Here is a 115343-nt window from a genome sequence, read left to right as displayed (position 1 = left end):
TTTTGAAATTACTATTCTTCCAGTTAAAAAAGATGGACTGGTTGATTTAACTGAGTTAGAAAAAGCTTTCCGTCCAGAGACAATTTTGGTATCGGTGATGGCTGCAAATAACGAAATTGGTGTGTTGCAGCCATTGGCAGAAATTGGGGAAATGTGCCGCGATCGCAATATCATATTCCACAGCGATGCAGCCCAAGCTATTGGTAAAATTCCCCTTGATGTGCAGGCGATGAAAATTGATTTGATGTCGCTAACCGCGCACAAAGCCTACGGGCCAAAGGGCATTGGGGCATTATACGTCCGCAGGCGCAATCCCAGAGTCCAACTTGCACCTCAGCAACACGGTGGTGGACACGAGCGGGGGATGCGTTCTGGTACTTTGTATACACCCCAAATTGTCGGCTTTGGCAAAGCTGTAGAAATAGCTTTGGCAGAACAAGCAACAGAAAATCAGCGCCTTACCGAACTCAGACAAAAATTGTGGGAACAACTTTCGCAACTCGAAGGAATTCACCTCAACGGACATTCCACCCAGCGATTAGCAGGAAACTTAAATATCAGTGTTGAGGGGGTAGATGGAGCTGCACTTTTACTAGGATTACAACCAGTGATGGCGGTGTCTTCTGGTTCTGCTTGCTCATCGGCGACTACTGCACCCTCTCATGTTCTGACAGCACTGGGACATTCCGAACAGCTAGCGTATGCCTCGGTACGATTTGGCATTGGACGATTTAATACTCAAGAAGAAATTGAGCAAGTGGCAAAAAATGCGATCGCCACAATTCAAAGTTTACGTAAGCAAGCAACCCTGGTGTAGAAGGGGAGGAGCAGAGGGAAATAAATACAGACCAATCACTTTTGGCTACTGTACAGACGCAATTAATCGTGTCTCTACTCAATACGGATCTGAATTAAATTTTCCCCGCTTCACGCTCCTGAGATAGTATCCTGATGTTGGTCTGTTTCTCAAATTGAAGGTGTCACCACGAGGAACTCTCCAAATTTTGTAGTCGGAAAAGGTTAGAGGAGTTCGAGGTTCGCATACTTCTGGCTTATGATCTCCAAGTACAAAGTACGCCGCACCTCTACCCATAACTTTTGCTAGACCGTTTCTATCAATAACAACCGATGTCTCCTCACTAATGGCTATACCTAAAGCACTTTTAGATATACCATCTTTAATCTGACGAGCAATAAAAGCCATAATTCGACCCATTCTTTTACGGCTGTCAAAGTGCGTATCTACGATAGTTCCCTTTAGATTACTCCATTTGAAAAAGTTGTAAGTAAAGGTAATATCTCGGTAGGGATCTTCGAGTGCGTCTCTAGTTTCAATGCCGATTTCGGAAGAAGCACAAGCATCGTAAACAAATTCACTTTGAATCATCGCACCCGCACTAGTGCCACCAATGCCACCACCCTTCATATAAACTGACTTGACAGCAGCCTCTAATTTGGTATCTTTCCAACTACGAGTGTATTCACATTGGTCGCCGCCGGCAAAGAAAATCACATCAGCATTTCTGATTTTCTCAACAATTTCAGCTTTGTTTGCTTCTTGTCTATTGCTAATAATTAGGGTCTCTACATAGTTGACGCCCTTCATATCAGAAATTAGCCGATTGTAATCATGGTTACCATAAGTGCGGATTACTACAACATTAACTTTGGCGGCGTAGTTATTACCTCGTTTAACTTGGTTAATCATCCACTGGATAGCCTCATCTACATCGGGCCCACCTCCACCCAAACACAGGACTGGGCCTGCTAAGGAGGGGGCTGGACTGACTGAGGAGGAACGGACATCAGCAGTATCGCCCAGCAAGTAGCGTTTCAAGTTAGCTATCAAACGGGTTATAAAGGAGGTTCCCATCTTCAACAACTTGATTCCTGCTCTCTTCAAGTACTTTGCTATATTTGGGAAAGTCCTTGTCATATTAAACTTCTGGTGCTAAGCAACTTAAGCTGTTACGCACTTTAACTGCATATTTACTCGTTATTGGTGAGCCAGTGTGGTCTTTTTGATTTCCAAAATGAACAACTGGCGTGCGCTTTGCACTCACCCGGAGGGTCATTAGTCATTGGTCATTCGTATTTACAAAGGACAAAGGACAGTCTTAACGAAAAAATGTGCAACTTAAAAGCGTATTAACTTAACTTTCGCCCAGTAAAGGTGAAATTTCCAGCGTACAGCCTTTGTACTGTTTTTTAATCCCAAATAATGCATGGTAATCATTAATTCTTTGCGTTATACCAATTTTCCTAAAGGCGACCGGAAGTCGCGGCTACACAAACAAAACCCGCCTACGCGGGTTAAAAATGTTGATTTTCGGTTAGTTCAGACACAGAGAAGTCTGAGTGTCGACTTCCTTAGCCAAGCGTATTGGACTATAGAAAAAACCAGAAACTTTATGTAGAGACGCTTCAAACAGCAGGTCTCTACATAATTACGAATTACGTTAGCGTAGCGTTAGCGAGTCTTGCCTACGGCACGCTGCGCGAACCAGCGTCATTACGAATTACGAATTAATTGTCACCGTCCAAATTCTTCCGTAGTTAGAAGGAATATTTACCCAATATTCTGAATTACTGGGAACGCCAATTAAATTATTTTCCCCATTCAATTCTTCCTGATAATCGCCACCAATAGGGAACCAGAAGGGGACACTTTGATCACTATCGCCAAAGTTGAGTGCTACTAAGCTGAACTTGTTGGCGTATTTGCGCGAGAATAGCAGGACATTTTTTGAGTGGTAGCGATCGTAATTATTGTAAAAGAAGTGTTCGCCTTGTGTAAATTGGGGTTGTTGACGGCGTAGTTTAATCAACTTCCGTACTAAGGCAAGTACATTTTTACCAATTAGATCATAAACATAATCCCAACGCACAGGCCGCAGCAACATCACGCGTCCAAAACCTTGTTCAGGAAGGTAATAATTTTCGCCAAATTCTTGACCTTGCCAAAGCAAGGGAACACCTTTAGCAGTCAAAATCCCAATTAGGTAAGGCTGGACTTTGTACCACAGTTCGCGATTACCCTCTTGTAATAAATCATTGTCGCGTGCGATCGCACCAAAGTTACAAACAAAGCGGGAATGGTCGTGAGTTTCTATATATTGCAGTGCTGTCTTGGCAATTTTGTTACCATCATTAGTAATCTCTTCTGGATAATTATCTAGACCTAATTTAAAGCCGAGATTAGCTAAATCACCTCGACTACCAGCAGCTACCTTTTTAGCAGCATCCAACGTTTCATTTTGCCAAGTACTATTGGTATAAGTCTGTTCCAAAATCTCTCTTGGCCCTTCTAATTGCTCAGCACACTGAATCAAGTTGATTGTGTTATTGTCAAAAAATCTTCCCCAGTATTCACCAGCAGTTTTTTTGTCTTTGACGGTGTTGTAAGTGTTAAAAACTAAATTAGCGTAACCAACTCCTGTAGACCCATCCCAATAGTTAGGTACGCAGTCATAACGGAAGCCGTCAACATGATAAACATCTAACCAGTGATAGTTCACTGTGTAGAAAAAGTCTTGGGTAAACTTACGTTTGTAGTCTGTGCTTTCGCCAAAATAATCTTTAGCAAATGACCCCATAAAAGGGTTATCGCGATATTCTAACTTTCTGTACAGATAAGAATAGGGAAAACTATCACTGGTGTGACCATAAACAGAATCTACAATCACAGCAATATTGTTTTGATGTGCTGCGTCAATTAGCTTCTGTAAATCTTTTCTTTTGCCAAATCGCTCATCTACACCAAAGTAGCCAATTGGTAAAAAGCCCCAATCTACTGTTAAGCCTACGTTAGAAAGGGGCATAATTTCAATACAATTAACTCCTAAATCTGTTAGATAGTTAAGTTTATCAATGGTTTTGTCGACATCTACACCAAACTCAGCAATCATTAATTCGTACATTACCAGATTTTTTAAGTCTGGAGTTTTCCAGTTAATTTCTTGCTGACTCCATTGATATGGTTGATATCCTAATGTGAAAGCGGATAATTTCCCTACACCAAATTCTCTAGCGAAGGGGTCAATAATCCAATCTATTTCTCCCTTATTGGGATTACGTAAAAAATAGCGGTAAACATATCTTCCTGGCTGTCCCCATGCAGAGTTTTGGCGGGGTTTTGATTGAGTATTGATGTTTATTTGCGTTGACCAATAATCACCATATTCTGTATCTATAGAATGTTCTAGTTCAAATTCTAATGGTTGAATGTCTTGTAAGAATTGATCTTGTTCATGGATAACTTTAACCCATAACCGATTACCATCATTTTTAGACACCCAAGGAAGAAATACTCCAAAATCAACAACACCATTGGCTTCTCTAGCTCCTAGTTTATCCAAAGGTAGCAGTTTCATATAGTAATCCTTGCTAAATTAATTTTTTTACTGTTGACCGGAATTGCAAAATAGCATCCGAAATCAGCATAAATCTGCACTGCTGAGGTTTTTTAAGCAGCGCCTTTTGTATATCTATCAAAGGTTTATTAAGGATTTATGCAAGTGTAAAAATAAATTTATATTTCTTCACTTGATTTGTGCCAAAATCCCGGCATCTTCCAAATACCGGGGTTATCATTTATCACCAAACAACTTGCGATCGCTCTTGTACAACTCGCTGATAAACTTTTTCTGTTTGCTTGGCTAATTTCGGCCAGCTGAAGCGTCGCTCTAAATCGTTATAAGCATTATCCACCAGCCATTGCCGATATCCTGGATTTCTCAACACTTCTAAAATCCCCCAAGCCAGGGAATCAGGATTGTTCACCCAGGTAACAATGCCTGTTTTATTATGTTGCACCACTTCTGGAAAACCGCCAGTATTTGAAACTACCACTGGTACACGAGAAGCAAAACTTTCTAAAGCTACAATCCCAAAGGGTTCGTAAAGACTGGGAAACACGGCACAGTCAGCGACGGTTTGAAATTTATCTAAGTATTCATCGGAGAGAAAGCCAGTAAAATAACATTTGTGCCAAATTCCTAAATCCCAGGCTTGACGTTTGAGATGGTCGGTATTACCACCACCAACAATCACAAACTTAACATTACCTCCCATTTCTCCCAATATCTTAGGTGCAGCATTCAGGAGTACAGGTACACCCTTTTCATAGGTCATGCGACCGAGATAATAAACTATTTTTTCATCGTCTGTGGCAAATTGGCGACGAAAATCCAGCGCATGAAAATCTTCGTGGTGCTGTTTCTTTTCGGCTCGAATACCGTTATAAATGACATCAATTTTGTTCCAATGACTGTGTAATGCTCGTTCTACTTCCCGCTGCATATAGTCACTACAAACAATAATCCGCCAAGCATCGTAAGCTAGTAAATTTTCTTTACCATTAATATAGTTTTGTGTTTCTGTGTAAATGCCGTTATAACGTCCGTATTCAGTAGCGTGAATTGTGGCAATTAGAGGGATTTTAAAGTTATGTTTGAGAGCGATCGCTGCATCTCCTACTAACCAATCATGAGCATGAATTAAATCAAAAGGCCCTTCCTCCAGAATTAACTTCCCACCGTGATCCCCCATGCTCTGATTAAGATTGACTACCCAGTGGAAAAAGTCATTACTATGAGACACTGGTACTCGATGTACTTTTATTCCCTCAACAACTTCATACATCGAAGCTTGACCAAATTCCGCTGTAATCAGGTGGATTTCATGTCCTAGCTTAACCAGCTCCGGATACAACTCCGCTACATGACGCGCAATTCCCCCAACTATCCTTGGTGGAAATTCCCAACTTAGTACCAGTATCTTCATTTATTAAACCCCCTGATGCTTTACAAATATTTAAAAAACTACATTTATCTAAAAATACAACTCTGACAGTTGCAGTGAGTATATATACTAAAATAATGTTTGAATTTTTTAACACTTTTTTGATAAAGCTGATTACAGGTTATCAAGGTTGGAGAAATCAGCAAAGACCTTATGAAACATCTAAAAAGATTACCCTATAAAAGCCAAATTTAAAGGAAGTCTGTCACCCCCTTTTAACTCTTTTAATGGTTGTCTAGCTTCTGTTAGCTGTGCATAGAAGCGCTTAATCTGTTTTCACTCTTAGGGAAAAACTGTAAATCCATCTCCCTATTTGCCCAAGCGAAAAGTACAGCCTATCTAGAAAAGACGGCTGTAACCAAGAAATGTTGCCCTTTTAAAACAAATGAAGCAAAAATGAGGAATTTATACCAATTCAATTAATGATTGCAACACATCCTTGGGTGAAGACGCGATGAATCGCGTCTCTACAGATGGTCTACTTGTCACATTCTTTTTTGAAATTGGTATTACCCTTCTCAGATTCCTCTTACTTGTTCCTTAATTCGCTATCAGGTCAATAGTGTTAAGTTAAAAAATTAGCAAAACCCAACAAGTATCTTAGTACTGTTGGGTTATGATGCCTCAAACGATGCTGTAATTGTCTACCAAATTAGCTTTGATCCAAGCGCAGTACAGCCATAAAAGCTTCCTGCGGTACGTCCACAGTACCCACAGATTTCATCCGCTTTTTACCTTTTGCTTGTTTCTGCAAAAGTTTTTTCTTGCGGCTAATATCACCACCGTAGCATTTAGCAAGCACGTCTTTTCGCAAAGCGGGGATGTGTTCGCTGGCGATAACTTTACTGCCAATAGATGCTTGAATTGGCACTTTGAATTGATGGCGGGGAATTAGTTCCTTGAGTTTTTCCGCCATTGCTCGCCCGACGTTGTAAGCTTTATCCCGATGTACAATCATCGCCAAGGAATCCACAGGATCGCCGTTAATCATGATATCCAGCTTTACCAAAGGATTTTCACGGTAGCCGATGATGTGATATTCCATACTGGCGTAACCGCGCGATCGCGACTTCATTTGGTCAAAAAAGTCGGTGACTACCTCTGCCAAGGGTAATTCGTAAGTGAGTGTAGTACGTCCTTGGGCGAGATATTTCATATCCTTGAAGATACCACGACGATTTTGTGACAACTCCATCAAGCTGCCAACATAAGTTTCCGGCGTAATCATCTCTACTTGGACGTAGGGTTCTTCAATTTTTTCACGATCGTTGGGAGAAGGTAAACGGCTGGGATTATCGATATAGAGTTCCTCACCTTTGAGGGTGATCACCTTATAAACCACCGAGGGGGCTGTAATGATTAAATCTAGGTTATACTCTCGCTCTAAACGTTCCTGGACAATTTCCATGTGCAGCAAACCCAAGAACCCGCAACGGAAACCAAACCCCATCGCGCTAGAAGTTTCTGGTTCGTAGTGTAGTGCTGCGTCGTTGAGTTCGAGCTTTTCTAAGGCTTCCCGCAAATCTTCAAATTGGTCAGCATCAATGGGGAACATCCCGCAAAAAACCATCGGGTTAGCTTCTGCATAACCTGGCAAGGGTGCTTCCGCTTTCGCCTTACTGAGGGTAATTGTGTCTCCTACACGTGCATCAGCTACAGCTTTAATTGCCGCTCCCAAATAGCCTACTTCCCCAGCATGGAGTTCATCAACTTGCTTTTGAGTGGGAGAAAGAACGCCTAACTCATCAATTTCAAATTCTTTACCAGATGCCATTAAATGGATGCGATCGCCTTTTTTTAACGTGCCATCCATCACCCGGAAATATACAATTACTCCCCGGTAACTGTCGTAATAGCTATCAAAAATCAACGCCCGTAAACGTTCATTTATCGTATTGGGCGGTGGCGGTATCCGCTCAACAACTGCTTCTAAAATCTCATTAATACCAATTCCTTCTTTAGCAGAGGCAAGAATTGCACCACTGCAATCTAGACCGATAATTTCTTCAATCTCGCCAATTACCCGTTCTGGTTCTGCCCCAGGCAAATCGATTTTATTCAAAACCGGGATAATTTCCAGGTTATTCTCTAAGGCTAAATATACATTTGCCAAAGTTTGCGCCTCCACACCTTGGGACGCATCTACTACCAATAGCGCTCCTTCACAAGCAACAAGGCTGCGTGACACCTCATAAGAAAAGTCTACATGACCCGGAGTATCAATCAAGTTCAGCACATACTGCTGACCATCTTTTGCTGTATAGTTCATCCGGGCAGCTTGCAGCTTAATCGTAATGCCGCGCTCCCGTTCCAGATCCATATTGTCGAGAAACTGTTCCTTCATCTGCCGCTCGTCAACAGTGCCAGTGGCTTGTAGCAAGCGATCGGCGAGGGTTGATTTCCCGTGGTCGATGTGAGCAATAATACAAAAATTGCGAATGCGAACTGCGGGAACGTCAGTCATATACTATCTTTGCCTTAGCAGCAACCAAAGTTAAAAGAGCTATTTACTTAATGTATTTTAATGCTTTCTTAGCCAAGACGCTGCTAGCTTTTAGTGCTTAGTTAGGAGTCAAGAGTCAAGAGTCAAAAGTCAAAAGTGATTTGTCTGTATTTATTCTCCTTCTCTTCCCCACTCCCCCACTCCCCAATTCCCCACTCCCCTCTTCACTCCATCTTTATCTTTTGATCGAAATAGGTGGACTTTTAAGAATATTATGAAAGTCTATTTATGGCTGCTAGTATTCATCAGCTTGAAGCGTACAATAAATATAAATAAGTACATGTAGGGATCATGTAGGGATCAGGAGCAATTACAACCCGTAATTGCCCGTAACTACTGATTTACTGGCAAATCTTCTAGGGCTATTGTCTTGCGAGTTATATAAAAATTGCCACTTGAAACTTAAAGCTGTTACTTTAGTACTCCTTGAGGGAACTATGTAACCATAGCCTTTAAGATTTTCAGTGAAATAACCCAAATTGGGTGTATAACTGCTTTACAAAGCTTTGGACAAAACAAATTCAGAGTATGTAAACCCATGAATATGCAAGAAAAGGCTACCGAAGCGGAAAACAGAAGAACCGATAAGGTAGAAATTGCTGTCCGCCTAGACTCCGAGTTACTAGAGCAAATTCAGCATCTCACGAATGACCCCAGTAAAGTGATTGAAGTAGCAATACGTCAGTGGTTGCGGGGCGAAATACTCAGAGATGATGAACTTACACGTACTCCTGTACGTACCCCAATTCCCCCGCGGGGTGAATGGAATGATTGACAACATCAATCAAATGTCAATCAAAAGAGCAGAAAAGTAAGAATTGCCAATCTGGATTCTAGAACACCGAGAAATACCCAATCCAAAATACAAAAGCTGTAAAAATTTATGCATAAATTTGAGCAGCTTTAGTAAAATTACGGTGGTATACCACTTGATTATCCAACTCGATTAATGACTATTACTGCCAACTCCCAATTGCCAAATCTATTTTCCCAAAATCAGGAATCTATTACTAGCAAGACTGATGGCTTATTACCAACTCTAGGTGCAGAGTTGGCATATACGCAAGATGGGACAGGGCGCTACCTGACCTTTTATTGGCAGCAAAGCGATCGCCTGGGGTTAAATACTGAGAAGATAGTTGATGAGCTAAACGAAGTTGAAACCTTTGCCCCAGTGGATAAGGTTAGTTATTTGAAACGGTTGCAGCGAGTTTTGTCAAATTTGGTGCCAGAAAAGTTTCAATGTTGGTTTAGCTGCCATCAAGAGTTATTTGAGTTGGAGTTGGTGATTAGTCCAATTATGCCGAAATTGGGAAGTGCTGCCACTACAGTTTTGGTAATGGGACGCTTACTGCAAGTTAAAGTCAACAAAAAACGGGCAAATGTAGCATTAAAAACTCCCACACAAAAAGAGTTGGCTTTACGTTCACAGCAACACCAAAAACTAGTCAATAGAATCACCAGAAATATTCGGCGGACATTGGATCTAGATATTATTTGGCAGCAAACAGTTGACAGTTTAGGAAAAGCATTGCGGCTGGAACGTTGCATCATCTGTCCTTACCAGCCTTCTTGCTTAAAAGTGCAGGTGATTGCAGAGTATCGCCAGCCACAACTGAGATCAATGCTGGGTGTAGATATAGATATAACTTCTGAGCCTGCCTTTGCTAAAGCATTGGCAACTCAGGAACCAATTGTCATGGAGGTTCCTGGAGATACTGAGTTTCAGCAGCATAAAGTTTTAGTAGTTGCGACTTGTTATCAAGATCAAGCTAATGGATTAGTAGCTTTGAATCTACAAGATAAATGCTATCCGTTGACAGAAGCGGAACTGGAATTAGCAAAAGAAGCAGCAGATCAGTTGGGAACAGCGATCGCTCATGCTACCTTATACAAAGAATTAGAAGCAGCCCGTCAAAAAGCCGAAGAAGCCTCCCGCCTCAAAAGCGAATTTCTCGCCAATGTATCTCATGAAATTCGCACCCCTCTCAACGGCATGATTGGTTTTTTGAAGCTGATTTTAGAGGGCATGGCAGATGACCCAGAAGAACAAAACCAATTTCTGGTAGAAGCTCACCAATTATCAATACACCTGCTAAATATCATTAATGACATCTTAGATATTGCCAAAATCGAAGCAGGTAAAATGGAGCTAAGTTGCGCTCCTGTCAAGTTGGATGAGTTATTCAATGATGTCGAAAATTTTATGCGCCCCCAAGCGGAGATGAGAAACCTCAGTTTCCAAATGCAAATGCCTGCTACCTCCGATGAGATTATTGTCCAAAGCAACTACCAACGTTTGCTGCAAGTCATGCTTAATTTAGTCGGCAACGCCATCAAATTCACTCATGAAGGTGGTGTAACTGTCAGCGCCGATTTAGTACTCAAAAAGGCAAAGACAAAACCTCAAGACCAGCAATTCCCTGGCATGGTGAGAGTGCGCGTAGCAGACACTGGTATCGGTGTTTCTTTAGACAAACAAGATAAACTGTTTCAATTATTTTCTCAAGTTGATGGCTCCCGCACCCGTCAGTATGGCGGCACAGGTTTAGGGCTAGCAATATCCCAGAAGCTAGTAGAAGCAATGGGCGGTGAAGTACATTTTTACAGTTTGGGCGAAGGGCTTGGCTCAACGGTGACATTCACAGTGCCACTATATCAACAACCAGTTATAGTTTCATCGACTGACAGCGACTCAACCAATAGCCTTGGATGCTGATACATAGTGTTGAGTTAAGAATTACAAGTTTCTCTAAGCTGTTCTCAATTAATGAATTTGCATATAGCCAGCAATCAGAATATTTGCTAGAAGCTAATTTTGAATTTTGAATTGTTTTCCCCTCTTCTCTGCTCTGAGTATTAATCTACGTCTGTAGATTAAACTGATAAAAGTGAAGTCAAAGTGCTTATATGACAGAGCAAACAACAGCAAGCGTTTTATTCCAAACCGCTTACGAAAGTCGTTACACTTGGGACGAAAACTTTCCTGGTTATAGTGCAGATGTGCAACTGGTACAGACTGCGGAAGTCTACACAGGTACAATTCGCATTAACAGCGATTTGAGTGTAGAAGTTACTGGTGTTGCAGATGAACAGGTGGAAGAAGGAATCTATACCCAATTACGAGATATAGTCACCCATCGCAAACGCTCTAGTTTTGAGCAGTCACATGGCAAGCATGAGTTTACTCTGGGCGAGACAGATAGCACTGGTGCGGTGGAAGTTTTGGTCAAAGGTGACTCGATGGGTTCTAGTTATAAAATTCGAGGCAAGGAAATTTGCCAAGTTAGCCGCATGATGGGTCGCATGGCTTTTGTCATTGATACCCATAAAAGCTTCGATACAGGTTCTGGCTATATTGCGAGTCGCTACGATGCGGTTTTCCGTAACTCAAAAACTAATGAAATCAGCAGCATCCTGAAATTTGAAGATACTTATGAGAAATTTGGTGATTATTATCTAATGACCAAACAGGTCGTGCAAGAGCATCTAGATGGAAATCCTTCGATAACTGAATTCAGCTACTCTAATATTAAGTTGCTCAAACCAGCAGTGGTTTAGTCATTAGTCATTGGTTTGCAACAAAAGACATACGGCAAAGGACACCTGATAACTCACAAACTAAGGACAATTGGATCTAGGATCAATTTAATAAAGCACGAAAATAAAATTTTGGGTAATGGATAATGAGTATGTGGATAAGGCTCAGAGATGATGCGCTATTCCCCATGCGCTATTATGCCCCATGCCCAATGCCCTATCAGGATTAACTTAGCAAGGTCTAAAACTATGGAACTAACAATTGATAACGTTGAAACAGTCTTAGATGAAATGCGCCCTTATCTCATGTCTGATGGCGGCAATGTAGAGGTCGTAGAACTCGATGGGCCTATTGTCAAACTGCGGTTGCAAGGTGCTTGTGGTTCTTGCCCCAGCTCGACAATGACTCTAAGAATGGGTATTGAGCGCCGCTTACGGGAAATGATTCCTGAAATTGCAGAAGTAGAGCAAGTCGTGTAAAAGTTAGGAGTTAGAAGTTAGGAGTTATGAGTTAACTCCTTGCTCCTTACTCCTTACTCCTCGCGATTACTATGTCCCATCCACTCTACGTCGCCTTTATCTGGCATCAACATCAGCCGCTGTACAAATCTCCTGGCAGCGGCGTTTCGCTATCTTCTAGTCAGCAGTACCGTCTACCTTGGGTACGTTTGCATGGCACGAAAGATTATTTGGATTTGATATTAATTTTAGAACGGTATCCTAAGTTACACCAAACGGTGAATCTGGTACCATCCTTGATATTACAACTCGAAGATTACATTGCTGGTACTGCTTTAGACCCTTATCTCACAGCCAGCTTGACGCCCGTTGAACAACTTAATCAGCAACAACGGGAATTTATTATCCAACATTTTTTTGATGCCAATCACCACACTCTGATTGACCCCCACCCCCGATATGCCCAGTTGTATCAGCAAAGGCAGGAAAAAGGGCAGGCTTGGTGTTTAGCAAATTGGGAATTGTCAGACTATGGTGATTTATTGGCTTGGCACAATCTGGCTTGGATCGATCCGTTATTTTGGGATGATCCAGAAATTGCCGCTTGGTTAAAACAAGGTCGAAATTTTACTTTAAGCGATCGCCAGCGTATATACTCCAAACAGCGAGAAATTCTTAGCCGCATCATTCCGCAACACCGGAAAATGCAAGAGGCGGGACAACTAGAAGTAACTACCACGCCCTACACTCACCCAATTTTACCTTTGCTGGCTGATACAAACTCTGGTCGGGTAGCAGTGCCAAATATGATACTGCCTGAGCAACGGTTTCAGTGGGCAGAAGATATTCCTCGCCACCTGCAAAAAGCTTGGAACTTATATAAAGACCGTTTTGGGCAGATTCCTCGTGGGCTGTGGCCTTCTGAACAGTCAGTAAGTCCAGAGATACTTCCACACATTATTAATCAAGGATTTAAGTGGATTTGCTCAGATGAAGCCGTCTTAGGATGGACACTGAAACACTTTTTTCATCGGGATGGCGCAGGGAATGTGCAGCAGCCAGAATTGCTATACCAACCTTACCGCCTACAAACCCCAGCAGGTGACTTGTCAATTGTATTTCGCGATCATAGACTATCTGATTTAATTGGCTTTACCTACAGTGCAATGCCAGCCAAGCAAGCAGCCGCAGACTTAGTTGGACACCTGCAAGCGATCGCGCGAATGCAAAGAAACAACCCCAGCGAACAACCTTGGTTAGTTACCATCGCTTTGGATGGAGAAAATTGTTGGGAATTTTATCCTCAAGACGGCAAACCCTTCTTAGAAGCTTTGTATCAAAGCTTGAGCGATGAACCCCACCTCAAACTCGTCACTGTCTCCGAATTTCTCGAAAAATTTCCCGCCACAGCCACTATCCGCCAAGAGCAACTACATAGCGGTTCTTGGGTAGATGGTAGTTTTACCACATGGATAGGCGACCCCGCCAAAAATCGGGCTTGGGATTACCTGACACAAGCCAGGAATCTGTTGGCAAATCATTCCGAAGCTACCGAAGATAACAACCCTGAAGCTTGGGAAGCTTTATATGCCGCCGAGGGTTCCGACTGGTTTTGGTGGTTTGGCGAAGGACATTCCTCAAATCAGGATGCCATCTTTGACCAATTGTTCCGGGAACACTTGTTTGGTATCTACAAGGCTTTAAATGAACCTGTCCCGTCGTATCTCAAGCATCCAGTGGAGGTTCATCAAGCACGGACAGACCATAGCCCAGGAGGATTTATTCATCCCGTCATCGATGGTAGGGGTGATGAACAGGATTGGGACAAAGCTGGACGTATCGAAATCGGTGGGGCGCGGGGAACAATGCACAACAGCAGTGTCATCCAGCGACTTTGGTATGGCGTGGATCACTTGAATTTCTATTTAAGGGTGGATTTTAAAAGTGGTGTAACACCAGGGCGGGATTTGCCAGCAGAGTTGAATTTGCTCTGGTTCTATCCCGAAAAAACTATGCACAATAGCCCAGTCCCGCTAGCAGATGTGCCAGATACAGCCCCACTTAATTACCTTTTTCATCATCTTCTAGAAATTAATTTGCTGACGCAATCGATTTATTTTCGGGAAGCTGGAGAAAATCATCAATGGCATCCCCGTACCAGCCGCGCTCAAGTAGCTTTAAATAATTGTTTAGAGTTGGCAGTACCCTGGGCAGATTTACAAGTTCCACCAGATTATCCGCTGCGCCTGATTTTGGTACAGGCAGATGAAGGGCGTTTTGCCAACTATTTACCAGAAAATGCTCTGATCCCGATTGAAGTGCCTTAATTCACGTAGTAGATGCAGCAATTCACAAGATGATTTATTAGTTTCACAGCTGGTGTAGGGTTTAGAACCTTGTACCAGCTGTATGTAATCATTGAGGAACTCTGCGAAATACTAATACCAACTCAATTAATGATTGCAACACATCCTTGGGTGAAGACGCGATGAATCGCGTCTCTACAAATGGTCTATTTTTCACATTCTTTTTTCAAATTGGTATTATAGGCTCTTTGATGTAATTAAATTACCAAAAGAGCCAAGATTCCTTTAAAGCCCGTAGTATAAATCAGATGCTGATTGAAGCAAGAAGTTTCTCAGGCAGTCTAGCTCAAGAAAAATTTTCTAGAGTTAGGATCTTCTTTAAGAGATTGAACAAAATCCTTCAGAGTCATCATTGTGCCATTTAAGGTGAATTTAGGAGTGCCATTTTGAGAAACAATTCTCGCTTCACCGTCTTTGATCTGAATTTTATTCTTAATGCTGTCCCAGAGAGTGTCAAAGCTCTCCTCATCTTTGCAACCATTAGCTTCAAGGAAGTTTTGGCGTACTGCGGTTTTTAGCGCTCGTGCTTCCGCTGCTTGGGCGCGTGCTTCAAAGTGCTTAATTACCTCTTCATCAGCACTTTCTCTCAAAATTTTGTTTTCAGCCTGAACTTGCTCTAACTGAGTTTTTATGGCTTGCAGTTGTGAGATTAAAGCAGCTGATCTCTGATATTCAGCTTTTAAAGCAAGCTTTGCCTTGGCTAACAAGACTTTATAATCTGGCTCCTGTTGGTTTTGAATTTTTTCAGATTCCATTTTTATCTCCTGATCTATCGATTCAGCGATACTTAGTGAAAGTAAGAATTATTTACTATGCAGAATTCAAGAGTGCTTTATGGGGATTTGTAGATGATGTAGAGTTCTATCTTCACTGTAAAGCTGATGCGCTCCAAGTTTACTCAGCTTTAAATTTGGAGCAAATCGATTTGGATGGTAGAAAAGAAGCTCAGTTGTAATTGGTATCAATAGCACTGAAATAGATCAGCGATCGCGTTTAACTCTACGGCGTAATCCAGATGAACTACCACTGGAATTTTTGTCACCTATGATGGTTCGTGCTGCCGATTGTTTACCCGATGTTTGTGGCGACGCTTTAGCAGTAGAGCGAGCCGGACGCTTGTCGCCTTGCGGTCTAGGTCTATGTTTGCTCGCGTCTGGAATTGCTTCAGGCTTGCTGTGGGCATTGGCTCCAATGGCAGCAATGACTTCAAATGGCAAGCGCTGTTCAATCAGCTTTTCAATATCTCTCAAGAGAGGGTATTCATCGGCGGACACCAGTGATATAGCTTCACCTGATGCACCAGCACGACCAGTGCGACCAATGCGATGAACATAATCTTCTGGGACATTGGGCAGATCAAAGTTGACGACATGAGGTAGTTCGCTGATATCAAGACCACGGGCTGCAATATCTGTTGCCACTAATACCTGTAAACTGCCGTTCTTGAACTTTGCTAGAGCGTGGGTACGTGCTGTCTGGCTCTTATTACCGTGGATAGCCAGCGCTTGAATTCGCTCGTCGCCCAACTGCTTAACCAAACGGTCAGCGCCATACTTAGTACGAGTGAACACTAACACTTGATACCAATTGTCTTCCCGAATCAGATGAGCAAGTAATTGGCGCTTTCGATCACGGTCTACCTTGTAGACTTTCTGCGCCACTGTTTCAGCAGTAACGTTGCGGCGTGCCACCTCGATCATTTTCGGGTGATTGAGCAGCCCAGCGGCGAGTGCCTTGATTTTGTCCGAGAAAGTGGCGAAGAATAGCAGGTTCTGTCGCTGTTTGGGTAGGAGCGAGAGAATGCGGCGGATATCACGAATAAAACCCATATCCAGCATCCGATCTGCTTCATCTAGCACCAAAACTTCAATATGCGACAGGTTCAACGTACCCTGTTGCACATGGTCAAGCAGCCGCCCTGGTGTAGCAACCAGAATATCCACACGTCCCTTCAAAAGCCGTTTTTGGGGATTAATGCTGACTCCGCCGAACATAGCCATCGTGTTCAAATTCAGATACTTACCGTACTCACGCGCACTTTCTTCAACCTGTGCAGCGAGTTCGCGAGTCGGGGTGAGAATCAGCGCCCGGATCGGTGAGTATCCATTAGATGTGTCTTTAAAGTTCTTGTCAGACGATAATCTATGCAGCAGCGGCAGGGTAAAGCCTGCGGTCTTGCCAGTACCTGTTTGTGCGCCAGCTAACAGATCGCTACCCGACAATACAGCAGGAATCGCCTGCATTTGGATTGGCGTAGGTTTGGTATAGCCTAGCTCAGTGACAGCACGAATAATTTCATCAGACAAGCCGAGATTAGAAAAAGACATAAGACTCCATAATTAACATCGGCCTGTCGCCTGTGGCGGCGCTCAGTCTTAGGCGGACGGATAAACGTTTGAAGGGCAGTAGCGCCAAGACCTAGTGCGAATGCCACAGTTTTCCATTTTAACAGAGTGCAGTCTATTATGTTGTATATATCTCTAGACTTTATAATATCGGTGGTCTAAAATTGCAGTGCTTTAAGATCACAATTCAGTAAACGGGTATTCGTGTCTTTTAAAGTTTGACTAGCTCCGAAATTCTGCTGTCAGCATGAAATATATAAGCGCTAACTTATTAAAGATTTTGCATAACACTAGCGCTAAATACTGGTTGTAGTTAAATTAAAAGCATCCCTGAGTCGCTCTTTCACTTCGATGAACCGCTTTTCTGTGCAAATAACGAATGTTGACGGGCTAACTTCACAGCAGACTCAACTTAGTCAGTTGTGCGGTTCTAAGCAGCTATTTCGCGATCGCTATCAAATATTGGGGATTTTAGGTAGAGGTGGTTTTGGCATCACATTTTTAGCCAAGAATGCTTTACTACCAGGAAATCCTCTTTGTGTAATTAAACAACTTTGCCCGAAGGCAAGTAATCCTCAAAGTTGGCAAAGAGCCTGCGATCGTTTTGAGAAAGAAGCAAAAGCTTTGGGTAAACTCGGTAGCCACTCGCAAATTCCCATGCTCTTAGACTACTTTACACAAAATGGAGAATTTTATTTAGTTCAAGAGTACGTGCGTGGTTCAACTCTTGCACAAGAAGTGCGGCGAATCGGCCCTAAAAATGAAGCTGCTATTAAAAAGTTTTTACAAGAATTACTACCAGTATTGCAGTATCTTCATAAACATCGTGTGATTCATCGCGATATTAAACCCCAAAACTTGTTGTGTTGCGAAGATGATCAACGCGTAGTCCTAATCGATTTTGGTGCAGTGAAAGAGGAATTAGTTGAGGCTTGCGAAAACTCAATTAATAAAACTCCAACCACTAATTTCGTCGGAACTATGGGATTTGCGCCACCAGAACAGTTTTCTCTACGTCCAGTTTATGCAAGTGATATTTATGCACTGGGTATGACTTGTATTTATTTGTTGACTGGTAAAGGGCCTTTAGAATTTGACTATGACCCAAATACTGGTGAGATATGTTGGCAAAAACAGGTGGATATCAGTGATAATTTCGCCCAGGTTTTGGGCAAAATGGTGAAAATCCCTTTAGCTGAACGATTTAAGACTGCTGATGATGTCATAAAAGCTTTAGATCAGGAAAAGTATCTACCTAATTTGAGTAACTGTTTAGCCACCCAAAAACTGAAAAGTAAAAGCATTACACAAGAAGCAAATCAGCAAGTATACGTGCCACCTGTAGCAAGAACTGCTAGCGCTATTCGAGCATGGAAAGCAAAATTAAAAGAAACAAAATCGCTTAGTTAATTTAACTTAGTTAGCTAAGGTATCAAATTAACAAGTTATCAAAAATATTTAAAAATAAAAAATAAATTTGGTAAGGATTTTGACTAAATTTAATAGACAAAGATGTTTGAATGCTAATAGATTGACTTAATACTTAGTAATTTAGTACTTATATACATATAAGCAAAATTACTAGATTTAGCAATTTCAAGCGCTTTTAAATTCAGATTATTCTATAATCAAGAGAATAATTAATCCTATGGCTCTCGTAGTTTTCCGAAGCTGAGGAAGACTAGTTACTGTCTAGAAACGCTAATTATATTTAAGTAATTCCCCAATCCCCACAACAGGGTTGTCTACCACTAGTACGCGAGAGCTAATCATCTTCAGGGAAAATTCGGGGCAAACTTAGCATAAATTTTCATGCAGTCGCGCCCGTCAGATCATGATCTGCTGCTTAAATCCCGATTGCCCAAATCCTCTAAATCCCAATGGAAAAAAACTTTGTCAAACTTGTAGCACGCCATTAGTGTCACTTTTGAGAAATCGCTTCCGTGTCATCCGAGTACTTTCAGATGAAGGGGGATTTGGGAGAACTTATCTATCAGAAGATACAGATAAATTAAATGAACATTGTGTCATCAAACAATTAGCCCCAAAATTTCAAGGAACTTGGTCGCAAAAAAAGGCGATGGAGTTATTTGCCGATGAAGCTAAGCGACTACAAGAACTCGGAGAACATCCACAAATTCCGACTTTATTGGCTTACTTTGAGCAAGATAACTGTCTGTATTTGGTGCAACAGTTTATCAATGGGCAGAATTTATTAAAGGAGTTACAGCAACGGAAGACTTACAGTTCTGGCGAAATTAAAGCAATCTTGTTAGATTTATTACCTATTCTCAAGTTTATTCATGATCGCGGCGTCATTCATCGGGACATCAAACCAGAAAATATTATCCGGCGTAAGGGTGACGGCAGATTGAGTTTGATTGATTTTGGCTCATCAAAGCAATTAACAGCCAGAGTTCAAAATAAAAGTGGTACATCAATTGGTTCACATGGATATTCTCCAATTGAACAAATTAGAGATGGCAAAGCTTACCCTGCTAGTGATTTATTTAGTATTGGGGCTACCTGTTTTCATCTGATAACAGGTACTTCTCCCTTTCAATTGTGGATGGAATATGGTTATGGCTGGGTAACAAATTGGCGGCAATATTTACGAAAACCGCTAAGTGCTGAATTAGACATTGTTCTCGACAAACTTTTACGAAAAGACATCCAGCAACGCTATCAATCAGCCGATGAAGTAATTATAGACTTGGCTCAAAAACCAACATTGGCACTTCCTCCAGCCGGGAAGTCATCTGCGAAAATTCCAGCAACTCAGGCTCCATATTTACCAATAAGATACACCATACTGAGAGCTTTAATTTTGCTAAGTGCTTTGATGCTGTTGTTTGGTTTTGGAGAATCTTGGTATCAGCAATATCGCCGCATTTACAACAGTTTGTCCTCTAGATTGAATCATCAGAATAATTCAGGTAATGGTGAGGCAGTTTTTGGTCAATTGCCAAAGATTAGCTTGGCAAATATTTCTTTAGTTAAAACTCTTCAAGGGCATGAAAACTCTGTTTCATCTGTTGTCATTAGCCCTGATGGACAGACAATTGCTAGTAGTGGCAATGGCACAATCAAACTCTGGAATCTAGCAACAGGAAAGGAAATTTCTTCACTGAATGGGCATTTTCAACAGATAAATGTTGTGGTGATTAGCCCAGATGGTAAAACGCTGGTTAGTGGTAGCGATGACAACACTATCAAAATTTGGAATTTGGCAACGGGAAGGCAAATTCGCACACTAACAGGGCATTCCGATGCAGTTCATGCCCTTGTGATCACGCCAGATGGTAAAACGCTGGTTAGTGGTAGTGATGACAGCACAATCAAAATCTGGAATCTAGCAACAGGGCGGCAAATTCGCACATTAATGGGTCATACCTTTTGGGTGCGGTCAGTTGCTATCAGCTCAGATGGTGCGACCCTTGCCAGCGGTAGTTACGACAAGACTATCAAACTCTGGAATATGTCCAAGGGATATTCAATCCTGACTTTAGGGGAAAATTCTCAAACAGTTACATCTGTGGTTATTAGCCCAGATGGCAAGATTTTGGCTAGTGCTAGTCGCGATCGCACAATTAAACTTTGGAATCTCGCAACTGGAGATTTAATGCGGACACTAGCAGGTCATACCAACACCGTAACATCTGTAGCAATTAGCCCAGATGGTAAGATTTTGGCTAGTGCTAGTCGCGATCGCACAATCAAACTTTGGAATTTAGCGACTGGTGAGGAAATTCTGACATTAGCAGGACATACCAACACGGTGACATCCGTCGCTTTTAGTCCTGATGGTAAGACCCTTGTCAGTGGCAGTGAAGACAATACTATCAAGATTTGGCGGATTTCTGATTAAAGGGAATAGGGAATAGGGAGTAGGGAATAGACGAGAATTTACTCTTTATTTTTAATTCCCAGTCCCCATTGCCCCTTATCCCCAGAGGGGGCCCCGAGTTCCCCAATCCCCAATCCCCAGTCCCTACTTACGCTTCATCTAAAGCTGCGATACCGGGCAGTACCTTGCCTTCGAGTAACTCCAAGCTAGCGCCGCCGCCGGTGGAGATGTGGCTCATTTGGTCGGCTAAACCGACCTTTTCCACAGCCGCCACTGAGTCTCCGCCACCGATGATTGTGGTTGTGCCAGTTTTACCGATTTCAGCCAGGGTATGAGCGATCGCTTCTGTACCTACGGCAAACTTGTCAAACTCAAACACACCCATCGGCCCATTCCAAATCACCGTCTTGGTATCTGCAAGGGCTTCTTGGAAGACTTTAACGGAGTCTGGGCCAATATCCAAACCCATCCAACCATCAGGGATGTTCTCAATGCTAACAGTTTGAGAATTGGCATCTGGGGCAAAGTTATCCGCCACTACCACATCTGTGGGAAGCAATAAAGCAACACCACGTTCTTTAGCCTTGGCTTCCAAAGACTTCGCCAGTTCTAGCTTGTCTTCTTCCACCAGAGATTTACCAACACTCAAACCACGGGCTTTGTAGAATGTGAAAATCATTCCACCGCCGATGATTAGCTTGTCGCACTTCTCTAGTAGCGTTTCAATCACGCCAATTTTACTAGAAACTTTAGAACCACCGATAATTGCCGCCAAAGGGCGTTGGGGCTGTTCAATTGCGCTTTGCAAATATTGCAATTCCTTCTCAACCAAATATCCAGCCACAGAAGGACTCAGGAATTTGGTCACACCTTCAGTAGAAGCATGAGCGCGGTGTGCAGTACCAAAAGCATCATTTACATAAAAATCGGCATTAGCTGCCAATTTTTGGGCAAATTCTGAGTCGTTTTTTTCTTCTTCTTTGTAAAAACGGACATTTTCCAATAACAGCACTTGGCCATTTTGCAACGCGCCAACTTTAGCTGCAACTTCATCCCCGATAGAGTCATCAGTCTTCACGACTTCTTGTCCCAACAACTCGGAAAGGCGCTTGGCAACCGGAGTCAGGCGCAGTTTGTCATCCACACCCTTGGGACGACCAAAATGGCTGACGAGAATTACCTTAGCTCCCTTTTGCGTTAAATCTTGGATAGTTGGCAGTGCAGCGCGAATGCGAGTATCGTCTGTGATTTTGCCTTGGTCATCCACAGGCACATTAAAGTCAACCCGCACCAAAGCGCGTTTACCGGAAATATCAGCGGCAGATAAACTTGCTAAACTTTTTTTGGACACACCAAACTCTCCTGATTGCCTTTTTGTTATTGTTTTGAAAGTAGAACCATACCAGATTTTACCGGAGTCAGGGGTGCGAAGGAGACACAGATGTTTAAGACAGTTCTATTTCCAATCGATCAAAGCCGGGAAGCGCGGGAAGCTGCTGATGTAGTTGCCAACGTCGTGCAGAAGTACGGCAGTCGGTTAGTGCTGCTATCTGTAGTGGAAGAACCTTCCCCAGAAGAGCCTAATGCAGATCCACTTAATGCAGATCCAATGGTCTCACCAGAGGTAGTTGCCAAACTGCTGCAAAATGCTCGCTCTTTATTTTCTCAGCAAGGAATTCAAGCCGAAGTTTTGGAGAGGCAAGGCAAGCCAGCATTTACCATCTGCGATGTCGCCGATGAAATTGAGGCGAGTTTAATCATCATGGGTTGTCGTGGACTTGGCTTAACTGAAGAGGGTGCAACTGATAGCGTTACTACGCGCGTAATTAATCTTTCGCCTTGTCCAGTATTGATTGTTCCGTGATTTTTGGGGTGCGTTAACACTGTGTAATGCACCACCTAAAATAGCTTTAAATTTTCTGATATTCTATCCCCACCATGTTGTAAATTTGCAATATCAGCAGCAATAGCCGCCCTTTGGCTTTCACTCAAATGCCGTCGTTTAACGTTGAGTGAAATAACTTTCCACAAAATTTGGGATTGAGTTAAGTCAACATGGTCAATCTTCTGTTTAATACCTAATTCTTTACAAATCTCATAGCGATGCCGACCATCAATAATCTGGTTAGTCCCTTTTAGGACTGTAATTGCTATACCTTGCCCGTTGATAGCAATGTCTGCCCTCAAATTTTGAAATTCTTCTGGGCTAAGAGGTGGAAACAAGAAAATATAGGGATGGTAAGTTAATTCTTCTAATTGCTGGTGATGGCATTTGATATCAGATTGTTTTCTAGGCATGATTCAGAACCCAAGCACTACTGAATTGTCGTTACTTGCCTTTACCAGAGGCTCTTAGCGGTATCCTTACCGCCTTTGCAAAATTATACTGGCTAATTTTTATATAGTATACTAGTACTACTAAAATTTTATTATTGATTCAGGCACTGCTTTTTGCTCAACAGTGGTTGTAAAGTTTAGTTTTCGCACTTGATGCCAGACTTTAATTACTTCACCATCTTTAAGCGCAAGTACTCAAGAGTCCATTTAGACGAAAACTGCTCAAACGAGAACCACTGACCAGTATTCTCTTGAACCCAGATAGAGCCATCGTCCTCCTTGCGACTGCCAATTACAATTCCAAATTCTCTAGCTAAGGCATACCATTCACTAAACAGGTCTGCTGGATTACTTTCTTAACCAATAGGCTCATTAGGCTGTTAACTCCTCTATCTCTAATTGCTTTTCTGCAATTTCTAAATCAGGGAACTCTCTACGCTTCATCCGAGTGATGTATTCTTGAGCATCTATAACTCCCATAAGATTGGGCGCTATTCCCGCAAATTCCATAATGTTGCGGCGTGGCTTGTGTTTGATTTCACAATGTTGCAGCCGTTGTGTTAAGTAGGCGATTAGACGCAATTGCTCATCGGGTATGACTTTGTTAGCAAGTCTCTTAACTTCATTTAATTATTGAGACATTTTATAATTGGAAATAACCTTTATTTAATATTATCAATGTGTCTTTAGTTTACTCTGACATCTTACTCAGACTGCCGGACGATTAACTCTAATCAATTTAGCGTTTAAGGTTTCTTCAGCAGAGATTCTCTCATGAATACGTTGTGCAAGTCTTTCCAAGTTTCTATCTTCTGTACAGATAATTATGCCAGTATGGTCAGGTTTTATATTATGTAGCCGGATGAAATCACGACGATTTTGTGTCAACATGGCTCTCTGATGATTCACGGCAAAAGCTAACACATCTGGGTCAGCAACTCCAGCATTTCCTGATTCTTGAACTGTTAAAATATCGTGACCGAGAGTGCGTAGTAATTTTATAACTGCCAAAGGAAATTGTTCATCAGCATACAGACTCGCCATAGATTATATTTCTTGTTCCATAGCTTCATCTTGTTCACGAAGTGCTGTTTCAATTTCATCGGTGTGTGCATCAGTATAAGCCCAAACATTCACTAAGTCAGCAGCACTCAGATGGGGATACATCTTTAGAATTTCAGCATCAGTTGTACCTTGACGGCGCAAACTCACAAACAGCCAAACTGGAATTCGGGTGTTAGCAATACAAGCATCACCACCGCATACACCAGGAGTTTTGGTAATTCCTTGTGAACCGTTACTTAAGGTCTTAGTCAATATTTGTATTGCTTCTGCTTTCTCGGTTGCATTTAATGCTAAAAGCTGTGTTGTTAATTCGTTAATTGTCATAATTAATATTACCTTAGTTCTTGTAAATCTATATTAACTCGTCTGGCATTTTGCTTAGACTACCAGACGATTAACTCTAATCAATTTACTGTTTAAGGTTTCTTTAGCAGAAATTACCTTATTAATACGTATTCTAGTCGTTCCAAATCTGCTCCTTCTGTACAGACAATAATACAGCATGGTCTGGTTATAAGCGGTGCAATCGAATAAAATCGCGGCGATTACGCGTCAAAGCTGAGCGCTCATTACTCATAGCAAACGCTAAAACACTTTCATCAGGAATTCTAAGATTTGCAGTAAGAATTCAGCACACAGGAGTCAGAAGTCAAAATTTAGAAGAAATTCAGCATGAGCAGTACATTTATTTATCAAATTTTTTTCTGATTCTTAAAGTATTCTGGCTCCTGAATTCTTACCAAGCTAGACCAAAATAAAAGGCTCGAATAACAGCAGATTAGCATTGAGTTTCAATATACAAACAAAACCCGCCTGCGCGGGTTTCACAATTTTTGGTCATCTTTGCAAGTCTTTGCAAAGATGACCAAAAATAAACATCCGTCGTGATTCGCTTAAAATCTCCTTTTATAGACTTTACGCCTTTTGCTGTTTATTCCCCCAACTTCTCAAATAACTTTGCCAACACCACGTTAGAAAACAAAAACCCTTGGGGATCACTTAAACGCAACCTTTCTCCTACAACTTCCACCCAGCCTTTATTAAAATAAGGTTGCAAATGCCTACAAATTTCCTCTACCTTTTCTTCCCCAAAAGCTTCTGCTAAAGTTGATAAACTCACACCCTCTGCCAAACGCAAGCCCAACATTAAGGTTTCTAATAATACTTCTTGTGGTGGAGTCACTTCACAATCAATCACATTGCCAGCTTGCACCCATTGGTAATACTCTTTAGTCTTACGCGGACGAGTAAACCTTTTCCCCTCTACATAACTCGCTGCACCCATACCAAAGCCGTAATAAGGTCGATTTTCCCAATAAACCCGATTATGCTGACACTGATGCCCAGGCTTGGCATAGTTAGAAATTTCATAATGCTGATAACCTGCACTAGTCAAAACTTGTTGCCCCATTTGGTACATTTTGACTGTGCTTTCATCGGTTGGCAAAGGATTGTCACCGGGTTTATAGTAACGTCCAAAAGCAGTCCCCGGCTCGATAGTCAGGTCATATATAGATATATGATTAGGATTGCTGGCGATCGCTTTCTCTAAAGAATCCTGCCACTGATCTAAAGACTGATGTGGCAACCCAGAAATTAAGTCTAAACTGAAATTGGGAATCTCGACTTTGCTGATTAGTTCTACAGCTGCAAAAACATCTGCAAGCGAGTGCGATCGCCCCGAAATTTGCAATAATTCTTCTTGAAAAGCTTGTACGCCCAAACTGACCCGGTTTACACCGACGCGGCGGTAGCCTGCTATATGTGCTAAATCAAATGTGCCTGGGTCAATTTCCATTGAAATCTCTGCGCCAGTAGCAATACCAAAACGCTTATCTAGCGCGTCAACTATGCGTTGTAACTGTGCTGTTGCTAGCAGCGAAGGAGTACCACCACCAAAAAAAATTGTCTTCAGGGGTTGATCAAAGGCTGGTGTAATGGCAATTTCATGACATAACACCTCGACATATTGGGAGATCGTACCAGATGTTTCACCCCGCAGGCGATCGCCCACCACAGACACAGGGAAATCACAATAAAAGCACCGCCGTCTGCAAAAAGGAATATGTACATAAGCAGAACTTGGGATGCCAATAAGATTAACTTTTTGATGCATTCTTGAGAAAGAATTAAATTCAGCCAACTGAAGATTACAAATCAAGAAAATAAGTACTTTGTTAGAGTTCTTATTGTTTTATAACAAAAGGACGAAAAATATGAAGGTAAAACTATTTGGTTATAATGTTTGCAGATATTGCCTGCCTTAACCTCTAGTGTAAGTTAATATTTCTGAATCTATATTAGGCGATGAAATAATAAATACTTAACTATATTTGGTGAACACAGTTGCAGGAAAACAACACAACCATGCTTGACGCCATTATTATTTTCTCATTTATCTTAGCAGCGTCGGGAATAGGGTTCTATAGCACTGAACTGCTACCTAATGGAACACTAGACCGAGTAACGAATCTCGAAGCTTTACGCTTAGTTGTCGCTGCCTTTGCCGCCATTATTGGCGGTGCAATTGGGCTGAGTTTCCAAACGACATATCGTCGCCTAGAAGCACAAATTCGAGAAATGCCTCTCGAAGTGATTTTAACTCGTGCTATTGGCTTGGTGATTGGGCTATTACTAGCGAACCTCATGCTAGCCCCACTATTTTTACTACCCATCCCAGCAGATTTTAGCTTTATTAAGCCACTCGTGGCAGTAGTCGGCAGTATTATACTTTCTGTCACTGGCATGAATTTGGCAGATACCCACGGACGGGGCTTATTGCGATTCATTAATCCCAACACCGTGGAATCGATGGTAGTAGAAGGGACGCTAAAACCAGCTAATACCAAGGTTTTAGATACCAGTTGTATTATTGATGGTCGCATTGAAGCACTACTAGAAACAGGCTTTTTGGAAGGACAAATTATTGTGCCGCAGTTTGTCTTGCAAGAACTCCAACAAGTAGCCGATGCTAGCAAAGATCAAAAGCGGGTAAGGGGACGGCGAGGATTAGAAATTCTCAACCGCATTCGAGAAGCTTATCCCGATCGCATCCTGATTAACGCACTTGACTACGAAGATATTGCCACAGTAGATGCTAAGTTAGTGCGTTTCGCCCAAGAAATCAACGGTACACTGCTAACCAACGACTACAACTTATCTAAAGTTGCCAGCGTTCAGAAAGTGCCTGTCTTGAATGTCAATGATTTAGTAAATGCCGTCCGTCCCAGCTACTTACCTGGTGATAACCTGGATTTAAAGATTCTCAAAGAAGGCAAAGAACCAAGTCAGGGAATCGGCTACCTAGATGACGGCACAATGGTAGTTGTTGAAGAAGGCAGCAGTTACGTAGGTGGTGAACTGCGAGTGGTAGTCACCAGTGCTTTGCAAACTACAGCCGGACGGATGATTTTTGCCAAACCCCAAGCTTCAGCATTGGCGTGAAACAATGGGATGTTCAATTCTAGTCATACTTTAGTAATCGGTGTAGTCAAACTACACCGATTATTTATTGGAGTAATAATATTTAGTTAAGCAAGCAAAGATTAAAAGTTATGTATTTAATCAGACCTTAATTGATCTGCATTACCTTCTGCTTGTACTTGTAAATGCTGTAACTGTTCAATTGATAAACCTGTAACTATTGCTACTTGTTATAATGGCATACCAGTATTAACTAAATTTCTTGCCACTTCAAATAAAGCTTCAGCTTTACCTTCAGCTTTGCCTTCTTCTAAAATATCTTGATAAATCACTGACTCGCGCATGATATCTGACCTCAAAACTCGTCTAATGACCTCTTTGTCTAATACTAAACCAGCTAAAATCGCTGTGGAAGCAGCAATATTACTTTGAGTTCTTGATTCTGTCATAGCGTTAATTTCCCGTGCCACTTGGTTAAGCACGCTTTCTGGATCAATTGTACTACTCAAAACCGCAAAGGGTAACAGTCCAGGTGTTCTGAGAAATACCTCAGTTGCTTCTTCCCAAAGTCTGATGATTTGAAATTCATGACGCGTTCCAGGAATCGTAAATGTATTTTGCTGCACCAAGTCTGAATTTGTCGGCTTGAGATAAATTACAACTTTATGCATTGCCTTCTGCGGGAAGCGGCGATAAACGCGAACACGATAATCTAGCATCCGAAAAGGAATTTCAGCATCGGCTTGGGTTTGAAATTCTAGATGCAAAACATTTTGTGCTGACTGTAGCAGAATCAAGGCATCAGCACGAATGGGTTCAAGAGATAATTATTGAAGACTGAGTTCAGTTAAAGTGATGGGTTCTCCTAACAACCAAGCAGCGAAGTCAGTAGAGAAGTTCTCAGCTAAGAATTTGCAAATGTTGTCAAACATTTTGCAATTTTAGCAGGTGGTGTGAAAGTAGTTAATTGCTGTGAGAAAAATGTCAGGTGTAATGAGAGTAAAATTGTGCGATCGCTGTAGTCAACCTGCACCGATTTTGTATAGAGTGAAGTACGAAGAGGGAGGTAAGTGGATTTTTGTCTGCCCTGAATGTTGGCCTTCTATCAGTGAAAATAATCCATTTTATGTTTATGGGGGAACGTGGAAAGCGCATAAAAAGTCGTAAATAGTGAATTTATAGCCAATTTACATTCACTATCAAGGTAAACTTCGAAAGGGTGAATTAGTAGGGAATGATTTTGTACGTTTTTGCAAGTTTTTAGGGTTAGAAATTAGAGATGGATATGCTTGTATGTCTAACTATCAAGAATTGGAAATTTCCAGAGGCAAAGGATTTAATAAGTAGCTTTCAGGAACTTTGTTTGACTTCATTTAACTCCTAGGAGCATATCTTTTCTATTAAGTAAGCAGAGAAAAACCACTGTTCGTTAGGTTAACTCTCATAAATTTCTAACGGTAAGTTATCAGGGTCTTGAAAGAAAGTAAATTTCTTATTTGTGATTTCATCAATTCTGATGTCTTCTGCATCTATACCGTGAGATTTCAAGTAAAAAACAGTTTGCTCTATATCATCAACTTTAAAAGCGAGATGTCTTAAACCACACGCTTCTGGTTTACCAACTCTTTCTGGGGGATTGGGAAAAGAAAATAACTCGATTTGGTCATTTTCACCAACTCGTAAATCTAATTTATAAGAATTTCTCTCAGCACGAAAAGTCTCTTGAATAATCGAAAAACCTAGAACTTCAACATAAAATTTTTTCGATAGCTCATAGTCAGAACAAATAATGGCTACATGATGGATGCCTGTTGTTTTCATTACCATTTTTAATTTCTAGGTATTGGGGCAGGTAAGATACTTGCCCTCTACATACTATTCCTGTAAAACTGTTTTTGATACAATCCTTGTTTTTTTACGATCGCTTTCCGAAAGTTCTTCCCCAGCTTGCAGGCGAGTGGCGGAAGTTTGCAATACAGTCGCTGCATTGTTATCACCTATTTGCAGAGCAGTTTTAGCTGCTGATTGCAGTAATGTTACAGCACCAGTGCGATCGCCTTGCTGCAATTTCGCCTCGGCTAACTGAGTTTGTCGATACTTGGCTAACGCCAAAATCGAATGTTGTACCTGGGGATTAGCAGCAGGTTGGTAAGCCCGAACTACATTTGCATACACAGGCATCATCGGGGAAAGTATGCCCTGTGCGTTTTGTCCCGGATCATCATAGCGGATTTGCAGATGTCCAATTACCTGTTTACCTTCTGGCAACTGTCCCAGATAAATGTTAGCCAAAACTACCCGTTCCACTTCCTGCATCAAATCTCCTAAGCGCAGTGCAAAACCTCCACCTGTTTCTGCTTGCACTGGTAACTCAACTGTATCTGGGGCAACTTGGGCAATAGGTTTTAATTCTGCTAGACGGACATTAGGTACTAAAGATAGTAACAAGTGGGCATTGGTTAGCCCTACAGACTGAATCCGCTTACACAATCGGCTGAACTGATCTACTGCTTGTTCAGGACGCTCAATATGGGCTAGAGTACCACCACTCACATCAGCAATTTTTTCTAGTAAATCCTGATTCCAGTTATTGCCAAATCCAAGGGTGTTGATAGTTAAATTGAGTTTTGCAGCCTTTTGAGCAAGTTCCAGACAGCGCTTATTGTCATCTTTGCCAATATCCCACTTCCAAATCCGCAAACTGCTTTCACCATGACCATCAGTGAGGAGAAACGCCTGGGAAACCGCGCCTCTTGTCCCCTTCATCAATTCTGTAATTCCCAGTTGTAAACCATCAGCAATTACTGTGCCACCACTAGCTTTCAGTTTGCTTTTAATCTGCGATTTGATGCTTTCGGGGTCTTGGATAGTTTGGTTAGGGATAATGACTTCAGCAGAACCAGCAAAAGCGATAACCGAGAGCCGATCGCCTACTTTCAATTGGTCTAATAATCCTTCCACTGCCTGAATCACAGTTTTAATTGGTTGCCCATGCATGGAACCACTTTGATCCAGAATCAAGCAGAGGTTGAGTGGTAAATTTTGCTCTAGTTCACCAGCGATCGCGGATATCGAAATTGCCAATTGACGTTGGTTATTCGCTTGAGTCGCATCAACATTAGTATCATTTAGCGCCGATAGCAATTTAACTTTCATTTAGGAGGGGTATCTTGCAAGACGGTTTTTGAGACAATCCTGGTTTTCTTGCGATCGCTTTCTGATAAATCTCCTCCAGCTTGTAGCTGTGTGGCAGAAGTTTGCAACACCGTAGCTGCACCTGTATCTCCCATTTGCAGTGCAGTTTTCGCAGCCGTCTGTAACATCGTCGCTGCACCCGTGCGATCGCCTTGTTGTAATTTCGCCTCGGCTAGCTGGGTTTGGCGATACTTGGCTAATGCTAAAATCGACTGCTGCACCTGCGGATTGAGATCGGCTTGGTAACGCTCAACTACATTTGCATAAACTGGAAGGTTGGACGTTAATAGACTTACCTGGTTTTGAGCTGGGTCATCGTAGCGGACTTGGACATTCGCGATCGCTTGTCTACCTGATGGCAACTGTCCCAAATAAATATTAGCTAAAATTACCCGTTCCACATCTTTCATTAAGTCTCCCAAGCGCACAGCGAAGCGCCCATCTGCTTCTTGTTGTAGTGGTAACTCAATCGTGTCTGGGGCAACTTGGGCGATTGGTTTGAGTTCCGCCAGCCGGACATTCGGCAAGAGGGAGAATAATAAATAGGCATTTGTCAATCCCACCGTTTGAATGCGGCTGAAAAGACGGCTAAACTCATCTATAGCCTGATCGGGTTTTTGAATATAGGATAAAGTCCCTAAGCCTGCATCAGCGATTTTTTCTAAAACATCCTGGTTCCAATTATCACCAAATCCCAGGGTATTCAAAGTTAAATTATAGCTAGCAGCTAATTGAGCGAATTTTAAACAGCGATTGTTATCACCGTGTTCATTTTCACCGTCGGTTAATAAAAAAGCTTGAGAAATAGTATCTTTTTTACCCTTGGCTAACTCCTCAATACCCAAGCGTAAGCCTTCATCAATCGCCGTTCCACCATCGGCGGTGAGGCGGTTAATTTGCTGTTTGATGTGTTCTGGGTCTTCGATAGTTTGATTGGGTACTAAGACTTTGGCGCGGTGGTCGAAAGCTACAATACTCAGGCGATCGCCATTTTTGAGTTTATCAACCAAACGAGTCGCCGCTTTTTTGACATTTTCTAAGGCTCGCCCATTCATTGAACCACTATGGTCGAGAATTAAGCATAAATTTATTGGCGCACTCCGATCTTGCGTTTCGGCGATCGCAGAAATCGAAATACTCAACTGACGTTGACTACTCAGTTGGTTGGCGTCTAAATTCCCATCATTCAAGGCAGGCTGCAAGCTAACCTTCATAACCCAAAGTTCCCATCCAGGATATACACATTTATCGATAACTTCAAAGCACAACTTTAACGCTACGGAAAACTTATCCAGCACAAATACATTAATATATTCAGAATATCTTAGAAGCCATAGATTGGCAGATGTAGAGCTACTTTAAGCATTAGGGAGAAATCCGCACCTTAAACACAGCTACCATCGCGCTAGGATGTATTACAGTTAACGGCATAGTTTCAGGCGACAGACGCTATGGACATTTCCCCCATCAAGGCTGTGCAAGCCCCTTATTACGGCGATAACTTTTACCGGACACCGCCGCCAGATTTACCTTCCTTACTATTGAAGGAGCGAATTGTCTATCTTGGAATGCCGCTGGTGCCTGCTGTCACGGAATTGATCATCGCCGAACTGCTATATTTGCAGTCCGATGATCCCGAAAAGCCGATTAAAATCTACATTAACTCCACCGGCACTTCCGGCTACAGTGGTGAACCTATTGGTTTTGAAACCGAAGCCTTCGCTATCTTTGACACAATAAAATATATTAAGCCTCCTATCCACACCATCTGCATCGGTTCGGCGATGGGTATGGCAGCGATGCTTCTCAGTGCAGGTACAAAAGGTTGCCGTGCCAGTTTGCCACACTCTAACATTATCCTGCACCAGCCCAAGAGCTACGCCCAAGGTCAAGCAACGGATATTCAAATTCGGGCAAAGGAAGTTCTGGTAAATAAAACGGCGATGGTCGATATTCTGGCTCAGACCACCGGACAGCCCGCAGCAAAAATCACCAAAGATATGGATCGGCTGTTCTACATGACACCGTACCAAGCGAAGGAATACGGACTGATTGACCGAGTTTTTGAGAAAGAAGAACTTGCCAATCCTCCACTGCCTGCTAGTGTGCTTTAGTGAGTGCTGAGTGCTGAGTAGGGAAGTTAAGTATTCCCCAGTCCCCATTACCCAATTAATTCAAACGGAGTAAATAAAATGCCTATAGGCGTTCCTAAAGTTCCTTACCGGATGCCCGGAGGACAGTATACAGATTGGATTAGCATCTACGATCGCCTTTACCGAGAACGAATTATTTTCTTGGGGCGAGATATTGATGACGAAATTGCTAACCAAATCATCGCTGTGATGCTCTATCTGGATTCAGATGATCCAGGTAAAGATATATTTTTATATATCAATTCTCCCGGTGGGATGGTCACCTCCGGCATGGCTATTTTTGACACCATGCAACATATCAAATCAGATGTGGTGACTATTTGCGTCGGTTTAGCCGCGTCAATGGGGTCTTTTCTGTTGGCCGCTGGTACTAAGGGCAAGCGGTTGGCATTGCCTCACTCACGGATCATGATTCACCAACCTTCTGGCGGAACCCGTGGGCAAGCAACTGATATCGAAATTGAAGCTAAAGAGATTCTGCGGATTCGCCACCAGCTGAATCAAATTTATGCGGATAAAACAGGTCAGGCCTTGGCAAAGATTGAAAAAGACATGGATCGCGACTTTTTCATGTCTGCCCTTGAAGCTAAGGAATACGGTTTAATTGACCGTGTGATTGAAGAACGACCATAGAAATGGGGAGCAGGGGAGCAGGGAGCTGGAAAAAATAACTAACTCCTGTAGAGACGCGTAGACGCTCTGCTTCGGCTTCTCGTAAGAGTATAATCGCGTCTCTACTCCCCATTCCCCTTTCCCCTTTCCGAAAAAAACTGTCAAAAGTGAACTTTAAACTATAAAATAATTGTTTATTATTAATAATCCCGGCTTTAAGGTGATAATAAATAGCCGATAGCTGGATATTCGATAGCTGATGGCTGAAGATGGATCTTGGAGATTGCTACCGTGTATTGGGTTTAAGGTCGGGAGCCTCTTTTGCCGACATCAAAGCGTCTTACCGACGATTGGCGCAGCAATATCATCCCGATATTAACCCAGACGATAAAAAAGCTAAAGATAAGTTTATTGCCTTGACTGAGGCTTACAAGCTCCTGCTGACAGTAGTACTGCCAGAGGAAATTGCTCATCAGTCAAGCCAGTTGTCAGCCGCAGGGCGTGATGATGTCAAGGTTACGCGCCGAGAAAAAGCAGCAACAACCACTGTGGCACCCCAGCCACAGCCGTCATCAAAGCCACCTGAACTTGTGGAAATCGAACAGCGGCTGAAATGGAAGACTTACGAACAACTACAGCGGTTTTTGCAAGAAAGACGATTTCCGCAAGCGATCGCCCTTGCAGAGGCTTTAGCGGTACGTTTATCAGGAGATGCAGAAGTTCTTCAATGGCAGGCTGTTGCGTATCAAATTTGGGGACGCGCTTTAATTGGAGAAAACCAGCTGCTCAAAGCCAGGATTTATCTGAAAAAAGCTTTAAAAACTGATCCGCATAACAAGGCTCTTTGGAATGAAGTGCAGCGAGATTTCCAGCGATTGGAGCAGATGCTGTTATAAGTAGGGGAGACAAGGAAGAATAACTTTTTAATGCCCAATACCCAATAATTATTTTTCCAAAGGGACAAATTCAATTTGTCCTGTAATGCTATTGTGAATAACTTTAACTAAATCAATATTTTCTTGTAGGCGATCGCCATTTGGTTTAAAAGAAATTACTCCTGTAGATCCAGTTGCTTTAAAGTTAGTCTTAGCTATTGCTTGCTGCACATCCACACGACTTGGTGATGGTATTTTCTGTAAAGCTGCCAGCAATGCACGTGTTGCATCGTAAGATAGTGCAGAGTGCCAGTTCTCTGCTTTGCCCCATAATTTTTCTGCTTGTTTAGAAAATTCTGGATTAAGAACACTTTTAGAATGCCAAGGTATAGCCACTACTGAACCAGCTTTGTTTTCAGCAATAGCTTTAATCAGCTTGTTACTATCCAAACTATCACCGCCAACTATTAAATAGTTATACCTTTTGGCATATTCAATTACCTGAACTGCTGAATCGGAGGTAAGGCCATCGCTAGTAGGAAATAAAACAATTACATCTGCTTTTTGTTTTTTTACTTTGTTTATAGTAGATTCTAAATTATCATCCAAAGGTATTTCTACTACTACCTCTCCACCTAATTCAGATAATCTTGCTTTCATTTGTTCTTGCAGAGATTTACTATAATTGCTATTAGGATTAAAAAATATCGCTGCTTTGAGTTTTTTCTCTTTTTTTAGGTAGTTAGCTAAAGTTTGGGCAATTACACGATTGCTAGGAACAACACGGAAAAAGCAATTAGGATAATTTGATTTACAAGAAGTTGACAGAGAATCTGATGTTGCTGTAGAAGACATTAATAATAAGTGCCGCTCTTGATAAACTTTAATAGCTTCTAAGGCCGTATCACTTCTAAAATGACCTATAACACCTAATACATCACGTTTAGTTACTAAACTCTGTGCAATCTTATTCGCATCTCCAGTTTTATTATTATCACTAGCAATTAACACTTTTAGACCAATTCTTTTTGTTTTATATTCTTGATTAAATTCATCTTGTGCTTGTGCAACCCCACGCAATATTTCTCTACTTGAGTTAATACTGTCATTATTACTATCACTGATAGGAGCTACAACAGCGATAGTGTGGGCTGGAATTTTTTCCACTTCTAGACGGGCATTATTGAGGTAAATTAAAGTTTCAGGATCATGATTTTTTTGCCATACCCGCTTTAACCAAACAATAGCATCTTGGTAATTACCTCTTGCAAATGCTTGAACGCCCTTTTCTTTTTCTGGTAACTTAATATTAATATTTGGTAAAAGAATTTCTTCACCACAGCTTATATGATCCTCTTCTGGATAACTCCTAAGCCAAATTTTTGAACATCCATTTACTCCATTTAAATACCAATAGCTAATAGGTAAACATATTCCACATACAATAGCTGCACTAGCTAATAAAGGTGAGATAGGCGGTAAACTAATTGGATTATTGAGGCGTTGTAAAATTATTTGAGTATTTTCAGGGCGATTTTTCCAGTGTGGCTCCATCATTTCATCAAGCAAATCAAAAAACGAACGCCACCTTAATTTATATAACCAATCACTCGATTTGTTTGAGTTATATGGTAATTTGTGCCGCCAAATTAACTTACCTATTCGATAGTCTTCCTCCATATTAAATGGAGGCTTTCCAGTTAGTAAGTGGACAAAAGTTCGCCCCAAGGCAAAAAAATCAGATTGCGCTACAGGCTTACCTGTCATTTGCTCTGGTGGAGAGTATCCTGGTGTACCAATTATTGTATTCTCTTTGTTTTCTTGTAAATAAGTTTGTGCTAAATCCCTGACGGCTCCAAAGTCAATTAGCACCAGTTTTCCATCAGGTCTAAGCATAATATTTGCTGGTTTAATATCTCGATGGAAATATCCCAGTGCGTGAACTTGATCTAAAATTTCTAGTAATTGTTTTAAATAGGCGATCGCTTGCTCTGGTGAAATAGGTTTATTATCCTGACTATCTAAGCATTGCTGTAAATTTAAACCCTCAATTTTTTCTATCACTAAGCAGTATAATGGCTCTGCTACATCTTTAAATCTCAATTCAAAATAAGCATCTGAATTTACTTGAGGAATTCCGGGATTATTGAAACGGCTTAATACCTCAGCTTCTCGCTTAAATAAATTAATTACCTTTTGCTTTTTTTCAAAATCACTAAATAAAGATAAACTTAAAACTTTGAGAACTTTTTTCGTGCCGTTATCTTCCACCTCAAAAGTTCTAGCCAAGCCGCCACTACCCAATAGTTTAATCACTCGATACCGATTTTCTAACAACAGATTGGCTCCACAATTACGGCAGAAAATCTTGCCGTCTGTATTCATCGGATCAGCAGGATTGGTACACTTGGGATTTAGGCAATAGTTCATGTAACCCGGAATAGTATTTTTATTGGGGAAATCTATAGATTGATCTAGCCCAAGTAAGATAAAGGTACAATTTGCCTTCACTCAAAAGACGTAAATTTGCTGTCGACTAAGTACACTCTAAATATGAAAATCAGAGTAAAATTTATAGATTTTTAATAAAATTAAAATGTTTGATTGAAGAAATAATAAAGCAACTTAATTTGTCAAGGTTGTTAGTGAAGAACGAAAAGCAGTTAGTCGTGAGTGAACTGACTACTAACTATTGATAGTCATAATCAGTTACTAGATTTATTTATGCTTATCTTCTTATTAATGTATAATAAATTTCAAGAGTTTAGGGTGCTTGTCAAGTATTAAAGTGCTTTCTGGTGCTGCCCACCTATAGTTTTTATGTCAAAATCTGCAATCACAATTACCGTAAAATTGTTTGCTGCTTATCAAGAAGCCTTTGGGCTTTCTGAACTGGTGTTAGAACTTCCTAATGGTGTGCCAGTTAGTGCAGTGTGCGATCGCCTCATAGCTGAACATCCCGAACTCAACCAATGGCGCGACCTAACGCGGTTTGGGATTAATCTATTATTTGTTGAACCAGATACCCTCTTGCAAGATGGCGATGAAGTCGTGTTAATTCCCCCAGTTAGCGGCGGCTAGCAAAACAGTTCATTCTTCACTTTTTTATTTCACCTTGGCGCGGAAGCGAACAAAGCCGTAAGAATTAGCTGGCGTACCACTTCCAGTTGCTGGAGGTAGATTTGACAAATCTGGACTTCGCGTGATCTTCACCACCACAGCCCCATTAGTGTTACTACCACAGGATGATGGTATGCCTGGTTCGTTAGCTGTATAAAAATACCCCCTATCTGCATCCTGTGCATTGGTAAGATAAACCGTAGGAATATTAGAACCAAGTGCAAGGGCAATACCTTGATCTGCTCCTGGTAAACCGCCATCACTAGGACTCATACCATTAAAAGCAGTAGGAATCAAAGTAGTATTAGTAGGTACTAAATCACAGATTTGGACACTAGTTACATCACCCAGACCTTTGGAGAGGAAATAGATGGTGTACTCTAACTCATCTCCTGGTTTCACTGTTCCAGCGTTAATCATTCCGCGCAAATAACCGCTAGGCCACGGGTTACTGCTATCATCATCAACGTCATTGGGAGAGGCTACGTAATTGGCAGCGTTAGTAGAAACGTCGCTGCGACCATCCACAATATTGGTTAAGTCTTGCTTATTGATGCGGGTGATTCGTTTAACTAAAACTAGCTGAGGTTTACCCGTTAATGGTAGCGTTACCGTAGCAGGTGTGGGATCTTCTTTGCCTGCTTTATCTACTGCGGCTACAGTAAAAGCGATCGTTGTAGCGCCGTTTGGATTTGGATCTACTGTTAGTTTGGTCGGATCATAACTAGTAATCACTTGGTTCGCTGTGACAGCTACACCGTTATAGTACAGTGTGCCATTAGTTGGCAAACTGACAATTTTGAAACTTTTGCCAGAGCCAAGGTTACCATCTTCCGGGTCAGTACCTGATAGTGTTGGTACCTGTACAGTATTGGTTCCCCCTGGATTTGTTTTTGTAGATCCGGTGACATTATTAGTGTTGGGCAACTGCTCAATCCCAAAGTCCTGATTAGAGATGTTTATGCCAGTACTAAAAGTAGCCGTCGTTAGTGGGCTAGTATTGACCCAGTTGGGGGGCAAGGATGCTGTAGGAGCAGTATTACCTACTGTGCCAGCAGTCGTACTTAAGATAATTTTGACGTTGCTTTGATTCAGGGGAACATCGGTAAAGGTATAAGTGCCATCTGCCGCCACGGGTGTTGTCACCAATACTTTATTAGTTGAATCTACGAGAATGGCATTTAACAACCCACCTGCATTAGTGCCAGTTTCCGAGCCAGTATTGATATTGGTAAAAGTGTTGTTAGCGCTATTATCGGCATCATCCCAAACCTTACCGCTCAGGAAATCATCATCATATATGGTATAGCTAGAAATGGTTGTTGGGTTACTACCACAAGTTGTTGTCGAACTGGCGAAAAAACTAGTTGAAGGTTGGATTGTGAATACGATTGTCCTCACACCTTGAGCAATGTTGTTATTAATAATAGTAAAGGGAATGGTAAAGACACTAGTGCCGTCATAGTTGCCCGCAGGGATAGTGAGATTAAAAGTGGATGTGCCTGATGTTGTTTTGTAGTCTGTATTCAAAACCGCTGTACCAGAGACAGAAATCGGAACGGAGATTCCTCCAGTTGGCACTAAACCAACAATCCTGAGTTTAGGAGGGTTGGTAGTAGGGTTAGTTTCCGATTCTGCTGCACCACCTGAACTCGCTGTAAACTCGACCACAGGTTTACCAGCAAATTGCACTTCATCTAGGAAGTTACCTACAGTAGTGTTTCCTCCTGCTGTGGAAACAGCCGCAAATCCTACAGGTTGATTCCCACTAGCACCAGTGTAAGGTACTGTGCCAGTGTATCGTACCCAGCCATTTCCTGCGTTATTGTTACTGACATTAGGAATAGTTGCACCGTTCTGTGCTAATGGTTGTGCCGTAACTGTTCCATTACTAGTTGTTGAGAATGTGCCAAAAACAGTATTTACTCCAATTAAAAAATTGGCCACATCAGCAACAGTTGCACTTGACCGCCCACGGTGTAAAAGAGAGAACGTAATAGTCTCGTCTTTAATTAAGCATAGATTCTGATATAACTCAGAAGCTTGCTCGGCATTTAACTCAGCAAATTGATTCCCTGCACTAGTTGGTGTCGTTGCTGTGCTAGCACCATTAAATCCTGAAGTCCAAATCTCAATGAGTGGTACTGACCCTGGAGATGTATAACCAGTACAGTTACCTGTTCCTGCCTTGACTGAGCCATGAGTTGTTTCCCAACCAGGAATAATACCTGGCGACACTTGAACGTAACATGAAGTACTAAAAACAGGTTGCTCAAAGCTGGGATTTAAGAACGATCGCTGAATAAATTGAGCTTGCGCTAGTGTAGGTTGAAGTACTAATGTTGCGCTCATCAGCCCCCAGCCAACAGCTTTTAAGTTTTGCCTTAAGTTTTTCATTAGTAAATCACCATAAAATAACTGCTAAAAATACATATTCTTCTGGTCTTATAAATCAAATAAAGGCTGATTAACCTCAAAAAAATCTCCAGCCTTTAGCTTGCCCAAAGGCTGGCAAAATATAACATTTGCATTTATATTTAGTGCAGCGATCGCTTTTAAAAAATTAAACAAAAATTTCATTTCAAAATTAATAATGTTGATAATTTAAATTAATAAATCCTGGGTTAAAAATTGAGGTGTTGTAGAGACCGTTGCATTGCTACGTCTCTACAACACGTTTAAATTGCTGCATCTGTTTTATTTGGCTGCTGGCGGGGAACAGGTTTTTGCTGTCCAAAACCTTCAAATAATTCATTGAGTTTGACGGTTATACCCAGATAAGGCCCGCCTGCTGAACGCGTACCAGAAAAATCTCGGTCATCGACTTGACCAAAAGCATATCCAGCAGAAAGCCGCAAGTTAGGAGTGAGATAGTAGCCGGCTTCTACGATAAAACCCGTCTCTGTATAGTTTTCTTGACCAATCCAACGAGCTTCACCGACTAAATCCACGCTATATCCCAAACGATAGGTAGCCCGGAATTGTGCCAAATTAACCATACTAGTACCAGCTAAATCGCTGGCTATATAAGAAGTGCTGTTACGCAGAGCATACTTGCCATAAAATTCCCATTGCCAGTTAGGAGCATAAATAGCTTCTAAGGCGAAGGTATGGTCTTGGGAACCTGTACCACTACCTAAGAGGAGAGTGTCTGGAATCGTTGCAGGATTTTCACGATATTCATAACGTAATAAAGCATTAAATTTATCGTCATTGGGGTCGCGATAAGCTAAACCCAACTTCAAATTAACCGTATCTCCCAATCCTGAGAGCTTTTGATTAGAGGAACCGGCTTGTTGATACCGCACCAAAGCTGTCAGAGCCGGAGAAATTTTACCCGCAGCCGCAGCTGAGATAACTGTGTTAGAACCACCAGAAGAAGTGCGATGCTCATAACGAGCGCTGGCTTGAAAATCAGGATTATCACTGTATTCCAGTCCTACGCTGTAGCTATCGCCACCGTTAAATCCGATCACAGACGCTGATTGACCAAAGGCGTAAGGTTGGGCATATTGTTGACCTGCGGCAGTTCGTCCGAAGAAGTTACCAAACACGTGTTCATAAGCTAAGTTCAGCCGCAACCCAGGAGCAATAGACCAGCGATTATTCAAACCAATTGCACCTTGGGTAGTCATTTCGTTAGCACCACCAAAAATCGAGTAACGACCAGTTAAGGTAGTATTAGGCCCAAGTTTATGTTCGCCGTTGACACTCAAACTGGTGATAGAATTTCCCGAATATTGACCGCCACTGTAAAACTGTTGGGCAAGGCTGACATTAATACCAGGCATAACAGCCCAATTCAAGCCCAAGATGCTGCGGTCTGGATAAACAGTATCTTTTTCGGAAGATAAAGTCAGTTCATTTTGGGCGATGAAAGTTAGATTCTTAGCTATGGGAACAGAAAAACGCGAACGCAATTGGTCAGAAGTACTGCTCAATGCACTGTCAGGAATGCGGTCTTCCCGATGACGATGAATCCAATCCACATCAAGAAGGGCGCTACCAAAGCGTTGTTGAATCCCCGCAGAAATGGTGGTTAGTGAATTATCTACTTTACTTCCTGATATCGCCTCAGAACGTGGTGAAAAGAGTTCTTCAAATGTATCTAGCGGTTGGGGTGCAATTCCAAAATTATCTTCATGGTCATATTGCACCCTGGCGTTAGTGCTATCAGAAAGTTTGGCTATTAACTGCGCTCCATAACGGGTTTGTCCGGGAACAAAGCTGATAGTAGCATTATTAGCAAAACCTGTATCAGCAAAACGATAGTAGGCACGGCCTTGAATGTTGCTGGTGATCTGGCCTTCCGCTTCCAAGCGATAAGCGCTACCGCTGACCTTGCCCATCAATTCAGAATCATTAGTGGAATGGGCATATTCTGCGATCAACTTGCCGTTGTCGCCTAAAGCTATCAAGGCATCTGCACCATAGAGTTGAAAGTCACGCGCCCCGTGATTTTCTTGAACAAAGGTTGCTCCTAACCAACTTTCATGGTTAGGAGTGCGAGAAAGGTTATATTGCAGGCGACCAGCATAGATATTGTTATCAGAATTCTGGTCTTCGTATTGGTAGCTGACTATAATCCGACGTACTAATACTTGTCCAGTTTCATCAATATCAGTGCGAAGAATCGGTTCGCGGAATAATAGAGTACCGCGATCGTAATCAATTTCGTAGTCTGAGCCACGGTTGAGCTGTTTGCGTTGCAAGACAGTACCAGGACGATTCAGTTCTTCTAACTCGATAAAGACATTTTCACTTCCTGGTTGTAATATCCGCCGAGAGAGAAAGTAATAGCCACTAGTACCATCGGGAGCGATCGTATCACGTTGAAATCCTTCTAGCTGGTTGCCATACAAACCCGTAATTTGTAGATTTCCCCAGTTGTAATTAGCTTTAAAACCGTGGAGTTGACGAGTAATAGCAGTAAATTGCTGCGATGAACGAGCAAATTCTTCAGTGTTGTAGTCGCCCCACATAGCGTAATCGGGCGTACTTCCAGGGATACCAGTTGAACGCTCGAAACGCAGAAATACACTATCAATCGAAGGAGCGACGACATCAACTCTTGAACTATCGCCATAGACAGGATAGTTTTGCTCACCGGATTGGTAAGTTTTAAACAGGCGATTGTTACAGTCACAGTCTTCGTTGAGACTCCGAGAACTGTTGTATGCACCTGTAAATAACCACTCCCCGATCGCACCAGTCGCAAATATCGCTGAGTGAAAATCTAATTGTGTTTTGTTGTCTCTGTCAGGACGCAGAAAATCACGAAAACTGCCGTAATAATCTGTACCTCTAGCACCCAAACGCAAATCTATTACCCCAGTGACTAAACTAGGACGTAATGCCGTTTCAAATTGTAGTTGCGTAAAAGCTTCTAAATCATTAGCCGTAGCCCGAATTCTGACAGTTTGCGCCTTCAAATCCGCTCGCAAAATAGTACTGAATTGACCTGCTTTTGCTTCCACCTGAAACCCAGGCTGGTCGGGTTTGAAATCTTTGCCAGTAAATTCTCCAGCAGTAGCTATCAAGGTAATTACAGCATCGCGGTTAGAGCGATTGCCCTTTTGATCAATGAGTTGACCCCGAACTGTTGCTGTGGAACGTCCATCAGCGGGGATACGAGACTCAACCGTTTCCACTTTTAGTTGCTGTGGCGCTCCTCGTACCATTACCCGCACCGTTACAGGGGGTTCTTTCCCTGCCACTACTTGTGCAGAGATGGTGTTATCACCTTCTTTTAACGAGACACCGTACCATGTCTGCGTTATTAAATTAGTGCTGCTATCCTCTTGTGTTCGTCCAATTAAGGTAGAGTCTACCAAGACGCCATTTACCCGCAATTCCACTTTGCTCCCAATGGAAAATTGCAAAATCACTGTAGTAGCTTGTAAATCTACAACAGCGCCATTTGTTGGTGTCACAATTTTGATAGCTGGAGAGATGAGCGGGGGCTGCATTTGGGTATCCGTGACGTTGCCTTTTTCCTCTACTCCGGCTATTTTGCGTAAGCCTCTCGGCAACTGACGAGAAGTTGCTGGTTGAAATGGTTGTATTTCTGTAGGAGAAGTTGGGGAAACAAGGGGAACGGCAGTGCCATTTTTGTTTTCTGCTGCTATTTTTTGCAAGCCTCTTGGTAATTTGACATCAGCATCTGGTTGAAATTTGGTTATTTCATTGATAGTTTGCTGACTCTTCAAAGTATTTCTGAGTCTATCTGCATTTGCAGTGTCAGTAGAACTAACTGGTAATGGTGTCAGTTCTGGTTGAGATAGTGAAATTTGAGATGCTGTTGCTTCTGCTACTTGTTGGGGACTAAGATTGGAGTCCTCCAGGGGTTCTGCTTTGACTATGGTAGGATACAAAACAAGGCTGAGAGCTATTGGCATTGCCCCCATCAACACCAGGTTGAAAGTAGTTGTATGGTGGAGTCTGCGATTCATTTTTTGACTTGCTCCTGCAAGATGGGGGTAACTGCGAAGTTCATACGCACTAACCCACCAGGCTCTAAACGCACTAAGCGAGATTGGCTATTACGTTCGCGGAATTTCCGGTTAGGAGCTAGAGCGTAACCAGGGAGGCTGCTTAGGTCTAATACACCTGTGTGGCTTCCAGGCAAGACATTGGCCACGGAGAACAGACCACGAGGATCTGTGGTAATACGGTTACCCTCCTCCATAAAAATCACCGCATTGGGAACCCCTGGCTCTCCAGGTTGTTGTTCACCATCAAAGTTTTTATCAACAAACACCCGACCGATAATCGTGCCGCAGTCAGAGAGGATTCCTGGATTGATTTTCAACGAGTGTGTGGCAGGGCCATCCTTGGTGCTAAAACTGTTATCAGTTCGTTGGGCATTGACGATCGCACTGTTGCGACCATCACCACGCAGGGCATCAGCCGTTAGTTGAGTAGCGTAAGCAATATTCAGGACTTTTTCAGTGGGCAGCGTTGCATCTGTGCGGAAGGTGATATTTCTACCATTACGTTCGCTAGTGATGGTGGCTGGTTTACCGTCTAACTCTCCCCGCACAGACTTGGGCAAGAAGTTAAATCCTAAAGGAAGGTTGTCGGTGACAACTATATTGTTCAAACTAGCATCAGCCAAATTTTTAACTGATAGGCGGTAGATGACCGTATCTCCAGGTTCAGCCGCAGCGCGATCGCCTGTTTTGACAATCTGCACTTGATTCGGTTGACACATACTTGTGCTGAGTTGAAATGCTAATAAGTCCAGTCCCACTACTTCTGCATTGGGTACAGAAACAATCGTGTCTTGTACAGTAGTGTTGCCTGTGAGACTGATTGCTTGACCATCCAAAGAAGTAGCAATGTAGCGAATAACAGTGTTATTAATCCCACCAGTACTTTCTAGAATTTGAATCTTGACACGCCGTTGCTGATAAATTGAATTTGGCGAGGGATTGACTACTAAAATGTAGGTTTTCCCTGGAGCAGTTTGTCCCTTATTGGTATCGAGTAGGAAATTGTAAGCACCCGCAGGGTTATTTGTAATGAAATAGGGGTTACTATTCTCAATATTTGGTATTTTCCCCCCAGGAACATTATTGTTAGGAACATCAGGCAACTCTGTTCGAGTCAGAGCAACGAGGTTTCCCAATTCTGTCCCCGTTGGATCACTCAAATTAGGTTCGTATAGCCCTACTGAAAAACCTTTATAATCAGGTAAAGTTGCACCAGCACAACCGAGAATCCTACCCAATGGGTCAATTAATTTATTCTGAGTAATATTGAGTTGGCTAGAACTTCCTATATATTGATAAGTAGTAGCAGGATCTGTATAAGTATAAGTAGCTTGATTTATTAATTGATTAGCCGCAATCTGATTGTTCGTTTGCGCTTTAACTGGGATAGATATACTTGTAGACAATATGCTTCCCAGAAGAGCAGTAGCTGTGAATTTTCGATACCAACTAGTTCTAAAGGTAATTTGCTTTTTTTTCTTATAAAAAATCACTAAAGATATCTCCTCTGGAATGTCACTTCTTTTTGAATAAATCCAGAATTTTTAAATGGCTTTTACTCGCAAGCCAATCATTGCCAGCAAGCAGCTCGACCTAGCTGTTAATGCTGACAACGACTGAGTGTAAAATTTAAGATTTTGAATTTAAGATTTTGAATTTGAGATTTTAGATTTGGGAAAATATCTAAAATCTCAAAAGTTAGTTTTACTACGCTGAATTAATTCGAGAAGAAAAACTATTGAGATTTCATTATTTCTAGCTACCCGAAATTATTTGTGGAGCAATGTAATGATTAGATATTTGCCAATTAGCGCACTTGGGTTTGGTAAGTCGCTTTGATTATTGTCTTTGCTGCAACTGATGGAACCTGTAAGCGGATGTGGGTGTAAGCGCTTGCTGGTGCTGGTCTAGTTTCTACTTTGCCGCCAGGAAGAGTAACTTTAATGGTGGGATTTTCTGTGAAACTGCGTCCGCCATCAATGCTGTAAACAATCTTGCCATTATTCGTGATATTGGCAGACTTCAGAACATAGCTCATTCTTTGGGGAATCGGTTGATTGAGAGTTAGATTCTTGACTAGGCGATCGCTTTTATTTTCACCAATCAAGGTATAGCGAAGCACATCCCCTGGTTGTACAACAGCTTGACCTTTCAATGCTTGCCATGTGTAAATTTGCTTACCCTGTTGATCCTGGCTGACTAATCGTTTTTCAGCCTCTAAGTGTAATTGGATTTGCCCTTGAGTTTTGACATTTTGGGCGACCGCACTGTCAGAATGCCAGACATTGGCAATTCCTGGGATTTGAGTAAAAAATGGTACAGTGGCAACGAGTGCAAACGCTCCTATACCTGCAATAGAAAAACGCTTCATATCAATAACCTCAAAAAACTTCACAATGTTGATTGCTGATTTATATTTCCCTTTCTTGACCAAGGAATGCTTACACCCCTCTGGTCAAGAGGGGTGAAATCAAACTATCTAGTTAACCTTGCGTTGGAATGTAAATGTTCTGAGAACACCAGGAGCAACCTGTCCGGTAACAGTATTTACATACTTGGTAACATCAGTGTTCACTGTAGTTCCGGTTTGGTCGATACTAGAAGTGCTAGCTGGGTTACCATTGAAGAATTGAATAGTTGAAGCGCCAGAATCTTTCGCTGATCCCACAATATTGCTAGTATCAATCTGGCTGTTATTATCATTGTCCAGCGCCCAGTTATTCTTACCATCATTTGCAGTTGTGCTGAGAGTACCGTCCTCAGTAATCACAACTTTGTCAGCATTCAAAATGATATTACCGCTTCCAGCTTGAGCATCAGAAATATTTTTGTACTGAATCTGATACTCAATAATGTTTCCTGGTGCAGGCTTCTTCGCAGTGGTACTGAATGTGCCATCAGTTCCTTGAACTGCTGGCCCAGTTCCTTGTAAAACTCGTGAAACTTTTTGTAGTTGTAAGAAGCCAGTGTATACGCGATCAATGGAGATGTTGTTAACTTCACTAACACTATTAACTACAGTAACTACACCATCATTATTAGTATCAATAAAAGCAGTAATGGGTACTGGGAAACCCCTGCCAATATCAGTCGAGAGTGGAGTAGCAACTGGCAGATCAACTTCTAGACCATAATTGATACTAGCTCCAGCAGCAACACCAGAAACTTTAATTGGTGTACCAGTTGGTATGCCAAAAGTACCAACGTTATTACTGATGTTGTAAGTATAGACAGCTGATTGACTGTTATAACTAACAGTGACCTTTGTACCAATTGGCAAATCTGTGGCAGTTGCTGGTGCAGTTGGCACTATTGTGATGTCGCTAGTGCTAGTACCATTATTAGTGATTGTGTTAGTGAAACCTACCGATTGTGGATCAAGTGTACTACCAGGTGGTATATTCGCAGGCACAAGCGAAGACTTGTTGGTAAAGTCATCGTTAGTTGTACCTGATGGCCCAGTAGCATCTGCCTTATTCTGTGGGCCGTTGAGTACTGCTGAAGCTACAGAGGTTTGCACAGTGAAGGTGTTTGCTTCACCACCGACTGAACCATCGCCAGTGTTGTTGTTAGCTGCGTCAACGCCCGTTTCAGGAGTTGTTGGGGTATTAATAAAACCATCATCAACGATGGTAGCTGGCAGAGCATCAGGAACACCATCATTATTTAAATCTATTGCATCAGGAATACCATCACCACTAGGATCTGTACCAGCAAGAGGAGTCATATTGCCTGTAGGCCCATTGTAGTTGCTGGGATTTTGGTCACCAGATTCGTCGTATACTGGGATAGCATTACCGACTGTTTGACCAAATACCTGAGCAATGTTAGCAACGATCAATGGTGAAGTTGCAGCTGATTCAACAGCTAACTGAATCGAGAAGCCGCTCACTGTTGTTCCAGGAGAGATGGAAGTAATAATGGCTGTATTATTGATAAAACCAACGCGGGTGACCGCAGCCAGCTGAGCTGGTACTGTCGTACTCCAACTGGCTGTATTTGCATCGGTTGTAACTGGATCTGTGGTGTAAACAGTTTGCCAACCAGCAGGTGCAGTTGGTGCAACTGCCAAATCTGTACCCGTAGGAATTGCATCAGAAACTAAGATATGGCTGCTAGCAGAACCATTGAGGGTAATGTTGCTACCCGTCAAAGCTGTTGGGGTAATTCCTTTTCCTGTAGGATCTGTAGACTCAACTCGCAAACTTAAATCGTAGCTGAGTCTGTCATCTGTAATTACTGCTGTCCCAGCATTGTTATAACCACTGCGAGTCTTGAGAATAGTAGCCAAAGAGTAGTTCTTTACTGATGAACCAACATTAGTTTGCTGAGTAATACTAGCTTCTCGTGTACCGTTAACTGGTGCGCCAGCAACTTCCCCAGGAACTGTTCCATCAGCGTTATCTACAGTATAAATGTCACCACCATCTGGACTCCGCAGTTGGTTTTGAGCATCACCAGGAGTATTACCAAGAGTAACCTTAATTATGTCATTCGACTGAGCGCCAGGCTGTACAGTAACTGGCACACGTACCAACACAGTACCACTAACTGGAATTGAAGGTGTGTCTACACCACCTGCCGCAACGTCTGTCCAAGTCGTACCACCATTAGTACTGTATTGTAGGGGGCCAGAAACTATACCAGGCCCAGTTGTTGTTGCTTGGTTAGGAATATGGAATTTTGTAGGATCATTACCTACGTTCGTCAGAGTATAGGTGTAGTTTAGTACATCGCCAATTTGAACAGTTGTGTTACTAGGGCTAGTGGTAGTATCTGTGACGCCCGATGCAGTAACGGTAATACCAGCAACTTCTGCCAAAGTCACAGTTACAGTATTAGATGTAGCATTAATTGTTGTCCCTGGCGCGTTGGGATCTTCGTATGTCGCAGTCGCAGTGTTACTGATAGATTTACCCGCAGCAGTTCCGTCAGCTAGTACAGGTGCGATGAATTGAAAAAGGCTACTAGTCAATAATGCTGTTGCTACTAAAGATTGGTAGCGTTGACACTGATTGTTAATAGATTGATTTCGTCTTAGCATGAAATTAGTTTGTTTATTTGCTGGACTTCTATCCTGAGTTTTAAAGCAAGATAAAGTTCGGCAATTCCCTCAAGAATTACCAGTGGTATCAACCCAAAACTCTAGCTGGCGTTTTAGGAATGCAGATTTGAGGGAATAATCTACTGATTTTCCTCAAAAGCTATATTGAAGCTACGCGTTAAGATGAATTGCTACTTTATTTAGAGCTGTCCTTGAATTTCAAGGTTTCTACTCAGGATAGGAGTAGTTTTTCTTACGTACTGCATCTTTGTCTTTGTAAATAAGAATGTAGCTTTTGCTGCTAATAAAGTCTTCCGTATAAATAAGTAACTTCTCTAGCGCAGCCATAGTGCATCAAAGCAAAAAAGTCAACTTTATTTTTCTAATATATTTCTCAATTTTAGTTACTTTGACGAGGTTAAGAAATCTTGGAATATTTACAGGGAAAGACTTTTGGGAATTTGGCATCACTTATCCAAATTAACTTATGTAATTATTCAAAATAAAAATGAAAAATTTATTCAGTGATATATCACTAAATAAGTGCTGCTGATTCAAGTTTGATGCAAAAAAATCATAATTTTAATGCATTTATATAATATAAAATTCAGTATTAAGACTGAGCTATACAAAGTAATCTATTATATAAACAAAAATTAATGTAAGTAAAAACCCTGTATATATTTGCTTAATTTTATTAATCATTTACAGATATTTATTTTTTTATAACCACGACACTCTCAAAAAAAGAGGTGGTAGGGGAAACCAAGCATTAATTGAACATTTCTTCCCCTCCTGAGTAGGTACTTAGATAAAAAACAATACTTTCGCTAATTTCTGCAAAGCCCCACAGGCTAAAAGTTGCTGGCTCACAAACAAGAGCGACTAAGTTGCGTTCAGAAATAGCATCTGGGAATGGAGAATGGAGGATAATTCTGGCGTTACTGAATATAAGTATGAAAGTCAAGAATTTAGTCTCTAAAACTATTATTTTCTGTGCCTCAGACTTTTTGCTGCGTCTGGAGCGTAATACTAATTCATGCTTTCACTCGGCAACGCCATTATTCTTATCCTCCTGATCTCCTTTAGAGGCTGTTGGGTATCAGCCTACCGCAAGGATAAGTCGCTACCTGCTGTGAAACACTCTCAGCCATTGCTGTTGGAACTTGATCTGATGGTTGGGTCTTGGCGGCTAGATAGTCTGTTCGCAGTTTCTCCAAAATCGCTTCTCGCTTGTCATACAAACGCTTCAGAGGACGAGGCTGGCACTTGTTGAGAACATATGCTGTCACTAGTGGTAAAGCGATCGTGCTATCGGTATAACAAACAATCGTGTCTGGTAACTCTTCGGGGTCAATTTTACCCCAGCTGACGGCTTCCGATGGGGTTGCCCCTGACAAACCGCCTGTATCTGGACGGGCATCGGTAAATTGCACAAAGTAATCATGTCCACGTTCTTCTAGTCCCAACACTTCGTGGATTTGCGGTTGTGTCTGTAGCAAAAAGTTTTTTGGACTACCACCACCGAGAATTACAGCCGCACTTTTACCTGCTGATTCACGGGCGTTGTAGGCGATCGCAGCGGTCTCATTTACGTCAATTGAAGGATCTAAGATTAATTGGGAACCTTCCAATGCTAAAGCCGCCACGTTCATCCCAATAGAACTATCTCCAGGAGAAGACGTATAAATGGGTACGCCATATTCATAAGCTGTAGCAAGTAAGCTAGAATGCTGCACTCCCAATTGCTTTTCTACTTCCCAGACATATTTACCTAGCAAATGGTGGAACTCAGCGGTTCCCATCCGCTTTTGAAATGCTTCTGCTTGCAAAACCTTGCGGATGAATGCATCAGTTTCAAGCAGCACATCGTAGCCAAAGATAATGTCATAAATTCTGATAGTGCCTTCCTGACGCAATTTGACATCATCTAAAAACGGATTACCAGCAAAGAGTTCAAAACCCAATCCGTAATGCATATCATGATAGAGATTTGCACCAGTGCTAATCATCCAGTCAATAAAGCCGTTGCGAATTAAGGGTGCAAGTGCTGAAACCCCGAATCCGGCTGGTGTCATCGCACCGGAAAGGCTGACTCCTACTGTTACACCTTCAGTTAGCACATCGCGGCTCAATAGCTGGCAAATTTCCCGCAAACGCGCCGAGTTATAAGCGGTAAAGTAATTATCAATTAAATCCACCACGCTGATATCAGTTGATATAGGTGTAGGTGCGATTTTTTGACCCAGCTGTTTAGACATTTTTGCACTCCCGAACTGTAAAGACGCCGAATCTTATGTTATCTAGGTTTCAGCCAAAGTGACAGTAATACTTCTGTTACACTCTTTCTCTAATGCTGATTCCTCAGCCTCTTAAAACTTTTTGACAACGACTCCAGTCACATTGCTGCGAAACTGCACCATCGCTTCACTCGCAGCAAAATGTGCTGCAATTTGAGATAACAGCATCTTTTGTTGTGTCGCCCATAGTAAACCACGTTTGGGAATTTGAAAGCATCCCCCTAAATAAGTTGCTTCATCTTCGTGCTTTTGTTGGCGTTTCGGTTGTGCAGTTACTGAATCAAAGCCTACAGGCTGATGATTCAGCAATACATGAGCTATTTCATGCATCAAATTTGATTCATACCGTGTAGGTGCATGGCGTGGGTTGTATACAATCCAAAGTGGACGATCGCTTATAATTGCTCCTGACCATTCATCGCTAGCAAGTAACACTGCTACTTGCTCTGGCTCTAAATTTGGAACCTGATCTGGTGTAAAAAGTGTTGCTCCTAACTTGGCTGCTAGATTGTCTGCGGCTAATGGTTCAAAGGCTCGCACTCCAAGCAAGCTACGTTGTTCAGTAGCCATCGCTTCACAGCGTTGCCTAAATTCCGGCGATAGACTTTGAATTAATGACATATCTTTAGGGATCTTGCTTCAATTCCCCATCATTTTGAGACAAATCGCGATACGCTGCTTTGACTAAAGATGCTAAAGCATTAGCGATCGCTGGATCAAGATTTTTGTCAGCGCGTAGTTGAATAGCGATCGCTTCAGGCGTATCCAGTTGATCCTCCTCTGTGGTTCTAAACAACTCCGCAGGCGGCACTTCTAGCCAGTTACAAAGTGCCAGAAAAGTTTCCATATCCGGCATTTTCCCACTCTCTACTCGTGAAAGAGTGGATGGACTAACATTACCAATCTCTGCCGATGTTTCACGCAGTCCTCTGCTGCCGCGTTTTTTGCGGACTAGGCTTGCTAACCGTTCTATATCTAGATAACTTCCCATTCCTTTGTTCCTGTCTCACAAAAGAATAAATTGTCTCTTAGTTGACACAACATAAATAATATTGTACGGTTTATGAAACAAATGTATCACGCTTGAAAAAGCTCGTGTTGTTAAAAAAATCCTCTAAATGAAGGATTACCTTCAATGGGAAGTAATGAATTTGATAATCTCATCCTTGGTTTAGCAGAGTTTGTCCGTCGAGATGGCAGGTATCCATATCCTGAACTGCTCCGTCATGCTCTTAATAAACTAGCTCTAGAGCTAACTGCTGTAACATACCCACGGACTCTAACTGGTCTTTTAGCATTACTCGAAAAACCTGTAAAAACTTGGTATCCAGGGCGCTTACTGCCAAAAGAGTTTGACTCTGATTTTGGTCTGCTTTATGAATGGGGGTTGAGTGAAGAAGCAAGCCGATATTTATATGAGGAACTACTTGAAAAAACCAAATTATCAGAGTTTGCCACCACTTTAACCAAACAAATTGCCATAGAAAATGTCCAGTTTCAGAAAATTTTGGAACGATTGCAAGAACTTTACAACAACAATAGCGATCCTGAGCGCGTTCAGCAAGAATATGTTTTGCTGCGCCGATTTTTGATTGAGAATGGTTACACAACTCCGGCACAGCTTCGGAAAGCTTTTTTAAAAAGCCGACATATTGATATTGAAGAAGTGGGCGATTTCTACCATGAGTGTGAAGAAAACGAGCCTTGTTGGAATTGCGATCGCTGCGGCCCTTTATTTAAAAAGTATGGAAAGTTACGTGGTATTAAACCCAGTGCTTGCAACGATCATCGCCAAAATTTGACCTTTATTCGACAAATCACGTGGAAACAAGGGCTGCGTCGTTTGAAGTTTGGTATCCATTTGCGTATTTGTTTACCGGGTATACCTGAGATGCGCTTATTTAAAGCGTTGGAAGAACTTCAAAGCAAATACTCAGATCAGCTTTGTGCCATCCATCTTTATCCAGGCATTGATCGCTATGACTTACAACTACGCTTTTGTGACCAATCAACCTGGGCTGTAGATATTAAAGATTACCGAAGCCCCTACAATTTAGCACCAAAGCTTACACCTCTATTCGGTGAGGGCGATCTGCGTTATGACGAGAGCTTTTATGTTATTCCCATCCAACGCATACAACAACGAGAGGACTACCTCGAAATTCTTCGTGAACAAGTGACAAAGCTGCCTAGCAGTACCCATCTTCTGAGTGATGCTGCATTTGAAGAACGGGTTATCAATAAAATTGAGTGCTTGAGGGAATAGTCAATGAGCCAGATGACTCTATTTGAGCTGCCGACTGAGTTTAAAGAGCGCCTCGAACAGTTGAAAGAAGCAGGTTTGGAGCGTACTCAAGCTGAATTGTTGCTTCAAGTGGAGCTTGGCTTTGCTCTGATGGAGTATTTGGAACTTGATGATGAGCCAGTCACCGCACCTTGGGCAATCTTGAGTGGAGTGCCTTTGAGACATCCACGTTTACAGAGTTTGACTGAGATGGAACGTCGAGCGATCGCTAATACTCGCCAAATAGTTCCCTTTTCTGCCCGTTTCGCTTGGTTAGGAGCATTGCGTTCTTATCTCAGAATTCCTCTAGATTGGCGTAACTATCACGAATTCACTCCGCAAAACTGGGATAGCTATATTATTAATGCTGCCAAAAATCTCCGGCATCAAGTTCATCAAGATTTGTACGAACGTTGTTTAAATAGCAATTTAGATTTTCGGCATCGCCAAGTTAAACGAATAGAAGCCAGAACCACTTATCAATTTGAGGCAAAGACAGGAGAAGAGACGGTTATAGTACCAGTCAGATTTACGCAGCAGCAGGTACGAAATGCACAAATACAGCCGTCATCTTGGTTTGCGACATCTCATTCTCGTACTGCGTTTTCGCTTCGTATTTCAGATTTAGAGCTAGATGCAGCATGGATTGATCGGCGAGAGGAAGCCTTAGCGCGTCAATATGGCTGGGATCAAACTGTTAGAGGACACTGGGTTGATCGCTTTCGCAAAATTAACTTCCACAAAGTTCAGGAGAACGGAACACTGTTTCCGCAAGAAGAGCAAATTCTTGAGTTAGATGGCTTCACAAATATTGCAGGCATGGTTGCCTCTGGAAAAACTACGGTTTCGCAGTTGTTTAGTGTTAATGTTGTGCGGCATCATTGCGATCGCCGGATCACATTAGTCGTTGGTGATGTGCAATCAGCGATTAAATTAGCGAATCAAATTAACTGGTGGTTTTGTAACGATCCAGAGAATGATGATCCAGTAGCAGTGCCAATCTTGGGGCGTACTACACGGGATGCACATCTGCGGAGTTTTTCTGCCTCGAAAGATTATCAGGAACATCGACAACGCGGACAGCCTCACTGGGGTGAGCGTTGGCTAGGCACAGCTTGCCCTCTACAAGGTCAGCTAAAAGCGCGTGATTTTAGTCAACTCCTAGACGGCAAAGCTCTTAAACCGGGAAGTGAACCCTGTCATACTCTAAAAAAGATGCCTAAAAGCGATCGCGAAAAGCGACGTAAAAGCCGAGGTTCATTCTATTTGTGTCCTTTCTTTGATAAATGCCCATCCCAACAAGTTTATCGAGATATGCCAAATGCCCGTGTTTGGATAACAACTCCCGGTACGATGGCTATGGCAGGATTACCCCGTCATTTAGAGTTGCGTCCTATCAAAATCGGTGAACTCGTCAACGAACAATCAGATTTTGTGGTCTTTGATGAGGTAGAGACAGTCATCAAGTGGTTTGATGATACTTATGCTGAAGAAGTTGTTTTGACTGACGGTGGTAATAACGGCGTTTTTGATGATATTGGCGTGAAAACAGAGCGATTCTCAATAACTAACCGTGTTATGCCCCCAACAACACAGCGATGGACTGGTGCAGAACGTGATGCACAAAAAGCTATTACAGCAACATTGACCCTACTCGATAAACAGGTTGGACATCAATTTCTCCGAAAATGGGTAAAACGAGGTTACTTTACGCCTAACTCCCTTCTGTTCAAATTTGCCCGTCGTCTTGCTGGATTGGAAGAATTTGAACCTTCTGATACATCTGAGGCAGTTTCAAGAGAAAACGCTCGACTTATACAGCCAATTGTCCGTTATTTTGATGCACTACTCAACGAGGATGATCCGTTGCGGATGCAGTCTTCATCTAACTCAAACCGAGATCCAGTCTTTCGCCTTGGGCGTCTTATGCAAGAAATCAATAGTACTGGAGAAAGCGCTTCAGATGAGAATATCTACAGAGCTTGCAGAGCCTGGATTATCGAATTTTTCCGAAATACAGAACGGCGTTTAGCGCAACTGCGAATAAACTTGTCCGAAATATTAACTTAGGAAAAGAAAAATGGTAAAACGTTAGATTGGGCGTCTACCATTTTCCACAATTAGTTATGATTTTAGATTATATACAAAAGTATCCACTACGAACAAAACAGATTTTAGGGATTAGTTACGAACAATTGCAATCACTGCTAAATTGCGCCTTAAAACGAAATCGATACATCAAAGCTAAACAAGAGAGTCATAAAATTAGAATTAATGCGGCTGGTGGTGGTCGTCCCGAAAAGTTATCAACCGAAGAACAAGTATGTTTATGTCTATTTTATCTAAGACAGATGCCAACATTCCAAGTATTAGGAATGCTATTTGGTGTTTCCAAAACCGAAGCTAATGATACATTTCACGACTGGATACCAATTCTTCGTGATATATTACCTGCTAGTTTATTAGAACAAGTATCAAATAATGAAAGTGATTTACTATTTGTTCAAGAAGTATTAACAAATTTTAGGCTATTAGTCGATAGCTTAGAACAGCCAATATATAGGGATTCTGACCAAAAAGAGCAACAGAAATATTTTTCTGGAAAGAAGAGACAACATACATTAAAAAGTCTGATAATTGGCATACCAGAAGGCAAAGATATTGTAGAGGTAGAAGTAGGTGTTCCTGGGCCAACAGCAGATATAAAATTGTTTCGTCAATCTCAAAATAAATTTGATAAATCTCAACCCTTTTCAGGTGATAAAGGCTTTCAAGGAGGTGAGAATATCACTACTCCTCATAAAAAGAAACCAAAACGAGAATTAACTCAACAGCAAAAAGATGAAAATAAGGCTTTATCTAGTAATCGGATATTCATTGAACATTTGATTCGATTACTTAAAATATTCCGCATAGCCTCACAAAGATTTCGCTTAAAGCTTGAGACGTATGAGCAGATTATTTTAACAGTTTGCGGATTAGTTAGGTTAAGAATTGGTAGCTTAGTTCTGCCAACTTAGCTAGTAGCAAAAATCATAAATTTTTAGAAATTAGGAGTTAATTTTTATGCCTCTAAATTATCACTAACTATCTCAAAGCCTTATAATTACGTATTTACGAAGATATCAAAGTTTTGCCCCAAAGCTTTGAACAGTCTGGCTTTGGAATTTTCGGACAAGTCTAATAGAATTGGAGAATCGTAATCAAAATTTGCAACAATCAACTCAAAAACAGCGACGTTCACCGAACGGGGATGAGCCAGATGTAGATACTGTTGAAACTTTGGCTTATCGCCTCCAATTTGCGCTAACAATCGCTCTTTTAGATCGGCACACTCGAATTGTTTTCTATGAATGGCACAATCGACCGACATCAATCAACGACGAATCACCACATGGTCGAATGCCTGCTGCAATGTTGAATATTTTGCCATTACCTCCCACAGGACGACAGTTTGGCACTTATTACTCCAGAGGAAATGATGACGACAAAAGAGCCAGATATGGCAGCAATAATGCGCTGACGTTGTTTGCCTACACCAATATTGGACGCTGCTACATTTTAAACTTTCATCGTTTATTAACAGATTTTAACGGTCAACGTGGCCCCAATGTGCTGGCACTTTCTGGAACATCCTACTTACCAGATTCTACCAGCTTTCACGTTGGTAATCCCCAAGGAGTTTTAATGCCAGAACAGGGAGCAAGAGATGCGATCGCTCAAAGCCACTTCAAATTTCTTCCTCAATTTGACCAAAAGAAAAAACCCCTCCGTATTTCTGGTAGCTCTGAACGGCAGAAAATGGGTTTATTTCAAGAAATAGCGCGATCACTAGTTGGTAGTAACGGTACAGGTCATTTAGGACAAGAACTCAGGGAATTAAAACATCTTAGCGAAAATGATTTAAGTAACCATTGGAAGGATCGCGATCGCCTTCTTCTAGTCGTCAACTCCTACGATCAAGCTCGTTGGGCAGCAAACGAAATTCGCAATTGCTGGTCAAGTAAGCAGGACGTTGTTTATCACCTAGTTCGTGACAATGTAGATACATACACGGAAGATAACTTTGATGAGCTAGCGAAATTTGTCAAACCACCTGATAAGGGTGCGCTCAATCGTGCAGATATTGAAACTTTTGGGCAAACTAAGGGAGAGATATTAGTTGCTCCTATGAATGCGATCGGCCGTGGTTTCAATATTTTGAATGCCAACGGTAAAGCCGCATTTGGTGCTATTTACTTTCTGACTCGTCCATATCCACACCCACATGATACACAGGCGATCGCCCAAGAAATGAACTGTCGCGCTTTAGAGTGGGCAGATAGAGCAGACTTTCTAGCATGGCAACAAGGAGACGGAATTGTACAACGTGCTGAAAAGGTGCGCCAACTAGCGGCGCGTTACTGGCGATCGGTTGAGCAACGTTCCTACTACAAAACCCTACGCGATAATCAAGAATTACTCGCTTCTCCACGATTTGACCTTGCTGCAACTACTGCTGGGTTAGTTATTCAAGCTGTTGGCCGTCTCTTGCGTGGAGGTGTCCCATTTCATGGTTATTTTGTCGATGCAGCTTGGGCGCCCAAGAGTGCTGCTAGGAAAGCTGATCCAGAACTCTCTGAAGTGGATACAGACCAGACAAGTCTTCTTGTTGCCATGATTCTGCGAATTTGCGACTACGCCAGTGAGGAAAACACAGTAGGCAATGCGCTTTACAAACCGCTTGCCGATGCACTGGAAAGAATCGAAGACCTATATTGGTAACTAACTTTGTTGTATTAATGAATTTCATAATGCCTAAAAAAGACGCGCAACTTCCTATTCTCTTACCTGCCAGAATGAATCTTGCGGAAGATAAACTTGCAGGTTTAAAAATTGAACTACTTTCATTTCCATTTACCGAAATTGTTGATAATTTTCGTAACAGTATGGAAGAAGTTTTATCGCCTAATCGTAAGAAAAAGGTCTGGATACCATATCGACAGTTAAACAATGGATTGCCTGCTTGTGCATCAACATTAACGCATGGTTTTGAATACTTTGATACAGGCGATTATCGAGCTTTAACTGTAGGAACGTTTGAAAATCCGCTGCGAGTTCCAACACCTGAGCAAATACATGAATTAGTGATTATTTGGGCGCAGGAGTGGACAAAGCAATTTTATGGTAAAGGGAAAGCAGATCAGGTAAATAGTGTTTGCGATCGCTTCCTTGAAAACATGGCAATAATTCCTACTAATTGGAATTGGCAACCTATTACTCCAAAAACGCTCATTCAAAACATCAATGCCGAAAAAGGACTGGGATACCAAGCCATTCCTAGTTTCTTGGCAACATTGCTGCATGAACAAAAATGTATTATTCGCTCCGGGCAAAGAGAGCAAGAAATTCAGTGGCGCAAGGTACAAGGCGATGGCTCAGGTCGTACTGGACTATTCATAGTCAGTCAAGCATTTCCGGCACTGTATACAGATGACTATGGCAACGAAAGGGAAGGTTATTTTGTCTATCGCTTGGATTTTCGCGTTCAGACTCAAGCAGGGCGATTCAACCAAAATGGCAAGCTTAGACCGTGGATTTTTTTGCATTTAAGTTGCCAACGATATGCTCATGAGCCATTAATTGAAATGAATTATGGTCGTGATATCTCTGTACTGATGGGAATGAATGAGGAACGTTTATCTGGTTACGAAGTAGATTCAACTTTGATCCGTCTTACCATTGAGAACAATGGAAGAGAAGATAGTAATCTATGGAAATTTCAATTACCAAATCTGCTAGCTGCATTCAAAGCGCGTCCCCTTGAAACAACCGATAATATTCGTTGCAACCCTACTCAATACGGCAATTTAGATAATCATCCTAACTGGAATAGAGATGAATATTATTTAGTTCATGCTGAAGGATACAAGTATGAACATGAAAACCATAAAAGAGGACGAGGACATAGTATTAAACCAGGATTTAGTTTACAGGAACGCGGTGATATTGTTGCTCAAGTCTTAGAGCTTCTAGACGGTGTTTTAATATCAGATAATCCAATGCAATCTGATATTCCTACTCCATCTGGTCAAAAAACACCCTTGGCCATGCGCGATTACGAATATATTTCTCAACCTCCAAGTTTTACAAAACAACAAAAAGAAACGCTGACTGAAAAAGAAATTAAACAACGTGTAAATAACCGTCGTCAAGAAAAACAAACGATCATTGCTGATGCTATTAAGCGGGCATTACAAGGAAAACCCACACATCTTTTTATTCTGTGGCGCGAACGAGATACCTATGATGTAACTTACCAGACATTGCGTGATGCTTTCCTGCTCAATGAAGGAGAAGATTTTCCAGAGCATATCAAAGTATCATCTGTGTGGATTGACGATCCAAATCTTTTGAAACCCCTTGACACAGATGGACTTGCACCAAAAGATGGTCAGGAATTTGATAAACAAATCCGCAAACAGCATCAAATCAAACTGGATGCATGGCGGGACTTTTTAAAACAGAAGGTTATTGCTTTAATTGACTCTACTACTAAGCCTTACTGTTTTGCGATCGTTGAAATTGGACAAACCAAGAAGAAGGGAGTTCATCCCAAACAAAGCATCTATAGAGTTGTTCGTGAAGCTTGTGTGTTAGAAAAAATCGGTTCCCAAATGGTGCAAACAGTTAAACCAAAATCATCTGACAAAGAAAATGAAAGCACAGACACATCGCCGTCTTACAATAAGAAGACAGAAGGACGGATTCTAAATGCTGTACTGGATGTAACCCTACGCCAGGTTGGGGCACTCTATGGACTGCCCTCAGAAGTCTATGAACGGGCAGGGATACCAAAGGAAATCGCCCAAAACCTAGATGTAATTGCCCTTTGTCGCCGAAAAGCCACTCAAGGACAAGATAATATTCACTATGCCTTGGCTGTTCGTCTGGGGGCAAATGGTGCAGTTGATGTGTTACTCCCCGATCGCAATAATTGGATTCCTTATGCACAGGCGGGGATTGAACTGGGACAGATTTTCTCACGGGTACGGTGCGATCGCAATTACCTTAAAACAGTTCAGTTAAAGGGAATAAATCTGGCAAAATTTGCAGCAGATGTTCTCACGCAAGTAGGTGAACAACCAACTCTCGTCTTAATCGAAGCAGACGTATGGCGTAACGAGCGTGGTGAGGAAAATGAAGCTCAAGCTTGGTTCCAACTAAAAAATGAATATCTTTTCGCAAAGCGAGATATCTTAGACTTCCAACACGTTCCTGGTCATACTTGTATATATTCTCGTGACTATAATCAACTCAACAACTTACTGGGAGTAATTCGCTTGCGTACTGGCAACGAAACAACCCAATACATTACCAATCGAACAGCTTGGAATCAGAATTCTTCGGCACGAGACTTAATCCATCTAAGTGGCTTTTACGATACCTCTGTACCTGAGTTGCTACATTACTTCTCGGTTGGCAGATTACCGAAAACACAGAAAGCACAAGATACTTCAACAGCACGCGAACTTTATATGCTTGACTCTCAAGATGAGGAATTTGGTGCAAATATTGCATTCAAGCACCAGCAGATGCTAGAAATCTTACCCTTTTTTGTCCGTCAGGATTTTCAAAGAACAAAAGAAAGCCTAAAATCACTTTGCCGAGTGCCACACTACTTACGATTATCACCAGCTTGGTCTATGGGTAATATTGTTTCGCCATATCCGATGCATTTAGGTAATCAACTAATCAAAGATCACTTGTGTATCTTTGGTATAGAAGTCTAATTAGAATTGACTGATTTACAAATGTCAGGAAAGCTTGACAATCTTACTAGTAAATTTCCGCTACTGAAGCTAGTAATTATGCCGTTAGCCTCAAACTACGGTATTACCATCGGATTTACATGAAAAAGACAGGTTAATTTTTAACAATAACTCTCAAAATGTTGTCTCATCTGGATTTTAGTTAGAGCAGTTTCATGATCCCCACTTTTGCAATTTGAGAACTTAGATACTCAATTTTAATTCCCGGTTTTTCATGTGCATAAGTGTGTTTTGCATCTAACTCATACCGCTTCAAAAGGTGCAATAGGCGTAAATTCACAGATTGTCGGCGTAAATTGTGAGTAACAGCAGCAAGCACAACTCCCACATCCTATGAACAACAGCATTCTCAACCTCACCTTTTATCCTGTGACGATCGCAATCATTGGTGGTGGTTTTAGTGGTTCTCTCGTTGCAGCAAATCTTTTGCGGAATGCAACTATGCCACTATCCATTAAGTTGATTGAACGTAGTCCACAAGTAGGTAGAGGAGTCGCTTACGGCACGCAAGTGGACGGTCACTTATTGAACGTTCCCGCAGGTAAGATGAGTGCTTTTCCAGATGAACCGAATCACTTCCTTACTTGGTTGCATCGGAATGGATACCTAGAGGTTACAGCAGCTAGCTTTGTTCCGCGTCGGATTTATGGAGATTATGTACAAGCGACATTGAAGGAAGCAGAGGTAAATGCGTCGCCTGATGTGCAGTTGGAACGAATTAGGGATGAAGCGATCGCTATCGAAACCACAAACAACATCACAAAGGTGCATCTGAGTAGCGGTGAACGTTTGTTTGTGCAAAAGGCTGTGCTAGCATTAGGCAATTCTCCAGCCACTCTGCCGGAACCGCTTGCTGTTCTGGAGTCTCACCATATCAAAGATGCTTGGTCACCTGATGCGATCGCTAATCTAAATTCAGAGGATGCTGTTCTATTGGTGGGAACTGGATTGACAATGGTGGATGTGGTTGTAGCATTGCATCAACAAGGTTTTCAAGGACAGATTCATGCTGTTTCGCGTCATGGATTGATGCCGTTGCGTCATCAGTCAACGACTCCTTATCCAGCATTTATTGACGTAGAGACTGCGCCAAAAACTGCACGAGGATTACTACATTTGGTTCGTCAAGAACTGCGTTTAGTAGAGGACTGGCGGGCAGTGATTGATGCAATTCGCCCAGTTACTCAAGCACTCTGGCAAGCATTGCCAATTAAAGAACAGAAGCGATTTCTGCGTCATGTTAAAGCTTATTGGGAAGTTCACCGTCATCGGATTGCCCAAGACATTGCACAGATACTAGATGAGGCAATGGAATCTGGTCAAATGATGAATTATGCAGGTAGGATTCATAGCTGTCGGGAGTTTGACAATGGTGTGGATGTGACGATTCGCGAACGGGGAACACAAGCTGATATCGTTTTGCAAGTTAAGCGAATTGTGAATTGCACTGGCGCAAATTGTAACTACCGCAGATTACAGCACCCTTTAATTGCCAGTCTGCAAGAACAACGGCTGATCCGTTCCAATCTGCTAGGAATGGGGATTGATACTGCCCCAAGTGGTGCGTTAATCGATGCGGATGGAAATACATCTGAAATGCTGTATACCTTGGGGACACCGCGCAAAGGCAATCTTTGGGAGACTACTGCTGTTCCTGAAATTCGGGTTCAAGCGGCAGATTTGGCACAGGAATTACTGAAATCTATCAATGTTAAACCCTATGCTACTGCTATCGCATTGCCGCAACCGACTATGTTATTCCGTCAACTGTTTGATAAAGAATCGAGTACTTATACTTATCTGATTGGCGATCGCTCCACCAAATCAGCTATCCTAGTTGATCCTGTATTAGAGCAAGTTGAACGCGACCTGCAAATATTACGAGAATTAGGGCTAACTCTGCGTTACTGTCTAGAAACACACATTCATGCTGACCATATCACTGGCACAGACAGGCTTAGAGAAGCAACAGGTTGTCTAGGGATTGTACCCAAGAATGCTGAAGCTACCCGTGCAGACCGCTACATTGGTGATGGCAACACCTTACAACTAGGGAGTGTACAGATTCAAGCGATCGCTACTCCTGGTCATACTAACAGCCATATGGCTTACTTGGTCAATGGTACTAACCTGTTAACCGGAGATGCTTTGTTTATTCGAGGCTGTGGTCGTACCGACTTCCAAAACGGTGATGCTGGTTTACTATATGATGTTGTCACTCAAAAACTATTCACCTTACCAGATGAGACATTAGTATATCCAGGTCACGACTACAACGGACAAACAGTATCTACCATCGGGGAAGAAAAACGTTGGAATCCCCGATTTGCTGGACGCAGCCGCAGCCAGTTTGTTGAACTAATGCAGAACCTCAACTTACCTCTGCCTAAAAAGATGCTGGAAGCCGTACCTGCAAATCAACTCTGCGGTAAAGTTTTAGTTGCATTAGACTATCAAATTTGAAACATAAATGGAGAGTAGCGAGGGAATGGGGAGACAAACTAATTCATAATTCAAGCAGAAAGATTGATTCTACCAAATGACACAAATACTTCTCTACGAGAGGCTGCGCCCTAAGCGTAGCCATGCCGCAGGCTTTACGACTTCTCTGCGAGACGAACGCTCAGTACAAGTGACAAATGACGAATGACGAATGACGAATTACAAATTAGTAATAAGCTTCCTTTAAGCTACACAACAGTACTGGTAACTCGTGCAGCCGAACAATCCAACAAGTTTGTCTCCTTACTTGAACAATTTGGTGCAACTGCACTCTCAATGTCTTGTCTGTGTATTTGTCCCCCTTCCAGTTACTTTCAACTTGATAAAGCTATTTTTAATCTCCACCAATTTGATTGGTTGATTTTTACCTCAACCAATGGTGTAGATTACTTTCTAGAGCGATTAACCACTCTTGGATTTAACATAAGTAAACTCGCCAATATTCAAATTGCTGTAGTTGGTGAAAAAACGGCTCAACATCTTACTAAATATGGTTTAAAAGCTGATTTCTTACCACCTGAGTTCGTTTCAGATTCTCTAATTGAATCTTTCCCGAATCGGGAAAACCTTAAAGGAACTAAAATCCTTTATCCTCAATTGGAAGCTGGCGGACGAGAAAATCTCGTGGAGGGACTTACGAAAGAAGGTGCAGAGATAGAAGCAGTGCCAGCTTACCAATCAAATTGTATGACTGAAATACAACCTATAATTATAACTGCCTTTCTTGAAAATCAAATTGATGTTGTAACGTTTGCCAGCCCTAAAACTGTAGGATGTTTCTACCAGCTAATCAAATCTATTAGTTCCAAATCCCTTTTAAATAATATCTGTATCGCTTCTATTGGGCCAATCACCTCAATCGCTTGCCGAAATATTATCGGTAGAGTCGATGTTGAGGCAAATCCTTATACTCTTGATGGTTTAATTAATGCGATCGCTAATTGGAAGAAATCCCCTAATGATCAACCAAAATCTTCAGTTTAAATTAAAATTGTAGAGACGTTGCAATGCAACGTCTCTACAGATGTTATAGGTTTTACCTACGCCTACAAACTACAAGTCAGGCGGCAAAATCACCTGATCAATTCCATGTATTACTCCGTTACTGCCTGTGATATCTGCCTGAATCACCTTAGCATCATTGACAGTCACACCAGTAGCAGGATCAACTTTGACATTAATCGTACCGCCTTCAACGCTTTTGACTTCGCCAGATTTCAAATCTGTGGATAATATCTTACCAGGGACTACATGGTAAGTTAAGATTTTGAGCAATACTTCTTTGTTCTCTGGCTTTAACAAATCTCGCAAAGCATCTGGTGGCAGTTTAGCAAAGGCTGCGTCAGTAGGTGCAAAAATAGTAAAATTATCCTTTCCTTGCAAAGTTTGTGTCAATCCAGCTGCTTTCAAAGCCTTTGTCAAAGTTTTAAAAGAGCTATTTGATTCAACCAGCGCTGCTAAGTTCTTGCCTTGAGTATTGGTTGTTCCTGAAGGTGAGGTGGGTGGCTCAGTGGTTGGTGGTGTGCTGGGTGTAGCTCCAGGGGTCGTGTTGGGAAGGGGTGTAGTTTCAGTAGGTGTAGTACTTGGGCGACGTCTATATCTAGGCTCATCAAAAATACTTGGTCGAGGATTTAGCACCCCAGAACCCCCGCGCTGTACTACTTTTTTATTGGGTTTGGCGTTATCCTTTTCTATTTCTGAAGCAGTTTCAGCAGGTGTGTATTGAGCGTTTGCCTGAACACCTTGACCCCGATTATAAGGAGCTTCACTGAAAATACTGGGGTTAGGATTTAATACCTCTTTTGCAATAGATGGTAAAGTAATGAGGAGACTGACACCCATTAATCCCGCTATACCTGCCAATGTGGTAAACAACTTGCTGTAATTAGCCTTCATAAATTTTGTTTTTTGTCCGCATATTACATAAAGATTTATAACATTTTGCTAGACACAAAATCTAACCTAAGAAGGAAGTAAAATTTTTCTCCAGAAATACTCAGTGCTGATAAGAAGATTCCAAATTGGAATACGGTGGTAAGTATCAGCTATATTTAGCTCAGGTAATTTGAGTTTTACAGATTTTATACTCGATTTGCTTGGCGATACTTTCTCTGCAAGACACAACGCCAACGGTGAGTTTCGTAAATGCACCAAGAAAAGCCAAAACTTTTCACTCAATAGTAATGCAATTTTTAGCCTGTAACCAAATCTTCTAGGTTCTTAGTTGGTGCTGTCTTCGAAGACATCACCAACTACAAACAGCGTATACTCCTCAATTTTTTGTTGACAGAGTACTACCAGTTCTAGTTATGATAAATTCTGAATTTTTACTAAAAAAGAAACTTTAGATACAAAGTATTACCTAGTTTTATCGTTAGCTTCAATACTGATAACCTTTCTACAGCAAAAACTGTATTTAGAATTTGCTTCCTGATGTTTCAGCAAAAGCGAATAAATTAAGTACTTAATGTCTCAAGTAGACTAACAGCAATGTAAATTAAACTAACTAGTTCAGGTTTATAGCTAAGAGGTTAAATTGATTTATAGACAATTAAATTAAATAATTTAATGATTTGATAGCTTCAATAAACAGAAAAGAGGAGTTTTGTAAATCGGTAATTTTGCCAAAAAATCCGCAACTATACAATTTTAGTAGCAATTTAATAGGTAAGTGAGCAATTATGGCCAATAAAAATTACTTAAAGTAAAGTTACAATTATAAAGTCAATAAATTCCTAGTTACAAGGTATACAATAATATGCTGGAATTATACCAGTGGGAACTATCTCAGTACTCAGAAAAAGTGCGTCTGATTCTGGATTATAAAGGACTAGATTACCGCAAAATAGAGGTTACGCCTGGGATTGGGCAGGTAGAGTTGTTCCGGCTGACTGGTCAAAAACAAGTGCCAGTGTTGAAAGATGGAAATAAATACATTGCTGATTCTACTGCGATCGCAAAGTATTTAGACTTAAAATATCCTGACCGCCCACTAATTCCGCAAGATCCCAAAAAACGGGGTGTAACCTTATTAATAGAAGAATGGGCGGATGAGTCGATAGGTATCAAAAGCCGGAAAGCCCTATTTTCTGCGATTAGTCAAGATCAAAGTTTCCGCAAGTCTTTATTACCCACATCAGCACCAGATGTGCTTAGAAGTCTGGTTGAAGGGGTACCCACTGACTTCCTGACAGTTTTGGGTTTTGGTGTAGGTTATAGCCCAGATGTGATAAGGTCAGCGATCGCGGACTTAAAGCAAGACTTGGAAGCTTTAACTTTATTGTTGGCAGATACTCCTTATTTAACCGGAGATGAACCTACTCTAGCTGACTTAGCAGTTGCAGGTTTATCAATATTATTAAAATTCCCTGATGGCCCTTATCTCGATTTACCAGCATCTACCAGAGGTAAAGGAGCGCCCATATTCGCGGAGAATCCAGATTATGCAGCATTCTTTGCTTGGCGCGATCGCCTCTACGCTCAATTTCGCAAACCATTAATTAGTACTACTCCACCAGCAGGGAGTGCGCCAACTTCTATTCAGATTGAATAGGTAATTGGGTATAGGGGATGGGGCATGGGGCATAGGAGAGGTAATGGAAAACAAATAACTTTTGACGCTTGACCCTTCGACAAGCTCAGGGCATCGCTTTTGACTCTTGACTCTTGACTAACTAATCAAATGAATTTAGGACAGCCATTAGGTTCAGTCATCCAAGGTTCTCTAACTGATGGGTTAGAAGTACGATTACACCCGGATATTTCTGTTGAAGATATGCGGGTGGGTAAGTTTCTTGTTGTACAAGGGATGCGATCGCGTTTTTTTTGTATGCTCACAGATGTGGCACTCGGAGCTGCTAACGCGCGAATCATTGCTAACCCTCCTAGTTGGGAAGACACTTTTTTACGAGATGTTTTAGCCGGAAGTGGTACATACGGCACTATCAACCTCTCACCGATGTTGATGTTCACTCCCGAAGTTGAGGAATCTTTCTCCCCAACAAATGGCAAATCTGCAAATCCCTTTGTACCATCGACGACTGGTTTGGCTTCATTTATGCCGCAAACTAGTACTACGATGGAATTGTTGCCTGTTAAAACTATTCCCAGCCACTTTAGTCAAGTTTACGAAGCTAATGAAGATGATTTTCGCCGCGTTTTTGGTTGGGAAGATGATCCTCAAAGGCGTAATTTTTCCATCGGTAAACCGTTGGATATGGATGTACCAGTTTGTATCGATTTAAACCGCTTTGTAGAACGTAGTAACGGCGTATTTGGTAAATCTGGTACTGGCAAATCCTTTCTCACCCGCTTACTGTTAGCTGGCGTCATCCGCAAGAATGCAGCAGTAAACTTGATTTTTGATATGCATTCTGAATATGGCTGGGAAGCGGTTGCAGAAGGTAAGAATGTAAATACTGTAAAAGGCTTAAAGCAATTATTTCCTGGTAAAGTCGAAGTTTACACCCTCGACCCCGAATCTACAAAACGTCGGGGTGTACGCGATGCACAAGAACTATTTCTTAGTTATGAGCAAATTGAAGTTGAAGATATTAAGTTATGTAGCCGTGACTTAGGACTCTCGGATGCAGCTATGGATAACGCCAATATTCTTTTTAGCGAGTTTAACAAGTCTTGGATTGTCCAGTTGCTGAATATGACTAATGAAGAAATCGAGATGTTCTGCGACGAGAAGCGGGGACACAAAGGCTCAATCATGGCATTGCAGCGCAAACTCTTGCGGATGGACAGTTTGAAGTATATGCGGGCAGTTTGTCCCCAAAATTACATTAGTAAAATTGTGCAGTCTCTGGAAGCTGGGAAGAATGTTGTGATAGAATTTGGTTCCCAGTCCAATATGCTCTCTTATATGTTGGTGACCAATATGATCACCAGACGTATTCACGAGCATTACGTCAAAAAAGCCGATAAATTCCTGCAAAGCAAAAATCCTTGCGATCGCCCGACGCCATTGATGATTACTATTGAAGAAGCACACCGTTTCCTTGACCCAGCAGTGGTACAAAGTACAATCTTTGGGACTATTGCCAGGGAATTGCGAAAATATTTTGTAACTCTTTTGGTAGTTGATCAACGTCCATCGGGGATAGATAATGAAGTTATGTCCCAGATAGGAACTCGCATCACCGCTTTGCTCAACGATGAAAAAGACATCGACGCAATTTTTACAGGTGTTTCTGGTGCTGGTGGGCTGCGTTCAGTGTTGGCAAAGTTAGACTCTAAGCAGCAAGCTTTAATTTTAGGTCACGCCGTTCCTATGCCCGTAGTAGTGCGTACCCGTCCTTACGACTCCACTTTTTATGCCGAGATTGGGGATACAACTTGGGAAGAAAAGCCAGATGCAGAAGTATTTGCCGCTGCTGAACTAGCTAAAGCCGACCTCGGTTTCTAAAGAATCAATAGTCCAAAGTCAACAGTCCAGAGTCTGAATATTGATTTTGACTCTTGACCCTTGACCCTTGACTTTTGACCCATTCGTAACATCCCCCCATTAATGCAGCCAATAAAGTTCGGTTATCCCGCTAGTTTTTGGCAACAGAACAGGGGTTTTTGACGTCACTATAGATATAGCAAGCAATTTAAAGGAAAATTAATTTTTTTTCAAAAACAACATATTTTCGATTATAATTGAAAGATTTATCTAGGCTACTTTACTATCTGCCTGATTTATCCTATTATAGAAATAAGTGAACTCATATTGACTTCGTATTTTACGGTCGCTATCAGCGATTGCAGAAGAGAAGAATTCTCAAGAACAACCCTGCGTGCTTCTGAAAAATTGAAAAATTTAAGAAAGGTAGGGGGAACTTATCTCAGGGCAGCACCGTCTCAACAACGGCTTTATCAACTGATTGCTTTTGGTAGCTCCTGATGTTCCGTGATATACGTATTACCTTTCACTATTCACCCTAGTAAAAAATATTCATTGTGTTTACGGAGTAGAGGATAACGCACCAATGCCTACTGTTAACACCCAAACGGAAAACCTCAACACCAAATTCACGGCTGATATGGTGCGAACCTATCTGCGGGAAATTGGTCGTGTACCACTGCTAACCCGTGAACAAGAAATTGTCTATGGGAAGCAGGTGCAACAAATGATGACGCTAATCGACGCCAAGGAGGCTTTGGCGAAGAAATTGCACCGCGAACCAAGTTCACAAGAGTGGGCTGACCACGTTCACCAAGATGAAACCGAGGTGAAACAAACGGTAGCTCAAGGTAAGCGGGCAAAGCAAAAAATGATCGAAGCGAACTTGCGCTTAGTTGTTGCTATTGCTAAAAAATACCAGAAGCGGAACATGGAGTTTCTGGATTTAATTCAAGAAGGAACTCTAGGCTTAGAGCGGGGCGTAGAGAAATTTGACCCAACAAGGGGTTATAAGTTCTCGACCTACGCTTACTGGTGGATTCGCCAAGCAATTACCCGTGCGATCGCTCAGCAAGGTCGCACCATCCGGTTACCAATTCACATTACCGAAAAACTGAATAAAATCAAAAAAGTGCAGCGCGAACTGGCTCAAACTTTAGGGCGATCGCCGACACCAGCAGAAATTGCCCAAGAATTAGAGCTAGAACCCATGCAGATCCGTGAGTATCTGAATATGGCACGCCAACCAGTTTCTTTGGATGTGCGAGTTGGTGACAACCAAGATACTGAACTGCAAGAAATGCTCGAAGATGACGGCCCATCACCAGAGTATTACACTAACCAAGAATTTCTCCGCCAAGACCTAAACAATCTGTTAGCAGAACTAACCCCGCAACAGCGAGAAGTGTTAGCTCTACGCTTTGGTTTAGAAGATGGTAATGAAATGTCTTTGGCGAAAGTCGGTGAACGGTTGAATCTCAGCCGTGAACGCGTCCGCCAGTTAGAGCATCAAGCTCTTGCTCATCTGCGTCGTCGTCGCGCCAATGTCAAAGAATACATCGCTAGTTAATTGTAGAGACGTAGCATTGCTACGTCTTGATCAAGTTTTAGAGAGCGATCGCTCCCGGAATTTCGGGGGCGATTTTTTTGCCGTTCATCAGCAAAAATACTTGGATTTTATCTGGAATTGAGATAGCTACTGTTGTAATTTTCTATAGTCTTAGGACTTACGCACTGAAGCCTAAAATCTTGATCCCCCCTAGCCCCCCTGCTTAAAAAGGGGGGAATTTCTAAAGCCCCCTTTTTAAGGAGATTGGGGGATCTGATTGCGTAAGTCCTGAGTCTTACGGTGATAGCTTTAAGAGAAAGTCGTCAGTAATTTTTCTGGTTGAAAGGTTTAATTTGTGATTCAGCTCACCCAATCGGGTGAATCTCTTGGGTGAAGAATGAATAATCTAACCAGTGGTAGATTAAGATTATCGAGCTAAATTACTAGAAAATTTCATCTTTTGACGGTTCTATTTTCCCGACAATATAAATCAAACCATTGACGGAGCCTTGAATGGTAAAGACTTAGTTATGGTTTAAGTAACTTCAATATGACTGAGTTATTTTTTTAACAGGAGAAGTAGGGTGCTTAACAATATTCGTCAGGTTTTATCCCCTCGTCAATTGGGAATTCCCTTTGTGGGCATACTTCTCACTTTTGGCTTCATGGGCAATCAGACTAAACCAGTGCTGAGTAACCAAGTAGAAAGAACATCGACGTTACTGGTTACAGATTCTCAAGTATCATCTGCTCGAATTCAGAACAGCACCGAAACGCCTCTATTATCAAAGCTTAGAGAAGTTAGAGAGCAGAGAAGTCAACTAGCTGCTAGCAATTCTGAACAAAATCAAGTTGCAAACTCGGCTATCTTCAATAATCAACAGCAATCTAACTTGGTGTCTTCTGCTAGCTTATTGAAGAACGAAAAAACATTACCTAAAACCTTAGCGTTGGTTCCAGGGTCTCAAGCATCTGTTACCGAAGCGGTAGTTATGCCTAGAGGTAATTTTCCGGCAAAAGATGGAATTTATCTCTACGGTCAATCACCAAAACCAAATCAGATCGGACAAGGCTATATCATATTTCAGAAGCAGCAAGGCAAAGTGTCGGGTGCGATGTATATGCCCCATTCAGAGTTTAGTTGCTTTCAGGGTACACTTGACCAGTCAGGAGAATTAGCGATGACGGTTAATGGTTCGCCCGATGAAGGTGGTTCTAATCAAGTAGCTACAGCTAATAGGCTGCCAACAGTCGCTGATGATGAGTCAAGTTCTTACGCTTACTCGGTTGCATTGCAAGACTATCATCAATTAAATTCTATTAGTGCTAGCGATCGCCGCATATTACAGATGTGCAATCCATCTGCAACAGCTTCTTACAGCAAGTTTGTTAAGTAAAAGCAAATAAAATCTTGATGGATATTGTCATTAGCCCTTTGTCATTAGTCATTTGTCCTATGTAAATACAAATGATTAATCACAAAGATAGAAGTCTGTTACAAGACTTCCTCCATTAGGTATAACTCCTCGCGTTCGCTGAGAACTTTGACAATGAGCTTCATGAGTCAATATGCAACTGAAATAGGTAACAGTTTAATACTCAATTCCTGGTTGTGCTTTAACACCTTGATCGCGGAAAGGATGTTTAACTAGGGTCATTTCAGTTACTAGGTCAGCTTGCTCAATTAAAGCAGCTGGTGCGCCTCTGCCTGTTAGAATAACGTGTTTATCAGCTGGTTTTTGCGCCAAACCTGCCAAAACTTCATCTACTTGTAAATAAGCCATCTTGAGGGCGATATTGATTTCATCTAATAGAACTAGATGAAAGTCCGGGTTACGGATATATTCTAATGATTTTTCCCATGCAGCGTTAGCTTTGTCGAGATCGCGATCGCGGTCTTGGGTTTCCCAGGTAAAGCCTTCGCCCATGGCGTGAAATTCTAACTGGTCTTCCCAATAACTGAAAACCCTTTTTTCTGAGGGTTCCCAGCTGCCTTTGATGAATTGGACGATCGCTACTTTATATCCATGACCAAGCGATCGTAACACCATCCCCAGAGCAGCGGTAGTTTTACCCTTACCGTTACCTGTATTTACAATAATTAACCCTTTTTCGGGTACAGCTTGCGCTATACGCAGATCCTGGACTTCTTTGCGCCGCTGCATCTTTTTGCGGTACTGATCATCAGTTAGGGTTGATGACATTACTTCGTCAATCAAGCGCTCAATCTCTTGGTCAGAATTCAATTCTTTTGGGGTTTCGTCTTTCATCAAACTTGTCTGCAAATAACTATTACAACTTTCGATAAATAACCAAAATTATTTTTTTATCCAATGTCACTTACATAACACGAGTTGGATATTTCCACTAAGTTTTTTATGAAAATATTGATACTGTGTTAGTGTATCTCTAATTGATAAGTATCATAAACTATGATAATACACAAATTGAACTAGTAATTTAAGTTCAATACTGCTATTTTAAATATTTAATAGGTTTATTAAAGCACTTTTTTAGAGAAATTTTTTCATTTCCTTACACAGGTTATTTGGTATAATAAATTTCAGGTTTTTCTCGAATATTATATAAAATTATTACCTATAACAGTTTTAAATCATTAGTGAACAACAAAATTACCGACTTCTATAGGTATCTGAGCCTTGTTATTTTCACTAATTAAAACAGGATTCGTCTAGAAATACTTTTATAAAAATAGGTTAGGTAAGACAAGAAATTTGAGTAACTCGCCTTTCATCGAGTCACCTTGCTAACTAGCTCTATTAAAATACTCAAGTCTATACTGATGAGAATCATAATTATGCCTAAAAATCATACTAATTAAAATTCTGATAAATGAGTAAATAAATTATACTAATTCGGAGGTAAGACGTAGAGAAAAAAGTGTAACGCAGGCTGTTTATAATCCGTTATGTAACAAAATATTCTTTACGAATCTAGGGTTAATAATTATCCCCTTCATCATCTTCACTCCAATACTGTTGAGGTGCATTTCCGTGAACTTCTAAAATCTTGGCTTTTTTGATTTTGTTATCAGGCGGATTAATTGCTTCTAATAGCACATCAAATTCCCAGTTATCACCAAAATCGTAAAGATAAGTCATCCTAGCACCCGGTTCTAAGGGTAAATCACCAATTTGCACTTGATCTGCAAATGGGGGTATTTCCATATAAGGATGACCAATCTTGAGTGTACGGCCAAAATGGTCTTTTAAACTAAACTCGTAAAGATGATCGTAGTCAAAGTCAAAAGCGTCAAGAATCGTTTCTGCTAACCAGCTTAATGGTTTTTTTGCAGGTATGGCAATGCGACGCCAAGACCGAGAAACTAAGACTTTAAAAACATAAATACCATCAGTAAAGCCTTGTTTTGGTACAAACAAATTATGCTTCCATTCAGGAAAAAACGGTTGGAGATGTGGCTGCAATTTTCCAAAAGCCACATTTACATCATCTTGTAACTCTCCTCGTATTCCCAATGGAAATAGTAACTGCAAGAGAGAATCACCAAAAGGCAAACGTTGTAAATTAGTAATGCGCCATCCCTTACCCTCTTGTGGCTTCCCGTGTTTGATTGATAACAATCCAAATAAATCTAATAAAGCAACATTATGCAGACCAGGATAATAACTGATATCTTGTTGCTCTTCATATTTACTAAATTTTAAACCTTTATCTGGGATGCGGGGCCAAAGTTGAATACATCTAAATAAATTCCCAAATGAGTCTTGATGTTCACCTAAAATTTCGTTATTTCCCCAAATCAACCAAGCTTCTAGTAGATTGAAATAGCGTTCTGTTGGGTTAAGGTTTAACCATGATTCTAAAGAGGCTCGGTCTAATACTAAAATCTGCTTCTTTCCCTGGGATCTAATTTGGGCTATCCCAGAACTGCGTAGTAGGAGATAAAGCCCATTAATGTAGGGATATGATTTCTGTACGGGGCGTTTGAGTTTAGTTTCAATTGGGCGACTTAAGCGAGAATTAAGTTCTGATAGTACTTTTAATGGTAAAAGGTTATTAACACTGCTAACTTCCACTCCATTCGGTTGTAAGAAATCTATTAGAGTTTGAAAGTCATGCAGAATCGTACCGGGTTGATTTTCGTCAATACTGAGTTCTTGTAGCAGTTGTTGTTGTGACTCTGTTAGGGAAGGTAACTCAGGATTTAGTGTGCGTTCTAGCCGCGCGAATAAGTCTTCCATAAATAAAAATTCCAAATTCTAAATTCACAATTTACCCTTCCGTGCAATCCTGTTTTCTTTATTCTATAACTACAGAAGTTTTCCTCATAAATATCAAACTGCCAAGTGTCGCAGTCTGACTATAAACACCGTAAGCTTTGTGAAATGTGAATAATAATATTTTCAGCTTGTACTTGACAATCCCAGGAATTTGATATGAATAGTAACACTCGTTTACAGATGATTTTGGCTGATACACCTGTTGGTATAGTATTACCTGCGATCGCTCAACTCAACTTACCCAACTGGTGGTTAGCAGGGGGTGCAGTCCGCAATACAGTTTGGCATTCGATATTTGGCGCTGAGTGTGGCTTAGGTATTAAAGATTTTGATATTGCATTCTTCGACATCAACGGAAATCGTTCTCAAGAACAAGCAGCTAAGGCAACTCTCACAGAACAATATCCTGATGACCAGTTTGATGTCAAAAATCAAGCCAGTTTTGCCCGTTGGCGTCTTGGTCGCAGACCCTACACTAGTACAGAGGATGGCATCACAGAATGGCTACATACCGCTACTGCTGTCGGAGTTCGGCTAGATACACAAGGAGAATGGCAGTTTTTCACGCCCTACGGCTTAGATGATTTATTTGGTGGCATTATTCGACCGACACCAGCACATACTCATAACTCAGACGCCCATAATAAGGCATCTACTTTTTTGCAAAAGTGTCCTTATTTGCGGTTGGCATAATCAGGTGTAGTAAAAAATTCTAAATTCAAAAAGTTGATAATGCCAACTTTGGGTCTATTTTGAATAGTATTTTTTACGACTGTACTGTTAGTAACTTGTTATTTTACAGTAGTGTGCTGCATAACCTCGGTTACGGAACTGACATGAGAATATCTCCTAACCATAGGAATAATAAAGCAGAACGCCTTTCTCGGAAGGGGAGATAATGATATTGTTTTTTGTATTTTTATAGTTAAAACCCAATGCTAAATATTAATGGATACCACATCTGAAACCTGATTATAATCGACCAGCAATTCAGGTAACTAAGCATTATGACGATATTCCCTTAGTTAAGTGCTATTTGGGGCAATTAAATCAGGTATTTATGAATATTTTAGCAAATGCGATCAATGCTTTATAAGAAGCAAACATCGGCCGTAGTTTCGGAGAAATTCAACAAAAATATCCTAATATTATAACTATTAAAGCTCAACTCAGTGAAGACAATAAAAATGTAGTTATTAAAATAGCAGATAATGCTAAAGGAATGACAGAAGAAGTTAAAAACCGTAGTCAAACAAGCATTGGAACAGATGCTTGGGCAGATTTTGTTTATTCGGTATTCCAAGGGAACGGATATGTGGCTACCCAACACTTGATGGGTACGATAAATATCTCGGAGCTTCAATATAATCAAGCAAAAATGACTTCTTACCTTCATGCAACTCATAAACGTTCAGAAACTAGCATTGATGTTGCCAATGGAACTTATGAAGATCAAGTTGTCAATACAAATGGGCGCTGGAAAATCCGTCAGCGTACCCTTAAACTTATTGATTTTTTGAACCTTAGTTCCCCAAGTACCAGTACTCCAACCAAAGTGGAAAAACCACGTGTATTCCACTAAATAACATAATAGCTTAGGCATAAATGGCACTAAGATAAACGAACATAGAGATGCGGAAGCACAGGAAGATTGTTGGAAAATATTTTGCCTTCTCTGCATCAATCTAAATCTTTAACTTAGTGCCATTCAATATAGAAACTACTATCTGATAAATTTAGTTTTATATTCACTACTTTTGAGCTTTTTGCTGTAAGTATATAGCTAACTGTTCTCCTGCGGTGTCAATATGTCGTTTTAGTAGTCGGACAGCTGCTTTACTATCTTGCTGACGACAAGCATCCAGAAGTTGATAGTGTTCTTTTTGAGAACGTTCTTGATAATCCATCTGTGTCATTTGCAACCGGACATAGCGGTCTATATTGACGTGCAAGTTTTTAATCATCGTTAGTAGCCGAGGACGTTCCGCTGTTACATAAAGTGTGGCGTGAAATTCCCAGTTGAGTTTTGCCAAATGTCCCGCATCGGTCGCTTGGTCAGTTGCTTCTAGAATTACAGCTGCTTTTTCTATATCTGATTCGCTTAATTTAGGTATAGCCAACTGCATCGCTTTCACTTCCAAAGCACTACGAATTTCACAGATTTCTTGCGCCTCTTTTGCTGTCAGCACAGAAACCATCGCGCCACGATTCAGATGCAGCGTCACTAATCCTTCAGCCTCTAGCTGCTTGAGTGCTTCCCGCACGGGAATACGACTAACTCCAAACTGAGTAGCGATTTCATCTTGTCTTAGAGATTGTCCTTCCTGAAAAATACCCCGTAAAATCGCTTCCCGTAAAGCGTCGGCAATTAAATCAGGGGTACTACGTTGCTGTTGCAGCACATTGGCTGCTAAATCATTTAAGTTCATAATGGATATTGTATACAAAAAATCGTATACAATATCCAAAGTAATCAACAATAATCCCCCACAACTACGGGAGACAGTTATGAGCATTGCATCTCAAGCAGACCGAGTTATTATCTTCGATACAACCTTACGAGATGGCGAACAGTCGCCAGGCGCAACCCTAAATGTAGAAGAAAAGCTTGCGATCGCTCATCAACTGGCTCTACTAGGTGTTGATGTGATTGAAGCAGGTTTTGCCGTTGCCAGTCCCGGAGATTTTCAAGCTGTTAAAACCATCGCTGAACAAGTCGGGATACCAGGTGGGCCAATCATTTGCAGTTTGGCGAGAGCTACACGCCAAGATATTCAAGCAGCCGCCGAAGCTTTGAAAGGAGCAACTCGTCCCAGAATTCACACGATGATTTCTACTTCTGATATTCACCTTCAGTATCAGTTGAAAAAGTCTCGTAGCGAAGTACTAGCCATTACTGAAGAAATGGTTGCCTACGCCAAGTCTTTTGTAGAAGATGTGGAATTCTCACCTATGGATGCTAGCCGCACTGAAAGAGAGTTTCTTTATCAAGTGTTGGAGGTAGCGATCGCAGCTGGAGCGACTACAATCAATATTCCTGATACAGTAGGCTACTGCACTCCTAAAGAAATCGGCTATCTGATTCAAGGAATTCGAGAAAACGTACCTAATATTGATCGAGTAGTTCTTTCCATTCATACTCAAAATGATTTAGGTTTAGCTACAGCTAACGCCTTGGCAGCAATTGAACATGGTGTGCGTCAAGTGGAATGTACGATTAATGGCATTGGCGAACGCGCAGGTAACGCTGCACTAGAAGAAATTGTCATGGCGTTGCAGGTTCGCAAACCCTTTTTTAATCCCTACTTCAGCCGTCCAGTTGACTCTGATGCACCGCTGACTAATATCAAAACCCAGGAAATTTATAAAACCTCATCCTTGGTTTCCCAATTAACTGGGATGCTGATTCAACCGAATAAAGCAATTGTCGGAGCAAACGCTTTCGCTCATGAGTCTGGTATTCATCAAGATGGTATCATCAAGCACCGCCAGACTTATGAGATTATGGAAGCTACTGCGATCGGTTTGCCGGAAAATCGCATTGTTTTAGGTAAACATTCTGGACGCAATGCTTTCCGCACCAGACTTAAAGAATTGGGGTTTGACTTGAATGAAGCAGACTTGAACAAAGCCTTCAATCGCTTCAAAGAAGTCGCTGACAAGAAAAAGGAAATATCAGATTGGGATTTAGAAGCAATTATCCGAGATGAAACGCAGATTCAAGTAGAAAGAGGTTTCCAAATCGAACACGTCCAAGTAATCTGCGGTGACTGCACTTGTCCAACTGCAACTATCACAATTGTTACACCTGATGGCAAAATCCTCACAGATGCGACTGTTGGCACAGGCCCAGTAGATGCCGTGTATCAAGCAATCAATCGATTGGTGCAGATTCCCAATCAACTAATTGAATTTTCCGTTCAATCTGTGACTGGTGGAATTGATGCCTTGGGAACCGTCACAGTTCGCTTGGGACATCAAGAGCGGATATTCTCTGGACAAGCATCTGATACTGATATCGTGGTGGCTGCCGCCTATGCCCACGTCAATGCCTTGAATCGCCTCTATCGTTACTTACAGACTTCTCAGATAACGGAGACTGCGATCGTTTCTAGGTAGCTTTTGTTCGTAGTTGCGCTTTAGCGCTAAAGCGCAACTACGAAACCATCAAATTAATGGCGTTGCTGAGTGAGAATATGAATTTGTTTCACGCAGAGACGCAGATAGCAAGAATTGAGAGTACCCGATTTTTGCATTTCATATCTAAATTCAGCAATGCCAAATTAATAACTGTTTGCAAAAGAACTATGAATCAAGAAATTGATTTAAATCAACATAAGCAAGAAATTGCAGATTTATACAGTCGTAGAAGCCAAACTTATGATGATGGTGATTGGCATCCTGAAATTGCACATCGTCTAATTGAGTATGCACAAATCAACCGAGGACAGCAGGTTTTAGACATTGCTACTGGTACAGGTATGGTGGCGATTGAAGCAGCGCAACTTGTAGGTTCTGAAGGACGAGTTGTAGGAGTGGATATTTCAGCTGGTATGCTTGAACAGGCAAAACGCAAAGTTGAGGCTTTAGGGCTGAGTAATATTGAGCTTATACTCGCAGATGCCGAGAATTTGAACTTTTCAGCCAATACTTTTGATGTTGTCCTGTGTTCCTCAGCCCTGATTTGGATGGCTGACATTCCCAATACATTACGCCTTTGGCATCAATTGCTCAAACCTGGAGGCCTAATTGGCTTTCATGCATTTGCAGACACTGCTTTTGTCGAAGGAGTGACTGTACAAAAGGTTGTCGAAAAGTATGGGATTTCACTGGCATTTAATAAACCAACAGGCACAGTTGAAAAGTGCCATGATTTACTAGCAACAGCAGGCTTTGAGGCGATTGAAATTAAGGTTGAGCAAAATGGATTCTATATTAGTCTAGAGCAGGCAAAGCAGATGTGGTCTGGAGGTTCTCATCCAGCACCAGGACAATTCCCAAATCCTCTTTCGCAACTTTCATCTGAGCAACTAGAGCAAGTTAAGGCGGAGTTTGCAACACAATTAGAAGCATTAGTGACTGAACAAGGCATTTGGAACGATATCACAATCTTTTATACCTTTGGTCGCAAACCTCATAGCGAAGAAATTTGACAACCGGACACTTTTATAGTATATTTGTACTATAAATTTTCTGTATTGCATAAGAATTCAATACTCCCGACTACGCCAATAGGAGAGCAAATAAATGAGGCTATCTAAGGTAGACTTGAGCAGTTTAGTAGCGATCGCTCACTCTGACGGATATTTGCAATTGTTGCTCGACCGAGGCGACGAAATCGAGTTACTAGAAATTCTTGCACCAGTTCAAGCTTATGAAGGATTGCAAGAACTCAGCGAGATTGTCTCTCAAACGCCTGAGCTTCCTTTTGCAGAAGAACCAATTGCCATGTTACCAATTAGCTCATCTATGGCCAGCGCTGTCGGCTACGATGACGACGAACAAATTTTGCAGGTTGAGTTTCAAAGTGGAGCAGTATATCAGTATTCAGGAGTAGAGTTAGACACTTGGGAAGATTTACAATCAGCAGATTCTATTGGTAGATATTTTAATGAAGAAATTAAAGGCAGATATGAGTGCGATCGCATAAATGATGAAATTGATAACTATTGTTAAAGATTATTTGTAAACATTTCATACGTGTAGAGACGTTACACTGCAACGTCTCTACATTCATCCTGTAATCAACTGCCTAAAACGCTTATCTGCTGCTATGTCATCAAAATCTAGGTCAGATTCTGCCTCTTCCTTATATCTAGGATTAATTTCAATTGCTTGTCGTAGACTTTCTAAGGCTAATTCAACTTGTCTTTGCAATGCATAACAAGCTGCTTTATTGTAACAAGCACTACCATAATCTGGTTTAATTTCCAAAGCTTTATTAAAACTAGCGATCGCTTCATCATCTTGTCCCAATCTCACCAAACTATAACCGCGTTTATCCCAGGCTTTCGGTAAATTAGGTTGGATTTGCAAGACTTGATCAAAAGAAGCGATCGCCTCTTCGTATTCTTCCAATTCTATCAGCGCCAGACCGCGATTTAACCAAGCAACAGCATCATTAGGCTTCACTTGTGTAGCTTGATCAAAAGAGGCAAAAGCTTGTTGATCCTGGCGTAAATAGCCAAAAGCCACACCACGATCGCACCAAGCTTGATGATTATCTGGATTAAGGTCTATGGCTTTATCATAAGAGGCGATCGCATCTTTATAGCGTTTTAACCTTGCCAGAGTCAGACCACGCTTAAACCAAGCAACAGCATCATCAGGCTGGATTTGGACTGCTTTATTGTAAGCTGCGATCGCATCTTCATATTGTTTTTCAGAGAATAGGAAATCAGCCTCTTTTACATAATCATCTGCACTCACTTCCGGCTGTGGCTGTTCCTCTATGTTCTCCTCAACTTCCGAATTCACTGTTTCTGAGATATTTTCAGATGTGATTTCACTCAGTTCCTGAAGTATTAAATCCTTTCTTTCTTGGGTATCTAATTGTAAATCAGAAAGTTGATTGGCAAACTCTATTTCTAATTTATTTAGCTTTTCCAAAAGCAGATTTTTTTGATGTTGAGCGTTATTCTGCAACTCTGAAAATTTGATAGTAATTTCTGAACCCGATTTTTCTAAATTTTCAATTATTACCTCTTTATGTTTTTGAGCATCAGCTTGTAATTCAGATAATTGCAAAGCGAATTCTGATTGCGACTTTTCTAAACTTTCTATAATTTTATTCTTTTGCTCCTGACCATCTAGCTGTAAGTTAGATAGTTCAGATTTCAATTGACTATGTACTTTTCCTAGATTCTCAAACGTGATATCCTTTTGCTTTATAGCGTCAGCTTGTAACTCGGCTAGTTGCGAAGCAAATTCTGACTGTAATTGTGCTAAATTATCAATACTTTTAGCTTTTTGTGTTTGAGCTTCAACCTGAAATTCAGATAATTGAGAAGCAAATTCTGACTGTAATTTAGCTAAACTATCAATAGTTATATCTTTTTGTGTTTGAGCTTCAGCTTGAAATTCAGATAATTGAGATATAAACTCAGACTTGGATTGTTCTAAATCAGCAACTGTTAATTCTTGCTGTTGCTGCGTACCTAACTTTAAGTTAGCAAGCTCCTCTCTCAAATTTGATGCTAACTTTCCAAGATTTTCCAGTGCTATATCGGTTTGTTGTTGAGCATCTAATTCTAACTTAGATAACCTAGTAGCAAATTCTGACTCTAAAGTTTCTATATTTTGTTGAGATTTTTTGAGTTCAGTTTCTAACTTCGTTAACACCTGTACTTTTGTTTGAGATAAATCAGATGTAAGTAAAGATAAATTTTCGTGTTCAATTTTTATCTTTTGTTGTAAAGTATCAGCTTGCTGTTGTAGGTGAAAATTTATATTTTTAGCTTCTTGAATCAGGTTTTCAGCATCTTGCTTAACGGTAGTTAGCTGATTTTGTAAGTTTTCTAATCCCTGTATTTGTTTGATTGCTCTATCAGCAATTTCACGGATAACCACCCGTCGTAATAGCCAAAATAAAGCGATTACTGCAACCGGAAATAAACTTAATATTACTAACCAGACATTAAGCAGGATGGTTGTACGGCTAAAAGCGCGATTTAAATCAGATTGGACTTGCTGTTGAATTCGCTTTTCCGCTCGCAGTCGCAGCAATTCTTCCCGCTCCTGATTCGATAAAGCCGGAGTAGGTGTCAGCGTTGGGGATGGTGTGAGTTGTCCACTAGCAATACCAGCGGACAACAGCAAAGGTGAAAAGACAAGAGCGCTTTTCAATACTAGGGCAAAGACTATTGGATTTTTGCTCTTCATTACAACCATCCCCATTCATTGGTCAGATTTTGAAGCGGCGTGCTTCTCTCCAATCTATAACAGAATACTGAATCCTATTATCGCTTCCGCTTGCCTAAGCTGACACTGAGCATAGATTTTATATCGAGTTCGGATAATTATAGAACTTAATGCACTGTACAAATTGTCTATTATGTGAATAAGGATATTTAGTTGTCTCAGAGTATTATCGATTTTAACTGGGTAATGATGGCTTTACTCAGGCGATCGCTACGAACTTGTATTCTGAACCAACAGACTTGTATTCTGAACCAACGAACTTGTATTCTGAACCAACGAACTTGTATTCTGAACCAACGAACTTGTATTCTGAACCAACGAACTTGTATTCTGAACCAACAGACTTGTATTCTGAACCAACGAACTTGTATTCTGAACCAATGAACTTGTGTTCTGAACCAACAGACTTGTATTCTGAACCAACAGACTTGTGTTCTGAACCAACAGACTTGTGTTCTGAACCAACGAATATTAGCAGATAGGCAGAATTACTCTGAAAGTCAAGTTAATTCTGGGTTCAACCTTCTTCGCTGTTTTTGGAATCTGATGCTGCCAGAAATGCTGTGTTGTACCAGCCATGAGTAGAAAGCTGCCATGTGTTAACTCAACTTCCGCTTTCAAATCTTTATTGTGCTTGTGTCTAAGCATAAACCTCCTAGCTCCACCAAAGCTGACAGAACCAATCACAGGATTTTTCCCTAGCTCTTTTTCTGCATCGGTATGCCAAGAGATTCCATCATTACCATCGCGGTAAAGATTAAGAAGAACACTGTTAAATTGAGTTTTTGCAATTTTCTCAATCCGCTCTTTCACTTCTAGCAAAGTTGGTGTCCAAAGTTCAGGCTCAAGATGAATACCTGAAAATGAATATGAGTGACCTTTGTCTCCATACCAAGCAGTCTTTCTCGGCAAATTTACTTCTTTACCGTAGATATTCATTTTATCTTGTCGCCATTTGATTTCATGATGCAGAACTCTAAACAGTTCATCACTCTCTTGGGGGCTGAAAAAATTGCGATAAAAAGTAATTTCTGCATCTGGCATGGATAATACTTTTCCTGATATATCATCCGTTGCTTGCTCATTCATAGAACTGAACTCTGAGAATAAGTTTATTTGAATATAATTTGGAAATATTTTACTTTCATAAAAGTTTATTAGAAGGTTGCATTCTATTTTTCTAGGTAGTTATCTGGAGCTAGAAAGCCAATTTAATACTTTTTGGATTCTTGCCAAAATATTTTGGCAAACCTGAAATGCTGGCAATATGTGGAAAGAGCAAATATTTAAGATTCACGTAAGGATAATAACCTTGTGATGAACATTTCGCGAATGTTACCGTCTACAAGGTGGCACAGGCTTGGAAAGGATTTATTTAACCATGAAGAGTAGACACAAAGTAGCTTATAGTTTGACCTCGTTGTTCAGTCTCAGTTTAATATCAACTTTGATTGCACCTTATTTTACGCTCGCTTTTCCTGGTGCAGAAAGCGTAATGGCAGCGCCACCAGTAACTCCCGATAAAAGCGTCAATTGTGAGATTTTAGTTGTAGGTGGCGGACTTTCTGGCGTCGCCACAGCTTACGAAGGCTTACTAGCAGGCAGAACAGTTTGCTTAACGGAAATTACCGATTGGTTGGGGGGACAGATTTCGGCTCAAGGTACATCTGCATTAGACGAACGACCAACGCAGCGATCGCTTAAATTCTATTCTCGCGGCTACCTGGAATTGCGAAACCGCATTGGGCGCAAGTACGGCAAACTCAACCCTGGCGACTGCTGGGTAAGTGAAGCTTGCTTTCTTCCCCGCGATGCTCACAACATTTTGAATCAGATGCTCAAAGATGCTGAAAAGCAGGGCAAAGGCAAGTTGCAATGGTTTCCGAACACGGTAATTAAAGACTTAGAAATTAGTACTAATGGCAAAATAATTAATAGTGCGATCGCTATCCAACATCAAGCAGCAAAAGGCGCACCACCTTTAAATACTTTTACTTTATCTCAAAGCATTGAAGACGCATATCGATACTACAACACCTCTCGGTTTACTAAAACCATTATTCGCTTCGTTCCTAAGCCATCAAAAAGCAACGCCTCTTGGTATGTTGTAGACACTAGCGAAACCGGAGAAATTATCGCCCTTGCTGATGTCCCTTACCGATTAGGTATTGATGCTCGTTCCTACCTAGAACCTTCTGCTTCTAGCAGCACAAACGACCCGTACTGCACGCAAGGATTTACCTACACCTTTGCAATGGAGTCAACTAAGGAAGCGCAACAGCAGGCAATGCCACCATTTTATTCACAATACTCACCATATTTCAGTTATGAATTAACACGACTGGCGAACTTTGATTTATTATTCACCTACCGTCGCATTTGGAGTCCCAACAAAGGGAAACCAGCACAATTCGGTGGCGTTAAGTTTACTGCGCCCACACCAGGGGACATCTCCATGCAAAACTGGACTTGGGGTAACGACTACCGCCCTGGAACCGCTGCTGATAACCTAGTTTATACTCGTCAACAGTTACAAGCTACCGGGCAGTTAAAGCCTGGTGGTTGGATGGGAGGACTGCGGAAAGAAAGCCTCGGCAAAGCTGAAGAGAACGCACTCTCGTTCTATTACTGGCTAGTGGCTGGGACAACAGATTCTCAACTGGGGAATGGTGTCAAGCAACCGCGATTAAATAATCGCCTATTAACAGGGCTAAATTCCCCAATGGGGACAGTACATGGCTTATCAAAATATCCGTATATGCGGGAAGGACGCCGGATTATTGGACGTCCAAGTTGGGGACAACCTTCTGGTTTTGGTATCTGGGAAATTGATATTTCTCGCCGCGATTACAATGATGAGTATTACCGTAAAACTCTACCAGCAGAGATGTATCGCCAGTTAAAAGCAGCGTTAGCTGGTTTAGAAGCAGTATCAGTAATAGAAGGTAAAATTTCGCCAGAACAGGCGATGCGACGGACTCGTTCTACCATCTTCCCTGATGCTGTTGGTATTGGTCACTACGCTATAGACTTCCATCCTTGCATGGTAAAAAGCCCGCCCGAAACTCCTGGTAATCAAGAACGTCCCGGTGAAAGGCGTGGTGCTGGGCAAGCATATCCCTTTCAAATTGCTCTCAGAGCAATGATTCCGCAAAAAATTGACAATTTGCTAGTAGGAGGTAAAAGCATTGCTACCAGTCACATTGCCGCTGCTGCTTATCGGGTACACTCCTTTGAATGGTCTGCTGGCGCAGCTGCGGGAACTGTTGCTGCTTTTGCCATTAAAAATTCTGTTGCACCCTACCAACTGGTCGATGACTTGCCTAAATCAGAACCACAATTGGAAGCGCTCAAACGGCTGTTGAAGCAAAATGGCAACCCTACTGCTTTCCCCGATACATCGATTTTTAACGAAAACTGGGAGAATTGGCGGTAGATACTCATTTGTCATTTGTCCTTTGTCATTGATACTAATGACTAATGACCAATGACAAATGACAATATACTAAACTAGTAATTTGTAGTGTACTTTTGTAAAGTCCTGTTGACTCATAGTTCTATGGTTATGACACTTTCAGCAGCTGTTTACGGGATGGCCACAGCACCAACTGTAGCTCCTGAACGGTCTAATCAAGTTACTCAAAAACCTTATCCCAATTACAAAGTAATTGTGTTGAATGATGATTTTAATACATTTCAACACGTTGCTGAATGTTTGCTAAAGTATATTCCGGGGATGACAGGCGATCGCGCCTGGGATCTGACTAATCAGGTACACTTTGAGGGTCAAGCGATCGTTTGGGTTGGCCCACAAGAACCTGCGGAACTCTATCACCAGCAGTTACGTCGAGCTGGTTTAACAATGGCACCTCTAGAAGCGGCTTAATCAAAATGGGTAAACCCACCGTCAATCCCGGCCAGGCGGCTTCTCAAAAATCTGGCAGACTAGTTTGGAATCACTCAACTCACATTTCTGGTCTTATCCCCATTTTAGAACGTCTGTGTCAGCAGGATGGCATTCAAACCGTTACCCCAGGAGTGATTGGGCGGGTGAGAGGTCATAGTCCTAAAATGCAACTCCGCGTGTCTGTACCAATTCGAGGGGGCTATAAAGTTCTCGCTCGGCAGGGTAAAACGGTACAAGAGGTGTTCATTTTAACAACTTTGGAGCAGAAACAACTCGAAATGGCGTTAGCGAACCTTTTATTGTAAGAGCTTCCCTAACGCCATAAAATTATTGTTATTACAATTTTTAAGTCGAAACACGTAGTGCAAAGCTTGAGACACCATTATTTTGAGCAATTTACTTCAGTTATAGTGCCTTTAATTTTGCATTCTCCACAATAGTTGGCTATTCTTCAACACGGTGTACTGCAAATTTGTGTAGTGGCAAACTGAGAATACAAGAAAATGTTAAAAAATATGACAAAGCAGTAGTTATTTTTAAACTCATTAACACAGTTTCCCAATCAGGTAAAACTATTTTCTCAATGCCAAAAGCAACACAGTAAACTAGCCAGTAAGTGAAGCTCATTCTAAAAAGAATTCGTTCTGTTTCTTCTATCTCATCTTTTTGCTGCTTTCCGTCCCAAAGTAACGCTATTCCCAGAATACAAGCTACAAAAGAAACAGCAACTACAAATTCGTGACAAAATAGATTTACCGAATGCATTTGTGTTTATCCCAATCTTTTCAATTGGATTCAGTCTAAAGGAATATTCCTTGCACATCCAAAAAATATTTACAAACTGCAATAGAATGATGTGTTTTCTGTAAAGAATTGCAATAAGTTCATACAATTTTTATTCATAATCTCGAATTTCATCAGGTTTCAGTTAAAAAGTTTAAACAATTTTATGCACTTAAATTCTAAACGTAAATCTTTTGACCGTGCGTTTCGTAGTTTCTAGAAATATTTGCGCGTGGAAACTAAATCAGCATTATCCTTTTTTGTGAAACTACCCCGATATCTCGTGGGTATTGACAACCTAACCAGAACCTAGCTTTCCATACCATCTAAAGAATCTAAACACAAGTAAATTTTGGTGCGGATTATTATCTTTTAGAAGATGTTACTACCTCACCAAAAGCATAAGATGCAAAGCCTGTGATAAAATTTAGCTGTTGCTCACGGGTTTGTAAATTACTTGGAAGTTCAGTATTGGGACATCCTATTTCCTGCAAAATCTCCAAACAGTAAGCGCTGAGTTCAGTGTATGAAGCTTGCTCCCACTCTTCGGCTACCTCTTTGGCTCTTTTCAGATTGACTCGGATAACCGTCGTTGCAGCACTGCTCATAAAAGTACCTTCATAAACTGGATGATCGCAGTTTTGATCAGAAGCGCAAATCAATGTAACCGTGTTTTTGCGGAATTTATAAAGAAGGGAAATCAAAAAGACCGTATATTTTACATACTACTTATTAATGGCAATGAAGCTACAGTATCGCCAATTGGGCAAAGCGTGCTATAAAAAAACTACACTTTGATAGAAATAACTATCAAAGTGTAGTAAATGTACTTAAATTTTCCTAGTTTAAGCGTAATTAGTTTAGATGTATTTATGCGGATAGAAAGTGACACCTTTTATAGTGTCACTCTACTTAACACAGGCTTAACCATTACAAATACTTTGATTGACTGCTACATAGTATCATAAACATTGTATTTAATGATACTATGTTTTCCAAAACACACTCAATACGGTTCGGTTAAGGGAAGAGACGCGATTAATCGACGTTCCTACAAAGGACTGATAAATTCAACCACTTAGTAACTTTTTAACTTTCTCTTGGCTAGATTTATTCGCAAGCCAAAATCAAGTGCGAGATATTCTGGTACGCAAACCCTTGGGATAATTTTTTATCTTTTAATAGAGATAGAGTTTTTTTCAGTTTATCTTCAAGTTGCTGTTGACTAAGCAACTTAGCTAATAACATTTTTTGAATAGGTTTAAGAATCCGCTTAATTTGATCTTGATTAAGTTCCTTATCTATTGGATGTTCTGTAATGAAACTATGAGTAATAAATAGTTTATAACCTTCAATATTCTCATTGTTAAATACTTCGATCAAATCCTGAAAATTTTCTTGAATAAATCGTTCAGTAGTATATTTCAAAATCACTGGGTCTAGTATATAGAATACTTCAGAGTCTATTGTTGATTTAGCAATTAAAGAATGCCTTGCTATTAATTCATTTAATGTTTGAAATAGCTGGTTGTAAGATAATAACTGCTTACTATCTTGCACTAATTGATTCCATGAAGCCTTATTACGTCTTAGAGCTACCCAATAGATAAGATTTATTTCTACTTTAGAAAGTTGTTGAAATTGCCTATTTAAAAAGTCAGTAATTACATCATCAACAAAAATTGATATATCCATAAATGGCGATATATTACCCTGAAATACAGTATGAACACTCTGTGCAATTCTCTTAAGAATCCACGGATTGCTATAACGCCTGCTAAATTCCTCTAGATCACTATCTGTGCCAGAAAGGCCTTCTGCTTTTAAAAATTCTTTTGCTTCTTCATAGGGTAGACCTACCAATTTTTTTAAGCGAACTAATTGTCCTTCTAATATTTCAATATTTTGAGGTTTTCTTCTACTAAGTAATAATAAACAGCTTTGATGGGCTTCCTTAGCAAATCTCTCTATAAACACACTATATTCCGTACAATACTCACTATAGTTACCTATTATTTCTTCCCAAGCGTCTATCACTATTAAACATCTTTGATGATGTAAATACCGCATTAGTTGGTAAATATCGCCTTCTTCTTTTTCGCCTTTAGATAAGAATTGCACTAGCTTTATCAAATTTTCTTGAAATGTAGGCGCTGATTCTAGAGAAAGCCAGATTAAACTGTCATATTTGTTCGCAATTTGCTCTATTAAATGGCGAGCTAGGGCGCTTTTTCCAATTCCGCCCATTCCGTGAACAACAACTAAGCGACAGCGTTCTTGAATAAGCCATTGCTGAAGTTGGGCTAACTCTTGAGTACGACCATAAAAGCTAGATAGAGGAGGTGCTTCGGTTAAGTTTTTGCGTAGTTCTACATCACTTTCTGCTACATTTTCCCAGTTTAAGTCTAAGACTTGACAAAAAGCCTTGAAAGTATCGGCTTTAATAGGTTGACTTGCTTCCCGAAAGCGTTTCCAAGTCATTGGTGATACAGCATACGGTTTGATGTTATCCCAATTTTGATTTGGTTCTAGAATTTTACTTGCTTCTCTAAGAAACATTTCATCCATATCCCAAGCTTTTTCAATTCTCCCTTGTGCCTCTATTCTTTTCCTTCTAGCGTGTTCAATTTTTTTATTTCTAGCTTCTCTGACGAGAATTTTTCCGCTTTCAGAAACTTTGAGAGTTAACATAAATTGAAGGTTTTTGAAAAAATTAGATTATTACATCGCCAGTTTATAGACTTTTGCTTAAGAAAGTTGTTTATGTAAGTTGATATTAGGAATTATTTCCCTGTTCTCGTGTTGGCAAAGGTGGTAAAAGATTAAAGATATATTCATCGCTATTACTATTTTTATTAACTTGCACTAAAACACCAACACCTTTGACTGGTTTGCGATCGTGTCTCTCATATATATCTTTATCATCTCTATCTTTAGGATTAAACTCTATCTTGGCAGTAGCACCAGACGCTGAAAATGCTTCATCGTTTAATCTTTCATATACATCTTGACGATTAGGCTCATTCTTTCCTTGACTTTTCAGGTCATTTAAAGCTTGAAGAAATGCTTGAGTTGCGTCGTAAGAAGTAATTGTTCTCCATGTTACATTTCTTATCCAAATTTCTTTGGCTTTATTTGTAAAGTCAGTAGCAAGATCAGGATGAGAAAAAACAGCAAGCACCATGCCTTTGGCAGCATCTTTAAGGTCTAACGTCTCTTGATCATACATAACATCTCCTGCTAAGAGCTGAAACTTTTGATTAGCCAGTTTAACAATCTTTTGCACTTGGCCTATAGTTTGACGGCTTGGAGCTAATATTAACGTTTTTGCATTTATAAAGTTGGCTTTGTGTATGCAAATTTCTGGTGTATCTGCTGTTAAATTACAATCTTGAATATAATTGTTCGGATTTACATCCCTTGTTAATGCCAAATTATCTGTAAATTGCTTTTTGAGAGATTGGCTATAAGGTTCGCTTGGCTCATAAGCAATCAATGCTTTCTGTTGGGGAAGCTTATCCCACATATATTCAGCTAAATCCTTAGCAGCAAGGGAGTCATTAGAAGCTGTACGAAAAACATAAATGTTTAAAGTTTTATCTTTTGATCCTTCTCTTAAATCAGGTTTCCTAATAGCAGTGCTTGTAGGTGAAATTAAAACAAGTTTGTCTCGTTCAGAAAGGTTTTCTGAGCCATAAATTTTGCCTGCTTCCCAGGTATTTTTACTTGTATAATGACCAATAACTCCTAATATTTTACTCTTTTCAAAATACTTATCGTCTGGAATATTATTTTTTGAAATATACGTAGCTATTTGTTGAATAATATTAATATTGTCATTGTACTCTTTAGCTATTAGAATTTGAAACAATGGTTGATCTACATTTAAAGATTGGGCAACCCCTTGTAGTATTTCTAATGCAATACTCCGATTAGATTCACCTGGAATAACAACTGCAATTGTTGGAAGGCTACCATTACTAGCAGATTCAGTTTGAGCAACTTTGGAGTTGTAATGATAAATCCATGTCTCTGGATCAACTTCACACTTGTTTTGGCTAGAATTTACTTTAGCAGCTTTTTGAAATTGTTTGATAGCTTGTGAAAAAGCTTTTTCAGCTTTTTGAAAATTTGTTGGAGAATCTGAATAACTAGCTTCTTTAAAGGCTTCTATTCCTTTTCGCTTAAAATCATAAGCTTCTGTGCATTCTGCAATAGAGGAAGCTACTTGCGGTTTAGGAAGTAGAGCATCTTCTCCTCTGCTAAAGTATTGGGCATCAGGCAGCAGTGGCGTTGAAATTGGTAGCGGTGATGGCGTTGATGGAATTGGTGGAATTGATGTTATTGGTTGTTGAGGTCGATGAAATATTGTTTGATTTAAAATAATAGCGATCGCTACTCCTAACAAAACCAAAAAACCAAAGCTTACCCAACCCCTGCGTCTAGAAATTGTTCTTAGCCAATTAACAAATTTCTGGAGCAAATTATGTTTTTCAATTGGCTGAGAAGTCAATTGTTCATTAGGTAATTGCTCGGCGTTCTGTAGTTCATTAGGTGATAGTGCAGAATTCTGTTGTATATCAGGGGGTTGTTCAGTATTCTGTAACACATCAGGCGGTTGTTCGGCATTGTTCTGTTGTACATCAGGGGGTTGTTCAGACTTCTGTTGTACATTAGATGCTTGAGACAGAGCATCAAGAACCTCTTGAGCAGATTGAGGTCGGTCTTCTTGGCTGTATTGAAGCATCCAGTCTAGAAGATTTGCAAAATGCTCGTCGCTGACATTCACATAATCTCTCCATCTGGAATTAGAGAGAAGCATTTGAGGATTTCTATCACCTGTCAATAAACACAAACAGGTTGTGGCTAAAGCATATAAATCTGATGCTGGGGATACTGGTGCGCCACGGAACTGTTCTGGTGGAGCAAAAGCGCGAGTTAACACTATAGATGATTGATCAACAGGAAACCTAATATCTAATACTTGCTTAACTGCACCAAAATCTATCAGATATAGCCTTCTATCTCTATTACAGAGAATGATATTAGCTGGTTTAATATCCCTGTGTATAGCTCCCTGGTTACCATCATAATTATGGATATACTTTAGTATTTCTAGAATTTCCTTTAAAATATTTATTACTTCAGAATCTGAAAAAGTTTTTCCTCTCTCCCTGAGTTCCTGAGCTAAATTGTTTCCTTCAATATAATCTTGTACCAAGTAAAAAAACTTTTGCTGATTGTCTGTCTCTTCGTCAACTTCCACAGAAAAAAATGCTAATGCTCTGGGGATTTTTGGATGACGCAGTTGTTCTAAGATAATTGCTTCACGCTTAAACAACTCTTCTATGCGTAAAAGCTCTGCTGGACTCAGTTGTAAGCGGCCAGGAGGAATTCTAGGATGTAACTGTTTGATTACACGCTTTGGTTTGTGCGGAAAGCTAATATCCTCTGCTTCAAAAGTTCTACCAAACGCACCTCCTTCTTCATCTGGTACTAATAACTTTAATGGTAAGAAATGCCCACCTAAAATCAAAGGCATTCCGCAATGAGAGCAACGTATTTCCGTTGTAGAACTAGAAGTGAAAGATGTCTCTAAAATAGAGTTTTGAGGGTTGTTACAAGTTGGACGAGTGCAGTAAACTTCAATAGAGGGATTACCATTAACCATTTATTAACCTTTAGCGTTACTTTAGCTACACACTGGATAATGAAAACTTGAGATTCTCACTGTTGACGAAGAATTGAAGATTGCTACAATACTGCTTAGTTCAGATTAGAAGTGCGATTTCCTCATTTATATAAACGTTATATTGCAACGTTTATACATAAAGTTATCCATAGGCAAATTATCTTATCTAAACTTTATGTAATGTCGTATAAATTGCATAATTATTGAGCATTAAATAATTTTTCTTTTCTCAAATTAAATTAAAAATATTGATATACGAGAATGGACTGTAAACTTATCCAGTTTCAGTCCTATTTGCTGCCGCCCTTCACAAGTCAATTAGCCAATATTCAAATCGCTAATACAGTTACGCACCTCTTCAAGAGTACTACTTACGTAATAATTCTTAAACATAGTCAAGATTTTTGCAATATCCTGAAAGTAACGTTTTTTTGCAATAGGCTAAATTCTATGTAAAAACTTATTTAATTTGTGAAAATTCAGTGTCTCAGAAACCTGAATTATTAAAGGTGTCAGTGTTCTCCCACAATAAGTATTTTTACAACTCAAACCAGTTTTTGTTCATATCTCGAAGGTAGTTCTCACTACTCCCAAAAAAATGTCACCATTCTGATCGCTGTGATTTGGTGCTGTCAGCCAAAGTAAACCAGGGGTAATACTGATTCTATCGTTGATTTTATACCGATAAAACCCTTCAATGTGAAATCCGGTATCTGGATCACGACGAGGTAAGTCTGACAGGGCTGCTGAAGTGCCAGTCAATCTAGGCTGCATCCCGATGATAATTCCTCCCAAATTACCTTTTTTACCCAAATTAGGAAAGGCTAAGGTAACAGCCCAGTTCCAGATATCAGCATCGCCTTTGACTTCTCCACTCAGCGATCGCGCATCGGTATAGCCTACCCATCCACCTAATTGAAAATTATCACTAATTTTGACATTCGTTTCAATACCATAAGAATTAGAAGAAACTTTTCTCCCTCCCAAGTTTGAAGCTAAACTGCCAGTGTTATGCCCTAAGCCATCGATGTTGTAAGCATTGATGTAGGTGAACGCAATTTTGGTAGTTGTATCTTTGTTATCTGGATAAAATATAATCTGCCCCAATGCACCATAACCACCGTTAAACAAGCCGCTACCAGGGTTGTTAGTATTTTTCCCTAGATAAGCTATCTCTGCTTTGATATTTCCATTCGGCTTATAAGTTACACCTACACCCGTATCTCCACCCAAACGGTAAATAGGATTGTATCGACCAAAGCGAGAAATAGTAGCATCTGCATCACTTTTTAAAGGGTTAACTACTTCCCAATCATCGAAGTAAGTATTAAAGCCTGTAGCAATCAAAACACTCAGTTGATCGCCTACAGGAAACCGATATTGCAGTTTACTGAGTAAAACATCATTATTGTTATTACTACCAGATTGAAAACTTAAACGAGTATCATTTCCAGGTGCGATCGCATTAATTACATTACTTGCTTGAAGTCTTACAAGTAGCTCATCTTTTCCGCTAAAGCTGGTTTTAAAATTCAGACGCAACCGATTAGCAAATGTCAGGTTGCTATTATCTCTATTTCCACTACGGCTAGCATTTCCAAAAGCATCTACAGCAGCAAATATTAACTGACCATTGAGCTTTGTAGTGGGAGAAAATTGTTGTTTCTCTAGCTGTTCAGTACGTGCTTCCACAGCATCAACTCTACCTCGCAAGGTTGCGAGTTCTGTTTTGAATTCCTCTTGTAGCTTTTGTAAAGTCACCAAATCTTCTTTGGTAACCATGTCTGTGGTAGTAGTAATTCCTTGGTTAACTCTGTCTAAGCAGGTGTTTAATGCGCTAGCAAACTCAAAGCGAGTCATGGTGCGATCGCCTTTGAAACTGCCGTCAGGATATCCACCTATACATCTATAACGCTCAACTAAAGACTGTAATGCTTGAAATGCCCAGTCATTCGATTGCACGTCAGAAAGCTGAGAAACTGAAGTGATTGGTGTAGAATCCAGTTGAGCATATTGGCTAACTTCTTCAGAAGAATCAGTACTGTTGTTAGTTGTTACAACTCCTGGTGAATCTTCAGCTTTCACCCTAAGCGAAGTTAACACAGACATTGAAATTAAGATAACAGAAACTAAGCTCAGATAACTTCTGAGAAAACTAAACATATTTTTCTCCATGCAAAAATTATTTTGTCAAAAGCCTTAAATTTAATTTTTTGCAATTTTCAATATTCTTTTGCTTGAAAAAATTAAATTTCCATGCTTGGATTTTGAGACTTCAATCATAAATTATCAGGAAAAGCATTCAATTTATAGCTTGAATTTCAGTCATATCTTCAACTATTAAATTCAAAATATTCAACATCTTCAATTTGCCTACTTAATTTGTTTAAGATATAATTTTTCCTTAAAATTAAGTTAAGCTCACTACAAAGAATTATTTCCAGCAGACAGATGGGCAATGAAAAGATATCAGAACTCATAAGAGTGGCAAATTCTCTAGTTATTTCCAAGTCAGGGATACCTTTGACAGATGTCCAAAAGTTTATCCTGGAGCAAGTTTTTGCCCAGAAGAAGCTGAAAGATATTCGGGTTACTGGATACTCTGACGGCACTGTGCAGCGAGTATTTTGCCCAAAATTGTGGGAGTTATTATCAGAAGCTACAGGGGAAAAAATACGTCTTAATAAAGTAAAGTTAGTGTTAGAAAAATTATTAAAAGAGCCAAACTATAACAGTAATAATTATGCTGAAACTATTACAGCCGTTGAGCTGCCTTTAGTTACACCGCCTATTTTCCCCAAACGGCTACGTCACAACTTACCTGCTCCTAGTTGCAATACATTTATTGGTCGGGAAGAGGAAATTGCTCGGCTTCTGGAGTTAATTTCACCCAGGCATTCTGCACATTTGGTTAGTGTCGATGGTATTGGTGGCGTAGGCAAAACAACTCTTGTTCTAGAAGCAGCATATCGCTGTCTGCACGCCAGTTATAACAATGAAGCTTTTTTAGGTGTGCCTACCTTCGATACTATTATTTTTACTTCAGCTAAATTGTCTTATCTCATGCCCTTTGGTTTATTGCCAAGTTTAGCTCCCAGAAGAACTTTACAAGATATTTTCCGTCAGATTGCACGCCTATTGGATGAGTTAGATATTACAGGGGTGAGTTTTGAAGAACAATTAGATTTAATTAAAGATGCTCTCTCCTGTCAGCGCACATTGCTGATTGTGGACAATCTGGAGACAGTGGAAAATCAGCAGGATATTTTGGCATTTTTGTATGAGTTGCCACCAACTGTCAAAGCAGTCATTACCACCCGTGAACAAATTTTGTTTGTACCCGTACGTTTAACATCAATGCCAGAGTCAGATGGACTTTGTTTAATTAAACACGAAGCTCAAGAAAAAGGAGTTTCTCTTAGCAATCAAGATAGTCAAGCCCTTTACAAAGTTACGGGAGGTATTCCCGTAGCTATCAGCTATGCAATTGGTCAACTAGCTAACGGCTACCCTATCAAGGAAGTATTGGGAGGAGTGTCTCAGTCTACAGGAGATGTTGCCCGTTTTTGCTTTGAAAGTTCTGTTAAACCACTTACAGGACAATCAGCACACAAGTTACTTATTGCACTAGCGCTATTTCCAATGCCAGCTTTGCGAGATGCTCTTGTACAAGTTGCAATCCCAGAAGTTAACCAAAGTACAACAAATGCAGACTTAGCTCGATTGCGAGGACTTTCTTTAGTTAGACAAGATAATAATCGGTATACTATGCTACCACTGACTCGCGAGTATGCTCTGGCTGAACTCAAATCTCACCCTGACTTTGAACGGGAAGCAAGAGAGCGGTGGATTGCTTGGTACATGAGCTTTTCTCAAAGCTATGCTGGACAAGATGCTAAAGGATGGCAAGGACAGTTCGATGGTTTGGAGGAGGAATGGCAAAATTTACAAGCTGCGATTGAGTGGTGTATGGTTGAGAGTCGATACGCCGAGATGTTGAACTTTTGGCAAAATCTTAAGGCATACACCCAGATTATGGGTAGGCGAGAAAGTCGCCTGCGATACTGGGACGATCGCCTGGCTTGGACAGCATGGCTTATTCAAGCAGCAGAACAACGTGGCGACTGGTCAGTTACTGCCAAAGTGATGGTAAATCGTGCTTGGACGCTCACCTCAATGGGAAAACCCAAGCAGTTAGAAGAAGCAGACGAACTATTTACCAAGGCTTGGGAGTTGCGTCATCATCAAGAAGCTTTATTTATGTTGGCCTTGGCAAGAAATATAGCAGTTTTACGCATTCAACAGCAAAGGTTTGATGAGGCGCAGACTTGGCTGACTCAAGCAATAGAATTACTAGATCAAACAGAATTAGATCCACAGATGCGATCGCGGCAATTAGTACAAATTCAATATTATCAAGGTGAAATTTTATTTAAGAATGGAAAATACGAGGAAGCTAAAAGAATTTTTCAAGCAACTCTTGAACTTGCACAAGTAATTGATTGGATACGTGCCATCTTCTGTACACAAAATTGGTTAGCTGATATTGCCATCAAACAAGAAAGATTAGATGAAGCCGAACGACTCTTAACAGAGGGACTGCGGGTAGCTGAAGCGAATGTTGACAAAAGCCGCATTGCATTTTGTCAACGCTCATTATCTTCGCTTGCAAACGCACAAGGTCATTTAGTTGATGCTCGTCGTTGGGCAACTAAAGCATTAGATAATTTTGAGAAACTGGGGATGCTACCGGAAGTAGAGGAAACACAAAGTTTGCTGCAACTGCTAGAGTCAGAAATGTAAGATACGCAATTTCTTAAAGAATGTTTGGAAAGCCTTAAAGTATACTAGAAACCCCTCTCCAAACCTCTCCCCGAAACGGAGAGAGGCTTTTTGAAACCCCCATTCCCTTGTAGGGAAGGGGGGCTAGGGGGGTTAGGTTTAGGAGATTTTGTGTTAGCAATAATACTTTTAAAACATCCTCTTAGAGAGGTCAGGTAGAAAGCCTGTTTTCATTCTGAATGCTGAATTCTGACTCCTTAATTTTGAATTCTGCTGTATCTAGAAACTTAAAAGAATTTCACAACAGGCGGCTGCGGAACATCCCATAGTACCTTCCCCATAATTTAGCTCGAATAATTCCTGAGTTTTAGCAAAAGCTGATTGCCATTCCAAGCGTTCATCTTCCCCTCTAACTCCGAATTCTGGAAGGTGTTTGAGAGAAGCACTAAAGAGATGTTGGCACTCTCTTTCAAACTGATGACCATTAGATAGATGTGCGTGTAAAACTGCATCAATTTCTTGATTAGGAACCATCCTTTTAAATTGATATTTTTGTATTAAAAATAGAAATAGTCCATATTTCTGCAATGAAAACAATGCTTCTTCTACACTCAAATATTTACCTTTATGAGATTTTGTTAACCTTAAAAATATTGCTTGAAAGTCAACTTTTTTGAGATTTTCTAAGAAAGTCTCCTCTATAGTATCCTGCCAGGAGTTTACGCTTAGTGCCTGAATGTAATTCAACTTGTAACTCATGATATTAATCAAAATTATGTTTTATAGTTTAATTTAATGATTAGGAGTAAGCTTTGCAAGGCTCAATATAAGCTCATTTAGCATATTCATAATTGAGCAATAATTATATGTGTCATCTCTATTTTTTAATTATGAATAAATTCCTAGCTTATTTTGGAGAAACGAATCCGCTCAGGATAAATACGAAAAGAATCAAAGAAGTTAACAGATTCTGTAGTTAATTCATTTTCTGTCACAGCTCCCATAAAATAAAGACGCTGATTAACCACAAATGCACGATATTGCCCTAAGGTTCCATTGGAGTGTTCCATCAGCAACTCCAAACCAGGGTGTCCATCAATTACAAGATTGGTATTTCTAATAACCTTGCCAGTAATACCAATAGTTTCGCGCATTGCACTTTGCAAAACTTGTCGAATCTGCGGAATAGGTATTCTGGAAGCTTCAGGAAAGTCTCGGTGTATAATAGTGTAGGCTGTTGAAGTATTATCACTCAGAGATATCAATTGCTCGTCTGTATTTTTTGTGACTATTCCTGGCATGAAAATTTTAAAATCCCGCTTCGGCCCCCAATAAGTAGCGTTTTGAGCAACTAAAATAGGCTGTTCTGTCTTCTGGGTATTAGTATTAACAGATACTAATCTACTCGAAGATATGGGTTGATTAACCAAGGCTATTGCTGGGTTCTGCGTTCCAAGAGTCAATGCAAAATAAATGAACGCAATAGTTTTTGGAGAATTCTGAAGTAGCATGGCTTTCTCTCCTTGTCTTAAATTAATATCTCTCTGTTGAACCACAATTATGGATTTACCATTAAGGCAAATATGAGTTCAAACCTCAGTTTTGGCTCAGAGAATAGTTCAGAGAAAAGTTCACTCAAGCTACTATCTTCCAGTAATTATTGATACCTATAATGCTTTGCTGCTGAGTAAAAAGTTAGAAGGCTTATCCTGGCTTTTGATCTAAACGAATTGCTTGCTCTAATGCCGCCTTTTCTCTAGCTCTCTTGGCATAAGGCTGTAACTGAGAGCGATCGCAAGCAGTAAGAATGCTCAGATTTTCTAAGCTAATCCCTCGCATTAACATTTCTACACACCAAGTTTGATTTGCCTGAGCGATCGCTGGTGGTTCTCCTTGAGGCGTTAACAGTCCCTCAGTCCATCCTAGCCAGCGTACCTGAATCTCTAACTCAGAAATTGGTGCGCCTATTTCGTTAAGAAACATAGCAGAATGAGTATCCTTGCGGCTTTTTAGCCATTTAATTAAGGGGTTATTGGTATAGGAACCATAGCGTTTGCCCAAAATCCATTGATTCACTGGTACTTGACGGACGCTTCCTGGGGTTGTGATTTGGAGGAAATGACCTTGCTCATCGTAGATTTGTTGCGATCGCTGCAAGCTGACTATTTCTGACACAGATAACCCAGCACCAAATAACACGTAAGCCAAGGCATAATCTAGTACTCCTAATTTTTTAGCTTGTTGCAAAATTGCATGAACTATACCAGCAGGCAAGTCAGCCACTTCTGTAGTAATGACACCTCCTAGTAAAGAACCTGTTGTGAATTCTGTTGGAGGTGACATTGCTCCGTGTAAAAATAATTCCACCAAATTCTCCAGAAAATCATCCCGATCCTCCCAAAGTTCATGAAATTCACTGGTGAATTCAATGACGGCATATCCCAAAATCATCCCATTTAACAAACTTGCTAATTTTTCTGCTGGGAGATAGGTATTTAAGTCTCCTTGCCGGATTACGGTAGCCAAGTATTGGGCAACATAGCGATTTGCCTCTGTTACCCCCCTTCCCAGGGCGCGGCGATTCTCTGCCGGGAATTGGTCGGCTTCACCCACCACAGACCGGACAAACTCTGGCACACGTTCTAATGCGTGCAAGCTGTCACTTGCATAATCTTTTAAAGCTTGGTAGACATTACCAGGAGGAGTTGCCCGCCGTACCAGCGACTCACCTAAATCTTTGAAAGCTGCGGATTCTTCCAGTACAGCCAAAAGCAACCCATGCTTGTTGCCAAAATGCCGAAATAGAGTCACTTCATTAACTTCTGCTTTTTCAGCAATTTGGCGGGTTGTTGTAGTACTGACTCCGTGAGCGCTAAATAACTCTAGTGCCGCTTGAATCAAGCGCTGACGAGTTGAAAGGGGTTGAGACGACATAAATAAAAATGCAAGTGCCACTTGCATAAATTTAGGCGAGTTGTTAGCATTACAAATGTAAGTGATACTTGCTCTAATTTACCCTTTGGCTATCTTCTTTGGAGACGCTCTTCGGTAAGTGCAGCTATGCCCCCAGGGTTTAATGCCAGTTCCTTGGATAGGGAAACCCACCTACCTTTGGGAACTACTTGCCGAACAGGACTAGACTCGCGGTGCAGGCTTAGTCTAACGTACTGGTGTAGAGGGTGGGTAAATCCCTTATGGGGTTGTACTTAAAAAAGCAAATTGCTTCATCATTCAAAAACAGGAATTTTTATGACGGCAAATCTTCCGGTGATCGCCCCTGAGAGAGGAAATTCACTTCGGCTCAGGTGGATAAATGTGGCATTTTTTGCGACATTTCATGTTATAGCTCTCTTGGCACCTTGGTTTTTTTCCTGGTCGGCACTAGGTTTACTGCTGTTTCTCCACTGGTTGTTCGGGAGCATTGGCATTTGCCTGGGATATCATCGACTGCTGAGCCATAGGAGTTTTCAAGTACCCAAGTGGTTAGAATATGCGATCGCCACCATTGGAGCTGTTGCTCTCCAAGGAGGGCCCATTTTTTGGGTTGGTGGACACCGCCAGCATCACGCCCACACTGAAGATATCGACTTAGACCCTTACTCTGCTCAGCGAGGCTTTTGGTGGAGCCATATCCTGTGGGTTTTATACCCTCGTCCAGAGTTTTTTGACTATGAAGTTTATCAAAAATATGCGCCCGACTTAGCAAGACAACCTTTCTATCGCTGGCTAGATCGCTACTTCCTACTCTTGCAAATTCCCTTCGGGTTACTACTGTATGCTTTAGGAGGCTGGTCTTTTGTAATTTACGGCATTTTTGTCAGGTCAGTCTTACTCTGGCACTCCACATGGTTCGTGAACTCTGCATCACATATGTGGGGTTATCGCACCTTTGATGCTAATGACGGCGCTCGTAATCTTTGGTGGGTATCCCTCATGACTTATGGCGAAGGATGGCACAACAACCATCATACTTATCCCCACATGGCCAAATCTGGATTGTTATGGTGGGAAATAGATATGACTTGGTGGAGCATCAAAGTATTGAAGACTTTAGGTTTAGCCAAAAAGGTAGTATCGACTCCTCCGCAACGTGCAAATCATGGCTAAATAGCCAAACCTTCATGTTTGAGTAGCCAACGTTTCCGTTCTAGACCACCTGCATATCCAGTAAGTGCTGCACTTGCACTGATAACCCGATGGCAGGGAAGCACTATTGCGACTGGATTCAAAGAATTTGCGAAGCCGACAGCACGATAAGCAGTCGGCTTCGCAATTTTCGCTGCTAGCTGAGCGTAGGAAATTGTTTTTCCCCACGGGATAGTCCGTAGCGCTAGCCAAACCTGCTGCTGAAAAATAGTACCCCCAGTATTTACAGGCATATCATCTAAGCTGTGGCGATCGCCATTTAGATAAGCCTGAATTTTGCTACTCAAGCCCTGTGGGTTTTTCGTATCCTGAAAATGGAAGCTGCGGTAACGACGCTGTAGAAGTTTGAGCATTCTTTGCTCGTAATCCGCAAAGTCAAGCGCACAAAGATTCTTCCCGTCAGAGACAATCAGAATTGTTCCGATTTCTGAATTGATTTTGTCAATTAGGAATTCCATGATATTCTCGTGACTTCAAAAAGTCAATGTATGTCAATATACAGCTAGACCATAATAGCTAATATCCAAAATTAATTTTCTCCTATCTCAAACAATACTAATAAAATGTTAAGTTGGGAGATTGTGGCTTAAATTATGCCTACTCAAATCTCAGAAAATATTAGCTAATGCCTTATCTTACTTCCGCTAGCGAAATCCGTGGTGCGATCGCTGAATATACCGATGCTAAAATTCTGTGGATAGATACAGAAGTTGTTGATTATAAAAGCCGTAATCCCAGACTTTCGCTGATTCAGGTATTAGATGATCCTCAAGATATGAGTGGCGATCGCGTTTATCTTTTAGATGTCCTAGAACAGCCTGATACCATAGCTGACTTTATTGAGCAAATCATGCTTAATCCTGATATTGAAAAAGTATTTCATAATGCCAGTTATGATATAAAGTTTCTCGGCAGCAAAAAGGCTAAAAATATTACTTGCACTTTAGAAATAGCCAAAAAAATCCCTTATTACCTCTTACCATTACCTAACTATCAACTCAAGACTCTGGCTACAGAACTTTGCAGCTTTAACAATATCAGCAAACAAGAGCAAACCAGCGATTGGGGCAAGCGTCCCTTGAGTGAAGAACAAATAGAATATGCTTACCTAGATTGCATTTATCTCGCTCAGGTACACTTGAATTTATTAAATTTGCAAGCTCAAAGCAATCCTGATCCTGTAACAGAAGACTTAACTTTACTCAGTAACAGATACACTCAACTTGAAGAACAGTGGAAACTGTTGAATTCTGAATTTGAGCATTTGCAAGAGCGATTGAAAAAAGCCATGCAGGCTCAAAATATATCTGAAACATCTTATTGTAAACTGAGTAGTTACGAGCGCACCACAGTGAAAGTGACGTTTACAGAATTAGCCAAACTAGCACAAACTAAAGGCATTAATTTAGATTTCCCCATTACACTGACTCAAAAACTCCAAAAAGATTTAGGACAAAATCTAGAACAACTGTCTGTAGATCTCGATAAAACAACCGCTTGGCGACTGACTGCTAAAACTCAGGAAAATGATTTTGAGGATGAGTAAATGGCAGAGATTGCCAAAGCTGTTATAAACTATCGAATTATTGCTAAAAATAAATCTTAATATTTTTAAAATATTTTTTTTAAGAGTATCAAAAAAAACATAATCAACAGTGTCACACTGCCTAAAAATCTACTTACTGCAAGTAGAATGATGAAGACAGGAAAGATGCAGATGAAAAATTTGATACTTAAAAGCTGACAATTTATCCTTAAAAGAGCCGTGAAATAACTAGTGTGAATATTAGCAGGTGTTATTAAGTGAGTTTACACCTCTATCAAAAGTTAGAATCATTCTTGAGTTGCAGAACTAATTTGATTTAGATACTACTTTCATCCAGGTGTAACGGTGGTTAATCGCAAGTTATGAGATGGCGCTTATTTGGGCAAAAGCGAACAAGAATGAGCAAAGCATTTACCATAATTGTTTTTACGGTATTGACTGCGATTTTCAGCGTTTCTTGCAGTAGAAACAGCGATGTGCTGGTAACAGAAGTAGGAGTTAGTCCTCCTAGTCGTCGTTCAGCTAAAACATCGAAAGCTGAGAAATTCTATCTTCAGGGGCAGGCTCAGCACGTTAAAGGCAATTCGCAAGCAGCGATCGCATCTTACACTAAAGCGATTAGCCTGAATCTCGAATATGGGGCTGCCTACAGGAGTCGGGGACTGGCTCGTTTTGATACAGGAGATAAGCAAGGAGCGATCGCAGATTATAACCAAGCACTTCGCATCAATGCCAACGACGCCGAAGCTTACAATAACCGCGGAAATGCCCGCGCCTCTCTAGGAGACAACAAAACAGCAATTGAGGATTATAACGAAGCAATTCGTCTTGCTTCCAACTATGCCGAAGCTTACAATAACCGCGGAAATGCTCGCGCTGCTCAAGGAGATAGAAAAGGGGCGATAGATGATTATAGTCAAGCGATTCGCCTCACTCCCAACTATGCCATTGCTTACAATAACCGCGGCAATGCCCGCGCTGCTAATGGAGATCCACAGGGAGCGATCGCAGATTACAATGAAGCGATTCGCCTTAATCCCAACTTTGCCCCTGCCTACAATAACCGTGGTAATGCGCGTGCTGTCAATGGAGACAAAGCAGGTGCGCTCAAGGACTTACAACAAGCAGCAGCTATCTTTCAAAGACAAGATAACAAAGACTTATACCAACAAGTGATGAATAATATCCAAGAGCTAAAATAGTCAAATTAGGGGATTGGGCATGGGGCATTGGGTATTGAGTATGAAAATTAGATATTAGAAGAACTAGTCCCCAGTCCCCAGTCCCTTATCCCCAGTCCCTAGTCCCTTTTAAAAACCGATGTGAATGCGATCCTCAACTTCTGCAAACTTATCCTGTGCTTGCTGTTCAGTAGTCAATAGCGAGACGACAATCGCCACAATAAACGCAAGTGGGATACTGACTAAGCCAGGATTTTTTAGTGGGAAAGGTGCAGTCGCGTGCTTCAGAATCGTAATCTGAATAGTGGGCGACAAATAAATCAATATTAAGGAGGAGAGAGTACCCGCTAACATACTCGCTACCGCACCGATGGTAGTGAAGCGTCGCCAAAGCATTGATAGCAGCAATGCTGGGAAGTTTCCACTGGCGGCGATCGCAAATGCTAAACCTACCATATAAGCAACGTTCTGCCCTTTAAAGAAGATACCCAAAAGTATCGCAACTAACCCCAAAATCATTGTCGCACCGCGAGCCACCTTCAGTTGTTCTGACTCATCAGCATGACCTGATCGCACTACATTCACCCATAAATCATGGGACAATGCCGCTGCACCTGAGAGTGTCAACCCTGCGACTACTGCCAAAATCGTAGCAAAGGAAACAGCAGCAATAAAGCCTAAAAAGGCATCACCACCGAGAACTTCTGCCAACATCGGTGCAGCCATATTACCACCAGTACCAATTTGCTTAATGGCATCTTGACCAACTATTACCATTGCTCCAAAGCCAAGGATGAAGGTAAGCAGGTAAAAAACACCAATAAAAGCTGTAGCGTAAGTAACAGAGACCCGCGCGGTCTTAGCATCAGGCACAGTATAAAAACGCATTAGGATGTGAGGTAGCCCAGCCGTACCGAACATCAACGACATCCCCAAGGAAATAGCATCGAAAGGATCAGAAACCTGTTTGCCGGGAGCTAATACACCCTTATACTGATCAGCGGCGGCGGCGAATAAAGCTAGTGGGTTAAAGCCAAATTTTGCCAGCACCAAAATAGCTAGTATGATAGTCCCGCCTAACAACAAAACTGCTTTGATAATTTGTACCCAAGTGGTAGCTATCATCCCACCAAAAATCACGTAAGCCATCATCACACAACCGACGATGACCACGGCTAATTCATAATCAAAACCAAACAGCAGCTTGATTAGTTCTCCAGCCCCTACCATCTGAGCAATTAGGTAAAAGCTAACTACTGCCAATGTCCCAATAGCAGACGCGATTCGCACAGGTTTTTGTTGCAAACGATAAGCTACCACATCGGCAAAGGTGTACTTGCCTAAGTTACGCAGTGGTTCGGCAATTAAGAACATGACAATCGGCCAGCCCACCAGGAAACCGATAGAATAAATTAAGCCGTCAAAACCATTTAGTGCCACCAGCCCAGCAATCCCTAAAAAGCTAGCGGCACTCATGAAGTCTCCTGCTAGAGCCAGCCCATTTTGGAAACCGCTAATTTTACCGCCCGCTGTGTAGAAGTGTGCAGTACTTTTGGTAAGCTGTGCTGCCCAGTAAGTAATGCCCAGAGAAGACGCAACAAATACAAAGAAGAAAGCGATCGCCAAAGGGTTGAAGCGACCTAAATTAGTAATATCCGCTACCGCCAGTGGCAAAGCGCACCAAAAACTATTCATGCTTATTTTGGGTTTGATATTTTGAATTTTGGATAAGAAATTGCCAAGCTATTAAACATTTCAATTACACGCTGACTCGTGGAATTCTATTAAAGCCAGTAGTCAAGGGTTAAAAACTGTCGAACTTAACTCACTTGCGTGATAAGCGTGCAATTTGGGCATCATAACTACTATTTGCCCAGCGCACGTAGATAAAAATTAACACCCATGCCGAAACAATCACTAGCATCCCCAGCAAAATGCCAAGGCTAAGTCCTGGAACTACTAGTGACCCCAACAAGGGCTTATTGAATGCAATTAACAAAATAAAGCCAAAGTAAATTAACATCATGACTCCACTTAGGAGCAGGGATACCCGCCAGCGTTCAGCCGCGAGAGCCTGGAGAGCCTTTGTGCGATCGTCCATATCTTCCTCTAGGTTGAGAAGATTCAGATTGTCCCATTTAAGTCTATTTTTGTGTAATTTTCTTAAAGATTATTAGTAAATATATTGTTAGCTTAAGTAGTAAAATTTACTATGTATATTTCTTGTTTGTATAATTTTTAAAAAAATTATACATCAATCATAAAATTTATTACGTGTTAATAATTAGAGTAATAAAAGACTTAAACCCTAAAATGCCCTTTTGATGATAAATAAAGAATTTTAGATACTGTAATTTAGCCAAATTTGATTTAAAAAATATACCAAAAAATACCCTAGTGATTTACTTAATTACTGTAATAACATTTGTATTAAGAGCTTGTTATTGCATACATGGGTCATGGCTAGGATATAGCAAATTATGATACAAACAAAGATTTGGAATGATAGCTTTATTTACGTTGTTTTCTATTGGGGACTAAGCTGCTATTTCATCTAGCCCCATTATTGTGCGATCGCATAGGCTTTATTGTCAATAATCATTACTAATTGACAAAATTTTTAGCTGGTTATCAATGTACGTCTAAAGCCGATATCCATTTCTGGACAAGGATTATAAGCAAGTTACCTGATTTTAACTTAAATGCGGAATGCAGGTTTAAAAACTTGTAGTTCTCAACTTGGGTCGTTTATTAGTGCGCGACGCTTAAATATCTGATTTTTTTAAGTACGGATTTCGGCTTAACCAATACCATAAGCAAAAAAGTATGTTTATTCAAACACTAATCACAGAACCAATACATTTTTTCAGAATTATTGTAATTGTCATATTATCCATCACTTTACATGAACTTGCTCATGGTTGGGCTGCAATGAGTCAGGGAGATAACACTCCACAAAAAACTGGTCATCTAACTCTGAATCCTGTAGTTCACATGGGTAAAGAATCGCTAATTTTTCTTTGCCTCACTGGTATAGCTTGGGGACAAATGCCCGTAAATCCTTCTAAATTTCGCTCTGCGAAACTAGGCAATATTTTAGTATCCGCAGCCGGGCCATTGGCAAATTTGGCTTTAGGTATCCTATTTATTCTGCTGCTCAAACTTTTCTTTAACCCTAATCTTACAGGACTAGTGAGTCTTGAATTTCTTTACCTAGCAGCTCAGATAAATTTGTCTTTGTTCATGTTTAATCTCTTACCAATTCCGCCACTTGATGGCTTTCATGTCTTCAGCGAGATTTTTCCACAGTTAAAGCCATTGCAATATACCCAATTTGGATTATTTGCGCTGATGCTTCTATTTATAATTCCAGATTTTGGGATAGGACTTAGTAGCTTTGCTGATTTAGTCATCCAGTTAGCAACTGGAATGTAATCTAATCTAAGAATCCTATTTCATTGAGAAGAATTTAAATTAGAAACACGGTATTTTTAAAATACCATGTTTCTAATTTTAGATAAATAGTTTATAAGTAAAAAATCAGGTTTTTAAAACCTAACTTTCTACGTTTGCAACCAAACCTTTGCTATAGTACTCAGTTTTTCCATAAATGCTGATAATACTATCGCCAACTTCAAAAAATGTACCTTGCTGCTCATTTTTAGAAAACCGGAGGTTGGGATATTTAGCAGCCAGTTCTTCAGCAGACATTGCTGGTGATGCCATTTCATCAGGCAACATTCCAGTGCAACCAATATAAAATACTAAGGGATAAATTTTATCTTGGTAGATTTTTTCTGCATATTGCTCTAGCTTCGTATTTGCTGCTGTCAATGCTGCAACTATTTCGTCTTTACTAATATGCTTACCAGATTGTTTATCTAGTAATAACTGCGCTAAATTATTAGCACCAACTTTAGTAAGAATAGCTTTGACAGTTCCAGTATCATCAAGTCCAATAAAATCATCAAGAATTGGTTTCATCAATTCATCGACTTTAGTTATATTAGTACGGGATGATAGTAGTCTGTGTCTAAAAGCAATATTTTCATTGAATGCCATTTTCCAGTTAGGCTTGGTGAAAATTTCCCCAGTTTCTTTATCGTAAACACGATACATCCTATCTAAGAATTTGTTGGCAGAATATAACTTGCTAAGGTTGAGAATATCTTTACTACCAATATCAATTTTATAGCTGACTCGTGATTCAAGTGTACCATCAGCCAGAGCTTCTGTGATGTTGTTGTATTCGTTAGTTGTAGGGAAGTTGAGATAAACTTTTTTTGACAAATAGTGCTTGTTTAACTCCTGTAACTGCTCTGGTACAAATACATCTGATTCCTCTTTTAGGTAAGCAGAAATAATACTAGAGAGTACTTTGATTTCTGCTAATTGATAGAACAAGCCATCAATATTGCTATAATGTTTACCAAAGGGTACAAGTGGCAATTTATCTAGCTGGATACTATATTCAGTATGGAAGTCGAATACTTCTGCATCCAGTACGCCTTTTTCTTTGAGTAAATCAAAAGCTTTTTTACTACTAATTTTGACCTTTAATGACTTAACATTGATTTTCCCGTCACTTACAATCGTGTAATTATTAAAGGTATTTAAGTCATTTGCTAGTAATCCTGCTACCTCAATAATAGGAATTTTATCTTCAACTTTGGCAAGCTTAACTTTACGTTTCACAAGCATATTGATAGTTGCGGTATTGTGATTGAATTCAAACTCACCCATACCGACATACTCAGCATTATCTAGATATTCTGTTCGCAACCAAGGTTGAGTTACTTCATGATTTTCATTTCTAACTCCTTTTATTCTTTTGATACCTTTCCTTTGATAATTTTCTTGCAGTTGTTTGATGTTTATAATAATGTTTTTACGATATTCTGCAAAAATATCGATGAGTTCAAGCAGAGAAATTTTGTTATCTGCCATATTACTACCTTCCTCATAAATGTTACTAATCATTGACAGCTAGTGTTACTAATGTTTACTTTTTTAATTGATTTATCTTATGTAAGCTGGAAAAGTAAACACACAATAAATAAACGTTAATATTGATGCCAAATAAATGTTATGATTGGCATATGTAACATAAATATTGTGTAAACTAAATAGAATCTGTTTAAGTTGCGTTATTTGACACGAACCTAGAAAAATTCATGATAAGTGCGTAGCAGCTTTACCCAACACACCTTAGCTTTTATGTTTTTTAATGTTGAACTACTTGATAGTTGCGTTTATCTTTATAAGTAGATAGACATAAATAAATTAAAGTTTGTAGCTTGTGCTTTAGCGCTAAAGGGCAAACTACGAACCACAGAATATCTTCTATTTAATTATATCCTTTGTATAGTACAATTGTATCATATAAATTAAGTTGCGGCTAGTTTATTGCTGCCCTTGGCGCGATCACAATTTAAACACAGTCAAGCTAAACTCAGCAAATCAGGCTCCGGGTTTGAAATAGTCGAGGAGGCGATCGCCTGAATCTGCGCGAATCAGGGCTACAACCACTTCCGGTAAGGCAGTTAAGTTGGGATACACAAGATAGCGTGGTTCCCAACTGGGACGGAACTTTTCTTTGTAGGCGTGCAAGCCTTGGAAATTATAGAAGCGATTCAAATGCTCGTAAAGATAACCCAATACTTTTTCTAAACGGCGCGATTCCGAGTTGTCTCCAACTCCAGCGAGGGCAGAAAGCCCAAAATTAAAACTGTCATAGCCTTGCTCCTTAAAATGTTGAAGCAAGGAAATAAATAGAAAGTCCATCGTGCCATTCTCGATAGAAGGGCGATGTCGCATCATGTCGATAGTGACTTCGTTGAGCTGGTATTCTTGGAGAATATTAGCAAAAGCGCTAATCTCTCCTTCGGGAGTATGCACCACAGCAATTTCTGACTCTCGCAGATATGCTTCGTCAAACCAACCCAAAGAAAAGCGTTTTTCTGAACCTTGTACCATTTTCAGCCATTCATCGCTCACAGGTTTGATTTGGCGCAACAAGTCATCAGCGATTGGCGGTTGGTAAAAGCTTATTTGGTATCCTAGTTTAGTCAAACGATTGATTGATGGTCTGAAGTTTTTACCAGCTTTACCTTGTAAGGTAAAACTTTTTAAGTCAACGATCGCTTCTTCTCCAATCTTGAGTACTCTAAACCCTAGCGATTTGTAAAGCTCAAGATCATCAGGCAAAGTTTGGTAAAAGCCAGGATACCAGTCATTGCGCTGACAAAATTGCTGGAAGGCAACAATTACCTCTTTGCGGTCTTCAATCGGGCCTATGGGATCTCCTAAAGCGATCGCACCCCGTCCCTTTGGGACATAGGCGATTACACTACTACCTGATGGGCTAAAATAATAACTTTTATCATTTAAGAGTGTGAATGCAGCTAAAGAAGAACAACCATAATGCTCGACAATTTCTTTAGCTTTTTGTCGCTCAGTTGCAGTGACTGGGCTACGCAAAAACACAGGTTGCAACAACATCACCACTGCAAATGTCATAGTGCTTGCTGCAATAACATAGATAGAATTAGCAAAAAATTCTCCAAATCGGCTCTTAGGTTGCAGTCCCCAATTATCTTCAGTGAAGAACATCGCCAAAGTCTGGAGTATGGCTTCATGCCAATCAAAATTATCAGAAAATTTACCGTCTAATAAATAAAATCCAATTGTTCCATATGCCAGAGTAAATAGTAAAGCGCCAATCAGCACCCGGACTCCCCGCGCAATCGAAGGGCGGTCTGATTGTGCCGTAAAAAGATGGCGCATCTGAATTAATTGCATCAACAAAATACCAGATAACACACTTTCTTCGTAATCTAGTCCTTTTAACAAATGGCTAACAATTGAAACAACTAGTAAACTAATAGTTAATAGCCAAGCAACTCTTTTTCGTCGTAATAAGTTAGTTGCTAGTGTTAACAAGACGAAGCCTGTTAATGCTGCAAAAATATGACCACTTGCACGAATTTCAAATGGCAATAATTCTTTTAAAACGTGATTTCTTCCATACAGATTAGGTGTCACTGCTGACAACAAATTTACTACTCCGACTAAACCTGTAAGGAAAGCTGCACTCCAAAGTCCAATCCGAGTTTTTAAATTATTTGTCATGTGTCATTTGTTATTCGATTTATAGTTAGAACTCGTAGCTGATAACTTGGAAATTTCATTAAACTGTTCTCCTACATAAAAAAGTGAATCTTTGAGATGTTTATGGAAGTAATTCCAGCCTACATCTGCACCAGACAAACCATGCCCTCCTGGAAAAGCATAAAATACGTGAGCAATTTTTAACTTGTTTAAGGTTTCGTTGAAAGCTTTGGTAGAAGCCAGCAAATTTGTATCGTTAATACCCGCATCGAGATACACACGCAATCGCTTCCTATCTTTAACTGGTAGTTGTTGCACAATTTGTTGTGGGCTATTTTGTGAACCGCTATTATCAGTAAAGTAACCGCTATGGCTAAATAAAATATTGAAGTTGTTGAGATAGCGTAACCCGATATTAAAAGCCCCCCATCCTCCAGAAGATAGACCTCCCAGCGCCCAAAATTGGGGTTCTTGTAATGTGCGGTAGCGCGACTTCACAACTTGTACTAATTCTGAACCAATCAAAGTTCCTACTTTACCATTAGGCCCATCAAAATAATCAGGGTCGTATAAAGGACTTGAACCACGATTATCATTACCGTCAGGTGTAATTACAATTGATGGTGGTAATTTTTTACTTTGATAAAGTTCATGCAGTACGTCTAAAACTGCATATTTGTCAGCATAAGCACGAGCATCATCATGTCCCCCATGTAATAAAAATATTACTGGATAGCGCTTTTGAAGATTTTTATTATAACCAGGAGGCAAAATCACGCCATAGTTGCGAACTGCACCCATAGCTTGCGAGTTGAAGGTTGCTAACTGAAATTTAAGCCCAGTATCTGCTTCTTCTTGAGGTGGGTCTAATTGCGGCGCACCAAGAACGAACACATAGTAGTAACCAGCCGCGGTGAGGATGGCGATCGCTCCTACTAAGCCAATTATAATTTTAGAAATTTTCATATTTTTTGAAGTTTTCCAATCAATCGACCTCCATTCAAAGTTAGCAAAGAAAGCCGGAAGACAAAAGGTATAGAAAACATTTGCCTTATGCTATCGGTTTAAACCCTCTGCCAGTCATCTAGCCCGAATGCAACTATACGGCTCCAGCTAACAGGTTGAATCAGTACTGAAAACTTAACTAGTACTTATTAATACTTATTAAGTTAATTGCTTGTTGTCAATATTTGTTTTTAAGAAGATTTGCCAAAAAATCCAAATTTTGTGATTTATTGCCAATTTAAGGCATATTGAATTAAAAATTGGACAATTTAACGAGAAACCTTCTAATATTTCTTTTTTAGCAATATTTGGTTAATTTATTCAGAAAAAATAAAAATTTTATTACAACACTTGCTCTTTCTAGAAGAATAAACTACTGTAACTCTATAGATTTGCAGGTGTTTACTTGTGACAGTACCTAAGTAATCCAAAATTGTTAAACACTTGATTGTTCACTTAAAACACTGTCAAGCAACTGTCAGTTATAAGACCTAATAGTTTGAAGTAGCTTGTTGCATACCCTATCTAGCATTTATGAAGGTATCACATGGTTGATATTAGTTTTGCATATTGGGTTCCGAATGTCAGTGGTGGTTTAGTAGTGAGTAAAATCCCTCAACGCACTGATTGGACTTATGACTACAATGCGTGGCTGGCGCAAACGGCTGAAGAAGTAGGCTTTGACTATGCCTTAGCACAGGCTCGGTTCATTGCCAGCTATGGTGCAGAGTATCAATTAGAAGCCCTGACAACAGTGGCAGCGCTGGCTCCTGTAACCAAAAAACTGAAGCTGATTGCAGCTGTACATCCAGGTTTGTGGCATCCAGGTGTAGTTGCGAAAATGGGCGCTTCTATTGATGCCATTTCTCAAGGGCGGTTTGCGCTTAACGTTGTTAGTGGTTGGTTTAAAGATGAATTTACAATCTATGGAGAACCGTGGCTTGACCATGATGAGCGCTATCGTCGCTCTGAAGAATTTATTCGCGTACTCAAAGGCTTGTGGACTGCTGATGAACCTTTCCATTTTCGGGGCGATTTCTACCGGATTAATGGCGGTTGGGTGAAGCCCAAGCCCTTGACTCAACCTCATCCAGAAGTATTCCAAGGCGGCAATTCTAAAGCAGCACGGCGCATGGCATCGCGCGTATCTGACTGGTACTTTATGAATGGCAACTCAATCGAAGGAGTACGAGAACAGATTCAAGAAGTGTCTGCATTAGCAAAAGCTGAAGGACGTACCATCAAGTTTGGACTTAACGCCTTTGCATTAGTACGAGATACAGAAGCCGAAGCCCATGCGGTGCTAGAGGAAATCATTGCTAAAGCTGATGCAGAAGCAGTACATGGTTTTGGCGAAGCAGTGAAAAATGCCGGCGCTTCTACTAGTGAGAAGCAGGGTATGTGGGCAAATTCCAAATTTGAAGACTTGGTGCAATACAACGACGGATTTAAGACGGGCTTAATTGGCACTAAAGAACAGGTAGTAGACCGTATTCGTCAATACTACGAAGTCGGTGTAGACCTATTTTTGCTTGGCTTTCTGCACTACAGCGATGATTTGCCTGCCTTTGGTCAAGAAGTGATTCCCTTAGTCCGGCAATTGGAAGCAAAACGTAAGTCAACAGAGAATTTGGTGGCTGTTTGAACTGGGGGCTGAGGACTAGGGACTAGGGACTAGGGACTGGGGACTAGGAAGAATTATTGAAGAAGTCTCTCCTTTTTCTCCTCCAAATTCTAATACCCAATCACCCAATACCCAATCACCAATCACTAATCAAAATAAGGAAAAGACACTATGACTTTTACTGCTCAAGAAAAAGCGCATATTATTCAAAGTGATGAAGAAGCGATCGCCATAGCCAAACAGTTAGCAGCTGAATTCGTCGTCGGGGCTGCACAGCGCGATCGCGAACGCCGTTTACCTGCGGATGAAATCAAAAAGTTCTCTGCTAGCGGGCTTTGGGGCATCACCGTACCCAAAGAATATGGTG

At 40.8% G+C, this 115343-nt stretch carries 89 protein-coding genes and 2 pseudogenes (2 of these 91 only partly in view); 42 read left to right on the top strand and 49 right to left on the bottom strand.

Going from position 1 to position 115343, the window contains the following annotated elements:
* Positions 1 to 817: the 3' portion of an IscS subfamily cysteine desulfurase gene (locus WKK05_RS26895; RefSeq protein ID WP_341526093.1), read on the top strand. 350 nt of this gene lie to the left of the window's left edge; the window shows 817 of its 1167 coding nt (coding positions 351-1167); its start codon lies off the left edge, out of view; its stop codon occupies positions 815 to 817.
* 78 nt (positions 818 to 895) lie between these two features.
* Here WKK05_RS26895 and WKK05_RS26890 read toward each other — a convergent pair whose 3' ends face one another.
* From WKK05_RS26890 to lepA, 5 genes are all read right to left on the bottom strand, one after another.
* Complete coding sequence (locus WKK05_RS26890) at positions 896 to 1936, bottom strand: Type 1 glutamine amidotransferase-like domain-containing protein (RefSeq protein ID WP_341526092.1); 1041 nt, start codon at positions 1934 to 1936, stop codon at positions 896 to 898.
* A 1-nt stretch (position 1937) separates the two neighbouring features.
* Positions 1938 to 2075, bottom strand: a complete 138-nt coding sequence (locus WKK05_RS26885; RefSeq protein WP_341526091.1) for a hypothetical protein — start codon at positions 2073 to 2075, stop codon at positions 1938 to 1940.
* A 444-nt stretch (positions 2076 to 2519) separates the two neighbouring features.
* Positions 2520 to 4373 carry an alpha-amylase family glycosyl hydrolase gene (locus tag WKK05_RS26880; RefSeq protein ID WP_341526090.1) on the bottom strand — a complete coding sequence of 618 codons (1854 nt, stop codon included), beginning with the start codon at positions 4371 to 4373 and terminating at the stop codon, positions 2520 to 2522.
* Positions 4374 to 4596: 223 nt separating this feature from the next.
* The gene (locus WKK05_RS26875; RefSeq protein WP_341526089.1) at positions 4597 to 5784 is read right to left on the bottom strand and encodes a glycosyltransferase family 4 protein; all 1188 of its coding nucleotides are present in this window, start codon (positions 5782 to 5784) and stop codon (positions 4597 to 4599) included.
* A 670-nt stretch (positions 5785 to 6454) separates the two neighbouring features.
* A complete protein-coding gene (gene lepA, locus WKK05_RS26870) occupies positions 6455 to 8266 on the bottom strand; it encodes a translation elongation factor 4 (protein WP_341526088.1) in 1812 nt (603 codons plus the stop codon).
* A 577-nt stretch (positions 8267 to 8843) separates the two neighbouring features.
* On the opposite strand from lepA, the gene WKK05_RS26865 reads away from it, so the two are divergent.
* The 5 genes from WKK05_RS26865 (at position 8844) to WKK05_RS26845 (ending at position 14631) form a co-directional block, all read left to right on the top strand.
* The gene (locus WKK05_RS26865; RefSeq protein WP_341526087.1) at positions 8844 to 9080 is read left to right on the top strand and encodes a hypothetical protein; all 237 of its coding nucleotides are present in this window, start codon (positions 8844 to 8846) and stop codon (positions 9078 to 9080) included.
* Between the two features lie 174 nt (positions 9081 to 9254).
* The gene (locus WKK05_RS26860; protein ID WP_341526086.1) at positions 9255 to 11024 is read left to right on the top strand and encodes an ATP-binding protein; all 1770 of its coding nucleotides are present in this window, start codon (positions 9255 to 9257) and stop codon (positions 11022 to 11024) included.
* A 191-nt stretch (positions 11025 to 11215) separates the two neighbouring features.
* Positions 11216 to 11866 carry a DUF3386 domain-containing protein gene (locus WKK05_RS26855; protein ID WP_341526085.1) on the top strand — a complete coding sequence of 217 codons (651 nt, stop codon included), beginning with the start codon at positions 11216 to 11218 and terminating at the stop codon, positions 11864 to 11866.
* Positions 11867 to 12094: 228 nt separating this feature from the next.
* Positions 12095 to 12325 carry a NifU family protein gene (locus tag WKK05_RS26850; RefSeq protein WP_341526084.1) on the top strand — a complete coding sequence of 77 codons (231 nt, stop codon included), beginning with the start codon at positions 12095 to 12097 and terminating at the stop codon, positions 12323 to 12325.
* Between the two features lie 71 nt (positions 12326 to 12396).
* Positions 12397 to 14631 (top strand): glycoside hydrolase, encoded by a 2235-nt coding sequence (locus tag WKK05_RS26845; RefSeq protein WP_341526083.1) that lies wholly within the window; start codon positions 12397 to 12399, stop codon positions 14629 to 14631.
* A gap of 320 nt (positions 14632 to 14951) precedes the next feature.
* Here WKK05_RS26845 and WKK05_RS26840 read toward each other — a convergent pair whose 3' ends face one another.
* Positions 14952 to 15425 carry a hypothetical protein gene (locus tag WKK05_RS26840; RefSeq protein WP_341526082.1) on the bottom strand — a complete coding sequence of 158 codons (474 nt, stop codon included), beginning with the start codon at positions 15423 to 15425 and terminating at the stop codon, positions 14952 to 14954.
* A gap of 56 nt (positions 15426 to 15481) precedes the next feature.
* Between WKK05_RS26840 and WKK05_RS26835 the strand changes: the two are divergent.
* A pseudogene (locus tag WKK05_RS26835) lies at positions 15482 to 15625 on the top strand (DUF1499 domain-containing protein); the annotation flags it as partial.
* Positions 15626 to 15650: 25 nt separating this feature from the next.
* Here WKK05_RS26835 and WKK05_RS26830 read toward each other — a convergent pair.
* Positions 15651 to 16997, bottom strand: coding sequence for a DEAD/DEAH box helicase (locus WKK05_RS26830; RefSeq protein WP_341526081.1), 1347 nt, complete (start codon positions 16995 to 16997; stop codon positions 15651 to 15653).
* Positions 16998 to 17366: 369 nt separating this feature from the next.
* Between WKK05_RS26830 and WKK05_RS26825 the strand changes: the two genes are divergently transcribed.
* Both WKK05_RS26825 and WKK05_RS26820 read left to right on the top strand, forming a co-directional pair.
* Entirely contained in the window at positions 17367 to 18425 is a 1059-nt protein-coding gene (locus WKK05_RS26825) for a serine/threonine-protein kinase (protein WP_341526080.1), read from the top strand.
* Positions 18426 to 18849: 424 nt separating this feature from the next.
* Entirely contained in the window at positions 18850 to 20883 is a 2034-nt protein-coding gene (locus WKK05_RS26820) for a serine/threonine-protein kinase (protein WP_341526079.1), read from the top strand.
* Positions 20884 to 21010: 127 nt separating this feature from the next.
* Here WKK05_RS26820 and WKK05_RS26815 read toward each other — a convergent pair whose 3' ends face one another.
* Positions 21011 to 22213 (bottom strand): phosphoglycerate kinase, encoded by a 1203-nt coding sequence (locus WKK05_RS26815; protein WP_341526078.1) that lies wholly within the window; start codon positions 22211 to 22213, stop codon positions 21011 to 21013.
* Between the two features lie 90 nt (positions 22214 to 22303).
* Between WKK05_RS26815 and WKK05_RS26810 the strand changes: the two genes are divergently transcribed.
* Positions 22304 to 22726: a universal stress protein gene (locus WKK05_RS26810; protein ID WP_341526077.1), complete on the top strand. Its 423-nt coding sequence runs from the start codon at positions 22304 to 22306 to the stop codon at positions 22724 to 22726.
* Between the two features lie 35 nt (positions 22727 to 22761).
* Here the strand turns inward: WKK05_RS26810 and WKK05_RS26805 are convergent, their stop codons facing one another.
* The 6 genes from WKK05_RS26805 to hemW all read right to left on the bottom strand — a co-directional run bounded on the left by WKK05_RS26805 (position 22762) and on the right by hemW (position 26380).
* A complete protein-coding gene (locus tag WKK05_RS26805) occupies positions 22762 to 23160 on the bottom strand; it encodes a ParB N-terminal domain-containing protein (RefSeq protein ID WP_341526076.1) in 399 nt (132 codons plus the stop codon).
* A 411-nt stretch (positions 23161 to 23571) separates the two neighbouring features.
* The gene (locus WKK05_RS26800; RefSeq protein ID WP_341526075.1) at positions 23572 to 23781 is read right to left on the bottom strand and encodes a hypothetical protein; all 210 of its coding nucleotides are present in this window, start codon (positions 23779 to 23781) and stop codon (positions 23572 to 23574) included.
* A gap of 126 nt (positions 23782 to 23907) precedes the next feature.
* The gene (locus WKK05_RS26795; RefSeq protein ID WP_341526074.1) at positions 23908 to 24243 is read right to left on the bottom strand and encodes a DUF5615 family PIN-like protein; all 336 of its coding nucleotides are present in this window, start codon (positions 24241 to 24243) and stop codon (positions 23908 to 23910) included.
* A gap of 3 nt (positions 24244 to 24246) precedes the next feature.
* Positions 24247 to 24588 carry a DUF433 domain-containing protein gene (locus tag WKK05_RS26790; RefSeq protein ID WP_341526073.1) on the bottom strand — a complete coding sequence of 114 codons (342 nt, stop codon included), beginning with the start codon at positions 24586 to 24588 and terminating at the stop codon, positions 24247 to 24249.
* Between the two features lie 187 nt (positions 24589 to 24775).
* Entirely contained in the window at positions 24776 to 24841 is a 66-nt protein-coding gene (locus WKK05_RS26785) for a hypothetical protein (RefSeq protein ID WP_341531205.1), read from the bottom strand.
* A 354-nt stretch (positions 24842 to 25195) separates the two neighbouring features.
* Complete coding sequence (gene hemW / locus WKK05_RS26780) at positions 25196 to 26380, bottom strand: radical SAM family heme chaperone HemW (RefSeq protein WP_341526072.1); 1185 nt, start codon at positions 26378 to 26380, stop codon at positions 25196 to 25198.
* A 251-nt stretch (positions 26381 to 26631) separates the two neighbouring features.
* On the opposite strand from hemW, the gene WKK05_RS26775 reads away from it, so the two are divergent.
* Positions 26632 to 27708, top strand: coding sequence for a PIN/TRAM domain-containing protein (locus tag WKK05_RS26775; protein ID WP_341526071.1), 1077 nt, complete (start codon positions 26632 to 26634; stop codon positions 27706 to 27708).
* A 116-nt stretch (positions 27709 to 27824) separates the two neighbouring features.
* Here the strand turns inward: WKK05_RS26775 and WKK05_RS26770 are convergent.
* The 4 genes and pseudogenes from WKK05_RS26770 to WKK05_RS26755 all read right to left on the bottom strand — a co-directional run bounded on the left by WKK05_RS26770 (position 27825) and on the right by WKK05_RS26755 (position 32096).
* Positions 27825 to 28619 (bottom strand): annotated as a pseudogene (locus WKK05_RS26770) (Rpn family recombination-promoting nuclease/putative transposase).
* A gap of 502 nt (positions 28620 to 29121) precedes the next feature.
* Positions 29122 to 29508 carry a VOC family protein gene (locus WKK05_RS26765; protein ID WP_341531204.1) on the bottom strand — a complete coding sequence of 129 codons (387 nt, stop codon included), beginning with the start codon at positions 29506 to 29508 and terminating at the stop codon, positions 29122 to 29124.
* 54 nt (positions 29509 to 29562) lie between these two features.
* Positions 29563 to 30843 carry a VWA domain-containing protein gene (locus WKK05_RS26760; RefSeq protein ID WP_341526070.1) on the bottom strand — a complete coding sequence of 427 codons (1281 nt, stop codon included), beginning with the start codon at positions 30841 to 30843 and terminating at the stop codon, positions 29563 to 29565.
* Complete coding sequence (locus tag WKK05_RS26755) at positions 30840 to 32096, bottom strand: VWA domain-containing protein (protein WP_341531203.1); 1257 nt, start codon at positions 32094 to 32096, stop codon at positions 30840 to 30842. Before WKK05_RS26755 ends, WKK05_RS26760 begins: the two co-directional genes overlap by 4 nt.
* Positions 32097 to 32333: 237 nt before the next feature.
* On the opposite strand from WKK05_RS26755, the gene WKK05_RS26750 reads away from it, so the two are divergent.
* From WKK05_RS26750 to WKK05_RS26740, 3 genes are all read left to right on the top strand, one after another.
* The gene (locus WKK05_RS26750; RefSeq protein ID WP_341526069.1) at positions 32334 to 32996 is read left to right on the top strand and encodes an ATP-dependent Clp protease proteolytic subunit; all 663 of its coding nucleotides are present in this window, start codon (positions 32334 to 32336) and stop codon (positions 32994 to 32996) included.
* Positions 32997 to 33074: 78 nt separating this feature from the next.
* Entirely contained in the window at positions 33075 to 33668 is a 594-nt protein-coding gene (locus WKK05_RS26745; RefSeq protein ID WP_341526068.1) for an ATP-dependent Clp protease proteolytic subunit, read from the top strand.
* A 248-nt stretch (positions 33669 to 33916) separates the two neighbouring features.
* Positions 33917 to 34543, top strand: coding sequence for a J domain-containing protein (locus tag WKK05_RS26740; protein WP_341526067.1), 627 nt, complete (start codon positions 33917 to 33919; stop codon positions 34541 to 34543).
* Positions 34544 to 34591: 48 nt separating this feature from the next.
* Here the strand turns inward: WKK05_RS26740 and WKK05_RS26735 are convergent, their stop codons facing one another.
* Positions 34592 to 36838, bottom strand: coding sequence for a bifunctional serine/threonine-protein kinase/ABC transporter substrate-binding protein (locus tag WKK05_RS26735; RefSeq protein ID WP_341526066.1), 2247 nt, complete (start codon positions 36836 to 36838; stop codon positions 34592 to 34594).
* A 504-nt stretch (positions 36839 to 37342) separates the two neighbouring features.
* Here WKK05_RS26735 and WKK05_RS26730 point away from each other — a divergent pair.
* On the top strand, positions 37343 to 37603 hold the full coding sequence (locus WKK05_RS26730) for a MoaD/ThiS family protein (RefSeq protein WP_341526065.1): 261 nt from the start codon (positions 37343 to 37345) through the stop codon (positions 37601 to 37603).
* Between the two features lie 24 nt (positions 37604 to 37627).
* Here WKK05_RS26730 and WKK05_RS26725 read toward each other — a convergent pair whose 3' ends face one another.
* From WKK05_RS26725 to WKK05_RS26680, 10 genes are all read right to left on the bottom strand, one after another.
* Complete coding sequence (locus WKK05_RS26725) at positions 37628 to 40039, bottom strand: hypothetical protein (RefSeq protein ID WP_341526064.1); 2412 nt, start codon at positions 40037 to 40039, stop codon at positions 37628 to 37630.
* Between the two features lie 48 nt (positions 40040 to 40087).
* Entirely contained in the window at positions 40088 to 40222 is a 135-nt protein-coding gene (locus tag WKK05_RS26720; RefSeq protein ID WP_341526063.1) for a hypothetical protein, read from the bottom strand.
* Between the two features lie 98 nt (positions 40223 to 40320).
* A complete protein-coding gene (locus tag WKK05_RS26715; RefSeq protein ID WP_341526062.1) occupies positions 40321 to 44094 on the bottom strand; it encodes a TonB-dependent receptor in 3774 nt (1257 codons plus the stop codon).
* Complete coding sequence (locus WKK05_RS26710; RefSeq protein WP_341526061.1) at positions 44091 to 45629, bottom strand: hypothetical protein; 1539 nt, start codon at positions 45627 to 45629, stop codon at positions 44091 to 44093. The genes WKK05_RS26715 and WKK05_RS26710 overlap by 4 nt, the downstream gene beginning before the upstream one ends.
* A 314-nt stretch (positions 45630 to 45943) precedes the next feature.
* Positions 45944 to 46507 carry a hypothetical protein gene (locus WKK05_RS26705; protein WP_341526060.1) on the bottom strand — a complete coding sequence of 188 codons (564 nt, stop codon included), beginning with the start codon at positions 46505 to 46507 and terminating at the stop codon, positions 45944 to 45946.
* A gap of 108 nt (positions 46508 to 46615) precedes the next feature.
* The gene (locus tag WKK05_RS26700; RefSeq protein ID WP_341526059.1) at positions 46616 to 49180 is read right to left on the bottom strand and encodes a hypothetical protein; all 2565 of its coding nucleotides are present in this window, start codon (positions 49178 to 49180) and stop codon (positions 46616 to 46618) included.
* A gap of 772 nt (positions 49181 to 49952) precedes the next feature.
* Complete coding sequence (locus WKK05_RS26695; RefSeq protein WP_341526058.1) at positions 49953 to 50147, bottom strand: hypothetical protein; 195 nt, start codon at positions 50145 to 50147, stop codon at positions 49953 to 49955.
* A gap of 118 nt (positions 50148 to 50265) precedes the next feature.
* Entirely contained in the window at positions 50266 to 51441 is a 1176-nt protein-coding gene (speY, locus tag WKK05_RS26690; protein WP_341526057.1) for a deoxyhypusine synthase, read from the bottom strand.
* Positions 51442 to 51552: 111 nt separating this feature from the next.
* On the bottom strand, positions 51553 to 52101 hold the full coding sequence (locus WKK05_RS26685) for an ImmA/IrrE family metallo-endopeptidase (RefSeq protein WP_341526056.1): 549 nt from the start codon (positions 52099 to 52101) through the stop codon (positions 51553 to 51555).
* 4 nt (positions 52102 to 52105) lie between these two features.
* On the bottom strand, positions 52106 to 52471 hold the full coding sequence (locus tag WKK05_RS26680) for a helix-turn-helix transcriptional regulator (protein ID WP_341526055.1): 366 nt from the start codon (positions 52469 to 52471) through the stop codon (positions 52106 to 52108).
* 144 nt (positions 52472 to 52615) lie between these two features.
* Here WKK05_RS26680 and WKK05_RS26675 point away from each other — a divergent pair, with 144 nt between their 5' ends.
* The 7 genes from WKK05_RS26675 to WKK05_RS26645 all read left to right on the top strand — a co-directional run bounded on the left by WKK05_RS26675 (position 52616) and on the right by WKK05_RS26645 (position 65061).
* Positions 52616 to 53746 carry a hypothetical protein gene (locus WKK05_RS26675; protein ID WP_341526054.1) on the top strand — a complete coding sequence of 377 codons (1131 nt, stop codon included), beginning with the start codon at positions 52616 to 52618 and terminating at the stop codon, positions 53744 to 53746.
* Between the two features lie 3 nt (positions 53747 to 53749).
* Positions 53750 to 55834, top strand: a complete 2085-nt coding sequence (locus WKK05_RS26670) for a hypothetical protein (protein ID WP_341526053.1) — start codon at positions 53750 to 53752, stop codon at positions 55832 to 55834.
* A 56-nt stretch (positions 55835 to 55890) separates the two neighbouring features.
* Positions 55891 to 56784, top strand: coding sequence for a transposase family protein (locus WKK05_RS26665; RefSeq protein ID WP_341525207.1), 894 nt, complete (start codon positions 55891 to 55893; stop codon positions 56782 to 56784).
* A gap of 190 nt (positions 56785 to 56974) precedes the next feature.
* Complete coding sequence (locus tag WKK05_RS26660; protein ID WP_341526052.1) at positions 56975 to 58528, top strand: hypothetical protein; 1554 nt, start codon at positions 56975 to 56977, stop codon at positions 58526 to 58528.
* A gap of 29 nt (positions 58529 to 58557) precedes the next feature.
* Entirely contained in the window at positions 58558 to 61536 is a 2979-nt protein-coding gene (locus WKK05_RS26655; RefSeq protein ID WP_341526051.1) for an RNaseH domain-containing protein, read from the top strand.
* A gap of 372 nt (positions 61537 to 61908) precedes the next feature.
* Positions 61909 to 64038: an FAD/NAD(P)-binding protein gene (locus tag WKK05_RS26650; protein ID WP_341526050.1), complete on the top strand. Its 2130-nt coding sequence runs from the start codon at positions 61909 to 61911 to the stop codon at positions 64036 to 64038.
* A gap of 183 nt (positions 64039 to 64221) precedes the next feature.
* Positions 64222 to 65061, top strand: coding sequence for a uroporphyrinogen-III synthase (locus WKK05_RS26645; RefSeq protein ID WP_341526049.1), 840 nt, complete (start codon positions 64222 to 64224; stop codon positions 65059 to 65061).
* A gap of 69 nt (positions 65062 to 65130) precedes the next feature.
* Here the strand turns inward: WKK05_RS26645 and WKK05_RS26640 are convergent, their stop codons facing one another.
* Positions 65131 to 65973 (bottom strand): fasciclin domain-containing protein, encoded by an 843-nt coding sequence (locus tag WKK05_RS26640; protein ID WP_341526048.1) that lies wholly within the window; start codon positions 65971 to 65973, stop codon positions 65131 to 65133.
* Positions 65974 to 66835: 862 nt separating this feature from the next.
* Here WKK05_RS26640 and WKK05_RS26635 point away from each other — a divergent pair.
* The 4 genes from WKK05_RS26635 (at position 66836) to WKK05_RS26620 (ending at position 72415) form a co-directional block, all read left to right on the top strand.
* Complete coding sequence (locus WKK05_RS26635) at positions 66836 to 67630, top strand: glutathione S-transferase family protein (RefSeq protein ID WP_341526047.1); 795 nt, start codon at positions 66836 to 66838, stop codon at positions 67628 to 67630.
* A gap of 129 nt (positions 67631 to 67759) precedes the next feature.
* On the top strand, positions 67760 to 69490 hold the full coding sequence (locus WKK05_RS26630) for an ATP-binding protein (protein WP_341526046.1): 1731 nt from the start codon (positions 67760 to 67762) through the stop codon (positions 69488 to 69490).
* A gap of 565 nt (positions 69491 to 70055) precedes the next feature.
* Positions 70056 to 71039 carry an RNA polymerase sigma factor, RpoD/SigA family gene (locus tag WKK05_RS26625; protein WP_341526045.1) on the top strand — a complete coding sequence of 328 codons (984 nt, stop codon included), beginning with the start codon at positions 70056 to 70058 and terminating at the stop codon, positions 71037 to 71039.
* 563 nt (positions 71040 to 71602) lie between these two features.
* Positions 71603 to 72415 (top strand): hypothetical protein, encoded by an 813-nt coding sequence (locus WKK05_RS26620; protein WP_341526044.1) that lies wholly within the window; start codon positions 71603 to 71605, stop codon positions 72413 to 72415.
* Between the two features lie 195 nt (positions 72416 to 72610).
* Here WKK05_RS26620 and cobO read toward each other — a convergent pair whose 3' ends face one another.
* Together cobO and WKK05_RS26610 are read right to left on the bottom strand one after the other, a co-directional pair.
* Positions 72611 to 73288, bottom strand: a complete 678-nt coding sequence (cobO, locus tag WKK05_RS26615) for a cob(I)yrinic acid a,c-diamide adenosyltransferase (protein ID WP_341526043.1) — start codon at positions 73286 to 73288, stop codon at positions 72611 to 72613.
* 690 nt (positions 73289 to 73978) lie between these two features.
* Positions 73979 to 75241 (bottom strand): plasmid pRiA4b ORF-3 family protein, encoded by a 1263-nt coding sequence (locus WKK05_RS26610; RefSeq protein WP_341526042.1) that lies wholly within the window; start codon positions 75239 to 75241, stop codon positions 73979 to 73981.
* A gap of 195 nt (positions 75242 to 75436) precedes the next feature.
* Between WKK05_RS26610 and WKK05_RS26605 the strand changes: the two genes are divergently transcribed.
* Positions 75437 to 75973 carry a nucleotidyltransferase family protein gene (locus WKK05_RS26605; protein ID WP_341526041.1) on the top strand — a complete coding sequence of 179 codons (537 nt, stop codon included), beginning with the start codon at positions 75437 to 75439 and terminating at the stop codon, positions 75971 to 75973.
* 529 nt (positions 75974 to 76502) lie between these two features.
* Positions 76503 to 76862, top strand: coding sequence for a nuclear transport factor 2 family protein (locus tag WKK05_RS26600; protein ID WP_341526040.1), 360 nt, complete (start codon positions 76503 to 76505; stop codon positions 76860 to 76862).
* A gap of 169 nt (positions 76863 to 77031) precedes the next feature.
* On the opposite strand, the gene WKK05_RS26595 is transcribed toward WKK05_RS26600, so the two are convergent.
* Entirely contained in the window at positions 77032 to 77709 is a 678-nt protein-coding gene (locus tag WKK05_RS26595) for a GntR family transcriptional regulator (RefSeq protein WP_341526039.1), read from the bottom strand.
* Between the two features lie 85 nt (positions 77710 to 77794).
* Here WKK05_RS26595 and WKK05_RS26590 point away from each other — a divergent pair, with 85 nt between their 5' ends.
* The 3 genes from WKK05_RS26590 (at position 77795) to WKK05_RS26580 (ending at position 80956) form a co-directional block, all read left to right on the top strand.
* Positions 77795 to 79399, top strand: a complete 1605-nt coding sequence (locus WKK05_RS26590) for a 2-isopropylmalate synthase (RefSeq protein ID WP_341531202.1) — start codon at positions 77795 to 77797, stop codon at positions 79397 to 79399.
* A gap of 188 nt (positions 79400 to 79587) precedes the next feature.
* Positions 79588 to 80433, top strand: coding sequence for a methyltransferase domain-containing protein (locus tag WKK05_RS26585; protein WP_341526038.1), 846 nt, complete (start codon positions 79588 to 79590; stop codon positions 80431 to 80433).
* A gap of 94 nt (positions 80434 to 80527) precedes the next feature.
* Entirely contained in the window at positions 80528 to 80956 is a 429-nt protein-coding gene (locus WKK05_RS26580) for a KTSC domain-containing protein (RefSeq protein WP_341526037.1), read from the top strand.
* 57 nt (positions 80957 to 81013) lie between these two features.
* On the opposite strand, the gene WKK05_RS26575 is transcribed toward WKK05_RS26580, so the two are convergent.
* Positions 81014 to 83161 carry a tetratricopeptide repeat protein gene (locus WKK05_RS26575; protein ID WP_341526036.1) on the bottom strand — a complete coding sequence of 716 codons (2148 nt, stop codon included), beginning with the start codon at positions 83159 to 83161 and terminating at the stop codon, positions 81014 to 81016.
* Positions 83162 to 83418: 257 nt separating this feature from the next.
* Between WKK05_RS26575 and WKK05_RS26570 the strand changes: the two genes are divergently transcribed.
* Positions 83419 to 83682: a hypothetical protein gene (locus WKK05_RS26570; RefSeq protein WP_341526035.1), complete on the top strand. Its 264-nt coding sequence runs from the start codon at positions 83419 to 83421 to the stop codon at positions 83680 to 83682.
* On the opposite strand, the gene WKK05_RS26565 is transcribed toward WKK05_RS26570, so the two are convergent.
* Positions 83672 to 84289 carry an alpha-ketoglutarate-dependent dioxygenase AlkB gene (locus WKK05_RS26565; protein ID WP_341526034.1) on the bottom strand — a complete coding sequence of 206 codons (618 nt, stop codon included), beginning with the start codon at positions 84287 to 84289 and terminating at the stop codon, positions 83672 to 83674. The two genes, WKK05_RS26570 and WKK05_RS26565, sit on opposite strands and share 11 nt — an antisense overlap.
* Positions 84290 to 84581: 292 nt before the next feature.
* Here WKK05_RS26565 and WKK05_RS26560 point away from each other — a divergent pair, with 292 nt between their 5' ends.
* From WKK05_RS26560 to WKK05_RS26550, 3 genes are all read left to right on the top strand, one after another.
* Positions 84582 to 86636 (top strand): FAD-dependent oxidoreductase, encoded by a 2055-nt coding sequence (locus WKK05_RS26560; protein ID WP_341526033.1) that lies wholly within the window; start codon positions 84582 to 84584, stop codon positions 86634 to 86636.
* A 123-nt stretch (positions 86637 to 86759) separates the two neighbouring features.
* The gene (gene clpS / locus WKK05_RS26555; RefSeq protein WP_341526032.1) at positions 86760 to 87086 is read left to right on the top strand and encodes an ATP-dependent Clp protease adapter ClpS; all 327 of its coding nucleotides are present in this window, start codon (positions 86760 to 86762) and stop codon (positions 87084 to 87086) included.
* Positions 87087 to 87091: 5 nt separating this feature from the next.
* Complete coding sequence (locus WKK05_RS26550) at positions 87092 to 87412, top strand: DUF2103 domain-containing protein (protein WP_341526031.1); 321 nt, start codon at positions 87092 to 87094, stop codon at positions 87410 to 87412.
* Positions 87413 to 87551: 139 nt separating this feature from the next.
* On the opposite strand, the gene WKK05_RS26545 is transcribed toward WKK05_RS26550, so the two are convergent.
* The 5 genes from WKK05_RS26545 to WKK05_RS26525 all read right to left on the bottom strand — a co-directional run bounded on the left by WKK05_RS26545 (position 87552) and on the right by WKK05_RS26525 (position 95691).
* Positions 87552 to 87872: a hypothetical protein gene (locus WKK05_RS26545; protein ID WP_341526030.1), complete on the bottom strand. Its 321-nt coding sequence runs from the start codon at positions 87870 to 87872 to the stop codon at positions 87552 to 87554.
* Between the two features lie 383 nt (positions 87873 to 88255).
* On the bottom strand, positions 88256 to 88498 hold the full coding sequence (locus WKK05_RS26540; protein WP_341526029.1) for a hypothetical protein: 243 nt from the start codon (positions 88496 to 88498) through the stop codon (positions 88256 to 88258).
* 502 nt (positions 88499 to 89000) lie between these two features.
* Positions 89001 to 90581 (bottom strand): NB-ARC domain-containing protein, encoded by a 1581-nt coding sequence (locus WKK05_RS26535; protein WP_341526028.1) that lies wholly within the window; start codon positions 90579 to 90581, stop codon positions 89001 to 89003.
* Between the two features lie 85 nt (positions 90582 to 90666).
* A complete protein-coding gene (locus WKK05_RS26530) occupies positions 90667 to 93561 on the bottom strand; it encodes a bifunctional serine/threonine-protein kinase/ABC transporter substrate-binding protein (protein ID WP_341526027.1) in 2895 nt (964 codons plus the stop codon).
* A gap of 582 nt (positions 93562 to 94143) precedes the next feature.
* Positions 94144 to 95691 (bottom strand): iron uptake porin, encoded by a 1548-nt coding sequence (locus WKK05_RS26525; protein WP_341526026.1) that lies wholly within the window; start codon positions 95689 to 95691, stop codon positions 94144 to 94146.
* Between the two features lie 342 nt (positions 95692 to 96033).
* Between WKK05_RS26525 and WKK05_RS26520 the strand changes: the two genes are divergently transcribed.
* On the top strand, positions 96034 to 98385 hold the full coding sequence (locus WKK05_RS26520) for a tetratricopeptide repeat protein (protein ID WP_341526025.1): 2352 nt from the start codon (positions 96034 to 96036) through the stop codon (positions 98383 to 98385).
* A 258-nt stretch (positions 98386 to 98643) separates the two neighbouring features.
* On the opposite strand, the gene WKK05_RS26515 is transcribed toward WKK05_RS26520, so the two are convergent.
* The 3 genes from WKK05_RS26515 to WKK05_RS26505 all read right to left on the bottom strand — a co-directional run bounded on the left by WKK05_RS26515 (position 98644) and on the right by WKK05_RS26505 (position 101325).
* Positions 98644 to 99123 carry a hypothetical protein gene (locus tag WKK05_RS26515; RefSeq protein WP_341526024.1) on the bottom strand — a complete coding sequence of 160 codons (480 nt, stop codon included), beginning with the start codon at positions 99121 to 99123 and terminating at the stop codon, positions 98644 to 98646.
* Positions 99124 to 99266: 143 nt separating this feature from the next.
* Positions 99267 to 99875 (bottom strand): hypothetical protein, encoded by a 609-nt coding sequence (locus tag WKK05_RS26510; RefSeq protein WP_341526023.1) that lies wholly within the window; start codon positions 99873 to 99875, stop codon positions 99267 to 99269.
* A gap of 193 nt (positions 99876 to 100068) precedes the next feature.
* Positions 100069 to 101325: a TetR family transcriptional regulator gene (locus WKK05_RS26505; RefSeq protein WP_341526022.1), complete on the bottom strand. Its 1257-nt coding sequence runs from the start codon at positions 101323 to 101325 to the stop codon at positions 100069 to 100071.
* A gap of 288 nt (positions 101326 to 101613) precedes the next feature.
* Here WKK05_RS26505 and WKK05_RS26500 point away from each other — a divergent pair, with 288 nt between their 5' ends.
* Positions 101614 to 102471, top strand: coding sequence for a fatty acid desaturase (locus tag WKK05_RS26500; RefSeq protein WP_341526021.1), 858 nt, complete (start codon positions 101614 to 101616; stop codon positions 102469 to 102471).
* On the opposite strand, the gene WKK05_RS26495 is transcribed toward WKK05_RS26500, so the two are convergent.
* Positions 102468 to 102968 (bottom strand): methylated-DNA--[protein]-cysteine S-methyltransferase, encoded by a 501-nt coding sequence (locus WKK05_RS26495; protein WP_341526020.1) that lies wholly within the window; start codon positions 102966 to 102968, stop codon positions 102468 to 102470. The genes WKK05_RS26500 and WKK05_RS26495 overlap by 4 nt on opposite strands.
* A 167-nt stretch (positions 102969 to 103135) precedes the next feature.
* Between WKK05_RS26495 and WKK05_RS26490 the strand changes: the two genes are divergently transcribed.
* Both WKK05_RS26490 and WKK05_RS26485 read left to right on the top strand, forming a co-directional pair.
* A complete protein-coding gene (locus tag WKK05_RS26490; RefSeq protein WP_341526019.1) occupies positions 103136 to 104056 on the top strand; it encodes a ribonuclease D in 921 nt (306 codons plus the stop codon).
* 362 nt (positions 104057 to 104418) lie between these two features.
* The gene (locus WKK05_RS26485; protein WP_341526018.1) at positions 104419 to 105258 is read left to right on the top strand and encodes a tetratricopeptide repeat protein; all 840 of its coding nucleotides are present in this window, start codon (positions 104419 to 104421) and stop codon (positions 105256 to 105258) included.
* 108 nt (positions 105259 to 105366) lie between these two features.
* Here the strand turns inward: WKK05_RS26485 and WKK05_RS26480 are convergent, their stop codons facing one another.
* Together WKK05_RS26480 and WKK05_RS26475 are read right to left on the bottom strand one after the other, a co-directional pair.
* Positions 105367 to 106932 carry a sodium/solute symporter gene (locus tag WKK05_RS26480; protein ID WP_341526017.1) on the bottom strand — a complete coding sequence of 522 codons (1566 nt, stop codon included), beginning with the start codon at positions 106930 to 106932 and terminating at the stop codon, positions 105367 to 105369.
* 130 nt (positions 106933 to 107062) lie between these two features.
* Positions 107063 to 107338, bottom strand: coding sequence for a DUF485 domain-containing protein (locus tag WKK05_RS26475; protein WP_341526016.1), 276 nt, complete (start codon positions 107336 to 107338; stop codon positions 107063 to 107065).
* A 725-nt stretch (positions 107339 to 108063) separates the two neighbouring features.
* On the opposite strand from WKK05_RS26475, the gene WKK05_RS26470 reads away from it, so the two are divergent.
* Positions 108064 to 108672, top strand: a complete 609-nt coding sequence (locus tag WKK05_RS26470; protein ID WP_341526015.1) for a site-2 protease family protein — start codon at positions 108064 to 108066, stop codon at positions 108670 to 108672.
* A 120-nt stretch (positions 108673 to 108792) separates the two neighbouring features.
* Here the strand turns inward: WKK05_RS26470 and WKK05_RS26465 are convergent, their stop codons facing one another.
* The 3 genes from WKK05_RS26465 to WKK05_RS26455 all read right to left on the bottom strand — a co-directional run bounded on the left by WKK05_RS26465 (position 108793) and on the right by WKK05_RS26455 (position 113313).
* Positions 108793 to 110184 (bottom strand): hypothetical protein, encoded by a 1392-nt coding sequence (locus WKK05_RS26465; protein ID WP_341526014.1) that lies wholly within the window; start codon positions 110182 to 110184, stop codon positions 108793 to 108795.
* Between the two features lie 513 nt (positions 110185 to 110697).
* Positions 110698 to 112368: a phosphatidylglycerol lysyltransferase domain-containing protein gene (locus WKK05_RS26460; RefSeq protein WP_341526013.1), complete on the bottom strand. Its 1671-nt coding sequence runs from the start codon at positions 112366 to 112368 to the stop codon at positions 110698 to 110700.
* 3 nt (positions 112369 to 112371) lie between these two features.
* Positions 112372 to 113313 carry an alpha/beta hydrolase-fold protein gene (locus tag WKK05_RS26455; protein WP_341526012.1) on the bottom strand — a complete coding sequence of 314 codons (942 nt, stop codon included), beginning with the start codon at positions 113311 to 113313 and terminating at the stop codon, positions 112372 to 112374.
* 586 nt (positions 113314 to 113899) lie between these two features.
* Here WKK05_RS26455 and sfnG point away from each other — a divergent pair.
* Both sfnG and WKK05_RS26445 read left to right on the top strand, forming a co-directional pair.
* Positions 113900 to 114997, top strand: a complete 1098-nt coding sequence (gene sfnG, locus WKK05_RS26450) for a dimethylsulfone monooxygenase SfnG (RefSeq protein WP_341526011.1) — start codon at positions 113900 to 113902, stop codon at positions 114995 to 114997.
* Between the two features lie 150 nt (positions 114998 to 115147).
* Positions 115148 to 115343, top strand: the start of a protein-coding gene (locus WKK05_RS26445; RefSeq protein WP_341526010.1) for an SfnB family sulfur acquisition oxidoreductase. 1007 nt of this gene lie beyond the right edge of the window; the window shows 196 of its 1203 coding nt (coding positions 1-196); its start codon is at positions 115148 to 115150; the stop codon falls past the right edge of the window.

Origin of the sequence: Nostoc sp. UHCC 0302, assembly GCF_038096175.1 — a bacterium.
Classification (GTDB): Bacteria; Cyanobacteriota; Cyanobacteriia; order Cyanobacteriales; family Nostocaceae; genus UHCC-0302.
This window is presented reverse-complemented; position numbering and strand designations above follow the sequence as displayed.

What these genes read in the sequence shown, in the direction of transcription:
- WKK05_RS26890 (WP_341526092.1), bottom strand. Translation starts at nt 1,936, where the DNA reads ATGACAAGGACTTTCCCAAATATAGCAAAGTACTTGAAGAGAGCAGGA.
- WKK05_RS26885 (WP_341526091.1), bottom strand. Translation starts at nt 2,075, where the DNA reads ATGACCCTCCGGGTGAGTGCAAAGCGCACGCCAGTTGTTCATTTTGGA.
- WKK05_RS26880 (WP_341526090.1), bottom strand. Translation starts at nt 4,373, where the DNA reads ATGAAACTGCTACCTTTGGATAAACTAGGAGCTAGAGAAGCCAATGGT.
- WKK05_RS26875 (WP_341526089.1), bottom strand. Translation starts at nt 5,784, where the DNA reads ATGAAGATACTGGTACTAAGTTGGGAATTTCCACCAAGGATAGTTGGG.
- lepA (WP_341526088.1), bottom strand. Translation starts at nt 8,266, where the DNA reads ATGACTGACGTTCCCGCAGTTCGCATTCGCAATTTTTGTATTATTGCT.
- WKK05_RS26865 (WP_341526087.1), top strand. Translation starts at nt 8,844, where the DNA reads ATGAATATGCAAGAAAAGGCTACCGAAGCGGAAAACAGAAGAACCGAT.
- WKK05_RS26860 (WP_341526086.1), top strand. Translation starts at nt 9,255, where the DNA reads ATGACTATTACTGCCAACTCCCAATTGCCAAATCTATTTTCCCAAAAT.
- WKK05_RS26855 (WP_341526085.1), top strand. Translation starts at nt 11,216, where the DNA reads ATGACAGAGCAAACAACAGCAAGCGTTTTATTCCAAACCGCTTACGAA.
- WKK05_RS26850 (WP_341526084.1), top strand. Translation starts at nt 12,095, where the DNA reads ATGGAACTAACAATTGATAACGTTGAAACAGTCTTAGATGAAATGCGC.
- WKK05_RS26845 (WP_341526083.1), top strand. Translation starts at nt 12,397, where the DNA reads ATGTCCCATCCACTCTACGTCGCCTTTATCTGGCATCAACATCAGCCG.
- WKK05_RS26840 (WP_341526082.1), bottom strand. Translation starts at nt 15,425, where the DNA reads ATGGAATCTGAAAAAATTCAAAACCAACAGGAGCCAGATTATAAAGTC.
- WKK05_RS26830 (WP_341526081.1), bottom strand. Translation starts at nt 16,997, where the DNA reads ATGTCTTTTTCTAATCTCGGCTTGTCTGATGAAATTATTCGTGCTGTC.
- WKK05_RS26825 (WP_341526080.1), top strand. Translation starts at nt 17,367, where the DNA reads ATGAACCGCTTTTCTGTGCAAATAACGAATGTTGACGGGCTAACTTCA.
- WKK05_RS26820 (WP_341526079.1), top strand. Translation starts at nt 18,850, where the DNA reads ATGATCTGCTGCTTAAATCCCGATTGCCCAAATCCTCTAAATCCCAAT.
- WKK05_RS26810 (WP_341526077.1), top strand. Translation starts at nt 22,304, where the DNA reads ATGTTTAAGACAGTTCTATTTCCAATCGATCAAAGCCGGGAAGCGCGG.
- WKK05_RS26805 (WP_341526076.1), bottom strand. Translation starts at nt 23,160, where the DNA reads ATGCCTAGAAAACAATCTGATATCAAATGCCATCACCAGCAATTAGAA.
- WKK05_RS26795 (WP_341526074.1), bottom strand. Translation starts at nt 24,243, where the DNA reads ATGGCGAGTCTGTATGCTGATGAACAATTTCCTTTGGCAGTTATAAAA.
- WKK05_RS26790 (WP_341526073.1), bottom strand. Translation starts at nt 24,588, where the DNA reads ATGACAATTAACGAATTAACAACACAGCTTTTAGCATTAAATGCAACC.
- hemW (WP_341526072.1), bottom strand. Translation starts at nt 26,380, where the DNA reads ATGCATCAAAAAGTTAATCTTATTGGCATCCCAAGTTCTGCTTATGTA.
- WKK05_RS26775 (WP_341526071.1), top strand. Translation starts at nt 26,632, where the DNA reads ATGCTTGACGCCATTATTATTTTCTCATTTATCTTAGCAGCGTCGGGA.
- WKK05_RS26765 (WP_341531204.1), bottom strand. Translation starts at nt 29,508, where the DNA reads ATGAAAACAACAGGCATCCATCATGTAGCCATTATTTGTTCTGACTAT.
- WKK05_RS26760 (WP_341526070.1), bottom strand. Translation starts at nt 30,843, where the DNA reads ATGAAAGTTAAATTGCTATCGGCGCTAAATGATACTAATGTTGATGCG.
- WKK05_RS26755 (WP_341531203.1), bottom strand. Translation starts at nt 32,096, where the DNA reads ATGAAGGTTAGCTTGCAGCCTGCCTTGAATGATGGGAATTTAGACGCC.
- WKK05_RS26750 (WP_341526069.1), top strand. Translation starts at nt 32,334, where the DNA reads ATGGACATTTCCCCCATCAAGGCTGTGCAAGCCCCTTATTACGGCGAT.
- WKK05_RS26745 (WP_341526068.1), top strand. Translation starts at nt 33,075, where the DNA reads ATGCCTATAGGCGTTCCTAAAGTTCCTTACCGGATGCCCGGAGGACAG.
- WKK05_RS26740 (WP_341526067.1), top strand. Translation starts at nt 33,917, where the DNA reads ATGGATCTTGGAGATTGCTACCGTGTATTGGGTTTAAGGTCGGGAGCC.
- WKK05_RS26730 (WP_341526065.1), top strand. Translation starts at nt 37,343, where the DNA reads ATGTCAAAATCTGCAATCACAATTACCGTAAAATTGTTTGCTGCTTAT.
- WKK05_RS26725 (WP_341526064.1), bottom strand. Translation starts at nt 40,039, where the DNA reads ATGAAAAACTTAAGGCAAAACTTAAAAGCTGTTGGCTGGGGGCTGATG.
- WKK05_RS26720 (WP_341526063.1), bottom strand. Translation starts at nt 40,222, where the DNA reads ATGAAATTTTTGTTTAATTTTTTAAAAGCGATCGCTGCACTAAATATA.
- WKK05_RS26715 (WP_341526062.1), bottom strand. Translation starts at nt 44,094, where the DNA reads ATGAATCGCAGACTCCACCATACAACTACTTTCAACCTGGTGTTGATG.
- WKK05_RS26705 (WP_341526060.1), bottom strand. Translation starts at nt 46,507, where the DNA reads ATGAAGCGTTTTTCTATTGCAGGTATAGGAGCGTTTGCACTCGTTGCC.
- WKK05_RS26700 (WP_341526059.1), bottom strand. Translation starts at nt 49,180, where the DNA reads ATGCTAAGACGAAATCAATCTATTAACAATCAGTGTCAACGCTACCAA.
- speY (WP_341526057.1), bottom strand. Translation starts at nt 51,441, where the DNA reads ATGTCTAAACAGCTGGGTCAAAAAATCGCACCTACACCTATATCAACT.
- WKK05_RS26685 (WP_341526056.1), bottom strand. Translation starts at nt 52,101, where the DNA reads ATGTCATTAATTCAAAGTCTATCGCCGGAATTTAGGCAACGCTGTGAA.
- WKK05_RS26680 (WP_341526055.1), bottom strand. Translation starts at nt 52,471, where the DNA reads ATGGGAAGTTATCTAGATATAGAACGGTTAGCAAGCCTAGTCCGCAAA.
- WKK05_RS26675 (WP_341526054.1), top strand. Translation starts at nt 52,616, where the DNA reads ATGGGAAGTAATGAATTTGATAATCTCATCCTTGGTTTAGCAGAGTTT.
- WKK05_RS26670 (WP_341526053.1), top strand. Translation starts at nt 53,750, where the DNA reads ATGAGCCAGATGACTCTATTTGAGCTGCCGACTGAGTTTAAAGAGCGC.
- WKK05_RS26665 (WP_341525207.1), top strand. Translation starts at nt 55,891, where the DNA reads ATGATTTTAGATTATATACAAAAGTATCCACTACGAACAAAACAGATT.
- WKK05_RS26655 (WP_341526051.1), top strand. Translation starts at nt 58,558, where the DNA reads ATGCCTAAAAAAGACGCGCAACTTCCTATTCTCTTACCTGCCAGAATG.
- WKK05_RS26650 (WP_341526050.1), top strand. Translation starts at nt 61,909, where the DNA reads ATGAACAACAGCATTCTCAACCTCACCTTTTATCCTGTGACGATCGCA.
- WKK05_RS26645 (WP_341526049.1), top strand. Translation starts at nt 64,222, where the DNA reads ATGACGAATGACGAATTACAAATTAGTAATAAGCTTCCTTTAAGCTAC.
- WKK05_RS26640 (WP_341526048.1), bottom strand. Translation starts at nt 65,973, where the DNA reads ATGAAGGCTAATTACAGCAAGTTGTTTACCACATTGGCAGGTATAGCG.
- WKK05_RS26635 (WP_341526047.1), top strand. Translation starts at nt 66,836, where the DNA reads ATGCTGGAATTATACCAGTGGGAACTATCTCAGTACTCAGAAAAAGTG.
- WKK05_RS26630 (WP_341526046.1), top strand. Translation starts at nt 67,760, where the DNA reads ATGAATTTAGGACAGCCATTAGGTTCAGTCATCCAAGGTTCTCTAACT.
- WKK05_RS26625 (WP_341526045.1), top strand. Translation starts at nt 70,056, where the DNA reads ATGCCTACTGTTAACACCCAAACGGAAAACCTCAACACCAAATTCACG.
- cobO (WP_341526043.1), bottom strand. Translation starts at nt 73,288, where the DNA reads ATGAAAGACGAAACCCCAAAAGAATTGAATTCTGACCAAGAGATTGAG.
- WKK05_RS26610 (WP_341526042.1), bottom strand. Translation starts at nt 75,241, where the DNA reads ATGGAAGACTTATTCGCGCGGCTAGAACGCACACTAAATCCTGAGTTA.
- WKK05_RS26605 (WP_341526041.1), top strand. Translation starts at nt 75,437, where the DNA reads ATGAATAGTAACACTCGTTTACAGATGATTTTGGCTGATACACCTGTT.
- WKK05_RS26600 (WP_341526040.1), top strand. Translation starts at nt 76,503, where the DNA reads ATGACAGAAGAAGTTAAAAACCGTAGTCAAACAAGCATTGGAACAGAT.
- WKK05_RS26595 (WP_341526039.1), bottom strand. Translation starts at nt 77,709, where the DNA reads ATGAACTTAAATGATTTAGCAGCCAATGTGCTGCAACAGCAACGTAGT.
- WKK05_RS26585 (WP_341526038.1), top strand. Translation starts at nt 79,588, where the DNA reads ATGAATCAAGAAATTGATTTAAATCAACATAAGCAAGAAATTGCAGAT.
- WKK05_RS26580 (WP_341526037.1), top strand. Translation starts at nt 80,528, where the DNA reads ATGAGGCTATCTAAGGTAGACTTGAGCAGTTTAGTAGCGATCGCTCAC.
- WKK05_RS26575 (WP_341526036.1), bottom strand. Translation starts at nt 83,161, where the DNA reads ATGAAGAGCAAAAATCCAATAGTCTTTGCCCTAGTATTGAAAAGCGCT.
- WKK05_RS26565 (WP_341526034.1), bottom strand. Translation starts at nt 84,289, where the DNA reads ATGAATGAGCAAGCAACGGATGATATATCAGGAAAAGTATTATCCATG.
- WKK05_RS26560 (WP_341526033.1), top strand. Translation starts at nt 84,582, where the DNA reads ATGAAGAGTAGACACAAAGTAGCTTATAGTTTGACCTCGTTGTTCAGT.
- clpS (WP_341526032.1), top strand. Translation starts at nt 86,760, where the DNA reads ATGGTTATGACACTTTCAGCAGCTGTTTACGGGATGGCCACAGCACCA.
- WKK05_RS26550 (WP_341526031.1), top strand. Translation starts at nt 87,092, where the DNA reads ATGGGTAAACCCACCGTCAATCCCGGCCAGGCGGCTTCTCAAAAATCT.
- WKK05_RS26545 (WP_341526030.1), bottom strand. Translation starts at nt 87,872, where the DNA reads ATGCATTCGGTAAATCTATTTTGTCACGAATTTGTAGTTGCTGTTTCT.
- WKK05_RS26540 (WP_341526029.1), bottom strand. Translation starts at nt 88,498, where the DNA reads ATGAGCAGTGCTGCAACGACGGTTATCCGAGTCAATCTGAAAAGAGCC.
- WKK05_RS26535 (WP_341526028.1), bottom strand. Translation starts at nt 90,581, where the DNA reads ATGTTAACTCTCAAAGTTTCTGAAAGCGGAAAAATTCTCGTCAGAGAA.
- WKK05_RS26530 (WP_341526027.1), bottom strand. Translation starts at nt 93,561, where the DNA reads ATGGTTAATGGTAATCCCTCTATTGAAGTTTACTGCACTCGTCCAACT.
- WKK05_RS26525 (WP_341526026.1), bottom strand. Translation starts at nt 95,691, where the DNA reads ATGTCTGTGTTAACTTCGCTTAGGGTGAAAGCTGAAGATTCACCAGGA.
- WKK05_RS26520 (WP_341526025.1), top strand. Translation starts at nt 96,034, where the DNA reads ATGGGCAATGAAAAGATATCAGAACTCATAAGAGTGGCAAATTCTCTA.
- WKK05_RS26515 (WP_341526024.1), bottom strand. Translation starts at nt 99,123, where the DNA reads ATGAGTTACAAGTTGAATTACATTCAGGCACTAAGCGTAAACTCCTGG.
- WKK05_RS26510 (WP_341526023.1), bottom strand. Translation starts at nt 99,875, where the DNA reads ATGCTACTTCAGAATTCTCCAAAAACTATTGCGTTCATTTATTTTGCA.
- WKK05_RS26505 (WP_341526022.1), bottom strand. Translation starts at nt 101,325, where the DNA reads ATGCAAGTGGCACTTGCATTTTTATTTATGTCGTCTCAACCCCTTTCA.
- WKK05_RS26500 (WP_341526021.1), top strand. Translation starts at nt 101,614, where the DNA reads ATGACGGCAAATCTTCCGGTGATCGCCCCTGAGAGAGGAAATTCACTT.
- WKK05_RS26495 (WP_341526020.1), bottom strand. Translation starts at nt 102,968, where the DNA reads ATGGAATTCCTAATTGACAAAATCAATTCAGAAATCGGAACAATTCTG.
- WKK05_RS26490 (WP_341526019.1), top strand. Translation starts at nt 103,136, where the DNA reads ATGCCTTATCTTACTTCCGCTAGCGAAATCCGTGGTGCGATCGCTGAA.
- WKK05_RS26485 (WP_341526018.1), top strand. Translation starts at nt 104,419, where the DNA reads ATGAGATGGCGCTTATTTGGGCAAAAGCGAACAAGAATGAGCAAAGCA.
- WKK05_RS26480 (WP_341526017.1), bottom strand. Translation starts at nt 106,932, where the DNA reads ATGAATAGTTTTTGGTGCGCTTTGCCACTGGCGGTAGCGGATATTACT.
- WKK05_RS26475 (WP_341526016.1), bottom strand. Translation starts at nt 107,338, where the DNA reads ATGGACGATCGCACAAAGGCTCTCCAGGCTCTCGCGGCTGAACGCTGG.
- WKK05_RS26470 (WP_341526015.1), top strand. Translation starts at nt 108,064, where the DNA reads ATGTTTATTCAAACACTAATCACAGAACCAATACATTTTTTCAGAATT.
- WKK05_RS26465 (WP_341526014.1), bottom strand. Translation starts at nt 110,184, where the DNA reads ATGGCAGATAACAAAATTTCTCTGCTTGAACTCATCGATATTTTTGCA.
- WKK05_RS26460 (WP_341526013.1), bottom strand. Translation starts at nt 112,368, where the DNA reads ATGACAAATAATTTAAAAACTCGGATTGGACTTTGGAGTGCAGCTTTC.
- WKK05_RS26455 (WP_341526012.1), bottom strand. Translation starts at nt 113,313, where the DNA reads ATGAAAATTTCTAAAATTATAATTGGCTTAGTAGGAGCGATCGCCATC.
- sfnG (WP_341526011.1), top strand. Translation starts at nt 113,900, where the DNA reads ATGGTTGATATTAGTTTTGCATATTGGGTTCCGAATGTCAGTGGTGGT.